At 74.9% G+C, this 111,466-nt stretch carries 100 protein-coding genes and 1 tRNA gene (2 of these 101 cut by a window edge); 53 read left to right on the top strand and 48 right to left on the bottom strand.

The features are described from left to right. Window positions 1-51: the 3' end of an ammonium transporter gene (locus tag EDC57_RS10070; protein WP_123401716.1), read on the top strand. The gene continues 1,248 nt to the left of window position 1, outside the view; only the last 51 of its 1,299 coding nucleotides appear in the window; the start codon falls outside the window, past its left edge; it ends in the stop codon at window positions 49-51. 20 nt (window positions 52-71) lie between these two features. Here EDC57_RS10070 and glgB read toward each other — a convergent pair whose 3' ends face one another. Further along, window positions 72-2,249, bottom strand: coding sequence for a 1,4-alpha-glucan branching protein GlgB (gene glgB / locus EDC57_RS10065; protein WP_123401715.1), 2,178 nt, complete (start codon window positions 2,247-2,249; stop codon window positions 72-74). A gap of 101 nt (window positions 2,250-2,350) precedes the next feature. Here glgB and glgC point away from each other — a divergent pair, with 101 nt between their 5' ends. The 4 genes from glgC (at window position 2,351) to EDC57_RS10045 (ending at window position 7,795) form a co-directional block, all read left to right on the top strand. After that, entirely contained in the window at window positions 2,351-3,619 is a 1,269-nt protein-coding gene (gene glgC / locus EDC57_RS10060) for a glucose-1-phosphate adenylyltransferase (RefSeq protein WP_123401714.1), read from the top strand. Next, window positions 3,606-5,291: a glycoside hydrolase family 57 protein gene (locus EDC57_RS10055; protein ID WP_281272256.1), complete on the top strand. Its 1,686-nt coding sequence runs from the start codon at window positions 3,606-3,608 to the stop codon at window positions 5,289-5,291. The genes glgC and EDC57_RS10055 overlap by 14 nt, the downstream gene beginning before the upstream one ends. Next, the gene (gene malQ, locus EDC57_RS10050) at window positions 5,288-6,733 is read left to right on the top strand and encodes a 4-alpha-glucanotransferase (protein ID WP_123401713.1); all 1,446 of its coding nucleotides are present in this window, start codon (window positions 5,288-5,290) and stop codon (window positions 6,731-6,733) included. The genes EDC57_RS10055 and malQ overlap by 4 nt, the downstream gene beginning before the upstream one ends. Before the next feature lie 144 nt (window positions 6,734-6,877). Next, on the top strand, window positions 6,878-7,795 hold the full coding sequence (locus EDC57_RS10045; RefSeq protein ID WP_123401712.1) for a PEP-CTERM sorting domain-containing protein: 918 nt from the start codon (window positions 6,878-6,880) through the stop codon (window positions 7,793-7,795). Window positions 7,796-7,862: 67 nt separating this feature from the next. Here EDC57_RS10045 and glgP read toward each other — a convergent pair whose 3' ends face one another. Beyond that, window positions 7,863-10,424 carry an alpha-glucan family phosphorylase gene (gene glgP, locus EDC57_RS10040; RefSeq protein WP_123401711.1) on the bottom strand — a complete coding sequence of 854 codons (2,562 nt, stop codon included), beginning with the start codon at window positions 10,422-10,424 and terminating at the stop codon, window positions 7,863-7,865. A gap of 38 nt (window positions 10,425-10,462) precedes the next feature. Beyond that, a tRNA-Leu gene (locus EDC57_RS10035) sits at window positions 10,463-10,549 on the bottom strand. Between the two features lie 87 nt (window positions 10,550-10,636). Here EDC57_RS10035 and queA point away from each other — a divergent pair. The 5 genes from queA (at window position 10,637) to secF (ending at window position 16,009) form a co-directional block, all read left to right on the top strand. Then, window positions 10,637-11,665, top strand: coding sequence for a tRNA preQ1(34) S-adenosylmethionine ribosyltransferase-isomerase QueA (queA, locus tag EDC57_RS10030; protein WP_123401710.1), 1,029 nt, complete (start codon window positions 10,637-10,639; stop codon window positions 11,663-11,665). Further along, window positions 11,655-12,764 (top strand): tRNA guanosine(34) transglycosylase Tgt, encoded by a 1,110-nt coding sequence (tgt, locus tag EDC57_RS10025; RefSeq protein WP_123401709.1) that lies wholly within the window; start codon window positions 11,655-11,657, stop codon window positions 12,762-12,764. The genes queA and tgt overlap by 11 nt, the downstream gene beginning before the upstream one ends. Before the next feature lie 70 nt (window positions 12,765-12,834). Continuing rightward, window positions 12,835-13,203, top strand: a complete 369-nt coding sequence (gene yajC / locus EDC57_RS10020) for a preprotein translocase subunit YajC (protein ID WP_123401708.1) — start codon at window positions 12,835-12,837, stop codon at window positions 13,201-13,203. Between the two features lie 9 nt (window positions 13,204-13,212). Next, entirely contained in the window at window positions 13,213-15,060 is a 1,848-nt protein-coding gene (secD, locus tag EDC57_RS10015; RefSeq protein WP_123401707.1) for a protein translocase subunit SecD, read from the top strand. A 16-nt stretch (window positions 15,061-15,076) separates the two neighbouring features. Beyond that, the gene (gene secF / locus EDC57_RS10010) at window positions 15,077-16,009 is read left to right on the top strand and encodes a protein translocase subunit SecF (protein WP_123401886.1); all 933 of its coding nucleotides are present in this window, start codon (window positions 15,077-15,079) and stop codon (window positions 16,007-16,009) included. 9 nt (window positions 16,010-16,018) lie between these two features. Here the strand turns inward: secF and EDC57_RS10005 are convergent, their stop codons facing one another. Beyond that, complete coding sequence (locus EDC57_RS10005; protein ID WP_245995224.1) at window positions 16,019-16,747, bottom strand: RNA methyltransferase; 729 nt, start codon at window positions 16,745-16,747, stop codon at window positions 16,019-16,021. A 123-nt stretch (window positions 16,748-16,870) separates the two neighbouring features. Between EDC57_RS10005 and suhB the strand changes: the two genes are divergently transcribed. From suhB to EDC57_RS09970, 7 genes are all read left to right on the top strand, one after another. Further along, entirely contained in the window at window positions 16,871-17,671 is an 801-nt protein-coding gene (gene suhB / locus EDC57_RS10000; RefSeq protein ID WP_123401705.1) for an inositol-1-monophosphatase, read from the top strand. Window positions 17,672-17,711: 40 nt separating this feature from the next. Further along, the gene (locus EDC57_RS09995) at window positions 17,712-17,921 is read left to right on the top strand and encodes a hypothetical protein (RefSeq protein WP_123401704.1); all 210 of its coding nucleotides are present in this window, start codon (window positions 17,712-17,714) and stop codon (window positions 17,919-17,921) included. Window positions 17,922-17,985: 64 nt separating this feature from the next. Further along, entirely contained in the window at window positions 17,986-21,882 is a 3,897-nt protein-coding gene (gene purL / locus EDC57_RS09990; protein WP_123401703.1) for a phosphoribosylformylglycinamidine synthase, read from the top strand. Between the two features lie 138 nt (window positions 21,883-22,020). Continuing rightward, the gene (locus EDC57_RS09985; protein ID WP_211331954.1) at window positions 22,021-23,118 is read left to right on the top strand and encodes a hypothetical protein; all 1,098 of its coding nucleotides are present in this window, start codon (window positions 22,021-22,023) and stop codon (window positions 23,116-23,118) included. After that, window positions 23,115-24,767, top strand: coding sequence for an ATP-binding cassette domain-containing protein (locus tag EDC57_RS09980; RefSeq protein ID WP_148051453.1), 1,653 nt, complete (start codon window positions 23,115-23,117; stop codon window positions 24,765-24,767). Before EDC57_RS09985 ends, EDC57_RS09980 begins: the two co-directional genes overlap by 4 nt. An 11-nt stretch (window positions 24,768-24,778) precedes the next feature. After that, window positions 24,779-25,609 carry an alpha/beta fold hydrolase gene (locus tag EDC57_RS09975; RefSeq protein WP_123401701.1) on the top strand — a complete coding sequence of 277 codons (831 nt, stop codon included), beginning with the start codon at window positions 24,779-24,781 and terminating at the stop codon, window positions 25,607-25,609. Between the two features lie 157 nt (window positions 25,610-25,766). Continuing rightward, on the top strand, window positions 25,767-26,579 hold the full coding sequence (locus EDC57_RS09970) for a fumarylacetoacetate hydrolase family protein (protein ID WP_123401700.1): 813 nt from the start codon (window positions 25,767-25,769) through the stop codon (window positions 26,577-26,579). Between the two features lie 21 nt (window positions 26,580-26,600). Here EDC57_RS09970 and EDC57_RS09965 read toward each other — a convergent pair whose 3' ends face one another. Both EDC57_RS09965 and EDC57_RS09960 read right to left on the bottom strand, forming a co-directional pair. Beyond that, window positions 26,601-28,769: an amylo-alpha-1,6-glucosidase gene (locus EDC57_RS09965; protein WP_123401699.1), complete on the bottom strand. Its 2,169-nt coding sequence runs from the start codon at window positions 28,767-28,769 to the stop codon at window positions 26,601-26,603. Window positions 28,770-28,847: 78 nt separating this feature from the next. Then, the gene (locus tag EDC57_RS09960) at window positions 28,848-29,897 is read right to left on the bottom strand and encodes a glycosyltransferase family 4 protein (protein WP_123401698.1); all 1,050 of its coding nucleotides are present in this window, start codon (window positions 29,895-29,897) and stop codon (window positions 28,848-28,850) included. Window positions 29,898-30,146: 249 nt separating this feature from the next. Here EDC57_RS09960 and msrP point away from each other — a divergent pair, with 249 nt between their 5' ends. Next, window positions 30,147-31,094: a protein-methionine-sulfoxide reductase catalytic subunit MsrP gene (msrP, locus tag EDC57_RS09955; RefSeq protein ID WP_123401697.1), complete on the top strand. Its 948-nt coding sequence runs from the start codon at window positions 30,147-30,149 to the stop codon at window positions 31,092-31,094. Further along, on the top strand, window positions 31,094-31,705 hold the full coding sequence (locus tag EDC57_RS09950; RefSeq protein ID WP_123401696.1) for a protein-methionine-sulfoxide reductase heme-binding subunit MsrQ: 612 nt from the start codon (window positions 31,094-31,096) through the stop codon (window positions 31,703-31,705). The genes msrP and EDC57_RS09950 overlap by 1 nt, the downstream gene beginning before the upstream one ends. An 8-nt stretch (window positions 31,706-31,713) precedes the next feature. On the opposite strand, the gene EDC57_RS09945 is transcribed toward EDC57_RS09950, so the two are convergent. Then, on the bottom strand, window positions 31,714-32,586 hold the full coding sequence (locus EDC57_RS09945; protein WP_123401695.1) for an ATP-binding protein: 873 nt from the start codon (window positions 32,584-32,586) through the stop codon (window positions 31,714-31,716). A gap of 105 nt (window positions 32,587-32,691) precedes the next feature. On the opposite strand from EDC57_RS09945, the gene EDC57_RS09940 reads away from it, so the two are divergent. From EDC57_RS09940 to EDC57_RS09925, 4 genes are all read left to right on the top strand, one after another. Next, complete coding sequence (locus EDC57_RS09940; protein WP_123401694.1) at window positions 32,692-36,900, top strand: EAL domain-containing protein; 4,209 nt, start codon at window positions 32,692-32,694, stop codon at window positions 36,898-36,900. A gap of 64 nt (window positions 36,901-36,964) precedes the next feature. Beyond that, the gene (gene galE / locus EDC57_RS09935) at window positions 36,965-37,942 is read left to right on the top strand and encodes a UDP-glucose 4-epimerase GalE (RefSeq protein WP_123401693.1); all 978 of its coding nucleotides are present in this window, start codon (window positions 36,965-36,967) and stop codon (window positions 37,940-37,942) included. Next, complete coding sequence (locus EDC57_RS09930; protein ID WP_123401692.1) at window positions 37,921-38,739, top strand: ComEC/Rec2 family competence protein; 819 nt, start codon at window positions 37,921-37,923, stop codon at window positions 38,737-38,739. Before galE ends, EDC57_RS09930 begins: the two co-directional genes overlap by 22 nt. Then, entirely contained in the window at window positions 38,714-39,259 is a 546-nt protein-coding gene (locus tag EDC57_RS09925) for a VanZ family protein (RefSeq protein WP_123401691.1), read from the top strand. The genes EDC57_RS09930 and EDC57_RS09925 overlap by 26 nt, the downstream gene beginning before the upstream one ends. Here EDC57_RS09925 and EDC57_RS09920 read toward each other — a convergent pair. From EDC57_RS09920 to EDC57_RS09910, 3 genes are all read right to left on the bottom strand, one after another. After that, window positions 39,180-40,130, bottom strand: a complete 951-nt coding sequence (locus EDC57_RS09920; protein WP_123401690.1) for a DMT family transporter — start codon at window positions 40,128-40,130, stop codon at window positions 39,180-39,182. The genes EDC57_RS09925 and EDC57_RS09920 overlap by 80 nt on opposite strands. A gap of 73 nt (window positions 40,131-40,203) precedes the next feature. After that, entirely contained in the window at window positions 40,204-40,689 is a 486-nt protein-coding gene (locus tag EDC57_RS09915) for a hypothetical protein (protein WP_123401689.1), read from the bottom strand. Next, window positions 40,686-41,762, bottom strand: a complete 1,077-nt coding sequence (locus EDC57_RS09910; RefSeq protein WP_170165105.1) for a Glu/Leu/Phe/Val dehydrogenase dimerization domain-containing protein — start codon at window positions 41,760-41,762, stop codon at window positions 40,686-40,688. Before EDC57_RS09910 ends, EDC57_RS09915 begins: the two co-directional genes overlap by 4 nt. Before the next feature lie 114 nt (window positions 41,763-41,876). On the opposite strand from EDC57_RS09910, the gene EDC57_RS09905 reads away from it, so the two are divergent. Next, complete coding sequence (locus EDC57_RS09905) at window positions 41,877-42,830, top strand: glutathione S-transferase family protein (RefSeq protein WP_123401687.1); 954 nt, start codon at window positions 41,877-41,879, stop codon at window positions 42,828-42,830. Here the strand turns inward: EDC57_RS09905 and EDC57_RS12840 are convergent. Together EDC57_RS12840 and EDC57_RS12835 are read right to left on the bottom strand one after the other, a co-directional pair. Then, on the bottom strand, window positions 42,827-43,423 hold the full coding sequence (locus EDC57_RS12840) for a DUF2189 domain-containing protein (RefSeq protein ID WP_170165104.1): 597 nt from the start codon (window positions 43,421-43,423) through the stop codon (window positions 42,827-42,829). The genes EDC57_RS09905 and EDC57_RS12840 overlap by 4 nt on opposite strands. 38 nt (window positions 43,424-43,461) lie before the next feature. Continuing rightward, entirely contained in the window at window positions 43,462-43,881 is a 420-nt protein-coding gene (locus tag EDC57_RS12835) for an SURF1 family cytochrome oxidase biogenesis protein (RefSeq protein ID WP_170165103.1), read from the bottom strand. Window positions 43,882-43,913: 32 nt separating this feature from the next. Here EDC57_RS12835 and EDC57_RS09895 point away from each other — a divergent pair, with 32 nt between their 5' ends. Next, window positions 43,914-44,129: a DUF2909 family protein gene (locus EDC57_RS09895; RefSeq protein ID WP_123401685.1), complete on the top strand. Its 216-nt coding sequence runs from the start codon at window positions 43,914-43,916 to the stop codon at window positions 44,127-44,129. 13 nt (window positions 44,130-44,142) lie between these two features. Here the strand turns inward: EDC57_RS09895 and EDC57_RS09890 are convergent, their stop codons facing one another. The 6 genes from EDC57_RS09890 to EDC57_RS09870 form a co-directional block, all read right to left on the bottom strand. After that, complete coding sequence (locus EDC57_RS09890) at window positions 44,143-45,012, bottom strand: cytochrome c oxidase subunit 3 (RefSeq protein WP_123401684.1); 870 nt, start codon at window positions 45,010-45,012, stop codon at window positions 44,143-44,145. 329 nt (window positions 45,013-45,341) lie between these two features. Beyond that, entirely contained in the window at window positions 45,342-46,937 is a 1,596-nt protein-coding gene (locus EDC57_RS09885; RefSeq protein ID WP_123401683.1) for a cytochrome c oxidase subunit I, read from the bottom strand. Further along, window positions 46,934-47,584 (bottom strand): cytochrome c oxidase subunit II, encoded by a 651-nt coding sequence (locus EDC57_RS13180; RefSeq protein ID WP_281272260.1) that lies wholly within the window; start codon window positions 47,582-47,584, stop codon window positions 46,934-46,936. Before EDC57_RS13180 ends, EDC57_RS09885 begins: the two co-directional genes overlap by 4 nt. Further along, window positions 47,585-48,067: a cytochrome c oxidase subunit II transmembrane domain-containing protein gene (locus EDC57_RS13175; RefSeq protein WP_245995219.1), complete on the bottom strand. Its 483-nt coding sequence runs from the start codon at window positions 48,065-48,067 to the stop codon at window positions 47,585-47,587. Beyond that, a complete protein-coding gene (locus tag EDC57_RS09875; protein WP_123401682.1) occupies window positions 48,060-48,536 on the bottom strand; it encodes a DUF2244 domain-containing protein in 477 nt (158 codons plus the stop codon). The genes EDC57_RS13175 and EDC57_RS09875 overlap by 8 nt, the downstream gene beginning before the upstream one ends. A 75-nt stretch (window positions 48,537-48,611) precedes the next feature. Next, complete coding sequence (locus tag EDC57_RS09870; protein ID WP_148051452.1) at window positions 48,612-49,796, bottom strand: alkaline phosphatase family protein; 1,185 nt, start codon at window positions 49,794-49,796, stop codon at window positions 48,612-48,614. A gap of 82 nt (window positions 49,797-49,878) precedes the next feature. Between EDC57_RS09870 and EDC57_RS09865 the strand changes: the two genes are divergently transcribed. Then, window positions 49,879-51,168 (top strand): MFS transporter, encoded by a 1,290-nt coding sequence (locus EDC57_RS09865; protein ID WP_123401680.1) that lies wholly within the window; start codon window positions 49,879-49,881, stop codon window positions 51,166-51,168. After that, entirely contained in the window at window positions 51,165-51,476 is a 312-nt protein-coding gene (locus EDC57_RS09860) for a c-type cytochrome (protein WP_123401679.1), read from the top strand. Before EDC57_RS09865 ends, EDC57_RS09860 begins: the two co-directional genes overlap by 4 nt. Window positions 51,477-51,508: 32 nt before the next feature. Here EDC57_RS09860 and EDC57_RS09855 read toward each other — a convergent pair whose 3' ends face one another. Genes EDC57_RS09855 through EDC57_RS09840 form a run of 4 tightly spaced genes read right to left on the bottom strand, consistent with a single transcriptional unit; the run spans window position 51,509 to window position 54,400 of the window. Next, entirely contained in the window at window positions 51,509-52,840 is a 1,332-nt protein-coding gene (locus EDC57_RS09855) for an ATP-binding protein (protein ID WP_123401678.1), read from the bottom strand. Further along, a complete protein-coding gene (locus EDC57_RS09850) occupies window positions 52,837-53,520 on the bottom strand; it encodes a response regulator transcription factor (protein ID WP_123401677.1) in 684 nt (227 codons plus the stop codon). Before EDC57_RS09850 ends, EDC57_RS09855 begins: the two co-directional genes overlap by 4 nt. 3 nt (window positions 53,521-53,523) lie before the next feature. Continuing rightward, window positions 53,524-53,802, bottom strand: coding sequence for a PepSY domain-containing protein (locus EDC57_RS09845; RefSeq protein WP_123401676.1), 279 nt, complete (start codon window positions 53,800-53,802; stop codon window positions 53,524-53,526). A gap of 49 nt (window positions 53,803-53,851) precedes the next feature. Further along, window positions 53,852-54,400 (bottom strand): glycine zipper 2TM domain-containing protein, encoded by a 549-nt coding sequence (locus EDC57_RS09840; protein ID WP_123401675.1) that lies wholly within the window; start codon window positions 54,398-54,400, stop codon window positions 53,852-53,854. A gap of 266 nt (window positions 54,401-54,666) precedes the next feature. On the opposite strand from EDC57_RS09840, the gene EDC57_RS09835 reads away from it, so the two are divergent. Next, on the top strand, window positions 54,667-55,233 hold the full coding sequence (locus tag EDC57_RS09835; RefSeq protein ID WP_123401674.1) for an NUDIX hydrolase: 567 nt from the start codon (window positions 54,667-54,669) through the stop codon (window positions 55,231-55,233). Here EDC57_RS09835 and EDC57_RS09830 read toward each other — a convergent pair whose 3' ends face one another. Beyond that, window positions 55,234-55,986, bottom strand: a complete 753-nt coding sequence (locus tag EDC57_RS09830; protein ID WP_170165102.1) for a helical backbone metal receptor — start codon at window positions 55,984-55,986, stop codon at window positions 55,234-55,236. Between the two features lie 9 nt (window positions 55,987-55,995). Continuing rightward, the gene (locus EDC57_RS09825; RefSeq protein ID WP_123401672.1) at window positions 55,996-56,988 is read right to left on the bottom strand and encodes an HpcH/HpaI aldolase/citrate lyase family protein; all 993 of its coding nucleotides are present in this window, start codon (window positions 56,986-56,988) and stop codon (window positions 55,996-55,998) included. 85 nt (window positions 56,989-57,073) lie between these two features. Between EDC57_RS09825 and EDC57_RS09820 the strand changes: the two genes are divergently transcribed. The 5 genes from EDC57_RS09820 to EDC57_RS09800 all read left to right on the top strand — a co-directional run bounded on the left by EDC57_RS09820 (window position 57,074) and on the right by EDC57_RS09800 (window position 62,468). Further along, window positions 57,074-58,195, top strand: a complete 1,122-nt coding sequence (locus tag EDC57_RS09820) for an HpcH/HpaI aldolase/citrate lyase family protein (protein ID WP_123401671.1) — start codon at window positions 57,074-57,076, stop codon at window positions 58,193-58,195. 11 nt (window positions 58,196-58,206) lie between these two features. Further along, entirely contained in the window at window positions 58,207-59,817 is a 1,611-nt protein-coding gene (locus EDC57_RS09815; protein ID WP_123401670.1) for an acetate--CoA ligase, read from the top strand. Window positions 59,818-59,829: 12 nt separating this feature from the next. Beyond that, window positions 59,830-60,696, top strand: a complete 867-nt coding sequence (locus EDC57_RS09810) for an HpcH/HpaI aldolase/citrate lyase family protein (protein WP_123401669.1) — start codon at window positions 59,830-59,832, stop codon at window positions 60,694-60,696. Between the two features lie 3 nt (window positions 60,697-60,699). Beyond that, a complete protein-coding gene (locus EDC57_RS09805) occupies window positions 60,700-61,764 on the top strand; it encodes a MaoC family dehydratase (protein WP_123401668.1) in 1,065 nt (354 codons plus the stop codon). Between the two features lie 80 nt (window positions 61,765-61,844). Continuing rightward, window positions 61,845-62,468 (top strand): MBL fold metallo-hydrolase, encoded by a 624-nt coding sequence (locus tag EDC57_RS09800; protein ID WP_123401667.1) that lies wholly within the window; start codon window positions 61,845-61,847, stop codon window positions 62,466-62,468. A gap of 9 nt (window positions 62,469-62,477) precedes the next feature. On the opposite strand, the gene EDC57_RS09795 is transcribed toward EDC57_RS09800, so the two are convergent. From EDC57_RS09795 to EDC57_RS09780, 4 genes are all read right to left on the bottom strand, one after another. Then, entirely contained in the window at window positions 62,478-63,695 is a 1,218-nt protein-coding gene (locus EDC57_RS09795) for an NAD(P)H-dependent flavin oxidoreductase (RefSeq protein WP_211331953.1), read from the bottom strand. 93 nt (window positions 63,696-63,788) lie between these two features. Next, window positions 63,789-64,646: an archaetidylserine decarboxylase gene (gene asd, locus EDC57_RS09790; RefSeq protein WP_123401665.1), complete on the bottom strand. Its 858-nt coding sequence runs from the start codon at window positions 64,644-64,646 to the stop codon at window positions 63,789-63,791. After that, the gene (locus EDC57_RS09785) at window positions 64,643-65,539 is read right to left on the bottom strand and encodes a DMT family transporter (protein WP_211331952.1); all 897 of its coding nucleotides are present in this window, start codon (window positions 65,537-65,539) and stop codon (window positions 64,643-64,645) included. Before EDC57_RS09785 ends, asd begins: the two co-directional genes overlap by 4 nt. A gap of 5 nt (window positions 65,540-65,544) precedes the next feature. After that, window positions 65,545-66,366 carry a sulfurtransferase gene (locus EDC57_RS09780; protein ID WP_123401663.1) on the bottom strand — a complete coding sequence of 274 codons (822 nt, stop codon included), beginning with the start codon at window positions 66,364-66,366 and terminating at the stop codon, window positions 65,545-65,547. A 145-nt stretch (window positions 66,367-66,511) separates the two neighbouring features. Between EDC57_RS09780 and EDC57_RS09775 the strand changes: the two genes are divergently transcribed. Genes EDC57_RS09775 through EDC57_RS09755 form a run of 5 tightly spaced genes read left to right on the top strand, consistent with a single transcriptional unit; the run spans window position 66,512 to window position 71,033 of the window. Continuing rightward, complete coding sequence (locus tag EDC57_RS09775) at window positions 66,512-67,609, top strand: 4Fe-4S dicluster domain-containing protein (RefSeq protein ID WP_123401662.1); 1,098 nt, start codon at window positions 66,512-66,514, stop codon at window positions 67,607-67,609. A gap of 2 nt (window positions 67,610-67,611) precedes the next feature. Next, window positions 67,612-68,463: an FAD/NAD(P)-binding protein gene (locus tag EDC57_RS09770; RefSeq protein WP_123401661.1), complete on the top strand. Its 852-nt coding sequence runs from the start codon at window positions 67,612-67,614 to the stop codon at window positions 68,461-68,463. Between the two features lies 1 nt (window position 68,464). Next, window positions 68,465-69,304 (top strand): NADH-quinone oxidoreductase subunit B family protein, encoded by an 840-nt coding sequence (locus EDC57_RS09765; RefSeq protein WP_123401660.1) that lies wholly within the window; start codon window positions 68,465-68,467, stop codon window positions 69,302-69,304. Beyond that, window positions 69,301-70,596: a Ni/Fe hydrogenase subunit alpha gene (locus EDC57_RS09760; RefSeq protein ID WP_123401659.1), complete on the top strand. Its 1,296-nt coding sequence runs from the start codon at window positions 69,301-69,303 to the stop codon at window positions 70,594-70,596. Before EDC57_RS09765 ends, EDC57_RS09760 begins: the two co-directional genes overlap by 4 nt. Beyond that, complete coding sequence (locus tag EDC57_RS09755; RefSeq protein WP_123401658.1) at window positions 70,593-71,033, top strand: hydrogenase maturation protease; 441 nt, start codon at window positions 70,593-70,595, stop codon at window positions 71,031-71,033. The genes EDC57_RS09760 and EDC57_RS09755 overlap by 4 nt, the downstream gene beginning before the upstream one ends. Before the next feature lie 10 nt (window positions 71,034-71,043). Here the strand turns inward: EDC57_RS09755 and gpmI are convergent, their stop codons facing one another. The 3 genes from gpmI to EDC57_RS09740 are packed head-to-tail and all read right to left on the bottom strand — an operon-like array spanning window position 71,044 to window position 76,678. Then, window positions 71,044-72,591, bottom strand: coding sequence for a 2,3-bisphosphoglycerate-independent phosphoglycerate mutase (gpmI, locus tag EDC57_RS09750; RefSeq protein ID WP_123401657.1), 1,548 nt, complete (start codon window positions 72,589-72,591; stop codon window positions 71,044-71,046). A gap of 4 nt (window positions 72,592-72,595) precedes the next feature. Then, the gene (gene ppsA / locus EDC57_RS09745; protein WP_123401656.1) at window positions 72,596-74,992 is read right to left on the bottom strand and encodes a phosphoenolpyruvate synthase; all 2,397 of its coding nucleotides are present in this window, start codon (window positions 74,990-74,992) and stop codon (window positions 72,596-72,598) included. Between the two features lie 54 nt (window positions 74,993-75,046). Continuing rightward, window positions 75,047-76,678: an alpha-D-glucose phosphate-specific phosphoglucomutase gene (locus EDC57_RS09740; protein ID WP_123401655.1), complete on the bottom strand. Its 1,632-nt coding sequence runs from the start codon at window positions 76,676-76,678 to the stop codon at window positions 75,047-75,049. Between the two features lie 190 nt (window positions 76,679-76,868). Between EDC57_RS09740 and htpG the strand changes: the two genes are divergently transcribed. Beyond that, window positions 76,869-78,743, top strand: coding sequence for a molecular chaperone HtpG (gene htpG, locus EDC57_RS09735; RefSeq protein ID WP_123401654.1), 1,875 nt, complete (start codon window positions 76,869-76,871; stop codon window positions 78,741-78,743). Between the two features lie 27 nt (window positions 78,744-78,770). On the opposite strand, the gene EDC57_RS09730 is transcribed toward htpG, so the two are convergent. The 7 genes from EDC57_RS09730 to EDC57_RS09700 form a co-directional block, all read right to left on the bottom strand. Further along, window positions 78,771-79,880 carry an alkene reductase gene (locus EDC57_RS09730; RefSeq protein WP_123401653.1) on the bottom strand — a complete coding sequence of 370 codons (1,110 nt, stop codon included), beginning with the start codon at window positions 79,878-79,880 and terminating at the stop codon, window positions 78,771-78,773. A 383-nt stretch (window positions 79,881-80,263) separates the two neighbouring features. Further along, complete coding sequence (locus tag EDC57_RS09725; RefSeq protein WP_123401652.1) at window positions 80,264-80,659, bottom strand: TraR/DksA family transcriptional regulator; 396 nt, start codon at window positions 80,657-80,659, stop codon at window positions 80,264-80,266. Between the two features lie 131 nt (window positions 80,660-80,790). After that, the gene (locus EDC57_RS09720) at window positions 80,791-81,387 is read right to left on the bottom strand and encodes a peroxiredoxin (protein ID WP_123401651.1); all 597 of its coding nucleotides are present in this window, start codon (window positions 81,385-81,387) and stop codon (window positions 80,791-80,793) included. A 146-nt stretch (window positions 81,388-81,533) separates the two neighbouring features. Next, a complete protein-coding gene (locus EDC57_RS09715; RefSeq protein WP_123401650.1) occupies window positions 81,534-82,475 on the bottom strand; it encodes a 2-dehydropantoate 2-reductase in 942 nt (313 codons plus the stop codon). A 50-nt stretch (window positions 82,476-82,525) separates the two neighbouring features. After that, window positions 82,526-83,260: an amino acid ABC transporter ATP-binding protein gene (locus EDC57_RS09710; protein WP_123401649.1), complete on the bottom strand. Its 735-nt coding sequence runs from the start codon at window positions 83,258-83,260 to the stop codon at window positions 82,526-82,528. Further along, window positions 83,253-84,212 (bottom strand): amino acid ABC transporter permease, encoded by a 960-nt coding sequence (locus EDC57_RS09705; protein WP_123401648.1) that lies wholly within the window; start codon window positions 84,210-84,212, stop codon window positions 83,253-83,255. The genes EDC57_RS09710 and EDC57_RS09705 overlap by 8 nt, the downstream gene beginning before the upstream one ends. A 76-nt stretch (window positions 84,213-84,288) precedes the next feature. Beyond that, window positions 84,289-84,810, bottom strand: a complete 522-nt coding sequence (locus tag EDC57_RS09700) for a transporter substrate-binding domain-containing protein (RefSeq protein ID WP_123401647.1) — start codon at window positions 84,808-84,810, stop codon at window positions 84,289-84,291. A gap of 63 nt (window positions 84,811-84,873) precedes the next feature. Between EDC57_RS09700 and EDC57_RS09695 the strand changes: the two genes are divergently transcribed. Next, window positions 84,874-85,425, top strand: a complete 552-nt coding sequence (locus tag EDC57_RS09695; RefSeq protein WP_211331951.1) for a GNAT family N-acetyltransferase — start codon at window positions 84,874-84,876, stop codon at window positions 85,423-85,425. Here EDC57_RS09695 and EDC57_RS09690 read toward each other — a convergent pair. From EDC57_RS09690 to aroF, 3 genes are read right to left on the bottom strand one after another with little or no spacing between them, the layout of a single operon-like run. Then, window positions 85,385-85,828, bottom strand: a complete 444-nt coding sequence (locus EDC57_RS09690; RefSeq protein ID WP_123401645.1) for a hypothetical protein — start codon at window positions 85,826-85,828, stop codon at window positions 85,385-85,387. The genes EDC57_RS09695 and EDC57_RS09690 overlap by 41 nt on opposite strands. 23 nt (window positions 85,829-85,851) lie before the next feature. Beyond that, on the bottom strand, window positions 85,852-86,850 hold the full coding sequence (locus EDC57_RS09685; RefSeq protein ID WP_123401644.1) for a potassium channel family protein: 999 nt from the start codon (window positions 86,848-86,850) through the stop codon (window positions 85,852-85,854). Beyond that, a complete protein-coding gene (aroF, locus tag EDC57_RS09680; RefSeq protein WP_123401643.1) occupies window positions 86,847-87,866 on the bottom strand; it encodes a 3-deoxy-7-phosphoheptulonate synthase in 1,020 nt (339 codons plus the stop codon). Before aroF ends, EDC57_RS09685 begins: the two co-directional genes overlap by 4 nt. A gap of 84 nt (window positions 87,867-87,950) precedes the next feature. Between aroF and EDC57_RS09675 the strand changes: the two genes are divergently transcribed. Both EDC57_RS09675 and EDC57_RS09670 read left to right on the top strand, forming a co-directional pair. Then, a complete protein-coding gene (locus EDC57_RS09675; protein WP_123401642.1) occupies window positions 87,951-88,382 on the top strand; it encodes an NUDIX domain-containing protein in 432 nt (143 codons plus the stop codon). Further along, on the top strand, window positions 88,379-88,717 hold the full coding sequence (locus EDC57_RS09670; protein WP_123401641.1) for a DUF1820 family protein: 339 nt from the start codon (window positions 88,379-88,381) through the stop codon (window positions 88,715-88,717). Before EDC57_RS09675 ends, EDC57_RS09670 begins: the two co-directional genes overlap by 4 nt. A 15-nt stretch (window positions 88,718-88,732) precedes the next feature. On the opposite strand, the gene EDC57_RS09665 is transcribed toward EDC57_RS09670, so the two are convergent. Genes EDC57_RS09665 through EDC57_RS09655 form a run of 3 tightly spaced genes read right to left on the bottom strand, consistent with a single transcriptional unit; the run spans window position 88,733 to window position 91,367 of the window. Beyond that, window positions 88,733-89,179, bottom strand: coding sequence for a CBS domain-containing protein (locus EDC57_RS09665; protein WP_123401640.1), 447 nt, complete (start codon window positions 89,177-89,179; stop codon window positions 88,733-88,735). Further along, window positions 89,176-89,958, bottom strand: a complete 783-nt coding sequence (locus EDC57_RS09660; protein WP_123401639.1) for a slipin family protein — start codon at window positions 89,956-89,958, stop codon at window positions 89,176-89,178. Before EDC57_RS09660 ends, EDC57_RS09665 begins: the two co-directional genes overlap by 4 nt. Further along, on the bottom strand, window positions 89,955-91,367 hold the full coding sequence (locus EDC57_RS09655) for an NfeD family protein (protein ID WP_123401638.1): 1,413 nt from the start codon (window positions 91,365-91,367) through the stop codon (window positions 89,955-89,957). Before EDC57_RS09655 ends, EDC57_RS09660 begins: the two co-directional genes overlap by 4 nt. 115 nt (window positions 91,368-91,482) lie before the next feature. Here EDC57_RS09655 and EDC57_RS12660 point away from each other — a divergent pair, with 115 nt between their 5' ends. Then, window positions 91,483-92,487, top strand: coding sequence for an Lcl domain-containing protein (locus EDC57_RS12660; protein WP_170165101.1), 1,005 nt, complete (start codon window positions 91,483-91,485; stop codon window positions 92,485-92,487). Window position 92,488: 1 nt separating this feature from the next. Continuing rightward, complete coding sequence (locus EDC57_RS09640; RefSeq protein WP_123401637.1) at window positions 92,489-93,070, top strand: YqgE/AlgH family protein; 582 nt, start codon at window positions 92,489-92,491, stop codon at window positions 93,068-93,070. 7 nt (window positions 93,071-93,077) lie between these two features. Here EDC57_RS09640 and EDC57_RS09635 read toward each other — a convergent pair whose 3' ends face one another. From EDC57_RS09635 to EDC57_RS09620, 4 genes are all read right to left on the bottom strand, one after another. Beyond that, window positions 93,078-93,527: a hypothetical protein gene (locus EDC57_RS09635; RefSeq protein WP_123401636.1), complete on the bottom strand. Its 450-nt coding sequence runs from the start codon at window positions 93,525-93,527 to the stop codon at window positions 93,078-93,080. A gap of 24 nt (window positions 93,528-93,551) precedes the next feature. Then, on the bottom strand, window positions 93,552-93,782 hold the full coding sequence (locus EDC57_RS09630) for a hypothetical protein (protein ID WP_123401635.1): 231 nt from the start codon (window positions 93,780-93,782) through the stop codon (window positions 93,552-93,554). A 68-nt stretch (window positions 93,783-93,850) separates the two neighbouring features. Continuing rightward, window positions 93,851-96,973, bottom strand: a complete 3,123-nt coding sequence (locus EDC57_RS09625) for an efflux RND transporter permease subunit (RefSeq protein WP_123401634.1) — start codon at window positions 96,971-96,973, stop codon at window positions 93,851-93,853. 4 nt (window positions 96,974-96,977) lie between these two features. Beyond that, a complete protein-coding gene (locus EDC57_RS09620) occupies window positions 96,978-98,216 on the bottom strand; it encodes an efflux RND transporter periplasmic adaptor subunit (RefSeq protein WP_123401633.1) in 1,239 nt (412 codons plus the stop codon). 176 nt (window positions 98,217-98,392) lie between these two features. Between EDC57_RS09620 and EDC57_RS09615 the strand changes: the two genes are divergently transcribed. From EDC57_RS09615 to EDC57_RS09575, 9 genes are all read left to right on the top strand, one after another. Then, window positions 98,393-98,872, top strand: coding sequence for a sulfurtransferase TusA family protein (locus EDC57_RS09615; protein WP_170165100.1), 480 nt, complete (start codon window positions 98,393-98,395; stop codon window positions 98,870-98,872). 50 nt (window positions 98,873-98,922) lie between these two features. Next, window positions 98,923-102,948 (top strand): ATP-dependent RNA helicase HrpA, encoded by a 4,026-nt coding sequence (hrpA, locus tag EDC57_RS09610; protein WP_123401631.1) that lies wholly within the window; start codon window positions 98,923-98,925, stop codon window positions 102,946-102,948. A gap of 104 nt (window positions 102,949-103,052) precedes the next feature. Continuing rightward, window positions 103,053-105,392, top strand: a complete 2,340-nt coding sequence (locus tag EDC57_RS09605) for a mechanosensitive ion channel domain-containing protein (protein ID WP_123401630.1) — start codon at window positions 103,053-103,055, stop codon at window positions 105,390-105,392. A 75-nt stretch (window positions 105,393-105,467) separates the two neighbouring features. Further along, the gene (locus EDC57_RS13330; protein WP_123401629.1) at window positions 105,468-106,349 is read left to right on the top strand and encodes a B12-binding domain-containing radical SAM protein; all 882 of its coding nucleotides are present in this window, start codon (window positions 105,468-105,470) and stop codon (window positions 106,347-106,349) included. Beyond that, window positions 106,331-107,458: a hypothetical protein gene (locus EDC57_RS09595; RefSeq protein WP_148051450.1), complete on the top strand. Its 1,128-nt coding sequence runs from the start codon at window positions 106,331-106,333 to the stop codon at window positions 107,456-107,458. Before EDC57_RS13330 ends, EDC57_RS09595 begins: the two co-directional genes overlap by 19 nt. An 80-nt stretch (window positions 107,459-107,538) precedes the next feature. Further along, window positions 107,539-108,165: a Rieske 2Fe-2S domain-containing protein gene (locus tag EDC57_RS09590; RefSeq protein ID WP_123401627.1), complete on the top strand. Its 627-nt coding sequence runs from the start codon at window positions 107,539-107,541 to the stop codon at window positions 108,163-108,165. A gap of 66 nt (window positions 108,166-108,231) precedes the next feature. After that, complete coding sequence (locus EDC57_RS09585; protein ID WP_123401626.1) at window positions 108,232-108,723, top strand: CvpA family protein; 492 nt, start codon at window positions 108,232-108,234, stop codon at window positions 108,721-108,723. A gap of 52 nt (window positions 108,724-108,775) precedes the next feature. Further along, on the top strand, window positions 108,776-110,302 hold the full coding sequence (purF, locus tag EDC57_RS09580; RefSeq protein ID WP_123401625.1) for an amidophosphoribosyltransferase: 1,527 nt from the start codon (window positions 108,776-108,778) through the stop codon (window positions 110,300-110,302). A gap of 51 nt (window positions 110,303-110,353) precedes the next feature. After that, window positions 110,354-111,466 carry the beginning of a diguanylate cyclase domain-containing protein gene (locus EDC57_RS09575; protein ID WP_123401624.1) on the top strand. Its footprint extends 1,521 nt past the window's final position, so only the first 1,113 of its 2,634 coding nucleotides appear in the window; its start codon is at window positions 110,354-110,356; its stop codon lies beyond the right edge, outside the window.

Raw genomic sequence — 111,466 nt, 5'->3', positions numbered from 1 at the left:
CTCGAGGGGCTCGACCTCGCCCTCCACGACGAGCGCGGCTACATCCTGTGAGGCCGGGGGCGGGCGCCGTGTCAGGCGTCCGCCTCCGGCTCCAGGACGAGGCCCGCGAGCGGGGGCAGCGTCAGCACCAGCGAGGCCGGCCGGCCCATCCAGGGCACCGGCTCGGCCTCCACGGCGCCGGCGTTGCCGAGGTTGCTGCCGCCGTAGAGGGCGGAGTCGGAGTTGAGGATCTCGCGGTAGCGGCCGGCGTGGGGGACGCCGAGGCGGTAGCCGTGGCGCGGCACCGGCGTGAAGTTGAGCACCACCACCACGAAGCGCTCGCCGTCGCGCCGCAGGAAGCTCAGCACCGACTGGTCGGCGTCATGGCAGTCGATCCACTCGAAGCCCTGGGCCTCGAAGTCGTAGCGGTGCAGGGGCGTGCGGCTGCGGTGCAGGGCGTTGAGGTCGGCGACGAGGCGCATGACCCCCTGCCGCGCGGGGTCGTCGCAGAGGGGCCAGTCCAGCTCGGCGTCGTGGTTCCACTCCCGCTCCTGGGCGAACTCCCCCCCCATGAAGAGGAGCTTCTTGCCCGGGTGGGTCCACATCCAGGTGTAGAGCAGGCGCAGGTTGGCCATGCGCTGCCAGGCGTCGCCCGGCATGCGCGCGATCAGCGAGCCCTTGCCGTGGACCACCTCGTCGTGGGAGAGGGGCAGCACGAAGTTCTCGCTGAAGGCGTAGAGCAGGCCGAAGGTGAGGCGGTCGTGGTGGTACTTGCGGTGGATCGGGTCGTGGCCGAAGTAGTCCAGGGTGTCGTGCATCCAGCCCAGGTTCCACTTCATGGAGAAGCCCAGCCCCCCGAGCCAGGTGGGGCGCGAGACCATGGGCCAGGCGGTGGATTCCTCGGCGATCACCACCGCCCCCGGGCAGCGCTCGTGGACGACGCGGTTGAGCTCGCGCAGGAACGCGATGGCCTCGAGGTTCTCCCGCCCGCCGTAGACGTTGGGCAGCCACTCGCCGTCGCGGCGCGAGTAGTCGAGATAGAGCATGGAGGCGACGGCGTCGACGCGCAGCCCGTCGAGGTGGAACTCCTCGAGCCAGTACAGCGCGCTGGCGAGGAGGAAGTTGCGCACCTCGTTGCGGCCGTAGTCGAAGACCAGGGTGCCCCAGTCCGGGTGCTCGCCGCGGCGCGGGTCCGGGTGCTCGTAGAGGGGCGTGCCGTCGAAGCGGGCGAGGCTGTCCTCGTTGCGCGGGAAGTGCCCGGGCACCCAGTCCAGGAGGACGCCGATGCCGCGCCGGTGGAGGTGGTCGACGAAGGCGCGGAAGTCGTCGGGCGTGCCGAAGCGGGAGGTGGGGGCGAAGAAGCCGGTGGTCTGGTAGCCCCAGGAGGCGTCCAGCGGGTGCTCGGTGACGGGCAGCAGCTCCACGTGGGTGAAGCCCAGGGTCTCGACGTGGTCGGCCAGCCGTTCCGCGAGCTCGCGGTAGCCGAGGAAGCCGCCGTCGGGGGCGCGCCGCCACGAGCCCAGATGCACCTCGTAGATGCTCATGGGGCGGTGCAGCCAGGGCGCGCGGGCGCGCTGCGCCATCCACTCGGCATCGCCCCAGGCATGGGCGGGCGCGGCGGGGACGCGGGCCGCCGTGCCCGGCCTCGGCTCGAACCAGCGCCCGTAGGGGTCGGACTTGAGGAGGATGTGGCCTGCGCGGGTGCGGAGCTCGAACTTGTAGTGGCTGCCGGCCGGGATCCCGGGCAGGAACAGCTCCCACACCCCGGAGCCGCCGCGCGAGCGCATGGGGTGGCGCCGCCCGTCCCAGCCGTTGAAGTCGCCCACCACGCTCACGCGCTCGGCGTTGGGGGCCCAGACGCCGAAGAGGACGCCGGGGACGCCGTCGGCCTCCCAGGGGTTGGCGCCGAGGAAGCGCCAGGCGTGCCAGTGGCGGCCCTCGCCGAAGAGGTGGAGGTCGAAGTCCGGGATCTGGGGCGGGAAGCAGTACGGGTCCCAGGCCTCGTGCCAGCGCCCGCCCGCACGCCAGCGCAGGCGGTAGCGGGGCGGCACCGCCCGCGCCGGGCCCTGCCAGGCGAACAGCGCCGTCCCCGCCACCCGGCCGAGGGTCGGCCCGTCCACCACCGCCACCTCCTCGGCGTCCGGGATCAGCGCGCGTACCGCCACCTCGCCGGTGCCCGCGTAGTGGCGGCCGAGGATGCGGAAGGGGTCGTGATGGCGGAAGCCGAGCAGCCGCGCGATCTCCGGGTCCGAAGGGTCCAGTGCGTCCATGTCCGGTGCTTTCCGCTCCCCGTGATGCGGGCTACAGTAGGTGCGTCGGCGGGGTCCGCCGAGGCGGGTAGGGTAACCGCCCGCGCGCGTGGGAGGGAACCATGGCATTCCGCTACAGCGCACGCTTCGTCAGCCGCCTGACCCGCGACACCCTCGCCCTGGTGCTCGCGGGCGGCCGCGGCACCCGCCTGCGGGACCTCACCAACTGGCGGGTCAAGCCGGCGGTCCCCTTCGGCGGCAAGTTCCGCATCATCGACTTTCCGCTCTCCAACTGCCTCAACTCGGGGATCCGCCGCATCAGCGTCCTCACCCAGTACAAGGCCCATTCGCTGACCCGCCACATCCAGCAGGGATGGAACTTCCTGCGCGCCGAGCTCGGCGAGTTCATCGAGCTGCTGCCGGCGCAGCAGCGCACCGGCGAGGGCTGGTACGCGGGCACCGCCGACGCCGTGTTCCAGAACCTGGACATCATCCACGCCCACCGCCCCGAGTACGTGCTGATCCTCGCCGGCGACCACATCTACAAGATGGACTACGGCGCGCTGGTGGCGGCCCACGTGGCCAACGACGCCGACGTCACCGTGGCCGCCATCGAGGTGCCGCGGGCCGAGGCCCGCGCCTTCGGCGTGATGGCGGTGGACGAGCACGGCCGCGTCACCGCCTTCGCCGAGAAGCCGGCCGATCCCGCGCCGGTGCCGGGGCGTCCCGACGTCGCCCTGGCCTCCATGGGGATCTACGTCTTCCGCCGCGCCTTCCTCTACGACATCCTCTTCGCCGACCACGAGGATCCGGCCTCGAGCCACGACTTCGGCCACGACGTCATCCCCCGCGCCATCGCCACCGCCCGGGTCTATGCCTACCCCTTCCGCGATCCCGCCACCGGGCGGCCCTACTACTGGCGTGACGTGGGCACCGTGGACGCCTTCTGGCGCGCCAACCTGGAGCTGCTGGACGTCACCCCGGAGCTCAACCTCTACGACGCCGAGTGGCCCATCTGGACCTACCAGGAGCAGCTGCCGCCGGCCAAGTTCGTCTTCGACGACGACTGGCGCCGCGGCATGGCGGTCGACAGCATGGTCTCGGGAGGCTGCGTGATCTCGGGCGCGTTCCTGCGCCGCTCGCTCCTCTTCTCCAACGTGCGCGTGGAGGAGGGCAGCGTCCTCGAGGAGTGCGTGGTCCTGCCCGACGTGGTGATCGGCCGCGGCTGCCGCATCCGCCGCGCGGTCATCGACAAGGGCACGCGCATCCCGGACGGGACGGTGATCGGCGAGGACGAGGCCGACGCCGCGCGCTTCCACGTCACCGAGCAGGGCGTGCGCCTGGTGGTGCCGGAGATGCTGGGCCAGGAGATCCACCGTGTCCCGCGCTGACCGCCTGCCGGTGGTCTTCCTCTGGCACATGCACCAGCCTTGCTACCGCGACCCCGAGGACGGCCGCTATCACCAGCCCTGGACCTATCTCCACGGCATCAAGGACTACACCGACATGGCGGCCCACCTGGAGGCCCACGAAGGGATGCGGGCGGTGGTCAACTTCGCCCCTGTGCTGCTCGATCAGCTCGCCGAGTACGCCGAGGCCGTCGCCGCCCACCTGCACGAGGGGGCGCCCCTGCCCGACCCGCTGCTCGCGGCCCTCGCCGAAGGCGCGCCGCCGGCGGGCGAGGCGCGCGAGGCGGTGGTGCGCGCCTGCCTGCGCGCCAACGAACACCGCATGATCGCGCGCTTCCCCGCCTACGCCCGGATGGTGCGCATCGCCCGCGAGGCCCTCGCGGCGCGGGCCGGGGTGGCGTGGCTCGGGGACGCCTTCGTCGAGGACCTCGTCGTTTGGTACCACCTGGCGTGGATGGGCGAGGCGGTGCGCCGCGCGGACCCGCGCCTGCGCGACCTCATGGCCCGCGAGGGCGGCTTCGGCGCCGCCGAGCGGCGCCTCCTCCTGGAGCGGGTGGGGGAGCAGCTTGCGGGCATCCCCGGCCGCTACCGTCGCCTGTGGGAGGCGGGGCGGGTGGAGCTTGCGGCGAGCCCCTGGGGGCACCCCATGCTGCCGCTGCTGCTCGACTTCGCGGCCGCCCGCGAGGCCTGGCCGGAGGCGGCGCTGCCGGCGAGCAAGGGCTACCCCGGCGGCGAGGCGCGGGTGCGCTGGCACCTGGCCGAGGCCCGCCGCGCCTTCGCCCGCCACTTCGGCCGCGAGCCGGCGGGCTGCTGGCCGTCGGAGGGCGGGGTGAGCGAGGCCGCGCTGCGCCTCGTCGGCGAGGCGGGGTTCCGCTGGGCGGCGAGCGGCGAGGGGGTGCTGCGCAACAGCCTCGGCGGGGCCCCCGAGGGGCGGGACTGGGTCCACCGCGGCTACCGCCACGGCACGGGCCCGGCCCTCTTCTTCCGCGACGACGGCCTCTCCGACCTCATCGGCTTCCAGTACGCCGCGCGCGAGCCCGCCGAGGCGGTGGCCGACCTCGTGGGGCATCTGGAGAACATCGACGCCGCCACCGCCGGCCGTCCGGGGCGCGTGGTGGCCGTGATCCTCGACGGCGAGAACGCCTGGGAGCACTACGCCGAGAACGGCTTCCCCTTCCTCGACCGCCTCTACGGCGCCCTCGAGGACCACCCGCGCCTGCGCCCGGCCACCTTCGAGGGGCTGCTCGAGGAGGGGCTGCCGCTGGCGCCGCTCGGGCGCGTCGTGGCCGGGAGCTGGGTCTACGGCACCTTCTCCACCTGGATGGGCGATCCCGACAAGAACCGGGCGTGGGACGCGCTGGTGGCGGCGAAGCAGGCCTTCGACGAGGCCGCCCCGGCCCTCGGCGGGGCCGCGCGCGAGGACGCGGTGCGCCGGCTCGCGGTCTGCGAGGGCTCGGACTGGTTCTGGTGGTACGGCGACTACAACCCGCCGGAGGCGGTGCGCGACTTCGACGCCCTCTACCGCCATCACCTCGCGGCCCTCTACCGCGCCCTCGGGCGCGAGGTCCCGCAGGGCCTCGCGGCGCCCCTCGGCGAGGGCCACGGCGCCCCGGCGGGCGGCGGCACCATGCGCCCGGGGCGGGAGGGGGCGTGAGTCCGATCCCCGGCGGCCGCGCCGCCGGCGTCCTCTGCCACGTCACCTCGCTCCCGGGGCCCGACCCGGACGGCGGCACCCTCGGCGCCGAGGCGCACCGCTTCGCGCGCTGGCTGGGGGAGGCGGGGCTGCGCTGGTGGCAGGTCCTGCCCCTGGGGCCGACCCACGAGGACCGCTCCCCGTATCAGCCGCTCTCGGCCTTCGCCGGGGATGCGCGCCTGATCGACCTCGAGGCCCTCGCCGCCGAGGGCTGGCTCGACGACCCGCACCGCCCGCGCGCCGAGGCCCTGGCCGCGGCGCGGCAGCGCCTCGAGGCGGGCGCGGACGAGGCGGCGCGGGCCGACTACGCGCGCTTTTGCGCCGAGGCCGCGGCGTGGCTCGAGGACTACGCCCTCTTCGCCGCCCTGCGCGCGGCCCACGGCGGCGCGCCCTGGTGGCGCTGGCCCGCGCCCCTGCGCGACCGCGACGCGGCGGCCCTCGCCGAGGCGGCCCGGGGGCTCGCCGACGCGGTGGCGCAGGTGCGCTTCGAGCAGTTCGTCTTCTGGCGCCAGTGGCGGCGGCTGCGGGAGGCGGCGGCGGGGGCCGGCGTGCGCCTCATGGGGGACCTGCCCATCTTCGTCGCCCTCGACAGCGCCGAGGTCTGGGCCGCGCGGGGGCTGTTCGACCTCGACGCCGAGGGCCGCCCGCGCACGGTGGCCGGGGTGCCGCCGGACTACTTCAGCGCCGACGGCCAGCGCTGGGGCAACCCCCTCTACCGCTGGGAGGTCCACGCCGCCGACGGCTACCGCTGGTGGGTCCGGCGCGTGGGCTGGCTGCTGCGCCACTTCGACCTCGTGCGCATCGACCACTTCCGCGGCTTCGCCGCCTGCTGGGCGATCCCCGCCGGCGAGCCCACGGCGCGCAACGGGCGCTGGGTGCCGGGGCCGGGGCGGGCCCTCTTCGACGCCCTGCGCAAGGCCCTCGGGCCGCTGCCGCTGGTGGCCGAGGACCTGGGCTACATCACCGACGACGTGGTCGCGCTGCGCGAGGGGCTGGGGCTGCCGGGGATGCGGGTGCTGCAGTTCGCCTTCGACGGCGGCGCCGACAACCCCCACCTGCCCCACAACCACGCCCGCGACCTCGTGGTCTACACCGGCACCCACGACAACGACACCACCCTGGGCTGGTTCGAGGGCCTGGACGGCGCGGTGCGCGGGCGCGTGCTGGACTATCTCGGGCGGCCGGGCGAGCCCATGCCGTGGCCGCTGGTGCGCGCGGCGCTGGCCTCGGTGGCGGTGCTCGCGATGGTGCCCATGCAGGATCTGCTGGGGCTCGGCGCCGGCCACCGCATGAACCGCCCCGGCACCACCGAGGGCAACTGGCGCTGGCGCTTCGGCTGGGCGCAGGTGCCCCCGGACCTGGCCGCGCAGGTCGCGGCCCTCGCCGCGCTCTACGGCCGCTGAGCCGCGCGGCGGGTGTCGAAAAATCTGACAGCCAGGCCGCGGCGGCGTCCGCCGGGGGCACGCAAGATCTTGATCGGAAAGATCGCGCGAGCAGGTGGCACGGAAAGTGCTAGGGTTGCTGCGGGTCACGCAGGGAGACGGCTCATGGTCCGGAAAACGCATCTCCTCACGGCGGTGCTTGCGGCCCTGGCCCTGCCGGCGCATGCGGTGGTGATCACCAACGGTGTGGCGGGGGACGGTGCCTGGAGCGTGGACGTTCAGGACGGCGGCAGCGCCTCCGACGGGATCCTCGACCCGGTCGGCTCGCAGGGGCCCACGGACGTCATCTTCCAATACGAGCACTACGTGGACGTGGGCGCCGACGGCGGCGCGGTGGCCCTCTCGGCGACCACCGTCACCAGCCCGGCCGCCCTCAGCGGCGGTGCCGTGCTCTCCGAGGGCAGCTTCGCCGGGACCCACGACGCGATCCGCTGGCGGGCGCGCAGCACCATCGCCGCGGGCAGCACCAACTACCTCACCGAGCTCGTCTTCGAGTCCGACCAGCCCTTCGGCCCGGTGCGCCTGATCCAGTACCTGGACGAGGACGTCTTGGATTCCAGCGACGACGTCCTGGTGGTGCTGGGCACGCCGGGGGCGGCGGACTTCCAGCTCCTCACCGTCGACAGGACGGCGAACGTCGGCGTCGCCCACGCCGCCACCTATCTCAGCGCCGTGGGCATGAGCTACATCGGCTGGGCGGCGGACGAGTTCGCGGACCTTCTGTCCGCCATCATATCGTCCGGCGGGGCGAGCTACAGCATCGCCGGCGTCGTGGACACGGCGGATCTGCCCCCCATGGCGGATCCCCGCTTCCCCGGCAGCCCGGCCTTCGGTCCCCGGGACATCACCTCGGCCATCGCCTTCGACCTCGACCCCGACGCCACCTTCGCCTCGGTGATCTTCTCCCTCGGGGGCTCGCCGGCAGGGGAGCCGCCGGAGCCGCCCACCACGGTGCCGGAGCCGGGCACGCTGGTGCTGCTCGGCGCGGGGCTTGCGGCCCTGGTGCGCCGCGGGCGACGCTGAGGCCGCAGCGCCGGCGTCACGACGAGGGGGGCCGCGCCGCCGCGCGGCCCCTTTTCTGCCCCGGCCCCTAGAGCCAGAGCATGCAGCCCAGCTCCAGGGGGTGGCTCATGAGCCGGTGGTAGGGGTGGAGGCGCAGGCGGTAGACCTGCAGCCCCGGCAGCGTGGGGGTGAGATCCAGGGCGTAGACCGCCTCGCCCTCCTCGGTGCGCTCCTCGAGGGGGCGGAAGGGGAAGCGCTGGCGGGTCTCCACCGTGCCGTCCGCGCGCTCGGTGCCGATCAGGCACTCCACCACCACGTCCTCGGGCGCGAGCCCGGCGAGGTCCACCGCCACCCGGATGGGCAGGACCTCGCCGTTGTAGAGCCGCGCCGGGGGCGGATCGAGCCGGCGCGCGCGCACCTTCGGCCAGGCCGCGATCACCCGTGCCTTCCATGCCGCCAGCTCCCGCGCCGGGGCGGCGCCGTCCTCGGCGAGGGTGCGCGCCTGCAGGTTGGCCGGGCCGTAGTGCTGGAGCACGTAGTCCATCACCATGCGCTGGGCGTTGAAGCGCGGGATCAGGGTGCGCATGGAGGCCTTGGCCATGCGCACCCAGCCCGGCGAGTAGCCGTGGCCGTCGCGGTGGTAGTAGAGCGGCACCACCTCCTCCTCCAGCAGGTCCAGCAGCTCCTGTCCCTCCTCGCGGTTGCGGTGCGCGAGGTCGTAGTGCGGCGCGTGGGGGGTGATGCCCCAGCCGTTGGTGCCGTCGAAGCCCTCGGCCCACCAGCCGTCGAGGACGCTGAGGTTGAGCACGCCGTTGACCCCGGCCTTCATGCCGGAGGTGCCGCTGGCCTCGAGGGGGTGCTCGGGGGTGTTGACCCAGACGTCGACGCCGGTGACCAGGGCGCGGGCGAGGGCGAGGTCGTAGTTCTCCACGAGCACGATGTGGCCCTCGAACTCGGGCCGCATGGCGTACTCGTGGATGGTGCGGATGAGCTCCTGCCCGGGGAGATCGCGGGGGTGGGCCTTGCCGGCGAAGACGATCACCGCCGGGCGCTCCGGGTCCTTGAGGATGCGCGCCAGCCGCGCCGGGTCCTGGAACAGCAGCGTCGCCCGCTTGTAGGTGGCGAAGCGGCGGGCGAAGCCCAGCAGGAGGATGTCGGTGCGGTCGGGGTTGAGGTGGCGGGTCAGGCGCCGGATGTGGGCCTCGGACAGGCCGTTGCGCCGGTGCTGGGCCCGCACCCGCTCGCCGAGCTCCGCCAGCAGCTCGGCCTTGAGGAGCTGGTGGGTGGACCAGAAGGTGTAGTCCGGGATGGAGTCGATGCGCTGCCAGTAGGCCTCGTCGAGGAGCTCGCTGCGCCACTCGGCGCCGAAGTGCATGTCGAACAGGCCCGCCCACTGCCGGGCGAGGAAGGTGGGCAGGTGGATGCCGTTGGTGACGTGCCCGATGGGGTTCTCCTCGTGGGGGATCTGGGGCCAGACGTAGCCCTCCATGCTGGAGGCGACGCGGCCGTGGATGCGGCTGACGCCGTTGTGGAAGCGCGAGCCGCGCAGCGCCAGCGCGGTCATGTTGAAGCCGCCCTGGTTGGCGGGGCTGGCGCCGAGGGCGAGCAGCCGGTCCATGGGGATGCCGAGGCGGGCGGCGAAGTCCTCGAAGTAGCCGCGGAAGAGGCCGTGGTCGAAGACGTCGTGCCCCGCCGGCACCGGGGTGTGGGTGGTGAAGACGGTGCCCGCGGCCACGAGCTCCAGGGCGGCGTCGAAGTCGAGGCCGGCCTCCACCTGCTCGCGGCAGCGCTCGAGCACGGCGAAGGCGGCGTGGCCCTCGTTGAGGTGCCAGACGGTGGGTGTGAGCCCCAGCGCCCGCAGCGCCCGCACGCCGCCGATGCCGAGGACGATCTCCTGCTGGATGCGGGTGTTCTCGTCGCCGCCGTAGAGCTGGTAGGTGATGCGGCGGTCGGCCTCGCTGTTCTGGGGCAGGTCGGTGTCGAGGAAGACCACGCGGATGCGCCCGGCGCGGCCGGTCCAGACCCGCACGCAGACGGTGCGGCCCGGCAGCTCCACGCGGATGCACAGCTCGCGCCCCTCGGCGTCGGTGGCCGGGTGCAGGGGCAGGTCGCCGAAGTCGGTGGGGTGGTAGTGGGCGACCTGGTTGCCATGGGCGTCGATGGTCTGGGTGAAGTAGCCCTGGCGGTAGAGCAGGCCCACGGCGACGAAGGGCAGGCCGAGGTCGCTCGCGGCCTTGCAGTGGTCGCCGGCGAGGATGCCGAGGCCGCCGGAGTAGACGGGCAGGCTCTCGTGGAAGCCGAACTCGGCGCAGAAGTAGGCGACGAGGTCGCGCTGCGGGTCGAAGAGCAGGCCGACGTCGGACTGGACCTGCTCCTGCAGGTAGGTCTCGTAGGCGGACAGGACCCGGCGGTAGTCCTCCAGGAAGACCCGGTCCTGGGCCGCCTCCTCGAGCCGCTTCTGCGCCACCCGGCGCAGGAAGACCTTGGGGTTGTGGTTGCAGGCGTCCCAGAGGGCGCTGTCGAGGCGGCGGAAGAGGCCGCGCACGCCGCGGTCCCAGCTGTAGAAGAGGTCGTCGGCCAGCTCCGCGAGGCGCTCGATGCGCTCGGGGATGCGGGGCTGGACCTCGAGGACGTAGCGGGTTCCCTGCATGGTGTCGCCTTCCGTCTGGGATCGGGTGGGTGGGCCTGTGGTGCCGGGAGAGAGACTCGAACTCTCACGGTGTCGCCACCAGCGGATTTTGAGTCCGCCGCGTCTACCGGTTCCGCCATCCCGGCGCGGTTGGGCAATGGTAGGGGCCGGCGCGGCACGGCGGCAAGGGCGGCGCTTGCCCTCGCCGCCGCCCGCGCCTACCATCCGCGCCGGTGCGCGTCGCCGACTTCGACTACGAGCTTCCCGAGGCGCTGATCGCCCAGCATCCGCTCCCCGAGCGGAGCGCGGCGCGGCTGCTGCACGTCTCGGCCGCGGGCCTTGCCGACCGCCGCGTGGCCGACCTGCCGGCGCTGCTGCGCCCGGGGGATCTGCTCGTCCTCAACGACACGCGGGTCCTCAAGGCGCGGCTGCTCGGGCGCAAGGAGAGCGGGGGGCGGGTCGAGGTGCTGGTGGAGCGCATCGAGGCGCCGCGGCGGGCCCTCGCCCACGTGCGCGCAAGCCGCGCCCCGCGGCCCGGGACCGGCATCGAGGTCGAGGGCGGCGGGCGGCTGACGGTGCGCGGCCGCGCCGGCGGGCTGTTCGAGGTGGAGAGCGACGAGCCCCTGGAGGCCCTGCTCGAGCGCTGCGGCCGGGTGCCGCTTCCCCCCTACATCCGCCGCGCCGCCGAGGCCGAGGACCTCGCGCGCTACCAGACCGTGTGGGCGCGCCGCCCGGGCGCGGTGGCGGCCCCCACCGCGGGGCTGCACTTCGACGAGGCGCTGCTCGCCGCGGTGCGCGCGCGCGGCGTGGAGACCGCGCAGGTGACCCTGCACGTGGGCGCCGGCACCTTCCAGCCGGTGCGCGTCGAGGAGGTGGAGCGGCACGCCATGCACGCCGAGCGGGTGGTGGTGGACGAGGCCGCGGTGGCGGCCGTGGCGCGCACGCGCGCGCGCGGCGGGCGCGTGGTGGCGGTGGGCACCACGGTGGTGCGGGCGCTGGAGAGCGCGGCCGCGGCGGGGGCGCTGCGCCCCCTGCGCGGCGAGACGCGGCTCTTCATCTACCCCGGCCACCGCTTCCGGGTGGTGGACGCGCTGCTGACCAACTTCCACCTGCCGCGCTCCACCCTGCTCATGCTGGTGTGCGCCTTCGCCGGGCGCGAGCGCGTGCTCGCCGCCTACCGCCACGCGGTGGCGCAGCGTTACCGCTTCTTCAGCTACGGCGACGCCATGTTCCTGGACGAGACCGCACGCCATGCGCTTTGAACTGCTCGCCACCGACGGCATGGCCCGGCGGGGGCGCATCCACCTGCCCCGCGGCACCGTCGAGACCCCGGCCTTCATGCCCGTGGGCACCTACGGTACGGTCAAGGCCATGACCCCGGAGGAGCTGCGCGCGGTGGGCGCCGAGATCATCCTCGGCAACACCTTCCACCTCATGCTGCGCCCCGGCACCGAGGTCATCCGCCGCCACGGCACGCTGCACGACTTCATGCACTGGGACGGGCCGATCCTGACCGACTCGGGCGGCTTCCAGGTCTGGAGCCTGGGCAGGCTGCGCCGCATCCGCGAGGCGGGGGTGACCTTCCGCTCGCCGGTGGACGGGGCGGAGGTCTTCCTGGGGCCGGAGGAATCCGTGGCGGTGCAGCGGGCGCTGGGGTCCGACATCGTCATGGTCTTCGACGAGTGCACGCCCTACCCGGCCACCGAGCCCGAGGCGCGGGCCTCCATGGCGCTGTCCCTGCGCTGGGCGCGGCGCTCGCGCGAGGCCCACGGCGACAACCCGGCGGCGCTCTTCGGCATCGTCCAGGGCGGGGTCTATCCGCACCTCCGGGCGGAGTCGCTGGCGGGGCTGATGGAGATCGGCTTCGACGGCTACGCCATCGGCGGCCTCTCGGTGGGGGAGCCCCCGCAGGCGCGCTGGGAGGTGGTGGCGTCGCTGACGCCGCAGATGCCCGCCGGCGCCCCCCGCTACCTCATGGGGGTGGGCACGCCCGAGGACATCGTGGAGGCGGTGCTGCGGGGGGTGGATCTGTTCGACTGCGTGCTGCCGACGCGCAACGCCCGCAACGGCCACCTCTTCACCCGCCTGGGCGATCTGCGCATCCGCAACGCCCGCTACCGCGACGACACCCGCCCCCCGGACCCCGAGTGCGGCTGCTACACCTGCCGCCACTACAGCCGCGCCTATCTGCGCCACCTCGACCGCTGCAACGAGATCCTCGGCGCGCGCCTCAACACCATCCACAACCTCCACTACTACCAGACCTTGATGCGGGGGTTGCGGGAGGCCATCGAGGCCGGCCGGCTCGCGGCCTTCGTCGCCGAGTTCCGCGCGCTGCGGGCCCGCGGCCCGGACGGCTGATGTGCCATAATACGCGCGCCGCGGACGCGGCCCGGACACCCAACGCCACAACCAGAAAGGACGGTCTCCGATGAACTTCCTCATCTCCGATGCCCTCGCCCAGGAGGGCGCGGCGCCGAAGGCTGATCCCCTCCTGGGGATGCTCCCGCTGGTGATCCTGTTCGTGGTCTTCTACTTCCTCCTCATCCGTCCCCAGTCCAAGCGGGCCAAGGAGCACCGCAAGATGATCGAGGCCCTGGCCAAGGGCGACGAGGTGGTGACCAACGGCGGGCTCGCCGGCCGCATCACGGCGCTGGACGACCAGTTCGTCACCCTGCAGGTGGCCGACGGGGTCGAGGTCCAGGTGCAGCGGCCGATGATCGCGGCGCTGCTCCCCAAGGGGACGCTGCGGCAGGGGCGCGGCAAGGGCGAGAAGAAGGGCGCCAAGACCGAGAGCTGACGCCCGCCCATGAACCGCTATCCCCTCTGGAAGTACGCCCTCATCGTCGTGGTCCTCCTCGTGGGCGTGGTCTACGCCCTGCCCAACCTCTACGGCGAGGACCCCGCGGTGCAGGTCTCCTCGAGCCGGCAGCCGGTGGACGCGGCGCTGCGCGAGCGGGTCCTCGGGACCCTGCGCGCCCAGGGCGTCCCCTTCCGCTCCGCCGAGCTCGCCGACGGGCGGCTGCTGGTGCGCATGGCCGACACCGAGGCCCAGCTCAAGGCGGTGGACGTGCTGCGCGAGGCCCTCGGCCCGGACTACACGGTGGCGCTCAATCTCGCGCCGGCCACACCGGCCTGGCTGCGCGCCATCAACGCGCGTCCGATGTACCTGGGCCTCGACCTGCGCGGCGGCGTCCACTTCCTCATGGAGGTGGACCTCGAGGCCGCCCTCGCCCAGGCCGAGGAGCGCTACGTGGATGACATCCGCGGGCTGCTGCGCGAGGCCAAGATCCGCTACCTCGGGATCCGCCGGGGCGCCGACGGCATCGAGATCGCCTTCCGCGACGCCGCCGAGCGGGCGCATGCCGCCGAGCGGATCCGCGGTACGCTCCAGGGGCTCGAGCTTGCCGAGCGCGACGCCGGCGGGGTCTTCCTCGTGGCGCGGCTGAGCGAGCGGGAGCGGCGCGAGGTGATGCGCCTTGCCGTGCAGCAGAACATCACCACCCTGCGCAACCGCGTCAACGAGCTGGGGGTCGCCGAGCCCGTGATCCAGCAGCAGGGCGAGGGGCGCATCGTGGTGGAGCTGCCTGGGGTGCAGGACACGGCGCGGGCCAAGGAGATCATCGGCGCCACCGCGACCCTCGAGTACCGCCTCGTGGACACTGAGCACAGCGTCGAGGAGGCCCTCGCCGGCAAGGTGCCGCCGGGCTCGCGCCTCTACCGCACCCGCGACGGCCGGCCGATCCTGCTCAAGCGCCGGGTCATCGTCACCGGCGACCAGATCATCAACGCCGCCTCCGGCTTCGACCAGCAGACCGGCAGCCCCGCGGTCTTCGTCACCCTGGACGGGGCGGGGGCGCGGCGCATGCTGGCGGTGACGCGGGAGAACGTGGGCAAGCCCATGGCCGTGGTCTTCATCGAGAACAAGGTGGAGACCCGCGTCGTCGACGGCAGGAAGGTGCGCACCACGCGGCGGGTGGAGGAGGTGATCAACGTCGCCACCATCCGCGAGCCCTTCGGCAAGCGCTTCCAGACCACCGGCCTCGACAGCCCCGAGGAGGCGCGCAACCTGGCGCTGCTGCTGCGCGCCGGGGCCCTCGCCGCCCCCGTGCAGATCGTCGAGGAGCGCACCGTCGGCCCCAGTCTCGGCGCCGACAACATCGAGCAGGGCTTCCGTGCGGTGGTCATCGGCTTCGTCCTCGTGCTCGCCTTCATGGCGGTCTACTACAAGGTCTTCGGCCTCGTCGCGGACCTCGCGCTGTTCGTCAACCTGGTGATGGTGGTGGCGCTGCTCTCCATGCTGCAGGCCACCCTGACCATGCCCGGCATCGCCGGCATCGTCCTCACCGTGGGCATGGCGGTGGACGCCAACGTGCTCATCTTCGAGCGCATCCGCGAGGAGCTGCGCAACGGCAACACGCCGCAGGCGAGCATCCACGCCGGCTACGAGAAGGCCTTCTCCACCATCGCCGACGCCAACATCACCACCCTCATCGCCGCCGCCGTGCTCTTCACCTTCGGCACCGGACCCATCAAGGGCTTCGCGGTGACGCTCTCGCTGGGCATCGTCACCTCCATGTTCACGGCCATCATGGGCACGCGGGCGGTGATCAACCTGGTCTACGGCGGCCGCCGCCTCAAGGCGCTGCCCATCTGAGCGGGGACGGACCATGCTGCAGATCCTCGGCCGCACCACCCGCATCGACTTCCTCGGCAGGCGGCGCATCGCCGCGGTGGTCTCCGGGCTGCTGATGCTGGTCTCGCTGGTCTCGCTGCTCGCGCAGGGGCTGGTGCTCGGGCTCGACTTCACCGGGGGGACGCTCATCGAGGTGGCCTATCCGCGGCCGGTGGAGCTTTCCGAGGTGCGGCAGCGCCTCGCCGGCGGCGGCCTCGGCGACGTCGTCGTGCAGCACTTCGGCACCGCCCGCGACGTCCTCATCCGCGTCGCCCCGCGCGAGGGGCTCGCGAGCGCCGACGTCAGCACCCGGGTGCTGGAGCTGCTGCAGGAGGAGGGCGGCGGGCCGGCCATGCGGCGGGTGGAGTTCGTGGGCCCGCAGGTGGGGGAGGAGCTCGCCGAGAAGGGGGGGCTCGCCATGCTCTACGCCCTCATCGGCATCCTCCTCTACGTCGCCTTCCGCTTCGAGTACCGCTTCGCCCTCGGGGCGGTGGCCGCGCTGGTGCACGACGTCCTCATCACCCTGGGCTTCTTCTCGGTGTTCCGGATCGAGGTGGACCTGACGGTGCTCGCCGCGGTGCTCGCGGTGATCGGCTACTCCCTCAACGACACCATCGTGGTCTTCGACCGCATCCGCGAGAACTTCCGCAAGATGCGCCGCGGCAGCGCCCTCGAGGTCATGAACGCCTCCATCAACCAGACCATCTCGCGCACCCTCATGACCTCCCTCACCACCCTGCTGGTGCTGGTGGCGCTGTTCGCCTTCGGCGGCGAGATCATCCACGGCTTCGCCCTCGCCCTCATCGTCGGCATCGTCGTCGGCACCTACTCCTCGATCTTCATCGCGAGCCCCGCGGCGCTGGCCCTCGGCGTCAGCCGCAGCGATCTCGTGGCGCCGAAGCGGGAGGAGGCGGCGGACGACCGCCCCTGAGGGGGCGCGCTAGGGCTCGCGCCGCGGCGCGAGGCGCTCGGCGGCGGTGAGGATGCCCCGCAGCAGGCTCACCTCGTCGTGCTCCAGGCGCACGCGCAGGAAGAGCCGGCGCAGCCGGCGCATGAGCTGCTTGGGGGCGGCCGGGTTGAGGTAGCCGATGGCCACCAGGGCGCGCTCCAGGTGGGCGAAGAAGGCCTCCACCTCCGCCGCCGTGGCCGCCTCCGGCAGCGCCTCGGCCGGCGGCGTCCCTTGCGCCGCCATGCGCAGCTCGTAGGCGGTCACCTGCACCGCCTGGGCGAGGTTCAGGGACGGATAGGCGGGGTTCGCCGGGATGTGCAGAAGGGCGTTGCAGCGCTCCAGCTCGCGGTTGGTCAGCCCCGAGCGCTCGCGGCCGAAGACCACCGCCACGGGCCCGCGGGCGGCCTCGGCGAGCAGGCGCGGCGCGGCCTCGCGCGGCGTCCACACCGGCCAGGGGATGCTGCGAAGCCGCGCGCTGGCGCCCACCACCAGGCGGCAGTCGGCGACCGCCTCGTCGAGGCTCGCGCACACCCGCGCCCGCGCCAGCACGTCGTCGGCGCCCGAGGCCCGCGCGGCGGCCTCCTCGCTGGGGAAGACCCCGGCCTTGGGGGCGACCAGGACGAGGTCGGCGAGCCCCATGTTCTTCATGGCGCGGGCGGCGGCGCCCACGTTGCCGGGGTGGGTGGTGCCGACGAGGACGATGCGGACCTGCTCGAGCACGGGCGCCCCTCCATCGGGAAGGCGGCAAGATAGCGGCGGCGGCCGGCGGCGGCAAGGCGCGCGCGGGGCGATTCTGCTATCCTTCGCGCCCCCGCGACGGGCAGCGACGGGAAGGGAGCGGCCATGCATCCGGTGGTGAACATCGCGGTCCGCGCCGCACGGGCGGCGGGCAACCTGATCCTGCGCTATGTCGACCGCGTCGACACCCTGGAGGTGACGCGCAAGGATCGCAACGACTTCGTCACCGAGGTGGACCGTCGGGCCGAGGCCGAGATCGTGCGCATCCTGCGCCGCACCTACCCCGATCACGCCATCCTCGCCGAAGAGAGCGGCGCCGACGGGCGCGACGATGCCCCGCAGTGGATCATCGACCCCCTCGACGGCACCACCAACTTCGTCCACGGCTTCCCCCACTTCGCCGTCTCCCTCGCCCTGCGCCACCGCGGCCGCATCGAGCACGCGGTGGTCTACGATCCGCTGCGCAACGAGCTCTTCACCGCGAGCCGCGGCGAGGGGGCGCTGCTCAACGAGCGGCGCATCCGCGTCAGCGGCATCACCCGCCTCGCCGACGCGCTTCTGGGCACGGGCTTCCCGTTCCGCGCCCACCGGCACCTGGACGCCTATCTCGCCACCTTCCGCGCCCTCTTCCCCGAAAGCTCCGGCGTGCGCCGCGCGGGCAGCGCCGCCCTCGATCTCGCCTATGTCGCCGCCGGGCGGCTGGACGGCTTCTGGGAGGTGGGGCTGTCGCCCTGGGACGTGGCCGCCGGCGCCCTGCTGGTGCAGGAGGCGGGGGGGATCGTGAGCGACTTCGCCGGCGGCGACCGCTATCTTCGCAGCGGCAACGTGGTCGCCGGCACGCCGAAGATCCACGCCGAGATGCTGCGCAGGATGCGGCCGCATCTGACCGAGGCCCTGCGCGGCTGAGCCCCTCAAGGCCGCCGGGGGGGCGGCCGATGCAGGGGGCATGGACGCCCCGGCCGACAGCTACGAGGCCATCCGGCGGCGGCCCCCGGTGCCGGGGCCGCGCGACGCCGCCCTGGCCTGGGTCATGCGCGACGCCCTCGAGGGGGTGCGGGAGCTGGCCCTGGCCGCCGCCTGCCCGCCTCCCGCGCCGAGAGCGCGCCCGCGGCCGATCGCGGGCGGCGCCGGCGGGGCCGCCCGCATCGGGCCCTGAGGGCCGCGCCGCAGACGGCTTTCCGGTATCATTCGCGCCTCCCCACGCCATCGGGTGAGCGAGGATGCTGGAGCTCAGAGGGCCGGTCGCCCTTTCCCCCTTCCGCAGAGACCGCCTGCTCGAGCGGCTGCGCGCCCGGGTGCCGCGCATCCGGGCGCTGGCCGCCGAGTACCGCCACTTCGTGCGCACGGCGAGGCGGCTGGATGGCGCGGAGCAGGCGCGCCTTGCGCGCCTGCTCGACTACGGGGAGCCGCCCCCGGCGGTGCGGCCCGAGGGGGAGCGGCTGCTCGCGCTGCCGCGCATCGGCACCATCTCCCCCTGGTCCACCAAGGCCACCGAGATCGCGCGCAACTGCGGCCTCGACGCCGTCCTTCGGATCGAGCGCGGCACGGCCTACTTCCTCGTCACCGCGGACGGCGCTCCGCTTGCCGAGGGGGAGGTGGCGGCGCTCGCGCCGCTTCTGCACGACCGCATGACCGAGAGCCTGCTCGGCGCCGACGAGGACGTCGAGGCGCTGCTCTTCGCCGAGGCCGAGCCGGGACCGCTGGCCCGCGTCGACGTCCTCGGCCGCGGCCGCGCCGCCCTCGAGGAGGCCGACCGCGCCCTGGGGCTTGCCCTCTCCGACGACGAGATCGACTACCTCGTGGAGGGCTTCCAGGCCCTCGGGCGCAACCCCACCGACGCCGAGCTCATGATGTTCGCGCAGGCGAACTCCGAGCACTGCCGCCACAAGATCTTCAACGCGCGCTGGATCCTCGACGGTCGGCCCCAGCCCCACAGCCTCTTCGAGATGATCCGCAACACCCACCGGGCGAGCCCGGAGGGGGTGCTCTCGGCCTACCGGGACAACGCCGCCGTCCTCGAGGGCTGGACCGCGCGGCGCTTCTTCCCCGACGCCGACGGCGTCTGGCGCGAGCACGAGGAGCCCGTGCACATCGTCGCCAAGGTGGAGACCCACAACCACCCCACCGCCATCTCGCCCTTCCCCGGGGCGGCCACCGGGGCCGGCGGCGAGATCCGCGACGAGGCCGCCACCGGGCGCGGGGCCCGTTCCAAGGCGGGGCTGGTGGGCTTCGCCGTCTCCAACCTGCGCATCCCGGGCTTCGAGCAGCCGTGGGAGGAGGACTTCGGCCGTCCCGGACGGATCGCCTCGGCGCTGGAGATCATGCTCGAGGGCCCCATCGGCGCCGCCGCCTTCGGCAACGAGTTCGGGCGTCCCGCCCTCACCGGCTTCTTCCGCACCTACGAGGCCCGCGTGCCGGGACCGCGGGGGCCGGAGCTTCGCGGCTACCACAAGCCCATCATGATCGCCGGCGGCCTCGGCAACATCCGCGCGCCCCACGTGGAGAAGCGCCCGCTGCCGGTGGACGCGGCCATCGTGGTGCTGGGGGGGCCGGCGATGCTGATCGGCCTCGGCGGCGGCGCCGCCTCGTCGGTGGCCAGCGGCGAGAGCGACGAGGTGCTGGACTACGCCTCGGTCCAGCGCGGCAACCCCGAGATGCAGCGCCGCGCCCAGGAGGTCATCGACCGCTGCTGGGCCATGGGCGAGGCCAACCCCATCCTCGCCATCCACGACGTCGGCGCCGGCGGCCTCTCCAACGCGGTCCCGGAGCTGCTGCACGGGGGCGGGCGAGGCGGGCGCATCGACCTCGCCGCGGTGCCCAGCGACGATCCCGGCATGTCGCCGCGGGAGATCTGGTGCAACGAGGCCCAGGAACGCTTCGTCCTCGCCGTGCCCGCCGACCGCGTGGAGGCGCTGGCCGCCCTCTGCGTGCGCGAGCGCTGCCCCTTCGCCGTCATCGGCCGCGCCACCGCCGACGAGCGCCTGGTGGTGGAGGACAGCCGCAGCGGCGAGGTGGTGGTGGACATGCCGCTGGAGATGCTGCTGGGCAAGCCGCCGCGCATGACCCGCGACGTGCGCCGCCTGAGCAGGCCCAAGCCCGCCTTCGACACCGCCGGCATCGACCTGCGCGAGGCCGCCGAGCGCGTCCTGCGCCTGCCCGCGGTGGCCTGCAAGTCCTTCCTCGTCACCATCGGCGACCGCAGCGTCGGCGGGCTGGTGGCGCGCGACCAGATGGTGGGGCCGTGGCAGGTGCCGGTGGCCGACGTCGCGGTCACCCTGTCGGACTTCCACGGCCATGCCGGCGAGGCCATGGCCTTGGGCGAGCGCCCGCCCGTGGCCCTGCTCGATGCCGCGGCCTCGGTGCGCATGGCGGTGGGCGAGGCCCTGACCAACATCGCCGCCGCCGACGTCGGCGACCTCGGCCGCGTGCGGCTGTCGGCCAACTGGATGGCGGCGGCCGGCCACGAGGGCGAGGACGCGGCCCTCTACGAGGCGGTGCGCACGGTGGGGATGGAGCTCTGCCCGCGCCTCGGCGTGGCGATCCCGGTGGGCAAGGACTCCCTCTCCATGAAGACGGTGTGGGAGGCGGGGGGCGAGCGGCGCGAGATGACCGCGCCGCTGTCGCTGGTGGTGACGGCGTTTGCGCCGGTTCGGGACGTGCGGCGCACGCTCACGCCGCAGCTTCGCACCGATTGCGGCGACACCGACCTCGTCCTCGTGGACCTCGGCCGGGGGCGCAACCGCCTGGGCGGTTCGGCGCTGGCGCAGGTCTACCGGCAGCTCGGGCGCCGGGCGCCGGACCTCGAGGACCCCGAGGGGCTGCGCGCCTTCTTCCGCGCGGTGCAGGAGCTCAACGCCGAGGGGCTGCTCCTCGCCTACCACGACCGCAGCGACGGCGGCCTCTTCGCCACCGTGTGCGAGATGGCCTTCGCCGGCCGCGCCGGGGTCGAGGTGGCCCTCGACGATCTCGGCGACGACCCCGTGGCGGCGCTCTTCGCCGAGGAGCTGGGGGCGGTGCTGCAGGTGCGCCACTGCGACACCGACACCGTGCTCAAGTGGTTCGCCGACGCCGGCCTCGGCCGCTGCACCCACGTGGTCGGCCGGGTCGTGGACGAGCCCGTGATCCGCTTCCGCCGCGGCCGGCGGGAGCTCCTGGCGGGCGAGCTCGGCGCGTGGCTCCGGGCGTGGTGGGACACGAGCCACCGCATGGCGCGGCTCCGCGACGACCCGGCCTGCGCCGACGAGGAGTACGCCGCCGCCACCGACCCCCAGGCGCCGGGCCTTCGTCCCCGGCTCACCTTCGATCCCGCCGAGGACGTCGCCGCGCCCTTCGTCGCCACGGGGGCGCGGCCGCGGGTGGCGATCCTGCGCGAGCAGGGGGTCAACGGGCAGGTGGAGATGGCGGCCGCCTTCCACGCCGCGGGCTTCGAGGCCGTGGACGTGCACATGAGCGACATCCTCGCCGGGCGGGAGGACCTCGCGGGGTTCCACGGGCTGGCCGCCTGCGGCGGCTTCTCCTTCGGCGACGTCCTCGGCGCCGGCCAGGGCTGGGCCAAGTCCATCCTCTTCCACCCGCGGGCGCGGGAGGCCTTCGCCGCCTTCTTCGCCCGCGACGACACCTTCACCCTCGGGGTCTGCAACGGCTGCCAGATGCTCGCCGCCCTCAAGGAGCTCATCCCCGGCGCGGCGCCCTGGCCGCGCTTCGTGCGCAACCGCTCCGAGCAGTTCGAGGCGAGGCTGTCGCTGGTGGAGGTCACCGACTCGCCCTCCATCCTCCTCGCCGGCATGGCGGGGTCGCGCCTGCCCGTGGCGGTGGCCCACGGCGAGGGCCGCGCCGACTTCGGCGCCGAGGGGCCTGCGCCCGCCGAGCGGGCAGGGATGGTCGCCCTGCGCTACGTGGACGGCCACGGCCGCATCGCCGAGCGCTACCCCGACAACCCCAACGGCTCGCCCGGGGGCATCACCGGCCTGACCACGCCCGACGGGCGGGTCACCATCATGATGCCGCATCCGGAGCGCGTCTTCCGCACCGTGCAGCACGCCTGGCACCCGCCCGAGTGGGGCGACGAGGGGCCGTGGCTGCGGCTCTTCCGCAACGCCCGCGCCTGGCTCGGCTGAGCGGCCGCCGCCCGTGACGACGCCGCCCCTGCGGGGGCGGCGTCTTTTTTCCTGACCGCCCTTGACGGACTTCCCCGGGGGGTCTAGGCTCGATCCCAAGAAGTGGGAAATTTATCCCACATACGCGGAGGACCGGACATGAACGGCATCGAGCGGATCGGCGGGACGCGGCTGCGGCGGGCGAAGAAGGCGTACACCACGCGGCGGGTGGACTGGAGCGGGGTGTGCGGCCTCGTCCACGGGCGGCGGCCGCAGGCCGGGGACCTGGTCCTGGCGCGGGTGGCGGCCATCGGCCAGCACAAGCGCATCGAGCTGGCGGACGGGCGGCGCGCGCGTCTCTTCCGGGGGGACGAGGTGGTGGTGGCCTACGGCAACCGCTACGCCCCCGATCAGTTCGAGGCCGTGGTGCCGGCGGACCTGGGGCCGTGCGACCTCGTCGCGGCGGGCGGGGTCGCGGCGCGCGCCCGCTCGGCCCACGATCGCATGCAGGAGCCGACGCGGCTGGAGCCGGTGGGGCTGCTCGCCGGCGCCGACGGGGCAGTGCTGAACCTGCGGCGCTACCGGCTGGCGCGGCGGGTGGCGCCCCGGGTGCCCACCATCGCGGTGGTGGGGACCTCCATGAACGCGGGCAAGACCACCACCGCGGCCGGGATCGTGCACGGGATGCGGGCGTGCGGCCTGCGGGTGGGCGCGGCCAAGATCACGGGCACGGGGGCGGGCGGCGACGTCTGGCACCTGACGGACGCCGGCGCGGAGCACGTGCTGGACTTCGTGGACGCGGGCCACGCCTCCACCTACCTGCTGGAGCCGGCGGCGGTGGAGGAGGTGCTGCGGCTGCTGACGGCGGAGCTCGCGGCGCGGGGTGTCGAGGCCGTCGTCCTCGAGGTGGCCGACGGCCTCTACCAGCGGGAGACGGAGGCGCTGCTGACGGGGACGGCCTTCGCGGAGTGTGTGGACGCGGTCTTCTTCGCCGCCGGCGACGCCATGGGGGCGGTCGCGGGGGCGCAGTGGCTCGCCGCTCGCGGGCGGCGGGTGCTCGGGATCTCCGGGGCGCTGACGCGCTCGCCCCTCGCGGTGCGCGAGGCGCAGGCGGCGTGCGCGGCGCCGGTGCTGGACCTCGAGGGGCTGTGGAGTCTCGACTGGCGGCGGGCGGCGCCCGGGCGGGCGGGGCCGGCGTCCGGGGGCGGGCTGCCCGGTGCGGCGGGCCGTGCGGCGGCGGCCGGGGCGCACCCGTGAGCCTGCCCGCCCTTCTCGGCGGGGGCCGCTGGCGGCTGCTCGCCGGCCTCGCCGTCAGCGGCGCGGCGCAGGCCGCGGCCTCGCTGGCGATGGCGCTGGCCGTGCGCGAGGCGTTCGCCGGTCCCGGCTGGAGGGCGGCCGGCGCCGTCGCCGCGGCCGCCCTCGGGCTGGGCCTGATGCGCGCGTGGGAGCGCGTGGGCGCCGAGCGCCTCGGCCAGGCCTACGTGGTCGCGGCCCGCGAGGGGCTCTTCCGCCACCTCGTCCACCTAGCCCCGGCGGCGCGGGCGCGGCCGAGCCGCGGCGGCGTGGTGCTGCGCCTGGTGCACGACCTGGGCGCCGTCCGCCTGTGGCTGACGCAGGGGCTCGCGCGGCTGGTGGTGGCGGGGATGGTGGTCGCCGGGGCGCTGGCGGCGATGGGCCTGCACAGCCCCCGCCTGGCCCTGGCGGTGGGCGCGGTGCTGGTTGCGGGGGGCGCCCTGCAGTGGCGGTTGGGTCCGGGGCTTCGGCGCGCGACCCGCGCGGCGAGGCGGGCGCGGGCGCGGCTTGCCACCGAGGTGGGGGAGCGGGCGGCGGCGCTCGCGGTGATCCAGGCCTTCGGCCAGTGGCGGCGCGAGCGGGCGCGGGTGCGCCGGCGCAGCCGCGATCTCGCTGCGGCGATGGTGAGGCGGGCGCGACACGCGGGGGCGCTGCGCGGGACGGCGGAGGTGACCGCGGGCCTCGCCTGGGCGGCGCTGGTGCTGGTGGGCGGGGCCGAGATGGCGGCGGGACGGCTCGCGGCAGGGGACCTGGTGGCCGGGCTCACGCTGGCGGCGCTGCTTGCGCCCCGGGTGCGCGAGCTCGGGCGCGTGCACGAGTACTGGCAGGGCGCGCGGGTGGCGCGGGAGCGCCTGGAGGCCTTTCTCGCCCTGCCGGCGCGGGCGCCCGGCCGCGGGCGCGCGCTGCCCGCGGGGGGGGGCCGCGTCCGCTTCGAGGGGGTGCGGGTGGGCACCGCCCTCGCTCCGCTGGAGGCCGACGTGGCGCCGGGGCGCGTGGTGGCGCTGGTCGGGCCCAACGGCGCCGGCAAGAGCACGCTGATCGGCCTGGTGAACGGGATGGCGGCGCCGGATGCGGGGCGGGTCCTGCTGGACGGGGTGGACGTCGCCGAGGTGGCGCCGCGCGCCCTGCGCGCGGCGGTGTCGGTGCTGGCGCCGGATCTGCCGCTGCTGCGGGGGACGGTGCGGCGCAACGTGCTCTACCGCGCGCCGGCGGTTGGGGAAGGGGCCTACCGCCGGCTGGCGGCGCGGGTGGGCCTCGCCGCCGCGGGCCGCGACGGGGCGCGTCGGGTCGGCGAAGGCGGCCGGGGGCTCTCGGCCGGCGAACGCCAGCGCGCGGCGCTGGCGCGCGCGCTCGCCGGAGGCTGCCGCGTGCTGCTCCTGGACGAGCCCGAGGGCGGGCTCGACGCGGAGGGCATCGAGGCGGTGGCGGCGCTCCTGCGCGAGCGCCCGTGCACCGTGCTCCTGGCCACCCACCGGCGCGAGCTCGCGGCGCTCGCCGACGAGGTCTGGCTGCTGGAGGCCGGGCGGGTGGTCGCCCGTGGCCGGCCGGCGGAGGTGCTGGCGGCGGCGGGGCGGTGGACGCCGCGGCCGGTGGTGGCGGGGGCGCAGGGGTGAGGAGGGGGACGATGACGGCAGCGGTGCTCGTGATGGTGGCCGGTCTTGCCCAGGGCGCGGGGGTGCAGCGGCTGCGCACCCCGGAGGGCGTGCGCTATCACGCCTGGTTCCCGGAGGAGCGGCCGGCGGGGCTGGTGGTTTCGGTGCACGGGATCTCGCGCAACGCCGCCGAGCACGTGCGGCGGCTGGCGCCCGCGGCGGCCGCGGCCGGCTACGCCGTGGTGGCGCCGCTGCTGCCGCCGGGGCGGTTCCGGGGCTTCCAGCGGCTGCGCGCCGGGGCCGCCGAGGCGGTGGAGGACGTGGTGGCCGACGCCGCGGCGCGCGCCGGGCGGCCCTTCCCCCGTTTCGTCCTCGTCGGGTTCTCGGGCGGGGCGCAGTTCGCGCACCGCTACGCCATGCTCCGGCCGGGGCGCATCGAGTCCCTGCTCCTGGGCGCCGCCGGCTGGTACACGCTGCCGGATCCGGCCCTGCCCTGGCCGCTGGGGGTCGCGCCGGGGACCGCGCCCGCCGCAGTGGATCTCGCCGGCTTCCTGCGGTTGCCCGTCACCGTGGTGGTGGGGGCGGACGACACCCGTCGCGACGTCAGCCTCAACGCCGACCCCGCCGTCGACCGCCTCCTCGGCCGCAACCGGCTCGAGCGGGCCCGGCGCTGGGTGGCGGCGCTGAGGGCCCGGCGGCGGGCCGGCGGCGCCCCGGTGCGTCTGCGGGTGCTTCCGGGGGTCGGGCACGACTTCGCCGAGGCCGCCCGCGCCGGACTCGTGGACGCCCTCGCCGAGGCCCTCGGGGTGGCTCCGCGCCGCCATGTGACGCGGATCACGGCGGCGGCGTCGGGCGGCGGGTAGAAAAAGGCTCCAGGACGGCGGCAGGGCGCCGCCGACGATGCGTCTCCTCCTGGCCCTGGGCGCCCTCGCGGGCGCCTTTTTTTGTCCTGCGCAACTCGCCCCGCCATGCGGGACGGTGCACAATGGGCCTCCGACGTGAATCGTGGAGGCACCGCTTATGAGGATCATCCGTTTCCGCGACCCTCAGGGGCGGATCCGTTACGGCGAGCCGGCGGGCGAGGGCCGGGCCCGGGTGCTCGCCGGCGAGGCGCCCTGGGCGCTCGAGCCCACCGGCGAGGAGGCGGAGGTGGCGCGGGTCCTGGCGCCCCTCGCCCCCGTCAACATCTTTGGCATCGGCCTCAACTATCGCGACCATGCCGCCGAGACCGGGATGCCGGCGCCGGAGAACCCCGTCCTCTTCATGAAGCCCACCACCACCGTGATCGGTCCGGGCGATGCCATCCTCCTCCCGGCCGCCTGCGAGCACGGCCCCGAGGTGGACTACGAGGTGGAGCTTGCGGTGGTGATCGGGCGCGCGGCGCGCGACGTCCCCGCCGAGCGCGCGCTCGAGCACGTCCTCGGCTACACCGTGGCCAACGACGTCTCGGCGCGGCGCTGGCAGAAGCACGGCGGAGCCGGCCAGTGGGTGCGGGGCAAGAGCTTCGACACCTTCTGCCCGCTGGGCCCGGTGCTGGTGACGGCGGACGAGCTCGGCGACCCGCAGCGGCTGCGCCTGCGCACGGTGCGAAACGGCGAGACGCTCCAGGACGGCAGCACCGCGGACATGATCTTCGGTGTGCGCGAGCTCGTCGCCTTCCTCAGCCGCGACACCACGCTGCTGCCCGGCACCGTGATCCTCACCGGCACCCCGGCCGGGGTCGGCTTCACCCGCACGCCTCCCATCTTCCTCGCCCCCGGCGACGAGATCACGGTGGAGGTGGAGGGGATCGGGGCGCTGAGCAACCCGGTGGTCGCCGCGGGCGGCGGCTGAGGCCCGCGCCCCGAGACGGAGTCAGCCCACGATCACCGCCACCTCGGCGTCGCCCTCCTTGCCGATGACCTCGGCGGTGACGTTGTCGCCGTGGCGGCGCAGCAGCAGGTCCACGTGGCCCTCGCCCAGGCGCAGGTTGCGGATCTCGAGCCACTCCAGGTAGTCGGGCAGCGCCGGGCGCACCAGGCACAGGCGCGGCCGCTCGGGCTCGAAGCGCAGCCCGAGGCAGGCGCCGAGGAGGCCGAAGACGGAGGCCGCGGCCCAGGCCTGCGGCGAGCAGGCCACCGGGTACTGGGTCGGCCCCTGCCCGGGGCGGCGGGCGAAGCCGCAGAAGAGCTCGGGCAGCCGGTGGAGGTCGGCGTAGAGGCTCGCCTCGAACAGCCCCCGCAGGATCGCCAGCGTCCCGCCGCGGTGCCCGTAGCGGGCCATGCCGATGCCGATGAGGGCGTTGTCGTGCGGCCAGATGGAGCCGTTGTGGTAGGACATGGGGTTGTAGCGGGCCTCGCGGCGTCCCACCGTGCGCACGCCCCAGCCCGAGAAGAGGTCGTCGCCGAGCAGGGTCTCCACGGTGCGGGCGGCGGCGCGGGTGTCGGCGATGCCGGTGAAGAGGACCTGGCCGGCGTTGGAGGTGCGCACGCGGCAGCGGCGCTTGTCGCCGTCGAGGGCGAGGGCGTAGCAGCCGAGGGCCTCGTCCCAGAAGGCGTCGTGGAAGCGGCGGGCGAGCGCGTCGGCGAGCTGCTCCTGCCGCGTCGCCCAGGCGCTGCGCCCGAGCAGGCGGGCGAGCCGCGCCGCCTCCCGGCGCGCGGCGTAGACGTAGCCCTGGACCTCGCAGAGGGCGATGGGGGCGGGGGCGTCGCGGCCGTCGGCGTGGAAGACGGCGTCGTTGGAGTCCTTCCAGCCCTGGTGGAGCAGCCCCGAGGGGTTGTGGCGGGCGTACTCCACGAAGCCGTCGCCGTCGCGGTCGCCGTAGCGGTCGATCCAGGCCACCGCGGCCTCGACGTGGGGCCAGAGTTCGCGCACCAGGCCGAGGTCGCCGGTGCGGCGGTGATAGGCCCCGGCCAGGACCACGAACAGGGGTGTGGCGTCGATGGTGCCGTAGTAGCGGGCGAAGGGGACCTCGCCGAGGCGCGCCATCTCGCCGTGGCGCACCTCGTGCAGGATCTTGCCGGGCTCGGCCTCGCAGGCCGGGTCCTCGCGCTGCGCCTGGTGGTGGGCGAGGTAGCGCAGGACGCCGCGCGCCAGCTCCGGGTTGGCCCACAGGGTCAGCAACGCGGTGACGAGCCCGTCGCGGCCGAAGACGGTGGCGAACCAGGGCACGCCGGCGTCGGGGTAGGGCCCGTGCGGGGTCTCGGTCACGAGCATGCGCAGGTCGGCGGCCGAGCGGTGCAGCCAGGCGTTGAACTGCTCGTTGCTGGTGAAGACCGCCACCTCACGCCGGCGCAGGGCCTCGCGGGCCTTGGCCGCGGCCGCCGCCGCCCAGGCGAAGTCCGGCGCCGGCCGCTCCTCGGGCTGGTCGAACCCCACCGCGAGCTCGATCTCGCGCACCGTCCCCGGCGCGAGCGCCAGCTCGAAGACCAGGCGGTCGTCCTCGACGCGGGTCGGCGCCGGGTGGGCGCGGATGCGGGTGCGGCGCTCGACGCCGTCGAGGCCGCGGTAGGCGAGCAGCAACCCGTCGGCGAGGCGCTGCGGCGGGCGCTGCTCGCCCCGGCGCGGACGGTCGCGGCCGCGGACCTCGAAGATGTCGGCGAAGTCGGCCTCCACGAGCACGGTCAGGCGCAGCCGCACGGGGTGGGGGGCGTAGCTTCGCAGCCGCATCAGCTCGTGGCAGCTCCCCTCCCACAGGAGCTTGCTGCGGAAGATGTGGACCGAGCCCTTGTGCAGGACGAGCCGCCCGTCCTCGACCAGATCGGGGTTGGCGAGGTCCACCACCAGGCGCTCGTTGTCCTCGGTCACCGTGGAGTTGAGCAGGAAGGGGCGGACGCCGTCGCCGATGAGCAGCTCCAGGCGCGAGAGGTGGCGCGTGTCGCGGTGGTAGAGCCCCTGCTCGCCGGTGCCCACGGGCTGGATGTCGCCGTAGCGGTCGAAGACGCCGAAGCTCGGGCCGTGCTTGAGCGTGCGCGTGCGATCGTCCACCCGCGAGGAGGTGGCGCGCACGTAGACGTCGTTGTCGAGCCAGACCAGATCGTCCACCCTGGATCTCCTGGGGGGCGCACCCGTTATTGTGCGCGGCGGGGACGGACGCGGCGAGGGGGGCGGTGCCCCCCTCTCTCACACGGCGAGCCGCCCGGCGGTGTCGAGGCCGGCCAGGCGCCGGTAGAGGCGCTCGTAGTCGTCGGCCATGCGCTCCACCGAGAAGCGCCGCTCGAACACCCTGCGGCAGGCGACGCGGTCGATCTCGTCGAGGCGGGCGCAGGCGGCGGTGGCCTCTTCCAGCGAGTCCACCACGAAGCCGGTGACGCCGTCCTCCATCACCTCCGGGACCGAGCCGCGGCGCAGGGCGATCACGGGGGTGCCGCAGGCCATGGCCTCGATCATCACCAGGCCGAAGGGCTCCGGCCAGTCGATGGGGAAGAGCAGCGCGGCGGCGCCGCCGAGGAGTTCGGCCTTGCCGCGCTCGTCCACCTCGCCCACGTACTCCACCCCCGGCAGGCGCAGCAGCGGCCGGATACGCTCGTCGAAGTAGGCCTGGTGCAGGGGGTCGATCTTGGCCGCGAGGCGGATCTCCATCCCCGCCCGGCGGGCGATCTCGATCGCCCACTCGGCGCGCTTCTCGGGGGTGAAGCGGCCGAGGAAGGCGAGATAGCCCTCCGGATGCGGCCGGAAGGGCAGGAGGCTGCGCGGCAGGCCGTGGTGGACGGTGGCGAGCCAGTTGGCGCGCCGGACCGGGTGGCGCTGGCTGTCGGAGATGGAGACCACGGGGATGTCGGTGAACTCCGCGAACACCGCCGCCACCTCCGGCAGATCCAGCCGTCCGTGGAGGGTGGTCAGGTGCGGCCTGCCCAGCAGGCGCGCCAGCGGGAAGTGCAGGAAGTCGGTATGGAAGTGGATGACGTCGAACTCGCCCGCCTCGCGCACCACCCGTCCCAGCATCGCCGTGTGCGCGGCGAGGGGATCGATGGCGCGGGGATCGAGGCGCAGGGCCCGCTCGCCGGCGGGGCGCAGCTCGGCGCCGGTTTCGGAGTCGCCGCTGGCGTAGAGGACCACCTCGTGGCCGCGGCGGACCAGCTCCTCGGTGAGCCAGGAAACGACGCGCTCGGTGCCGCCGTAGAGCTTGGGCGGCACGCTCTCGTGCAGGGGCGCAACCTGTGCGATCCGCATGTCCGCCAACCTCCTCGCTCGTCACCAGGGGCCGTCGCGGCGCGCCGGAAGGCGCCGCGACGGCGGGATCCGGAAGCCTTGCCCGGGCACCGGGCGCCTGGATGATGGGGACGCCGCGGCGCGGTTCAAGGGCGGGCAGGAACCCTGCCGCGGGGGCGGCGTCTATCCTTTGACATTGACCGATGTCATGAACGTACCGGGCGGCCGTCCTCCCGCGGGGGGGCGGTGCCCGCGCCGGGAGGACCCGCGATGCTCATCCGCCGCCCCGATCCCATTCCGGCCTCGGAGATCACGGACCCGGCCCTCTTCCGCCGCCGGCGCGCGTTCCTGCGCTATGCGGCCGGGGTGCTGGGGGCCGCGGCGGTGCCGGCGGCCTTCGCCGTCCCCGGCCCGCACGGGCGGGAGCGGCTGGAGGTGGCGGTGCGCGGGCGCTTCTCCACCGACGAGGCCCCCACCTCCTACGCCTCGGTCACCGGCTACAACAACTTCTACGAGTTCGGCGTCAACAAGCGCGATCCCGCTCGTCTCGCCGGCAGCCTGCGTACCCGCCCCTGGACCGTGGTGGTGGAGGGGGCGTGCGAGCGGCCGCGCACCTTCGACATCGACGAGCTCCTGCGCCGCTTCCCGCTGGAGGAGCGGGTCTACCGCCTGCGCTGCGTCGAGGCCTGGTCGATGGTGATCCCGTGGGTGGGCTTCCCGCTGGCGGCGCTGCTCAAGGCGGTGCAGCCCACCTCGGAGGCGCGCTACGTGGCCTTCGAGACCCTCCACGACCCGGAGCAGATGCCGGGACAGCGCCGGCGCATCCTCGACTGGCCCTACCGCGAGGGGCTGCGCATCGACGAGGCGGTCCACCCCCTCGCCCTGATCGCGGTGGGGCTCTACGGCGAGGTGCTGCCGAACCAGAACGGGGCCCCGCTGCGCCTGGTGGTGCCCTGGAAGTACGGCTTCAAGAGCATCAAGTCCATCGTCCGCATCCGGCTCGTTCCCGAGCAGCCGCCGACCACGTGGCACATGGCGGCCCCGGACGAGTACGGCTTCTACGCCAACGTCAACCCGGACGTGCCGCATCCGCGCTGGAGCCAGCGGCGCGAGCGGCGCATCGGCGAGCTGCGCAAGCGCCCGACGCTGCCCTTCAACGGCTATGCCGAGGAGGTGGCGCACCTCTACGCCGGCATGGACCTGAGGCGCTTCTACTGATGCGCTCGCCGGATCCGGGCAAGGCGGCGCTCTTCCTCCTCTGCCTGCTGCCCCTCGGCGGCCTCCTCTGGGACGCCGCCAGCGGCGGCCTCGGCGCCAATCCCGTCGAGGCGCTCAGCCGCCGTACCGGCGACTGGACCCTGCGCCTGCTCCTCGCCACGCTCGCGGTCACGCCCCTGCGCCGCCTCGCGGGCTGGCGCTGGATCGCGCGCCAGCGCCGCATGCTGGGGCTCTTCGCCTTCTTCTACGCCTGCCTGCACGTGGCCAACTACCTGGTCCTGGACCAGTGGCTCGAGTGGGCGGAGATCGTCGCCGACGTCCTGGAGCGCCCGTGGGTGACGGTGGGGGCGGTGGGCTTCCTGCTCCTGGTGCCGCTGGCCGCCACCTCCACCGACGCCGCGCTGCGCCGCCTCGGGGGGCGGCGCTGGAAGCGCCTGCACCGCGCCGTCTATCTCGCCGCCGGCCTCGGGGTGCTGCACTACCTGTGGCTGGTGAAGGCGGACCTGACCCCGCCGCTTGCCTACGGCGCGGTGCTGGCGGTGCTGCTCCTTGCGCGGCTGCCGCTCGCGGCGGCGCTGCGCCCGGCCTTGGGCGCCCCGTCCGGGCGCTGACGCCGCGGTCAGGGGGAGGCGGCGGCGAGGCCCGTCCGCCCCGCCCAGTCGCGGGCGAACTGCCAGGCCGTGCGGCCGCTGCGGCTGCCGCGCGTCTGCGCCCAGCGCAGCGCCTCGCGCTCGGTGGCCTCGTCCCACGCCTCGACCCCGAGCCGGCGCAGCCAGTGGCGCACCACCGCCAGGTACTGGGCCTGGTCGAAGGGGTGGAAGGAGAGCCAGAGGCCGAAGCGGTCGGAAAGCGAGAGCTTCTCCTCCACCGCCTCGCCCGGGTGGAGCTCCCCGCCCACCATGCGCGCCTCGAGATTCTCGGCCTGGTACTCGGGCATGAGGTGGCGGCGGTTGGAGGTGGCGTAGACCAGGAGGCCTTCCGCCGGGGCCGCGAGCGAGCCCTCCAGCATGGCCTTGAGGTGCTTGTAGCTGGGGTCGTCGGCGCCGAAGGAGAGGTCGTCGACGAAGAGGATGTGGCGGCCGGGGCGGCCGGCGAGCCGCTCCACCACCTCCGGCAGGTCCTCGAGGTCCTGCGCATCCAGCTCCACGAGCCGCAGCCCCTCTCCCGCGAAGGCGGGCAGCAGCGCCTTGACCAGCGAGCTCTTGCCCGTGCCGCGGGCCCCGGTGAGGAGCACGTTGTTGGCGGGCAGGCCGGCGACGAACTGCGCCGTGTTGCGCACCACCTCGGCCTTCTGGCGGTCGATGCCGAGGAGGTCCTCGAGCCGGGTCAGGCGCGGATGGGGGACGGGCTCGAGCCAGGCGGCGGGCCCCCTGCGCCGCCAGCGCAGCGCGACCGCCTCCTCCGGGGGCGGCGCCGGCGGGGGCGGGATCCAGGGCTCGAGCCGCTCAAGGAGGCGCTCGATGCGGCCGACAAGGTCCTCGATGGGTGTCACCGACCCGCGCTCCCTCGACGTGCGCTGCCCCGGGGGATCCTATGCTAACCTCGCTCCCGGGCGCCAGGGCGGCGGTCTCGGGTGCCGGCAGGCGATGGAGAAGACGTGGATCTCCGAGCGGACCATCTGGCGAGGCTGACCGCCGCCGACGCCCTGGAGCCGGTGCCCCCGGACATGTCGTCGGCGGTGCCGCTCGGGGCGGTGCCGGCGCGGATGCCGCTGGGCGAGGCCCTGCTGCGGCTCGAGCGGGCGCACGCCGAGGCGCTGCCGGTGGTGGACGAGTCCGGGGCGCTCGTCGGCGCGGTCAGCCGCGCAGGGATCCGCCGCGCCCTCGTGGAGGCGGAGCACGCGGGGGTGTGGGAGGCGCTGGCCTCGGTGGCCGAGGCGGTGCCGGGCGCGCACCCGCGGGAGTTCTTCGTGAACCTGGCGCGCCAGCTCGCCGCCGTGCTCGGGGTGCGGTGGGCCTTCGTCGGCCGCCTCGTCGACCCGTCCAGTGTGACCACGCTGGCGGTGGTGGACGGCGGCCGGCCTGTCGAGGACTTCACCTACCTGCTCGCCGGTACGCCCTGCGAGGAGGTGGTCAACCAGGGGCCCTGCTGCTATCCGGAGGCGGTCCAGGCCCGGTTCCCGCAGGATCGGCTCCTCGCCGAGATGGGGGTCGAGAGCTACGTGGGGATCCCCCTCGCGGACTCCACGGGCCGCCCCCTGGGGATCCTGGTGGGGCTGCACGATGCGCCGATGCCGCCCTCGCGGGAGCGCGAGCCGCTGCTTCGCATCTTCGCCGCCCGCGCCGCGGCGGAGCTGGAGCGGCTCGAGCGCGAGCGCATGCTGGGCCTTCATCTCGACTTCCAGCGCGTCCTCGGCCTCGTGCTCGAGCGGGCCCAGGATCCGGGGCCGCTGGAGGGCTTCCTGGCCTACGCCCTCGAGCGGTTGCTGGCCCTCTCCTGGATGGGTGCGGGCGCGGGAGGGGCGGTGCTGCTGCGCGAGGGCGACCACCTGGTGCGGGTGGCCGCCCGCGGCCTGCCGGAGCCGGCGGCGTCGCAGTGTGCGCGGGTGCCGGTGAGCGCGCCCCTGTGCGGGCGCGTGGTGCGGGAGCGCCGTGTCGTCCGCTGGCCGGCGGGCGCAGCCGAGTGTCCTCTCCTGGACGCCGCCGACCGGGGCGGCTGGGCCGTGCCGCTGCGCCACGGGGAGGACGTCCTCGGGGTGCTCCTGCTCGTCGGCGGTGAGGGGGGCGGCGAGGACGCCATCGGCGAGGCCTTCGTGCGCGCCCTCGGGGACGTGCTCGGCGGCACCATCGCGCGGCGGCGCGACCTCGAGGTCATGCGCCGGCTCTCGGTGGCGGTGGAGCAGAGCCCGGCCTCGGTGCTGATCCTCGATCCCGAGGGGCGCATCGAGTACGCCAACGCCGAGTTCGAGGCCCAGACCGGCTACGCGCGCGAGGAGGTCCTGGGGCGCCGGCCGCAGGACTTCCTGGGCTCGGAGGGGACCCCGCCGGAGGACCGCGAGGCGCTGCTGGAGGCGATGCGGGCGGGGCGGGAGTGGCACGGCGTCGTCTGCGACCGTCATCGCGACGGCCGCGACGTCTGGGTCGAGCTGCACGTGGCCCCGGTGCGCGACGCCGAGGGGCGGATCCGCCACTACGTCTCCATGGCCACCGACGTCACCGCCCAGCGCGAGGCCGAGGCGCGGGCGGAGCGGCGCCGGGCGCTGCTGGAGGCGGTCACGGACAACATCGACGAGGGGATCCTGGTCCTCGACGCCGACACCCGGGTGGTCTGGTACAACCGCCGCTACGTCGAGCAGTGGGGGCTCGAGCCGGCCTTCCTCGACCGCCGCCCGAGCCTCGAGGAGGTCGCCCGCGAGCTCTGCCGCCGCGGCGTCTATCCGCCGGAGGCGGAGGAGGCGGTGGTGGCGGACCGGCGCGAGCGCTTCGCCCGGGGCGAGGCCTCGTGGATCGAGGCCCCGCGCTGCGACGGGCGCCACACCGACATCTACATCCATCCCCTGCCGGACGGCGGCTATCTGCTCGCAAGCCACGACGTCACCGCCCGCGTCCAGGCCGCCGAGGCCCTGCGCCGCCGTCTCGGCATCGAGGAGACCCTCGCCGAGGTGGCGCAGGTGCTGCTCGCCGGCGGCGAGGGCGGGCTCGATGAGGCGGTGGGACGGCTCGCGCGGGCGGCCCATGTCGATCACGCCTTCCTCTACATCGCCGAGCGCGGCGGCGACGGGCGCATCACCCAACGCCTGCGCGCGGCCTGGGACGCCCCCGGGCGGCCGGCGCTCAGGGAGCGGCTGCCCGAGGTGCCGCCGGCGGACTACCCCTGGTCGCGGGCGCGGCTGGCGGCGGGCGAGGCGGTGATCGTCCGCGCCGGCGCGCTCCCCAAGGGTGCGGAGGCCGAGGGGCGCTTTCTCGAGGCGGCGGGCATGGGCACGGTGGCGGCGCTGCCGGTGCCGCGGGCTGCGGGCGGCATCCAGGGCTTCCTCGGCTTCGGCGACGACGACCCGCAGCGGCGCTGGGACGCCGACGACCTGCGCGCCCTGCGTGCCGCCTGCGCCATGATCGGCGCGCACCTTGCGCGGCTGCGCTCGGAGGCGCGGCTGCGCGCCAGCGAGGAGCGCTACGCGCTCGCCGCCCGCGGCGCCAACGACGGGCTCTGGGACTGGGACATCCTGGCGGAGCGGGTCTACTACTCGCCGCGCTGGTGCGAGATGCTGGGCTATGCCGAGGGCGAGCTGGCGCCCGAGCGGGAGACCTGGTGCGGGCGCATCCACGAGGAGGACCGCGCGGCCTTCGAGCGCGCCCTCGAGCGGCACCTGGCGGGGGAGACGCCGCAGTTCGTGTGCGAGTTCCGCATGCGCCACCGCGACGGCGGCTACCGCTGGATGCTGGCGCGGGGGCTTGCGGTGCGCGACGAGGCGGGGCGGGCGGTGCGCATGGCGGGCTCCATGACCGACGTCACCGAGCGGCGCGAGGCCCAGGAGCAGCTCCTGCGCGAGGCCTTCTACGACGGGCTCACGGGGCTGCCCAACCGGGCCCTGTTCGAGGACCGGGTGAGCGCCGCCATCGCCCGCGCCCGGCGCGACCCGGCCCGCCGCTTCGCCGTGCTCATGCTGGACCTCGACCGCTTCCAGGTGGTCAACGACAGCCTCGGCCACCGGATGGGGGATCTGCTCATCAAGGCCGTGGCCTCGCGCCTCGAGGCCCTGATGCGGCCCGGCGACACCGTGGCCCGCCTCGGCGGGGACGAGTTCGCGGTCCTGCTCGAGGAGGTGCGCGACGCCACCGCGCCGGTGGCGGTCGCCGAGCGGCTCATGGAGGAGCTCGCCGTGCCCTTCGAGCTGCAGGGGCAGCAGGTCTACACCGGCGCCAGCGTCGGCATCGTCGCCGACGGCAGCGGCTACCGCGAGCCCGAGGAGCTGCTGCGTGACGCCGACACCGCGCTGCACCGGGCCAAGCGTGCCGGGCGCGGGCGCCACGAGCTCTTCGACACCGCCATGTACGAGCGCGCCCGCTTCCTCATGGGCCTCGAGCGCGACCTGCGCCGGGCCATCGAGGAGGGGGGGCTGTCGGCGGCCTACCAGCCCATCGTCGATCTCGAGCAGGGCCGCCGCCTGGTCGGCTTCGAGGCCCTGGCGCGCTGGACCCATCCGGGGCGCGGGCCGGTCTCGCCCGGCGAGTTCATCCCGGTGGCGGAGGAGGCCGGGCTCATCGTCTCCCTGGGCTGGTGGATGCTGCGCGAGGCCTGCCGCCAGGTGAGGGCGTGGCGGGAGCAGGGCGTGGGCGGCGACGTCCACGTCAGCGTCAACGTCTCGGCGCGGCAGTTCGCGCTGCCGGACTTCACCCGGCGGGTGGAGGCGATCCTCGCCGAGGAGGGGGCCGAGCCCGCGTGGCTGCGGCTCGAGATCACCGAGAGCGTCCTCATGGCCGGCGGCGAGGTGGTGGAGGCCAATCTCCGCGCCCTGCGCGGGATGGGCTTTCGCATCTACCTCGACGACTTCGGCACCGGCTTCTCCTCGCTCTCCTACCTCCACCGCTTCCCGGTGGACGTGATCAAGATCGACCGCTCCTTCGTCGCGCCGCTGGCCGAGCCGGGCGGGGAGAGCGGGCTGGTGCGCAGCATCATCGCGCTGGCCCGCGACCTCGGCAAGGACGTGGTGGCCGAGGGGGTGGAGGCGCTGACCCAGGAGACGCTGCTGCGCGTGCTGCGCTGCCGCTACGCCCAGGGCTATCTCTACGCCGCTCCGCTGCCCGCCGAGGAGGCCGCCGCCCTCCTTGCGGCCGGCGCGCGCCTGGCGCCGCGGGAGGCCGGCTGACGGGGCTGCCGCGGCGGCGCCGTCCTCGGGTACCATGCCGCCTTTGCGCAGGGATGGGCAGGGCATGGCCAGACACGTCCTCGTCGTCGGCGGCGCCGGCTACATCGGCTCGCACATGGTGGCGCTGCTCGCCGAGCGCGGCCACGCGGTGACGGTGCTCGACGATCTGTCCAGCGGCCATCGCGACGCCGTCCTCGCGGGCGAGCTGGTGGTGGGGGACCTGGGCGATCGGGCGCTGCTCGATGCGCTTCTCGGCGGGCGGCGCTTCGATGCCGTGATGCACTTCGCGGCGCGGATCCAGGTCGCCGAGTCGGTGGCGCAGCCGGCGCGCTACTACCGCAACAACGTCGCCGCCACCCTGACCCTGCTCGAGGCCATGCTCGCCCACGGCGTCGGCGCCTTCGTCTTCTCCTCCACCGCGGCGGTCTACGGCGAGCCGCAGCGCGTGCCCATCGACGAGGACCACCCCAAGGCGCCGGTCAACCCCTACGGCCGCAGCAAGTGGATGGTGGAGCAGATGCTGGCCGACCTCGAGGCCGCGCACGGGCTGCGCTCGGTGTCGCTGCGCTACTTCAACGCCGCAGGCGCCGATCCCGCCGGGCGCCTCGGCGAGCGCCACGATCCCGAGACCCACCTGATCCCGCTGGTGCTGCAGGCGGCGGCGGGGCGGCGCGAGGCCGTCACCGTCTTCGGCACCGACTACGACACTCACGACGGCACCTGCATCCGCGACTACGTCCACGTCGCCGACCTCTGCGAGGCCCACCTGCTCGCCCTGGAGCGGCTGTGGGCGGGGGCCCCGGGGGGCGCCTTCAACCTCGGCAACGGCAACGGCTTCTCGGTGCGCGAGGTGATCGAGACCGCGCGCCGCGTCACCGGGCGCGCGATCCGGGTGCGGGAGGGGCCGCGGCGGGCGGGGGACCCGGCGCGGCTGGTGGCCGACAGCCGCCGCGCGCGCGAGGTCCTCGGCTGGCGGCCGCGCCACGACGCCCTCGAGACCATCGTCGCCCACGCCTGGGCATGGGAGTCGGCGCGCGCCTGACCGCCCTCGTGCTCCTCGCCGCCGTCCTCCCGGGGGCGGGGCGGGCGGTGGTGGAGCTCGCCTTCCTCGACGTCGGCCAGGGCGACGCCCTGCTGGTGCACGAGCGCGGCCGCTGCGCCATGCTGGTGGATGCGGGGCGGCTCGCCGGCGGGCCGCGGATCGCCCGCGCCCTGGCCGAGCGCGGCATCGCCCGCCTCCACCGGGTGGTGATCACCCACCCGCACCTGGACCACGCGGGCGGCCTCTTCCACCTGTGGGGCCGCATCGGCATCGGCGGGCTCCTCGACAACGGGGGCGCCAACGCGGCGGAGTGGGTCTGGTTCGACGATTACCGGGCGCTGCGGGCGCGGCTGCCGTACCGCGCGCTGGCGGCGGGCGACGGGCTCGCCTGCGGCGGCGTGCGCGTGCAGGTCCTGTGGCCGCCACGGGGCTTTGCCGGCGGCGTCAACGAGGCCTCGCTGGTGCTGCGCCTGCAGGCCGAGGGGGTGGCGGCGCTCCTTGCCGGCGATGCGCCGGCGTCCGTGGAGGCGCGGCTGCTGGGCGCAGGGGCGGCGCTGCGGGCCGAGGTGCTCAAGGTGGCGCACCACGGCGCCGGCGACGCCACCACGGAGGCCTTCCTCGCCGCGGTGCGCCCGCGCATCGCGCTCCTCGGCGTGGGCGCCGGCAACCGCTTCGGGGCGCCGTCGCCGGCGGTGCTGGCGCGGCTGCGGACGGTCGGCGCCCGCATCCTGCGCACCGACCGCGACGGCACCATCCGCCTGGAGCTCGCCCATGGGCAGGTGCGCCGCCTCCCGTGAGCGCCTCGCCGCGGCTGCGGCGTGCCTCTACCTCGCCGCCCTCTATCTCGGCACCGGTTGGCTGCGCACGGTGCAGACGGGGCTGCGCGACCTCCTCGGCGCCGCCTACGGGCCCGCACTCACGGGGCTGGTGGCGGCCGCCCTCGGCGCCGGTCTGTGGGCCGCGCGAGGCCGGCTCGCAGCCCTCGGGGCGCGGCGCGCGCCGCTCCTTGCCGCCGTCGGCGCAGGCTACGCCGCGGCGCTCGCGCTGCTCGCGATCCCCGAGGAGCGCATCCACCTGCTCCAGTTCGGCCTCCTCGCCCTGCTCCTCACCGCTGCCCTGCGCCGCCGTCCCCGCCGCCACCTCGAGGCCCTGATCCTTGGGCTGGCCGCCGGGGCGGGGGACGAGGTGGCGCAGTGGCTGCACCCGGCCCGGGTGGGCGACCTCGGCGACGTCGCCCTCAACTTCCTGGGCAGCGTCCTGGCGCAGGCGGCGCTCTGGACGCTGGACCGTCCGCCCCGTCCGGCGCCCCCGCCCTGACGCTGCGGCCGCGGCGCAGGACGAGAAGGTTGCCGGCGAGGACGAGGGCGACCCCGGCCGCGGCCTGGGGCGTCCAGCGATAGCCCTCGAACGCGGTGGACAGCGCCAGCGCCACCACCGGGAAGGCCACCATGACGTAGCCGACCCGCTGCGGGCCGATGCGTGCGAGCAGCGTGAGGTAGCTCCAGAAGGCGATCACCGTGCCGGGCAGCGCGAGGTAGAGCAGGCTCAGGACGTAGGCCGGGGCGGGGTCGAAGACCGGCCGGTGGCCGGCGGCGAGGGCGGCGGCGAAGGCGAGGGCGGCGCCGTAGGCCATGCCGTAGCCGTTGAGCACCGGCAGCGGGATGCCGGCGCGCTGGTTGCGGGCGGAGACGATGGTGCCGAGGGAGGCGGCGTAGGTGCCGGCGAGGCTGAGGGCGAGCCCCTGCGCCGCCTCGGCGCCGAGGTGCGCGAGCTCCGGCGCGAAGACCGCGCCGATCCCGGCAAGGCCCAGGGCGGCGGCGGCCAGGGCCTGCCGCTCCAAGGGCTGGCGCAGCAGCACGGCGGCGTTGACCAGGTTCATCACCATCATGGAGGAGAAGACGAGGGCGATGACGCCGCTCGGCAGGCGGGCGGTGGCCCAGTAGATCAGCAGGTAGTTGAGCCCGAAGAGGAGGACCGCCTGGAGCGCGATCCAGGCGTGCTCGCGGGGCGGGCGGCGAAGCGGCAGGCCGCGCACGGCGCACCAGCCGAGCATCGCCGCCGCGGCGAGCAGGAAGCGGTAGGCGATGGAGAGCTCGGCCGGGACCGTGAGCTGCTGGGCGATGGCGATCCAGGTGGAGCCCCAGATGAGCACGGTGAGGAGATAGAGACCGAGATCGGTCGTGGCCATGGATCCGCCCTGCCGGAAAGGGCGCCCATCCTAGCCCGAAACGGGGGCCGGGCAAACGGCGGCCCCCGCCGCCTCAGGGGGCCTGCGGCGGCAGGAGGCGGAGATGGCCGCCGAGGGCCCCGCGCAGGTCGGCGACGGAGAGGGGGCGGGCCTCCATGAGGCTGCCGCTCCAGGCGCGGCAGTGCAGGCTGTAGCGCCCGCCGCGCTCGTCGGCGAGGGCGAGCACCGCGTGCACCGGCACCGTGCCTGGGCCGGCGAAGGCCTCGACCCAGGCGCGCGTGCCCTCGACCCGGAGCCGCTCGCCGGGCCGCAGGCGCACGGGGGCGGGCGCCCGTGCGCGGGGCGCCAGGGTGCAGAAGGGAAGCCAGACCGTGCGGTCGAACCAAGCCCCGCGGAGGCGGCCCTGCTGCAGGCGCAGCGGCCGGTCCGGGGCGAGCTCGAGGGGGCGTAGGACCTCGAGGCGGCTCCCCGCCGGCAGCCGCGTCAGCGGCGTCGGCGCCTGCGGGGCGGCGGCGCAGGCCGCAAGGAGAAGGGCGAGGGCCGGCGCGGCCGCCCTCATGCCGCCACCGGGGGCCGCCGGGGGGCGATGCGGGCGATGGCCTCGAGGCGCGCCGCGGCGAGGCGGTGGGCGGCGGCGAGGGGCGTGATCCCCTCGCGGGCGGCGAGGCGGAAGATGCGGTCGAGGGTGTCGCCGATGGCCGCGGCGCGGGCGCGGGCATGCTCGGGCCGGCCCCCGGCGAGGGCCACGGCGACGTGGATCAGGCCGCCGGCGTTGATGGCGTAGTCGGGGGCGTAGAGGATGCCGCGGCGGGCGAGGAGCTCGGCGACGGCGTCGTCGGCGAGGGGGTTGTTGGCGGAGCCTGCGACGATCACCGCGCGCAGCCGCCCCGCCGCGGCCTCGTCGAGCACGCCGCCGAGGGCGCAGGGGACGAAGACCTCGGCGTCGGTGTCGAGGATCTCGTCGGGCTCGGCGGGGATGACGCCGAGCTCGGCCGTCGCCCGCTCCAGCCGCGCCCGGTCGAGGTCGGTGGCGACGACGGTGGCGCCCTCGGCGCGCAGCAGGTGCGCGAGCGCCCAGCCCACGTGGCCCAGCCCCTGCAGGGCGTAGCGCACGAGCCCGACGCGCTCGTGGCCGAGGCGGTGCCGCAGGCAGGCGCGGATGCCGTGGAGCACGCCCAGCGCGGTCACCGGGGAGGGGTCGCCGCTGCCGCCGCGCTCCGGCGGCAGCCCCGTCACGTGGCGCGTCTCGGCCGCGATCCAGGCCATGTCCTCGGGTCCGGTGCCGACGTCCTCGGCGGCGATGTAGCGGCCGCCGAGGCTCTCGACGCAGCGGCCGAAGGCCCGCATCAGCGCCTCCGAGCGGTCGCGGTGCGGCTCGCCCAGGATCACCGCCTTGCCGCCGCCGAAGTCGAGCCCCGCCAGCGCCGCCTTGAAGGTCATGGCGCGGGCGAGGCGCAGGGCGTCCTCGACGGCGGCGGACTCGTCGGGGTAGGGCCACATGCGGACGCCGCCGAGGGCGGGTCCGAGCAAAGTGCTGTGGATGGCGATGACGGCACGCAGGCCGCAGCCGCCGTCGCGGAAGAGGTGGAGCGCCTCGTGGCCCCCCTCTTCCATGCTCTGGAACGGTCTCATGGCGGCGTGCTCCGCAGGGTGCCTGTCCATTGAGACCGGGCCGGGGCGGGCGCGGTTTCACCCCGCGCCCGGCTGCTAGGCTTGAGGGAGGTGCGGGGCCGGAGGAGGCGGGGCATGGCGATGCTGGTGGAGGGGCGCTGGGTGCGGCGCGACGATCCGACCGACGAGACCACGGGGGCCTTCCTGCGCCCCGAGAGCCGCTTCCGCGACTGGGTGAGCGCCGACGGCGGCAGCGGCTACCGCGCCGAGCCCGGGCGCTACCACCTCTACGTCTCCCTCGCCTGTCCCTGGGCCCACCGCACGCTCATCTTCCGCCGCCTCAAGGGGCTCGAGGCGGTGATCTCGCTGTCGGTGGTGGAGCCCGAGTTCGACGACGGCGACTGGCGCTTCGGCGACGGCCCCGGCTGCATCCCCGACACCGTCAACGGCTGCACCCACGTGCGCGAGCTCTACCTGCGCACCGATCCCCGCTACACCGGGCTCGCCACGGTGCCCATCCTGTGGGACAAGCGCAGCGGGCGGATCGTCAACAACGAGTCGGCCGACATCATCCGCATGCTCAACCGCGCCTTCGACGCCTGGGGCGACCCTTCGGTGGACTTCTATCCCGAGCCGCTGCGCCCGGAGATCGACCGCATCAACGCCGAGGTCTACGAGCACGTCAACAACGGCGTCTACCGCGCCGGCTTCGCCCGCACCCAGGCCGCCCACGAGGAGGCGGTGCGCGCGCTGTTCGCGACCCTCGACCGCCTCGAGGCGCTGCTGTCGCGGCGCCGCTATCTCGCCGGGGACCGCATCACGGAGGCGGACTGGCGGCTGTTCACGACCCTCGTGCGCTTCGACGCCGTCTACTACCTGCACTTCAAGTGCAACCTGCGACGGCTCGTGGATCATCCCAACCTCTGGGCCTACACCCGCGAGCTCTACCAGGTGCCGGGGGTGGCGGAGACCGTGGACATGGACCACATCAAGCGCCACTACTACCGCAGCCACCCCGAGCTCAACCCGCGGCGCATCGTGCCGGTGGGGCCCGAGCTGGACTTCACCGCCCCCCACGGCCGGGGCTAGCCGTCGCCGGCGGAGACGAGGTCGCGGCAGGCGTGCCAGGTGGCGCAGCCGGCCCAGGGGAAGGCGACGGCGAGGCCGAAGAAGAAGGTCAGGAGACCGAAGCCGGTCAGCGCCACCAGCAGCGCCGCCCACAGCAGCATCGGCCCCGGGTTGGTGCGCACCGCCTCGACGCTGGCGAGCACGGCGGCGGCGAAGTCCGTCTCCGGGCGGTCCACCAGGAGCGGTGCCGAGACCGCGGCGAGGGCGTAGACGACGAGGGCGATGACGGCGCCGGTGGCGGTGCCGGCGAGCAGGAAGGCGGGGCTGCGGGCGGCGAGGAAGAGCTCGGCGAGGAAGCGCTCGCCCTCGGGCACCGGGGCGCCGTAGAGGGCGGCGAACTCGGCCGCGGCGACGATCACCCAGCCGAAGAAGGCGGTGGCGAGGACCAGGCCGAGGGCGGCGAGATGGACCGGGTTGCGACGCCAGGCGCCGGCGAGCGCCGCCAGGTGCACCGGCTCGCCGGCGGCGAGGCGGCGGCTGAGCTCGTACAGCCCTACCGCCACCAGCGGCCCGACGAAGAAGAAGCCCGCCGCCAGCACCGGCAGCAGCGGCACGAGGCCGAGCCGGTCGGTGGCGAGGACGACGGCCCAGCTCAGCCCCGTGAGCCCGAGGCCGTAGGCGAAGGCGGGGCCGGGGGCGTCGGCCGCGCCTGCCAGCCGCGGGCCACCACCACCGCCTCGTTCCCCGCGGTGCGCAGCGGGGTGTAGACGAGGTAGCCGAGGCGGCCGTCGCGGCCCTGCGGACCGACGAGGACCTGGGCCTGCGCCTCGTAGCGGCCGCGCAGGCGGACGGCGCGGAAGCGCGCGTCGGGACCCGGCAGCGCGGCGAGCGGCGCGGGGGCGGCCGCCCAGCGTGCCGCGGCCTCGGCGAGCAGGGCCTGCTTCTCCCCGGCACGGCGCAGCTGCCACAGCCCGAGCCCGGTGAAGAGGGCGGCGGCGAGGAGCAGCAGCGGCGCCGCCCCGCGCCGGCGCGCCGCGGCGCTGCTATACCTTGGCGGAGGGGCCGGTCCCATGGGCGGCGGCCGCGCCGGGGAGGGCACGCAAGATGGCGCTCTGGTTCAAGATCCCCCTGCTCATCCTTCTCGGGCTGATCCTCCTCTCGCTGGTGGAGGCGATGATCTTCCTCAGCCGCGACGACGGCCGGCGCGACCGTACCCGCATGGTGCGGGCGCTCACCGTCCGCATCGCCCTCTCGCTGGTCCTCTTCGCCATCCTCATGGGCGGTTACTTCCTCGGCGTCGTCGGCCCCCACGGGCGCTGAGGGCGGGCCGCGGTCACAGCCAGTAGACGAAGATGAACAGGGCCAGCCATACCACGTCCACGAAATGCCAGTACCAGGCCACGGCCTCGAAGGCGAAGTGGTTCTGGGGCGTGAAGTGCCCGCGCAGGGCGCGCCCGAGGATGGCCATGAGCATCACCGCGCCGACGGTGACGTGCATGCCGTGGAAGCCGGTGAGCAGGTAGAAGGTGGAGCCGTAGATCCCCGAGCGCAGGGTGACGTTCATCTCCCGCCAGGCCTCGTGATATTCCCAGGCCTGCAGGGCCACGAAGAGCAGCCCGAGGGCGATGGTGGCGGCGAGGCCCCAGACCAGCTGGCCGCGCCGCTCGGCCTTCAGGCCCCAGTGCGCCCAGGTGATGGTGGCGCCGCTGCTGAGCAGGACCAGGGTATTGAAGGCGGGGACGCCGACGGCGCCCACCGGCTCGAAGGGGCCGCCGAGCTCGCCGGGGCCCGAGGTGGGCCACTGGGCCTGGAACTGGTTGTAGAGGATCTCGTGGGTGATCCCGAGGTAGCCGGCGCCGCCGAGCCAGGCCACGGCGATGTTGCGCACGTAGTAGAGGGCGCCGAAGAAGGTCAGGAAGAAGAAGACCTCGGAGGCGATGAACCAGTACATGCCGAGGCGGAAGGAGCGGTCGACGCGGGGGCTGTGGCGGCCGGCGAGGTTCTCGCGGACGACGTCGCCGAACCAGCCGTAGAACATCCAGGCGAGCACCAGGAGGCCGGCGGCGAGGACGGCCCAGCCGGGGTCGACGTCGTTGAGGACGAGCGCGAGCCCCAGGACCAGGAGCAGCACCGCCAGCGAGGCCGCAAGCGGCCACGGGCTCGGCTCGGGGATGTAGTACTCGTCCGGGGTGGGATGGCTCATGGGCGGCAGGCTCCGGGCGAGGCAGGGCCCCGCGGGGATCGGCGTCCGGGACGGTCAGGGATCGGGCGGGCCCGCGGCGGCCCGCCGGCGGCTCCGCCCCGGCGCCGGGGCGGAGGTGCGGGCGCGCGGTGCTGCGCCGGTGGGCTGCGGCCCGGCACGGCGCGGCCGGCCCGGTCCGGCGCCGTGAGCGGGCACGGCGCGCTCACGGCGCGCCTCCCGCGCGCGAGAGCACCTGCTCCCACACCGGCATCGAGCTCAGGAAGACGAGCAGGGCGAGGGCGCCGAGGGCCCAGGCGAGGAGGAGGTTGCGGCGCCGGCGCATGACGTCCTCAGCCCCGCAGCCGCGGGGCGGTCTCCCAGGAGTGGAAGGGCGGCGACGAGGGCAGCTCCCACTCCAGGCCGCGGGCGCCGTCCCAGACGCGCGCCTCGGCCGACCGGCCGCCGCGCACCGCCTTGACCACGATGTAGAGGAACAGCAGGTGGCTGAGGCCGAAGACGAAGGCGCCGATGCTGGAGAGGAAGTTGAAGTCGGCGAAGGCGACGTTGTAGTCGGCGATCCGCCGCGGCATCCCGGCAAGGCCCAGGAAGTGCTGCGGGAAGAAGGTGACGTTGAAGCTCACCACGTTGATCCAGAAGAAGATCTTCGCCAGGCGCTCGTCGTACATGTGCCCGGTCCACTTGGGCAGCCAGTAGAAGACGGCGGCCAGCAGCCCGTAGATGGCGCCCGGGATCAGCACGTAGTGGAAGTGGGCGACCACGAACATGGAGTCGTGGTACTGCACGTCCGCGGGCACCACCGCGAGCATCACCCCGGTCAGCCCCCCGAAGCTGAACAGCATCACCATGGCGATGGCGAACAGCATGGGCGTCTCGAAGGTCAGGGCGCCGCGCCACATGGTGGCGATGAAGTTGAAGATGATGAGGCCGACCGGGATCGAGATCAGGATCGTCCCGATCATGAACCACTGCACCGCCCCCAGCGCCATGCCCACGGTGTACTGGTGGTGGGCCCAGACCACGAGGCCGAGGGTGGCGATGACGATCATCGCGCCCACCATCGAGTGGTAGCCGAACAGCGGCTTGCGGGCGAAGGTGGGGATGACCTCGGCCAGCGCCCCGATCGCGGGCAGGATCAGGACGTAGACCTCCGGATGGCCGAAGAACCAGAACAGGTGCTGGAACAGCACCGGGTCGCCCCCGCCGGCGGCGTTGAAGAAGCTGGTGCCGAAGTGGCGGTCGAAGAGGAGCATGGTGACGCCGCCCGCGAGCACCGGGACGACCAGGATCAGCAGGAAGGCGGTGACCAGCCACGCCCAGCAGAACATGGGCATGCGCATCAGGGTCATCCCCGGGGCGCGCATGTTGAGGATGGTGACGATGATGTTGATGGAGGCGAGCACCGAGGAGATGCCGAGGAGATGGATGGCGAAGATGAGGAAGTCCATGGACATGCCCACCTGAACCGAGAGCGGCGGGTAGAGGGTCCAGCCGGTGTTGATCTGGGTGCCGCCGCCCGGGAGGAGGGGTACGACGAAGGACAGCACCAGCATCAGCGCCGCCGCCGGCAGGAGCCAGAAGCTGAGGTTGTTGATCCGCGGCAGCGCGATGTCCGGGGCGCCGATCATGAGCGGGATCATCCAGTTGGCGATGCCCGCCCCGGCCGGCATCACGGCGCCGAAGATCATGATCAGGGCGTGGTTGGTGAGGATGTTATTGTAGAGGTCGGGCTCGAGCAGCTGCAGCCCCGGCAGCATGAGCTCGGCGCGGATGGCCATGGCGCTCGCCCCGCCGAGGAAGAGCATGGTGAGGGCGAACACCAGGTACATGGTGCCGATGTCCTTGTGGTTGGTGCTGTAGAGCCAGCGGCGGATGCCCCGCGGCGGCCCCTCGTGCTCGTGCACCACGGTGTGGCTGGCGACGCTCATGATCCCGACCTTCCCGCGCGGGCGGCGCGCACCTGGCGCGGCTGCACCGCCGCGCCGGCGTCGTTGCCCCAGGCGTTGCGCTCGTAGGTGACGATGGCGGCGATCTCCAGGTCGTTGAGCTGATCCCGCCAGGCGGGCATGGCGGTGCCGGGGCGGCCGTCGAGGACCACCGCCAGGTGTCCGGCGACCGGCCCGCGCACCACCGCGCTGCCCTTGAGGGGCGGGAAGGCCGGCGGCAGCCCCTGGCCGTTGATCTGGTGGCAGGCGGCGCACTTGGTGTTGTAGAGGCCCCGCCCCTTCTCCATCAGCTCCGCGAGCGGCCACGTCCGATCGCTCGCCGCCTCCGCGGCGGCGCGGGCCATGGCCGCGCGCTGCTCGGCCACCCACGCCTCGAAGCGCTCCGGCGGCACCGCCTCCACCACCACCGGCATGCGCGAGTGCCAGGTGCCGCAGAGCTCCGCGCACTGGCCGCGGTAGGTCCCGGCCCGCTCGATCAGGGCCCAGGTCTCGGTGACGTAGCCGGGGATGGCGTCCTTCTTGAACCCGAGGGCCGGCACCCACATGGCGTGGATCACGTCCGCCGAGGTGTGCAGGAAGCGCACCCGCCGCCCCACCGGCAGCACCAGCGGCTGATCGACGGCGCGCAGCTAGTGCGCGCCCGCCTGCTCCTGCGGCAGCGCGCGGCTCTCGATGCGGATGCCGAGGTCCGGGTACTCGTACTCCCACCACCACTGGTGGCCGGTGACCCGGACCACCAGCAGGTCGTCGCCGCGCGGCACGACCCAGAGCTTCTTCAGCGTCTCCCGGGCCGAGCCGGCGATGGTGAGGTCGATGCCCAGCACCAGCACCGGCACCACCAGCCACGACCAGGCGCCGAAGCGGCCGCGGTGGAACGCGAGGTCGGGCTGGTGGCCGCGGCTGCGGCGGAAGCGCCAGGCGGCGAAGAGGACGACGGCGAAGACCAGGACGGTGAGCACGGCGACGATGGTGCCGGTGAGGGTGTGGATGGCGAAGATCTCGCGCGCCACCGGGGTCGCGGGCTGCGGCAGGTTCCAGGCCGGGGCCGCCGCCGTCGGCGCGGCGGGCAGGGCGAGGGCGGCGGCGAGGAGGGGGCGTGCGCGCTCAGCCATGGCTCCACCCCGCGCCGACGTTGCCGGCGAGGGTCCCGGCGAGGCGGGCGCGCTCGGCCTGCGGCAGGGCGCGCCCGAGCTCCACCTCCCGCCCGTGGGCGCGCAGGAAGAGGCGGCTCGGGTAGCGCCCGGCGGGGTCGCGGCGCAGCACCACGCGCGCCCATGCCCGCGGCAGGCGCCGCGCCGCCCCGCGCCCGTCGCGGACCACCACCTCGCGCGCCGTGACCTCCACCACTTCCCGGGCCGCCGCGGCGCGGGCGCAGCTCGCCATCGCCCACGCGAGCAGGGCGAGCTCGAGCCCGGCGAAGGGGAGTACCGCCCAGGCGCCGCGGGCGGCGAACCAGGCGCCGATGCCGGCGAGGGCCGCCCCCGGCAGGGCCAGCCCCAGCAGCCAGGCCCCGGGCCCCGGGGCAGGCCGCGGGGCGAGCACGAGGCGCAGGCCGTCGGGGCCGCGGGTGGTCTCCACCATGGCGCAACCTTCCGGTGGACTACTGAGAAAGGTAGTCAGGTATAGGCGGAACGCAACGTGGGACCGCAGCGCCCGTCAGAGATCGCCCAGCAGGTAGAGGGGGATCTCCATCTCCTCGGGGCTCATGCCGCCGTGGTTGCCCGCGGGGAAGTCGCGGCCCTCGCCGGCGGCGGGGGCGAAGAGGGCGTGGCCGCCGCGGGCGACGAGGAGGTAGTCGCCGAGCCTCGCCCCAAGCTCCGGGTGCGGCGCGCCGGGACCCAGCGCCCCCGCCGCAAGCAGCGCCTCGCCCGGGATGCAGTGGCAGGCCGGCGCGAGGTGCTCCCGGACGATGGCGAGGAAGGCGGCCTCGCGGCGGGGGCGGACGAAGCAGGCCACGGCGCGGGGGTCGCCGGCGGGCAGGGTGGCAAGGCAGCCGTAGAGGCCGGGGACCGCGGAGAGGTCGATCCGCGCCTGCGGCGGGGTGTCGATCATGCCGTGGTCGGCGCTCACCACGAGCCCCACGCCGCGGCCGCGCAGGCGCGCCGCGAGCCGTTCCACCGCGGCCTCGATCTCGCGCAGGTGGGCGAGCGCCGGCTCGGCGAAGGGCCCGTGGGTGTGGCAGAGGCTGTCGTAGCCCGGCCAGTAGGCGTAGCAGTAGCCGGGGCCGGGCCCCCGGCAGGCGGCGTCCACCGCCTCCACCAGCTCGTCCAGGGAGGCGGCGGCGAGGCGCCGGTGCCAGCGGCCCACCGCGCGGCTGAAGGCGCTGTCCGGGATCGGGGGCGGGGCGACGAGGGTGCGCTCGGCGGCCATGCGGTCGAGGTGGGACGGCACGCGCAGGATCTGGCCGAGGGTGCGCTCCGGGGGGAGCGCCGGCGTCCCGGTGCGGGTCAGCCCGAGGAGGACGGTGGCGACGAGGCCGAGCCGGGGCAGGTTCAGGTGCCAGCCGAGGACGGCGTGCTCGGCCGGGCTCGCCGCGCTCATCACGGTGGCGACGGCGGTGGCGGTGGTGGCGGGGAAGACCGTGGCGAGCACCGCGTCGGGCCGGCTCAGGCGGTCGCGCAGCGCCCCGGCGGCGGCGAGCGCGGGGATCTGACGGGCGCCGAGGCCGTCGACGAGGAGCAGCACCAGGTGGCGCAGCGGGCGGAGCCGCGCCGGGTCGAGGGCGGACAGGGGCGGATGCGGTGCGGCGCCGCCGCGGCCGCGCACCAGGCTCGCCATGAGGTTGAGCAGCGTGGTGCCCTCGGCGTAGGGGGGCGGGGCGAGGTCCGGTGGCAGCGCCATGGCGGCCAAGGTAGTGCCGGGGCGGCGGCGGGCGCAAGGGCTTCGTTGAACGGCCGTTCAGGAACGGCTTAAATGCACGCCCATGGACGCCACCGCGCTGCGCACGGTGATGGTGCGGGTCTTCCCGCCCTTCGCCTTCGGCTACTTCCTCTCCTACCTCTACCGGGTGGTCAACTCCGTGATCGCCCCGGATCTGGTGCGCGAGCTCGGCCTCGACGCCGCCGATCTCGGGCTGCTCACGAGCACCTACTTCCTCACCTTCGCCGCCTTCCAGCTCCCCCTGGGGATGCTGCTGGACCGCTTCGGGCCGCGGCGCACCGAGGCGGTGCTGCTGCTCTTCGCGGCCGCGGGGGCGCTGCTGTTCGCCCTCGCCGGGGGGCTCGGCGGCCTCGTCCTCGGCCGCGCCCTCGTCGGCTTCGGGGTCTCGGCCTGCCTGATGGCGGCGTTCAAGGCCTACGTGGTGTGGGTGCCGCCGGCGCGGCTGCCCCTCGTCAACGGCTTCCAGATGGCGGCGGGGGGGCTGGGGGCGCTGTCGGCGACGGCCCCGGTGCAGGCGGCGCTCGCGGTCACCGACTGGCGCGGCGTCTTCCTGGGGCTCGCGGCGCTGACCCTGCTCTGCGCCCTGCTCATCTTCCTGGTGGTGCCGGAGCGGCGCGACGCGCACCACGCCGAGCCGCTGCGGGCGCAGCTCGCCGGGGTGGCCGAGGTCTTCACCTCGGCGACGTTCTGGCGCATCGCCCCGGTGACGGTGCTCTCGCAGGCCACCTTCCTCGCCATCCAGAGCCTGTGGCTCGGGCCGTGGCTCGCCGACGTGGCGGGGCTCGGCCGCGACGCCGCGGCGGCACGGCTGGCGCTGGTGGCGGCGGCCATGGTGGCGGGCTTCATCGTCATCGGCGGGCTCGCCGAGCGGCTGGCGCGGTGCGGCGTGTCCACGGCGGCGGTGGCAGTGGCCGGGATGGGCGCCTTCATGGCGGTGCAGCTCGCCCTCGTCGCCCCCGGGACCCCGCCCCTGACGCTGCTGCTCGTCCTGTTCGGGCTGCTCGGCACCAGCGGCATCGTCAGCTACGCGGCCCTCTCGCAGGCCTTCCCGCGGCATCTCGCGGGGCGTGCCAACACCGCCCTCAACCTCCTCGTCTTCGTCGCCGCCTTCGCCGCCCAGTGGGGCATGGGCGGGATCATCAACCGCTGGCCCGCCGCCGGCGGCGGCTACGAGGCGGCGGGCTACCGGGCCGCCTTCGGCACGATGCTGGTGCTGCAGCTCGCGGCGCTGGCGTGGTATGCGGCGGCGCCGCGCGGCGTTCAGGCGCGGTTCATCGGCGGCGGCCGATCATCGTCCCCGGATCCCGTGAACGACCGGAGGACAGGACCATGAAGACCATCTCGCGCACCCTCGGCATCGCCCTCGGCCTTGCGCTGGCCGCGGGCGCGGCGAACGCGGCCGGCGACGGCAAGGCGCTCTACGACCGGGTCTGCTTCGCCTGCCATGCCACCGGCGCCGCCGGCGCCCCCAAGGTGGGGGACAAGGCCGCGTGGGCGCCGCGCATCGCCCAGGGCGTCGACACCCTGGTGGCGCATGCGGTGAACGGCTACAACGCCATGCCCCCCAAGGGCGGCTGCGGCGACTGCGACGAGGCGCAGATCCGCGCCGCCATCGAGTACATGATCGGCCAGTCGCAGTAGCGTCCGACCCCCCCGGGCCCCGCCCGGGGGCCTCAGGGCAGGCGCACGTCGATGCGGGCGCCGCCGAGCTCGGCCGAGGCGCCGATCTCAACCGCCCCCCCGTAGGCGGCCACGATGTCGGCGACCATGGCGAGCCCGATGCCGTGGCCCGGGGCGCGGCGGTCGGCGCGCACGCCGCGGCCCAGGACCTCGCCGCGCTTCGCCGCGGGGATGCCCGGGCCGTCGTCCTCCACCACGAGGAGGAGCGCGCCGTCGCCTCGCGCTGTGACCCGAACCCGCCCTCGGGACCACTTGTAGGCGTTGTCGAGGAGGTTGCCGAGGATCTCCAGCAGGTCCCCCTCCTCGCCGCGGAAGCGGGGCTCGCCCTCGCAGCGCACCTCGCAGCGCACGCCCCGCTCGCGGTGGACCTTGTCCAGGGTCGCCACCAGCCGCCCGATGGCGCCCGCCACCGGGATCGGGGCGGCGAGGGGGGCGCGCCCGGCGGTGGCGGCGCGGCGCAGCTGGTGCTCGACGATGGCGTTGACGCGGTCCACGGCGGCGGCCACCTGGTGCGGCAGGTCCGGCTCGCCCGCCTCGGCGGCGCCGCGCAGGAGCGCGAGCGGCGTCTTGAGGCTGTGGGCGAGGTCGCCCAGGGCGTTGCGGTGGCGCTCGAGCTGGCGCCGCTGGTGGGCGAGCAGGGCGTTGACCGCCTCGGTGAGGGGGCGGAGCTCGCCCGGGGCCTCGCCGGAGAGGGCGGCGGCGCGTCCGGCCTCGATGGCGCGGATCTCCTCCGCCACCCGTGCCAGCGGCCGCAGCCCCCAGTGCAGGATCAGCCCCTGGGCGAGGAGGAGGGCGAGGCCGACGCCGGTGAGCCAGCCCCAGAGGGTGCGGCGGAAGGCCCCCACCTCGGCATGCAAGGCGGCAAGGTCCGCCGCCGCGGCGAAGGTGTAGGGGACGAGGCGGCCGTCCGGATGCTCCCAGAGGATGCCCAGCGCCGCCACCAGCAGGGTGCGGCCGTCCTCGGCGCGCACGCGCCCGAGCCGCCACGCCCCCGAGGCGAGACCGCGCGGGTAGGGGACGGCGAGGCCGAGCTGCGAGGGCGAGCGCCAGATCGGCCCGTCCGGGCCCTCCACCGCGCCGTAGAGGCCCGAGGCGGGGTTGGACAGGCGCGGATCCGGCGGCGTCTCGGGCATCCGCAGCCGCCCCGCGGGGTCGAGGTCGGCGGCGGCGATGAGCCCGTAGACCTCGCCCCGCAGCCGCTCCTGCAGGGCGGTCTCGGCGCTGTGCCGGAAGGCGCGCTCGAGGGCGACGGCGGTGAGGGTGAAGAAGGCGGCGAGCACCACCGAGGCCGCCGTCAGCAGCCGGGCGCGCAGCGACCCCCTCACGCCGGCTCGCGCCTCCACGCCAGGCGGTAGCCCTGGCCGCGCAGGGTCTCGATGGGCCGCAGCCTGCCCTCGGGGTCGAGCTTGCGCCGCAGGCGGGCGACGAAGACCTCGATGGTGTTGCTGTCGCGGTCGAAGTCCTGGGCGTAGAGGTGCTCGGTGAGCTCGCTCTTGGACAGGACCTCGCCGGCGCGCAGCACGAGCTGCTCCAGGAGCCGGTACTCGAAGGCGGTGAGCTCCACCTCCCGCCCCTCCACGCGCACCCGCTGGGCGCGGGTGTCCACCTCCAGCGGGCCGACGCGCAGCACCGGGTCGGACCAGCCGGCGGCCCGGCGCACGAGGGCGTTGAGGCGGGCCACCAGCTCCTCCATGTGGAAGGGCTTGACCAGGTAGTCGTCGGCGCCCGCCTCGAGGCCGGCCACCTTCTCGTCCCAGCGCCCGCGCGCGGTGAGGATCAGCACCGGCAGCGGCCGGTCCTCGGCGCGCAGGGTGCGGATGAGCTCGAGGCCGTCGAGGTCGGGCAGGCCGAGGTCGACGACGGCGACGTCATAGGGGATCTCGCGCGCGAGGAAGAGTCCCTCGCGCCCCTCGCCGGTGGCGTCCACGGCGAGCCCGCGCCGCCCCAGCGCCTCGACGAGCCGGGCGCGCAGTTCGGGCTCGTCCTCCACCACCAGCACGCGCACCCTTCAGCGCCTCCCCGTGCGGGCGGGGCGGATGCGTCCGCTTTCGGGGTCCACCTCCAGGTGGCGCACCCGCCCCTCGGGGGTGAGGACCCGGATGCGGTAGACGGCGTGGCCGTCGCGGCGCACCGTCTCGGCGGCGAGGACCCGCCCGCCGCTCGCCCGCGCCGCCGCCCGCGCCGCCTCCTCGAGGGTCAGCGGCGCGGCCTGGGCCGCGGCCGCGACGAGGACGAGCGCCGCGAGCCGGCGGCGCAGCGGGGACGGCTTGTGGCGCGGGCGGGTCATGGCCGGCGACCATGATAGCAGGGCCGCCGGCCCGGGCCCCGGGCCGCGCTCACTCCACCGGCTGCACGCTCACCCGCACCCGCAGCCGGTCGCCGGGATCGTGGTCCATGCGGGTCTCGTAGCGCTGGCCCCGGTAGCGGTAGACCACCCGGTAGCCGAGGGTCTGCTCCTCCTCGTGGCGCTCGGCCACCACCTCGCAGCGCTGCTCCGTGGTGGTGTGGGTGCGCCCCTTGGCCCCGGAGCGGGCGATGTCGTGCCCCACCGAGGCGCCGAGGGCGATGCCGGCCACGGTCATCGCGTCCTTGCCCCGGCCGCGGCCGAACTGGTTGCCGATGGCGCCGCCAATGATGCCGCCGAGGATCGCCGAGCTCGGCGAGACCCGCGCCGGCTCCTCGCGCGTCACCACCACCTCGCGGCAGACCCGCCGCGGCGTCGAGACCTCCACCACGCGCACGATCGGGACCACGCGCTCCACCTGCGCCCAATCCAGATAGCCGCCGTCGTCCACGGGACGGGGGCGCGCCAGCGCCGCGGGAGCGGCGAGCGCGGCCGCGACGGCGAGGGCGAGGGTACGGCTGGCGATGCGGTGCTTGTTCATGGCCTGTCCTCCTCTGCGGATCCGGCTTTCATCCGACGCTGGATGCAAGCCTGCCCCGATGCCGCTGAACCGATGCTGAACCCGGGGTGGGGGCGGGCCCCGGGGTCCGAAGGCGGTGAGAGAAGGGCCGGCGGCCCCGTCCGGAGGGGCATGGGCGGGGCCGTGCTGCCGGCCCTCCCTCTCGTACGAGGGACCGGTTCCGGGCGGGTGCGCTTACCGGTGGGCGGATGCGCGCCGGGGGGCTACCATGGCGGGGGAGGTGGACGATGGGCCTCGAGACCCAGGGGGGAACGCGCTTCTGCGGCCGCTGCGGGGCGCCGCTCGCGCTCAGGGTGCCGGCGGGCGACGATCGCGAACGGCACGTGTGCACCGCCTGCGGCGCGGTCCACTACCGCAACCCCAAGATCGTCGTCGGCTGCATCGCCCACTGGCGCGGGCGCGTGCTCCTGTGCCGGCGCGCCATCGAGCCGCGGCGCGGCCTGTGGACGGTGCCGGCCGGGTTTCTCGAGCACGGCGAGTCGGCCGAGGCCGGCGCCGCGCGGGAGACCCTCGAGGAGGCGGGGGCGCGGGTCGGCATCGACGCCCTCCACGGCATCTGGAGCCTGCCCGCCATCGGCCAGGTCTATCTCCTCTTCCGCGGCCGCATGCGGGATGCGCGGGTGGCCGCGGGGGCGGAGAGCCTGGAGGCGGGGCTGTTCGCCGAGGAGGCGGTGCCCTGGCAGGCGATGGCCTTCCCCGTGGTGACGCAGGCGCTGCGGGCCTGGTTCGAGGACCGCCGCCGCGGCCGCTACCGGCTCCACCGCGGCCTCGTGGAGGCGACGCGCTGGTCCTGATCAGGCCGCGGTCGCCGCCTCCAGGAAGCGCAGCGCCCGCACCCCGTACCAGCACCAGGCCTCCCCGTCCACCAGCGCGCAGGGGAAGGGCAGGGCCTGCATCTCGGCGCGGCGGCGGGCGAAGGGGTAGGGCTCGGTGGCGGCGAGGAGCAGCGTGGCGGCCGGGTCGAGGGTGGCGAGGTCGATCTCGGGGTAGCGCCCGGCGGCGGGCCAGAGGCGGTCGCCGAGGCCGGCGATGCGCAGCGCGTCGGCGATGAAGGTCTCGCCCCCCGCCGCCATCCACGGCCGGCGCCAGACGAGGTAGACGATGTGCGCGGGCTCGCGCCGCGGCCGCCGCCACCAGGCGACGACGCCCGGCAGCCGCGCCGCCGGGCGCCGTCGCCGCGGGCGGGCGGCGAGCCGGCGCCAGCGCGCCGCCAGCGCCGCCAGGGGACGGGCGCCCGTGGCCTGGGCGAGCGCGCTGCAGGCGGCGGCGGCATCCGCCGCCGACCGCACCCGCGTCACCACCCGGGGATAGGGGCAGGCCGCGGCCATCTCCGCCGTGTTCTCCTCCTCGTCCATGACCACGAGATCGGGGTCGAGGGCGGCCACCGCCTCCCAGCGCACCTGCTTGGTCCCGCCCACCGCGGGGATGGCCTCCACCCGCTCCCGCGGGTGGACGCAGTAGCGGGTGCGCCCCACCACCGCGACCCCGGCCTCGATGAGGGTCTCGGTCCAGGAGGGGACGAGGCTGACGACGCGGGGGCCGCCCACCGGCACCGTTCAGGCGAAGAAGGCGGCCTCGGCCTCGGCCGGGATCGGCACCCCCGTCACCCGCGCCTTCTTCAGGACCTCCCAGTAGTAGCGGTAGGTGGCGCGGTCGTGGAGCTCGCCGGCGTGCTGGATCGGGCCCCAGTGGGCCTCGCGCGCGGCGAGCAGGATCGCCGCCGCCTCCTGCACCTCGGCGTGGTCCGGCTTCATGGCGTCCACGATGGGGCGGATCTGGGCGGGGTAGATGCTCCACATGCGCAGGAAGCCGAACTCGTGCCGCGCCCGCCAGGCGTCCTGGTAGGTCTGGTAGGGGTTGCGCAGGTCCAGGGTGACGTTGTGGGCGGGGACGCGCCCGTGGGCGAGCGCCGCCGCCACCACCTCCGCCTTGGCCCGCACCAGCAGGCGGTGCTCGAACTGGCCGGGGCTGCGCATGGCGGCGGCGGGGATCGCCCCGTGGTGGCCGGAGACGAAGTCCATGAGGCCGAAGTCGATGACCTGGACCCACGCCTCGGCGGCGATGGCCGAGACGTCGCGCAGCGCGCCGTGGGTCTCCACCAGGACGTGGATCGGGATCTCGCGCTCGATCCCGGCGCGGCGGGCGACCTCGCGGATGTGGCCGATCTGCTCGCGCACCTGCTCGACGCGGGTGGCCTTGGGCAGGGTGATGTAGGCGAGCTCGCTCCCGGCGGCGCCGACCACGATCTCCACGTCCTGCCGCCAGGCCGGGTGGGTGGCGTCGTGGATGCGCACCCCCGCCATGCGGTGGCGGTTCTCCGCCGAGCGCACCAGCTCCGCCACCATCTCGGCGTGCTCGCGCTCGCGGCCGGCCGGCGCCCCGTCCTCGCAGTCGCAGGTGACGTCGAAGACGGGGCCGATCTCCTCCTGGAGGGCGAAGGCCTTGCGGATCAGCTTCTCGCTGCCGGCGAAGTGCTCGCAGACCGGGATGACGGGGAAGGGGCGCTCGCCGGGAAAGAGGGCCTGGTCGGGGTGGAGGGGCTCGCTCATGGCCGGGATCCTTCTCTGTTGCGTTGCAGCATAAACTCTACTAGGCTCCTCGGGAAAAGCCAACGACGGAGGACGAGGGAGCGCCATGAACGACGCCTACGCCTACGCCACCGGCCTCGACGACCACGAGCTGCTCGGCGACTACTGGCCGGGCATCCAGCTCTACTACCCGCCGGTGAAGTACCTCCCCGCCGAGGGTCGCTACGAGACCATGGAGGAGGCCGCGGCGCGCCTTCGTCGCCACGCCTTCGCCACGCCCGCCCACACCATTCTGTTCGATCTCGAGGACGGCTGCCGCATGAAGGCCGCAAGCCGCGAGCTGCTGCGCCGGGAGCTGCCGGCCCTCGAGCGCGAGGACCTGCAGGTGGCGGTGCGCATCAACCCCTTCCGCACCGAGGAGTACGAGCGCGACCTGGAGATGGTGCGGGATCTCGCCGGCTGCATCCACGTCATCGTGCTCGCCAAGGCGGGCGAGCTCTACGGCGCGGCCGAGATCCGCGACCTCTCCGCCTGGCTGGTGGGCGTCGACGAATCCGTCACCATCCAACCCATCATCGAGCATCCGCGCTCGCTCAAGCTCGCCGACGAGCTCATGGCCTTCCCCACCGTGCGCCACGTGGTCTTCGGCATCCACGACTTCTCCAAGGCCATGGCCATCCACATCACCCCCGAGCGCTGGACCGAGGAGCTCAAGACCTTCCAGGAGCTGCTGCTGTTCGAGGCGCGCATCGCGGGCAAGGGGGTGATCGGCGGGGTGGAGGTGCTCATCAACCGCGAGCCCATGCCCGAGGACTACGTCGAGGACGCCGACGTGCGCCGCTGGCTCGACCTGCACGGCGAGGAGGAGGCCAAGATCGTCTACCGCCACGCCTGCGAGGAGGCGGCGCGGGGGCTGACCGGCAAGCAGGTCATCCACCCCAACCACATCCACCTCTGCAAGGTCGCCTTCACGCCCTCGCCCAACGAGATCCGCCGCCACGTCGCCATCCTCCAGGCCGCGATCGAGGCCGACGCCCTGCTCGGCGGCGCCATCCGCTTCGAGGGCGAGATGCTCGACCCTCCGATGTTCGGCAAGTCGCTCCAGGCGCTGCTGCGCGCCAACGCCCTGCGCGCCCTGGGCGAGGAGGACCGGCGCTTCGCCATGCAGGTGCTGCGGCGGCTGCCGGTGCCGGTGATCCGCGAGAACTGGCCCTACGGCATGGCATGAGGACGAGGACCATGGCGACCAACTGGCAATGGGCGGTGCCGGCGCGGCTCAACATCGGCGCCGCCTGCACCGACGCGCAGGTGGAGGCGGGTCGCGGCGGCGAGACCGCGATGGTGGTGGAGGACGCGGTGCGCGGCACCGCGGAGGCGACCTACGAGGCGCTCTCGCTCGCCACCAGCCGCTTCGCGCAGCTCCTGGAGGCCCTCGGCGTCGGGCGCGGCGAGCGGGTGCTGGTGCGCCTGCCCAACAGCCTCGCCTACCCCACCGCCTTCCTCGGCGCCATCCGCCACGGCGCCATCGCGGTGCCCACCTCGACGCTGCTGGTGGGGCCGGAGGTGCGCTACCTCGCCGAGGACTCGGGGGCGGCGGTGCTGGTGACGGACAAGGCGATGTGGCCGGAGCTTGCGCCCCACCTCGGCGGGCTGCCGGCGCTGCGCCACGTCCTCCTCGCCGGCGCCGGGCCGCTGCCCGAGGCCCCGCCCGGGCTCGCCGTGCACGACCTGGAGGAGGGGCTGGCGGCGCAGGGCGGCTGGCACCCCGCCGCCGACACCGCCGCCGACGACCCCGCCTACCTGGTCTACACCTCCGGGACCACGGGCTATCCCAAGGGCGTGCTGCACGCCCACCGCGCCCTCGTCGGGCGGCTGCCGGCGGCGACCCACTGGTTCGACTTCCGCGAGGGCGAGCCCGAGCGCATCCTGCACACGGGCAAGTTCAACTGGACCTACGTCCTCGGTTCGGCCCTCATGGACCCCCTCTATCACGGCAAGACCGTGATCGTGCACGAGGGCCCCAACGATCCCGCGCGCTGGATCGAGCTCATCGCCCGCCACCGCTGCACCGTCTTCATCGGGGTGCCCACCATCTACCGCCAGATCCTGCAGCGCACCGGGGCCTCGCGCGCCGACGTGCCCACGCTGCGCCACTGCATGTGCGCCGGCGAGCATCTCTCCGACGAGGTCTTCGCCGCCTGGCGCGCGCGCTTCGGCCTCGACATCTACGAGGCCATCGGCATGTCCGAGATCAGCTACTACATCTCCCACAGCCGCCACCGGCCGATCCGCCCCGGCTCGGCCGGCTTCCCCCAGCCCGGGCACGAGGTGCGGCTGCTGGATGCGTCGCTGCGCGAGGTGGGGGTCGACGAGGAGGGCATGATCTGCATCCGCGACGACGACCCGGGGCTGTTCCTGCGCTACTGGAACCTGCCGGAGGAGACGGCGCGGTCGCGCCGCGGCGGCTGGTTCCTCACCGGCGACTACGCCCGCCGCGACGCCGACGGCTACATCTGGTTCCTGGGCCGGCGCGACGACCTCATCAACAGCTTCGGCTACCGCATCTCGCCCCACGAGGTGGAGCGCGTCATGAAGGCCCATCCCGAGGTCGCCGACTGCGCCGTCATCGGCCAGGCGGTGGACGCGCACAAGACCCTGGTGGCCGCCTGCGTGGTGCCGGTCCCGGGGGCGCGCCCGGACCCCGAGGCGCTGCTCGCGTGGGCGCGCGAGCGGCTCGCCGGCTACAAGCAGCCCAAGATCGTCCACATCCTCGAGGAGCTGCCGCGCACGCGCAACGGCAAGGTCCTGCGCAGCGAGCTGCGCCGCCTCCTCGAGACCCGCCGGACCTGAGAGGAGGAGACCATGGCCGAGCCGCTGCGTCCGCGACGCTCCATGCTCTACGTCCCGGGGCACAATCCGCGCTTCCTCGCCAAGGCGCGGGAGGTGCCCGCCGACGCCGTCATCCTCGACCTGCACCGCTCGGTGCCGCCGGCCCTCAAGGCCGAGGCTCGCGCCCGCGTGGCTGCGGCGCTGGCCGAGGGCGGCTTCGGCCACCGCGAGCGGGTGGTGGGGGTCAACGACCTGGACGGTCCCTGGGGGCGGGACGATCTCGAGGCACTGGCGGGGCTCGCCTTGGATGCGGTGCTGCTGCCGCGCGTGGAGTCGGCCGAGGATGTGATGCGCGGGCTCGAGGCGATGGAGGCGGCCGGCGTCGCCGCCGCGGTCATGGCCACCATCGAGACCCCGCTCGGGGTCCTGCGCGCGGCCGAGATCGCCGCCGCCTCGGCGCGGCTGACCTGCCTCGTCATGAACACCACCGACCTCGGCGCGGCCCTGCACGTGCCCGCCACCGCCGACCGCCTCGGGGTGCTGGCGAGCCTCGCCCAGGTGGTCCTCGCCGCGCGCGCCCACGGCAAGGCGGTGGTGGACGGCGCCCACCTGGAGCTGGACAACCCCGTCACCTGCGAGCTCTCCTGCCGCCAGGGCCGCGATCTCGGCTTCGACGGCAAGAGCGTGATCCACCCGGCGCAGCTGCCCTACACCAACGACGCCTTCACCCCGCGCCCGAAGGACGTGGAGGAGGCCCGTGCGGTGCTCGCGGCGTGGGAGCAGGCGGGCGGGCCGACCTTGCACCGGGGACGGCTCATCGAGCCGGCCCACGTCGAGGTGGCGCGGCGCACCCTGGCCCTGGCCGAGGCCTGCGCCGCGCGCGCCGCCGCGGGGGGCTGAGCCGTGGCCGCCGACAAGGCCGTGCGCGGGCGCTTCTTCGAGGACTTCCGGCTCGGCGAGCGTATCGTCCACCCCACGCCGCGCACCGTCGGCGAGGGCGAGGCGGCCCTCTACCTGGGCCTGACCGGGAGCCGCTTCCCGCTCGCCAGCGCCGACACCGCCGCCCGCGCCCTGGGGCTTGCGCGCCGGCCCCTGGACGAGCTCCTCGCCTTCCACGTCGCCTTCGGCAAGACCGTCCCCGACGTCTCCCTCAACGCGGTGGCCAACCTGGGCTACGCCGAGGTGCGCTTCCTCGGGCCGGTGTGGCCGGGCGAGACGCTGCGCGCCGAGTCCGAGGTCATCGGCCTCAGGCCCAACCGCGACGGCCGCGCCGGCATCGTCTGGGTGCGCTCGCGCGCCTTCGCCCAGGACGGCCGCGAGGTCCTCGCCTGGGTGCGCTGGGTGATGGTGCGCCGGCGCAAGCCCGGGGGCGGGGGGCCGGAGGCGGTGGTGCCGGAGACGGCCGACCACGTCCCGCCGCAGGCGCTCCCGGTGCCCGAGGGGCTCCACGGCCGCGGCTACGACACCGCGCTCACCGGCTCGCCGTGGCTGTGGGAGGACTACGAGCCGGGCGAGCGCATCGTCCACCCCGCGGGCATGACCATCGACGAGACCGACCACACGCTCGCCACCCGGCTCTACCAGAACAACGCCCGCGTCCACTTCGACGCCCACGCCATGGCCTCGTCGCGCTTCGGCCGGCGGCTGGTCTACGGCGGCCACGTCATCTCCGTGTGCCGGGCGCTGAGCTTCGAGGGGCTGGCCAACGCGGTGTGGATCGCGGCCATCAACGGCGGCACCCACGCCAACCCGGTCTTCGCCGGCGACACCCTCTACTGCCGCAGCGAGGTGCTGGCGCGCTGGGCCCTGCCCGGGCGCGACGACCTCGGCGCGCTGCGCGTCCGCACCCTCGGGCTCAAGGACTGCGACCCGGCGACGGTGGACGAGCCCCGCGACGGCGAGGGCCGCTACCGGCCGGAGGTGGTGCTGGACCTCGACTACACGGTGCTGATGCCGCGCCGCCGCTGAGGGATGCGGGGCGGTGGTGCCGGCCACCGCCGAGGCGCTATGATCGGTGCCGGCAAGGCCAGTGCACGCAGGGGGGGAACGTGAGGCTGCACATCGAGCGCTTCGTCACCGGACCGATGGAGACCAACACCTGGGTCCTGCACGCGGTGCCCGGGGCGTGCATCGTCATCGACCCCTCCGAGGGCTGCGGGGCGCTGCTGCGCCACCTCGCCGCCGAGGGCCTGGAGCCGGTGGCGGTGGTCCTCACCCACGGCCACTTCGATCACTGCCTGGGGCTGCCCGAGGTGATCGGGGCCCATCCGGACGCCCGCGTGCTGATCCACCCCGAGGACCGGCACTATCTCACCGACGTCAACTACAACGGCTCGCCCATGATCGGGCGCGAGTTCGTCTGGGAGGGCGAGGTGGAGCCGCTGGAGGCGGGGCGGGTGAGCCTCGCCGGGATGGAGCTGGAGGTCATGCACCTGCCGGGCCACACGCCGGGCGGGATCGGCCTGCGCATCGACGGCCATCTCTTCAGCGGCGACGTCCTCTTCGCCGGCTCGGTGGGGCGCACGGACTTCCTCGGCGGCAGCACCGAGGCGCTGCTTTCGAGCATCCACGAGCGGCTGCTCACCCTGCCCGACAGCACCCGCGTGCACCCGGGTCACGGCCCCGACACCACCATCGGCGACGAGCGCCGCTTCAACCCGTTCCTGCGCTGAGGGGCGGGCTCAGGCGGGGGTGGGCTCGGCCCCCGCCTGTTCCGCTTTCGCCCGGCGCGGGTCGACCCCGGTGAGGAGGTACTGGAGGAGCTCGCGCACGGGCCGGATCTCGCGCCCGAAGGGCAGCGGCTCGGAGCCGCGGAAGAAGAGCCCGCGCTCGACGTCGCCGTGGACGGCGGCGGCGAGCTGGTTGTCGATGCAGAACTGGCCCGCCTGCGGATTGCCGTCCTTGAGCCCGCAGTGGGTCAGGCACTCGATGCGCACGGCGCAGGTGCCGCGCTCGGGCGAGGCCTTGGCACGCAGCCGCGCCTCGCGCTCGAGGTAGCGCCGCAGCCACGGCGTGAGCACCGCCCGCGCCGGCAGCCCGGCGGTGCTGAGGAAGGTGACGATGTCCTCGGGGCGGGCCTCGGCGAGCACGCGCTTGAAGTTGGGATGGGCGTCGCCCTCCTCGGTGACCGCGAAGGGGGTGCCGATCTGCGCCCCCGCCCAGCCCGCGGCGATGAGGGCGCGCAGCTTCTCGAAGGAGTTGATGCCGCCGGCGGCGATGAGGGGGATGCGCTCGAAGGCGATGCCGAGCTGCTCGAGGACCTTGCGGATCTCGCCGATGACGCGGGAGAAGTCGAAGCGCGGGTGGTCCACCTCCTCCACCCGCGGGCTGCCCAGGTGCCCGCCGGCGTAGCGCGGGCTCTCGATGACGATGGCGTCGGGCAGCCGCCCCCGCCGCAGCCAGCGCTTGAGCACCGCGCGCACGCCGCGCTCCTCGGACAGGATCGGGATCAGGGCGACCTCGTCGTGCCCGCCCACGAGGTCCGGCAGGTCGAAGGGCAGCCCGGCGCCCATGATGATGGCGTCGGCGCCGCTCTCGCAGGCCTGGCGGACCAGGTCCGGATGCTGGTCCACCGCCTTCATGACGTTGACCGCGAGGAAGCCCTCCGGGCCGCAGATCTCGCGGGCGGCGCGGATCTCGCGGTCGAGGGCCTCGAGGTTGGCCTCCTCCATGGCGCGGCGGTCGCGGCTGCGCCGCGTCCGCTCCATGAGGTCGGGGTGCAGGCGGCGCAGGTCGACGCTGGCGATGGTCCCCACCGCCCCCTCCTTGGCCACGGTGCCGGCGAGCCGGTGGGCCGAGACCCCCACGCCCATGCCGCCCTGGATGATGGGCAGCAGCTTTCGTCCACGGATCTCCATCGGCGGCAGCGGGGTCTCGATCATGGCACCGCGGGCCCGCACGGGAACGGGCGTCTCAGGCCGGCAGGGTGCGCGGGCATTATCCCTTCACCGGGGTCGGGCATGGATCGTAGCAGAGGGGGCGGCCGGGCACAATCAGACCCGCGCGGTGGCGATGCGCCGCCCGACGCGCACCGGGCTGCCCGGCGCGAGATCGAGCGCCGGCACCACCGCGCCCCGCGGGAAGAGCAGGATCACGGTGGAGCCCACGTGGAAGCAGCCGGCCTCGTCGCCGCGGGCAAGGCGCGGCCGCGGCTGCGGCTGCCACAGCCGCAGCCCGCCCCCGTGCGGGGGCGTGGCGGGGCCGGTCCACGGCGTCTCCATGCCGCCGACGACCATCGCCCCCACCATGACCAGCGCCACCGGTCCCAGCGCGGTCTCGAGCATCGTCACCAGCCGCTCGTTGCGGGCGAACAGCCGCGGCACGGCGGCGGCGGTGCCGTCGCCCACCGAGAAGAGCCGCCCCGGCACGTAGACGCTCTCGCGCACCTCCGCATCCAGCGGCATGTGGATGCGGTGGTAGTCGCGCGGGGAGAGGTACAGGGTGAAGAAGGTCCCGTCGCGGAAGGGCAGGGCGCGGGCGGGGTCGGCGAGGAGCTCCGCCGCGGTGTACCAGCGGCCCTTGGCCTGCAGGATGCGCCCCGCCACCACCGGGCCGAGCTGGCTCACGGTGCCGTCCACGGGGGAGGTGACGGCGCGGGGGTCCGGGTCCTGCGGCCGCGCCCCCGCCCGCAGGCGGCGCGTGAAGAAGGCGTCGAAGGTGGCGTAGTCCTCGGCGCGCGTGCGCTCGGCCTCGGCGAGGTCGACGCCGTAGGCGCGCACGAAGGCCCGGATCGCGGCCGTGGTCAGCGGGCCCGCCTCGGCGCGGGCGAGGCGGCCGGCGATGCGCGTGAGCGCGTGCTGCGGCGCGAGATGCTGAAGGATCGCGCCCAGGCGGGCGGCGGGGGCCGTCATGTCGGCGTCGGTTCCTGGTGGGGCCGGCGGCGCATTATACCCGCGCCCCGGGTGGCGAGAACGCCGGCGGCCACCACCAGAGCCGCCCCGATCCAGGCCGTCGGGTGCGGCAGCTCCCCCCACAGCGCCCAGCCGAGGGCGGTGGCGAAGAGCACCGAGGTGTAGGAGAAGGGGCCGATGCGGGCGGCGGGGGCGAGGGCGTAGCCGCGCGTGAGCAGGAGCTGCCCGGTGCTCGCCAGCGCGCCGATGGCGATGAGCAGGAGCCAGGCGCCGGCGTCGGGTGCGCGCCAGGCGGCGAGCGCCGGCGGTGCCGAGGCCGCGGTGCAGAGGAGGCCGTACCAGGCGACGATGCGCAGCGGCGGCTCGGTGAAGCTCAGCCGTCGCACCGTGACCATGGCGAGGGCGGCGCTTGCGCCGGCGGCGAGCGCCGCGACCGCGGCCGGCTCGATGCCGCCGCTCGGGGCGAGCACCAGCCACACCCCGACGAAGCCGATCCCTGAGGCGGCGAGGACCGCCGGCGGCAGCGGCTCGCCGAGCCAGGCCCGCGCGATGAAGGGGATGAAGAGCGGGGCGGTGAAGCTGAGCAGCACCGCGGTGGCGAGGGGCAGGCGCGCCAGCGCGTGGAAGAAGCCGTACATGGCGGCGAGCCCAGCGGCGGCGCGCAGCAGGTGCAGCCCCGGCCGCGCGGTGGCAAGCCCCGCGCGGCGCGCCCGCACGATCCAGGGCAGCAGGACGGCGAGCCCCAGGAGGTTGCGGAAGAAGACCACCATGGGATTGGGCAGCTCCGCCGAGACGGTGCGGATCGCCGCCCCCATGAGGGCGAAGGTGAGCGCCGAACCGGTTACGAGGAGGCCGCCGGCGAGCGCGCGGCGGCCCGCGTCGGCGGGCGGCACGGGGCTCAGCGCTCCACCGGCAGCTCGGGCCGGTTGCCCCATTCCGACCAGGATCCGGGATAGCCGCGCACCCGCTCGTGGCCGAGCAGCCGCAGCACGAACCACGTGTGGGAGGAGCGGTGGTGGGTGTGGCAGTAGGTCACCACCTCCCGCGCCCCGGGGTCGAGGCCGGCGGCGGTGTAGAGGGCGCGCAGCGCCTCCGGCGGGCGCAGGCGGAGGTTGCGGCCGCGGTCCAGGGTCTCGACCCAGTTGACGTGGACCGCGCCCGGGATGTGGCCGCCGCGGGCGGCGCGGGCCTTGGCCCCGGTGTATTCCTCGGGCGTGCGCGCATCCACGACCGCGAGACCCGGCTCGCCGAGGCGGCGGGCGAGCTCGTCGGCCTCGATGGTGACCCCGGGGTCGAACCCCTCCACGGGATAGTCGGGGGCCGGCGGCGGCGGCGGGCCGTTCTCCAGCGGGCGGCCCTCGCCGCCCCAGGCGTGGATGCCGCCGTCGAGCAGGGAGGCGCCGCCGGGGTGGCGCACCAGGGCCAGGGTCCAGAGCAGGCGGCACGCCGCCGCGCCCCCCTCCTCGTCGTAGGCCACCACGTGGTCCTCGGGCCGGATCCCGGCCCAGGCCAGGGCCTGGGCGAGCTTCTCCGGCGGCGGCACGAGGCCGGGGACGGTCTTGCCGCCCCGCACCAGCATGGCGTAGGGCAGGTAGGTCGCCCCCGGCACGTGGTACTTGCCGTAGGTCTCGGCGCTGCCCACGAAGACCACGCGCAGGCCGGGCGCGCCGAGCCGCTCGAGCAGCAGGTCCGGGTCCACGAGGGCGGGCAGGTCGGCCATGGTCGCCTCCCGGGTTGGGATGGGCCGGGCAATATAGCGCGGCGGGGGCGGCGGCGGAAGGCCGGCCCGCCCGGGGCGGCACGCTTGCCGGGCGCGCGCCTTCCTCGTAGAGTTCCGCACGTTCCGACAAGGGGAGGGAACCCGCATGCGCGACACCCTGCACCACCTGTCGCGCGAGGGGCTCGCCGCGCTCTTCGCCCGCCTGCGCGAGGCGGGCTACGCGGTCCACGGCCCCCGCGTGGAGCAGGGGGCCGTCGTGCTCGGCCCGCTGGCCTCGGTGGAGGACCTGCCGCGGGGCGTGGTGGACCATCAGGAGCCGGGGCGCTACCGCCTCGAGCGGACCGGATCCGCCCGCCTCTTCGACCACGCCGCCCCGGCCCAGGGGCTGCGCCGCTACACCTTCGCCCCGCGCGAGGTGCTCTGGCGCAGCCGTCCGGAGGGGGCGGGCTGGCGCTTCGAGCCGGCGCCGCCGGAGGCGGAGCCGGTGGCGGTGCTGGGGGTGCGGGCCTGCGATCTGGCGGCGCTGGCGCTGCAGGACAGGCACTTCCTCGGCGGGCCGCGGCCCGATCCCCACTACCGCGCCCGGCGCGAGGCCCTGTTCCTCGTCGGCGTCGACTGCGCGCGTCCTGCCGAGACCTGCTTCTGCGCCGCCACCGGCGACGGGCCGGCGGTGGAGGCCGGGGCGGACCTGCGCCTGACCGAGCTGGAGTCGGGATTCCTGGTGGCGGCGGGCTCGGCCCGCGGCGAGGCGCTGCTGGCGCGGCTGCCGGTGCGGCCGGCCACCCCCGCCGAGGAGGCGGAGCGGCGGCGCCAGATCGAGGCGGCGCGGCGCGCGCAGCGGCGGGGCCTGCCGGAGGGGGTGGCGGCGCTGCTCACCGAGCGGCTCGAGCACTCGCGCTACGAGTTCACGGGGCTGCGGTGCCTCGCCTGCGGCAACTGCACCCTGGTCTGCCCCACCTGCTTCTGCCACGGCGAGCGGGAGGAGCCGCAGCTCGACGGCACCAGCCTGCGCGTGCGGGAGTGGGACGGCTGCTTCGCCGAGGGGCACGGCTACATCGCCGGCTGCCAGCTCCGGCCGCGCCCCCGCGAGCGCTACCGGCAGTGGATCGTGCACAAGCTGGGCAACTGGCAGCTGCAGTACGGGCGCTCGGGCTGCGTCGGCTGCGGGCGCTGCATCACCTGGTGCCCGGCGGGGATCGACCTCACCCGCGAGGCCGCGGCCATCGCCGAGGGGGAGTTCTGAGCATGGCGGAGACCTTCGCCGAGGGTCTCGACCTGCCGCGGCCGGTGCGCATCGTCGCCCGGCGCAGGGAGAGCGAGGACGTCTTCAGCATCGTCCTCGAGCCGGAGGGGCCGTTCCGCTACGTCCCGGGCCAGTTCAACATGCTGGCGCTGCCGGGGGTGGGCGAGGTGGCCATCTCCATCGCCCCGGCCCCGGGCGACGACGGCACCGGGGCCTGCGGGCGCATCCAGCACACCATCCGCATCGTCGGCCGCGTCACGCGGGCGCTCGCGGCGCTTCCGGCGGGCGCCGTCATCGGCCTGCGCGGCCCCTTCGGGCGGGGCTGGCCGGTGGCGGAGGCGCGCGGCCGGGACCTCGTGCTGGTGAGCGGCGGCCTGGGGCTTGCGCCCCTCAGCCCCGTCATGGAGTACGTGCTCGCCCGCCGCGGCGACTACGGGCGGGTGACCCTGCTCCACGGCATCCGCCGTCCGGGCGAGCTCTTCTTCCGGGACCGCATCGACCGCTGGCGCGCGGCGCCGGGGACCGAGGTCCTGCTCGCCACCGACCACGCCGACGCCCACTGGCAGGAGCACGTGGGCGTGGTGACGACGCTGTTCGACGTGGTCGAGCTCGACCCGCAGCGCACCGTGGCCATGACCTGCGGCCCGGAGCCGATGATGCGCTTCACCGCCATCCATCTCCTGCACAAGCGGGGGATGGCGCCGGAGCGCATCTTCCTGTCCGAGGAGCGCAACATGCAGTGCGGCGTCGGCCGCTGCGGGCACTGCCAGATCGGCCCGCGCTTCGTCTGCACCGACGGGCCGGTGTTCGCCCTCCCGGAGCTCGGCCGCTACCTCAAGGTGGAGGGGTTCTGAGATGGCCGCACCGCGCATCGCCGTGCACAAGCTCGCCTCCTGCGACGGCTGCCAGCTGGCGCTGCTCAACCTGGGCGAGGACCTGCTCGCGCTCGCCGAGGCGGTGGAGATCCGCCACTTCGTGGAGGCGGGGTGGGTGGACGAGGAGGCGGAGGTGGACATCGCCCTCGTCGAGGGCGCGGTGAGCACCCCCCACGACGCCGAGCGCATCCGCGCCGTGCGTGCGCGCAGCCGGCTGCTGGTGGCCGTCGGCGCCTGCGCCACCGCCGGCGGCGTGCAGGCGCTGCGCAACGAGGGCGACCTCGACGCCTGGCTCGGGCGCGTCTACCCGCACCCGGAGTGGGTCGAGGCCGCGCCGCGCTGCGAGCCGCTCTCGGCGCACGTGCCGGTGGACCTGGAGCTTCCGGGCTGTCCGGTGAGCGGGGCGCAGGTGGTGGCGGCGCTGGCCTCGCTGCTTCGCGGCGCCGCCCCTGCGCCGGCGCGCGACGCCGTCTGCATGGCCTGCAAGCGCGCCGGCCACGTCTGCACCCTCGTCGCCGGCGGCGCCCCCTGCATGGGGCCGGTGACGGTGACCGGCTGCGGCGCCGTCTGCCCCGGGCAGGGACGCGACTGCTACGGCTGCTACGGGCCCGCGGCCCAGGCCAACACGCCGGCGCTGATGCGGCGCTTCCGTGCGCTGGGGCTCGACGCCGAGGCGGTGGCGCGGCGCTTCGCGGGGATCCAGGCTGGGGCCGAGGTCTTCGCCAAGGCCCGCTACCAGGCCCTGCACGACGCCACCCTCAACCGCGAGCGGCTGGAGCGGCGCGCCACGGCGCGCGAGGAACGGGAGGGACAGGGATGAGCCGTCGCATCGAGATCCGCGTGCCGGCCCTCGCCCGCGTCGAGGGGGAGGGGGCGCTGGAGCTCGCCGTCGCCGACGGGCGCATCGAGCAGCTGCGGCTTCGCATCTACGAGCCGCCGCGGCTGTTCGAGCGCTTCCTCGAGGGGCGCGACCCCCACGAGGTGCCGGACCTGGTGGCGCGCATCTGCGGGATCTGCCCCGTCGCCTACCAGATGACCGCGGTCCACGCCTTCGAGGACCTCGCCGGGGTCGATCCGGGGGCGTGGGTCGCCGCCATGCGGCGGGTGGTCTACTGCGGCGAGTGGATCGAGAGCCACGCCCTGCACATCCACCTGCTGGCGCTGCCCGACTTCCTCGGCTACGACAACGCGGTGGACATGGCGCGCGCGCACCGCGAGGTGGTCTCCCGCGGCCTGCGGTTGCAGGCGCTCGGCAACGAGATCATCCGCCTCTTCGGCGGGCGCAGCGTCCACCCGGTGGGGCTGCGCGTGGGCGGCCTGCATCGGGCGCCGCGGGCGGCGGAGGTGGCGGCCCTGCGCGGCCGGCTCGAGGACGCGGTGGTGCAGGCCGAGGCCCTGGTGCGCTGGTGCGCCGGGCTGGAGCTGCCGGAGGATGCGCAGGAGTTCACCTGTGTCGCCCTGCGCCACGCGCGCGACTACGCCATCGAGCGCGGGCGCATCGTCTCCAGCCGCGGCCACGACCTCGCGCCCGCCGAGTGGGAGCGCCACTTCGCCGAGCACCAGGTGCCGCACTCCACCGCCCTGCACGCCCATCTCGACGGCGCGCCCTATCTGGTGGGGCCGCTGGCCCGGCTCAATCTCAACCACGACCGCCTGCCGGAGGCGACGCGGGACCTCGTGCGCGCGGCGGGCCTTGCGCTGCCCTCGCGCAACATGTTCCACAGCATGCTGGCGCGCGCCCTCGAGATCCACTTCGCCCTCGTGGAGGCGGTGCGGCTGCTGGCCGGCTATGGCGAGCCGGAGGCGGCGGCGGTGCCGGTGGCGGTCCCGGCGGGGGTGGCCTTCGCCGCCACCGAGGCCCCGCGCGGCCTCCTCTGGCACCGCTACGAGGTGGGCGCCGACGGGCTCGTGCGCCGCGCCCGCATCGTCCCGCCCACGAGCCAGAACCAGGCCCGCATCGAGGCCGATCTCGCCGCCCACCTGGAGGCCTTCGGCCTCCACCGCGACGACGAGGCCCTGCGCCGGCGCGCCGAGACCGTGGTCCGCAACTACGATCCCTGCATCTCCTGCTCCACCCACTTCCTGCGCACGGTGGAGATCCGCCGCCGGTGAGCGGCTGGCGCGTCCTCGCCGTGGGCTCGCCCTTCGGCGCCGACGCGGTGGGGCTGGAGGCCGGGCGGCTGCTCGCGGCGGGGCCGCTGCCCGCGGGGGTCGAGGTGCGCTGCCTCGACCGGCCCGGCGCCGCCCTGGTGGCCCATCTCGAGGGGGCCGAGGCGGTGCTGGTCCTCGACGCCGTGGCCGGGCGGCCGCCGGGCGCCGTGGTCCGCCTCGGCCGCGGCGAGCTGCTGCGGCGCTCGCGCCCCGCGAGCACCCACGCCCTGGGGGTGGCCGAGGCCCTCGCCCTCGCCGAGGCCCTCGGCCTGCTGCCGCCGCGGCTGTGGCTGCTGGGGATGGGGATCGGCGACGGCGGCGCGGCGCTGCCGGAGGCGGCCGCACGGCGCCTCGCCGAGGCCGCGCGGGTGCTGCTCGGCGCCGCGCCGCCGCCGTGAGCCGCCGCGCTCAGGCCTCGGGCGCGGCGGGGCCGAGCAGCAGCGAGCGGCCCTTCATGGCCTCCGGCTGGCGCAGGCCCATGAGCTGGAGCACGGTGGGGGCGACCGCGGAGAGGCCGGCGCCGGTGGTGAGCCGCCAGGGCCGCTCGTCCACCACCAGGCAGGGCACCGGATAGACCGTGTGCTGGGTCTGGGCGGTGCCGGTGACCGGGTCCACCATCTCCTCGCAGTTGCCGTGGTCGGCGGTGAGCACGGCGGCGTAGCCCGCCTCGCGGGCGGCGTCCAGGACCCGCCCCACCTCGCGGTCGAGGGTCTCCACCGCCTTGATGATGGCCTCGCGCACCGCGGTGTGGCCCACCATGTCGCCGTTGGCGAAGTTGACGAGGATGAAGGCGTAGTCGCCGCTGCGCAGGGCCTTGACCACCTCGTCGGCGACCTCCGGCGCGCTCATCTCGGGCTTGAGGTCGTAGGTGGCCACCTTGGGCGAGGGGACCATGACGCGGTCCTCGCCGGGGTAGGGCTCCTCGCGCCCGCCGTTGAAGAAGAAGGTGACGTGGGCGTACTTCTCGGTCTCGGCGCAGCGGAACTGGCGCAGCCCGGCGTTGCTGATGACCTCGCCGAGGGTCGTCTGCGGCTTCTCGGGCTCGAACGCCACCGGCAGGTGGAAGGCCGGGTCGTAGACCGTCATGCAGGTGACGGTGACGGGCTCGAAGCCGCCGCGGTCGAAGGCATCGAAGTCCTCGCGCGCAAGGGCCGCGGTGAGCTGGCGGGTGCGGTCGTTGCGGAAGTTGAAGAAGATCACCGCGTCGTCGGCCTCGATCCGCGGCGTGCCCTCGATCACGGTGGGGGCGATGAACTCGTCGCCCTCGTCGGCGGCGTAGGCCTGCTCGATGGCGGTGCGCGCATCGGGCGCGCGCCGTCCCTCGCCGTGGACGAGGGCGTCGAAGGCGCGGCGGGTGCGCTCCCAGCGCCGGTCGCGGTCCATGGCGTAGTAGCGTCCGCTGACCGTGGCGATGACGCCGCCGGCATGGGCGAGCGCCGCCTCCAGCGCGGGCAGGTAGCCCGCCGCCGAGCGCGGCGGGGTGTCCCGCCCGTCCGTGATCATGTGCACCACGGGGGCGACGCGGTGGCGGTGGGCGAGCTCGATCAGCGCCAGCAGGTGGCGGATGTGGCTGTGCACGCCGCCGTCGGAGACCATCCCCAGCAGGTGGACGCGGCCGCGGGCGCGGCCCGCCTCCATGGCGGCGGCGAGGACGGGGTTGGCGAAGAAGCTGCCGTCGTCGATGGCGTCGTCGATGCGCACGAGGTACTGGCGCACGACGGTGCCGCAGCCGAGGGTCAGGTGTCCCACCTCGGAGTTGCCCATCTGCCCGTCCGGCAGCCCCACCGCCCGCCCGGAGGCCTCCAGCAGCGTGTGCGGGTTGCGCGCGAAGTAGGCGTCGAGGCGCGGGGTGCGCGCCTCGGCGATGCCGTTGTTGACGCGGGAGGGATTGACCCCGAAGCCGTCGAGGATGACGAGGATGGCCCTGCGATGCGGGATGCTCCTGCGCGCGGACATGGGGTCAGCTTCGCTCCTTCAGGCGGCGCTCCTCCTCCAGGACGACCCGGCTCATCTCCAGGACGCTGTCGGGGTTGAGGGAGAGCGATTGGATGCCGCGCTCCACCAGCCAGCGCGTGATCTCCGGAAAGTCCGACGGCGCCTGGCCGCAGATGCCGATGTACTTGCCGTGGCGGTTGCAGGCCTCGATGGCCATCTCCATCAGCTTGAGCACCGCCGGGTTGCGCTCGTCGTAGCCGGTGAGGATGCCGGAGTCGCGGTCGACGCCGAGGGTGAGCTGGGTGAGGTCGTTGGAGCCGATGGAGAAGCCGTCGAAGTGCTCGAGGAACTCGTCGGCGAGCAGGGCGTTGGCGGGCAGCTCGCACATGACGATGATCCTGAGGTCGTTGCGTCCGCGCTCGAGGCCGTTGGCGGCCATGAGCTCGAGCACCTTGACGCCCTCCTCCACCGTGCGCACGAACGGGAGCATGAGCCAGACGTTGGTGAGCCCCATCTCGTCGCGCACCAGCCGCATCGCCTCGCACTCCATGGCGAAGCACTCGGCGAACTGCGGCGAGTGGTAGCGCGAGGCGCCGCGGTAGCCGAGCATGGGGTTCTCCTCCTCGGGCTCGAACTGGCGCCCGCCGATCATGGCCGCGTACTCGTTGGACTTGAAGTCGCTCATGCGCACGATCACGGGCCGCGGGTAGAAGGCCGCGGCGATGGTGCCGACCCCCTCGGCCAGCCTGCGCACGAAGTAGTCGCGCCGGTCGGCATAGCCGCGCACGAGCCCGTCGATGACGGCGCGGGTCTCGGCGTCGACCCGCTCGTACTCGAGCAGCGCCCGCGGGTGGACCTTGATGGTGTTGTTGATGATGAACTCGAGGCGGGCGAGCCCCACGCCGTCCGCCGGCAGGCGGCTGACCTCGAAGGCCACCTCGGGGTTGCCGAGGTTGACGAGGACCTTGGTGCGCGGCCGCTCCATCTGCGACAGGTCCACGCGCTCCACCTCGAAGGGCAGGGCGCCGCGGTAGATGTAGCCGGTGTTGCCCTCGGCGCAGGAGACGGTGACCTCGGTGCCGCTCTCGAGGACCTCGGTGGCGTTGCCGGTCCCCACCACCGCGGGGATGCCCAGCTCGCGCGCGATGATGGCGGCGTGGCAGGTGCGCCCGCCGCGGTTGGTGACGATCGCCGCCGCCACCTTCATCACCGGCTCCCAGTCGGGGTCGGTGATGTCGGTGACGAGGATCTCGCCCGGCTCGAGCTCGTGCATGCGCGAGGCATCCGGGATCACGCGCACGCGCCCGACCGCGATCTTCTGCCCGACGCTCTTGCCGGTGGCGAGCACCTCGCCGCGCGCCTTCAGCTTGTAGGTCTCCTGGAAGGTGCCGTCGTCGCGCGAGCGCACCGTCTCGGGGCGCGCCTGCACGATGAAGAGCTCGCCGCTCACCCCGTCCTTGGCCCACTCGATGTCCATGGGCATGGGGCGGCCGGCCTGCTCGCTGTAGTGCGCCTCGATGGCGACGGCGTAGCGCGCGAGCTGCAGCACCTCCTCGTCGCTGATGCAGAAGCGGTCGCGCTCCGCCTGCGGCACCGGCTCGTTGCGCACCGGCTCCTCGCCGCCCTCGGCGTAGACCAGCCGCTGCGCCTTCTCGCCCAGGTGGCGGCGGATGATGGGGCGGTGCCCGCTCGCCAGCGTCGGCTTGAAGACGTAGAACTCGTCCGGGTTGACCTGGCCCTGGACCACGTTCTCGCCGAGGCCGTAGGCGGCGGTGATGAAGACCACGTCGCGGAAGCCGGTCTCGGTATCCAGCGTGAACATGACGCCGGAGGCGGCGAGATCCGAGCGCACCATCTTCTGCACGCCCACCGACAGCCCCACCTGCATGTGGTCGAAGCCCTGGTGGACGCGGTAGCTGATGGCGCGGTCGGTGAACAGCGAGGCGTAGACCCGCTGGCAGGTGGCGATCACCGCCTCGGCGCCGCGGATGTTGAGATAGGTGTCCTGCTGGCCGGCGAAGGAGGCGTTGGGCAGGTCCTCCGCGGTGGCGGAGCTGCGCACGGCGACGTCGGGATCGGGTCCGTACTCTACGGCCAGCTCGCCATAGGCGGCGGCGATCTCCTCGGCGAGGTCGGCCGGCATCTCGGCCTCGAGGATCCAGCCGCGGATGCGCGCGCCGGTCTCGGCCAGGGCCCGCACGTCCTCGACGTCCAGGGCGGCCAGCGCCTCGGTGATGCGGCGGCGCAGCCCGTTGTGGTCGAGGAAGTGGTGGTAGGCCTCGGTGGTGGTGGCGAATCCGTTCGGGACCTTCACGCCGCGGTGGGACAGCGCCCGGTACATCTCGCCCAGGGAGGCGTTCTTGCCGCCCACCAGGGGGACGTCCTGCATGCCCAGCTCCGCGAAGCGCCTGACGTAACGCATGGTGCCTAGCTCCCTGTGGTGCCTCTGCTGTGGTGTCGTGATGCCCTCGGGCATTCACGTGACGACGTCCGGCTTCTCGCGGCCGGTCCGTCGTGGGATCTCCGCCACCTCCCGCGCCAGCGCCGCCAGCGGCGCCAGCACCTCGCCGGGCTCGAGCCCGTGGCGGGCCGGGTCGGGCTCGAAGCGCTCCAGGTAGACCCGCAGGGTGGCCCCGGCGGTGCCGGTGCCGGAGAGGCGGAAGACCATGCGCGCGCCGTCGTCGAGGACGATGCGCACGCCCTGGCCCTCGGCGCGGCTGCCGTCCACCGGGTCGGTGTAGGCGAAGTCGTCGGCCAGCGTCACCGCGGCGCCGCCCAGGTGCCGCCCGGCCAGGGCCGGCAGGCGCGCGCGCAGGGCCGCCATCAGCTCCTCGGCGGCGGCCGCGTCGAGGCCCTCGTAGTCGTGGCGCTGGTAGTAGTGGCGGCCGAAGCGCGCCCAGTGGGCGCGCAGGATCGCGGGCAGCGGCTCGCGCCGCGCAGCGAGCAGGTCGAGCCAGAACAGCACCGCCCACAGCCCGTCCTTCTCCCGCACGTGGTCCGAGCCGGTGCCGAAGCTCTCCTCGCCGCAGAGGGTGATGCGGCCGGCGTCGAGCAGCGAGCCGAAGAACTTCCACCCCGTCGGCGTCTCGTAGCAGTCGATCCCCAGGGTCTCGGCGACGCGGTCGACGGCGCGGCTCGTGGGCATGGAGCGGGCGACGCCGGCGAGCCCGTCGCGGTAGCCGGGCACGAGGGTGGCGTTGGCGGCGAGCACGGCGAGGCTGTCGCTGGGCGTGACGAAGCAGCGCGGGCCGAGGATCATGTTGCGATCGCCGTCGCCGTCGGAGGCGGCGCCGAGGTCCGGCGCCTCCGCGCCCCACATGACCGCCACCAGCTCGCGGGCGTGGGTCAGGTTGGGGTCGGGGTGGAGGCCGCCGAAGTCGGGCAGGGGCTCGGCCCGGATCACGCTCCCGGGCGGCGCCCCCAGGAGGTCCACGAGGATGCGCCGGGCGTAGGGCCCGGTGACCGCATGCATGGCGTCGTAGCAGATGCGGAAGCCGCCGCGCAGCAGGTCGCGGATGCGGTCGAAGTCGAACAGCCGCTCCATGAGCGCGGCGTAGTCGGCCACCGGATCGACCACCTCCACGGTCGTCTCCCCGAGGCGGTGGACACCGTCGCGGTCGAGTGGCGGCAGCTCGGCCTCGGCGATGCGGTAGGCCGTGATCTCGCGGCTGCGGGCGTAGACCGCCTCGGTCACGGCGGGCGGCGCGGGGCCGCCGTTGGCGGGGTTGAACTTGATGCCGAAGTCGCCCTCGGGGCCGCCCGGGTTGTGGCTTGCGGAGAGGATGAATCCGCCCGCGGCGCCGCGGCCCCGGATGAGGCAGGAGGCGGCCGGGGTCGAGAGGATGCCGCCGCGCCCCACGATGACGCGGGCGACGCCGTTGGCCGCGGCCATGCGCAGGATGGTGGCGATCGCCTCGTCGTTGCCGTAGCGGCCGTCGCCGCCGAGGACCAGCGTGCCCCCTGCGAGCTCCGGCACCACGTCGAAGACGGACTGGACGAAGTTCTCCAGGTAGTGGGGCTGGCGGAAGACCGCGACCCGCTTGCGCAGCCCGGACGTTCCGGGCCGTTGGTCGGGAAACGGCCTGGTGGCGACGGTGTGGATGCGCATTGGGACCCCGGCCCCTTTGGGGGGCCGCATTGTATCGGCCGGGCGACGCGGCCATCAAGCCGCGTCTCGGCTCTGCACAGGGCCGCCGGCCGCCCTCTTGAAACCGCAGGGCCGGGTCCCTAATTCAAGCACGTTTCCAGTCCGCCGTCGTCGCGGCGGCCCAGCCCGAGACCTGCGAAGGAGGTGCCGCATGACCGTTGCCGCGCAGCGCCAGACCGTGGACTTCCAGGCCGAGGTGCGCCAGGTCCTCGACCTGGTGATCCACTCCCTCTACAGCAACAAGGAGATCTTCCTGCGCGAGCTCGTCTCCAACGCCTCGGACGCCTGCGACCGGCTGCGCTTCGAGGCGCTGGGCGACGAGGCCCTCTACGAGGGCGACACGGAGCTCGCCATCCGCATCGACGTCGACCGCAAGGCCCGGACCCTCACCGTCACCGACAACGGCATCGGCATGAGCCGCGAGGAGGTGCTGGAGAACCTGGGCACCATCGCCCGCTCCGGCACCCGCCGCTTCCTCGAGCGCCTGAGCGGCGACCAGGCCCGCGACGCCAGCCTCATCGGCCAGTTCGGGGTGGGCTTCTACTCGGCCTTCATCGTCGCGGACAAGGTCACGGTGCTGACCCGGCGCGCCGGCCTCGGCCCCGAGCACGGCGTGCGCTGGGAGTCGGACGGCGAGGGCAGCTTCACGGTGGAGAACATCGAGCGCCCCGAGCGGGGCACGCAGGTGATCCTCCACCTGCGCAAGGGGGAGGGCGAGTTCCTCGACCCCGAGCGGCTGCGCGCCATCGTGCGCAAGTACTCCGACCACATCGCCTTCCCCATCCGCATGCAGGCCGCGGGCGGCGACGGCTACGAGACCGTCAACCGCGCCTCGGCCCTGTGGCGCCGTCCGCGCAAGGAGATCTCCGAGGACGAGTACAAGGCCTTCTATCGCCACGTCGCCCACGACTTCGACGAGCCCCTGGCCTGGGTCCACAGCCGCGTCGAGGGGCGTCACCAGTACACCCTGCTGCTCTACGTCCCGCGGCGCGCCCCCTTCGATCTCTGGGACCGCCAGCAGCGCCGCGGGCTCAAGCTCTACGTGCGCCGCGTCTACATCACCGACGAGGCCGAGCGGCTCCTGCCGGCCTACCTGCGCTTCGTGCGCGGGGTGGTGGACAGCGACGACCTGCCGCTCAACGTCTCGCGCGAGATGCTGCAGGAGGACCGCCGCCTGGGGGTGATCCGCAACGCCGCGATCAAGCGCGTGCTCGACCTGCTCGAGCGGATGGCGGAGAAGGAGCCGGAGAAGTACGCGCAGTTCTGGCGGGAGTTCGGGGCGGTGCTCAAGGAGGGCGTGATCGAGGACGCGGCCAACCGCGAGCGCATCGCGGCGCTCGCCCGCTTCGCCTCCAGCGCCACCGAGGGGGAGGCGCAGACGGTGAGCCTCGACGCCTACATCGAGCGCATGCGTCCTGGCCAGGACGCCATCTACTACCTCACCGCGGAGAGCCTCGCCGCGGCGCGCAGCAGCCCGCATCTCGAGATCTTCCGCCGTCGCGGCGTCGAGGTGCTGCTGCTCGCCGACCGCGTCGACGAGTGGTTCGTCGCCCACCTGCCGGAGTACAAGGGCAAGCGGCTGCGCAACGTGGCCCAGGGCGAGATCGACCCCGCCGCCCTGGGCGGGGAGGAGGCGGCGAGGGAGGAGACGGCCTCGACCGGGGCGCTGGAGGAGGCGCTCGCGAAGCGGCTGCGCGAGGCGCTGGAGGGACGGGTGCGGGCGGTGCGCGCCAGCCGCCGCCTGGTGGAGTCGCCGGCCTGCCTGGTCACCGACGAGGGCGAGATCAGCGTCAGCTTCGGCCGCCTGCTCAAGCAGCTCGGCCGGCCGGCCCCCGAGCTTCGGCCCATCCTCGAGGTCAACGCCGCCCACCCGCTGGTGGAGCGGCTGCGGGAGGAGGAGGACGAGGGGCGCTTCCGCGAGCTGGCGCTGCTGCTCTACGAGCAGGCCTGGCTCGCCGAGGGCGGCCAGCTCGAGGACCCCGGCGCCTTCGTGCGCCGCCTCAACCGCCTGCTGCTGGAGCGCTGAGGGCCGGGGACCGCGGGGGCGGCGGCCTCACCCGGCCGGATCCGCGGGCGCCCCGCCGCCCGCGGCCTCGAGGGTCGGGTAGTCCGTGTAGCCGCGCTCGCCGCCGCCGTAGAAGGTGGCGGGGTCGGGCTCGTTGAGGGGCGCGCCGAGGCGCAGCCGGGTCACGAGGTCGGGGTTGGCGAGGAAGAGGCGGCCGAAGGCGACCGCGTCGGCGCGTCCCTCGCCCACGGCCTCCGCGGCGCGGGCCGGGTCGTAGCCTCCGTTGGCGACGTAGACCCCCCGCCAGGCGCGGCGCAGCACGGCGAGGTCGAAGGCCGGGCCCGCGGCGCCGGGCGTCTCCGCACCCGCCTCCGTGACGTGGAGGTAGGCGAGACCGAAGCGCTGCAGCGCCCGTACCGGGCAGAGGAAGGTCGCCTCGGGATTCGAGTCGCGCATGTCGTTGAAGGGGTTGAGCGGGGAGAGGCGCACCCCGACCCGGCCGCCGCCCCACACCTCCACCACCGCGGCGGTGACCTCCACCAGCAGGCGCGCGCGTCGCTCGGGCGGTCCGCCCCAGGCGTCGGTGCGCCGGTTGCTGCCGTCGCGCAGGAACTGGTCGATGAGGTAGCCGTTGGCGGCGTGGATCTCGACCCCGTCGAAGCCGGCGCGGCGGGCGTTTTCGGCGGCGCGGGCGAACTGCTCGATGACGCCCGGGATCTCGTCGGCCTCGAGCGCGCGGGGGGTGACGAAGGGCTTCGGACCCTGGGGGGTGAAGGCCTCGCCCTGCGGGCGCACCGCCGAGGGGGCCACCGGCAGCGCCCCGTCGGGCTGCAGGTCGGGGTGCGAGATGCGCCCCACGTGCCAGAGCTGGCAGAAGATGCGGCCGCCGGCGTCGTGGACCGCCTGCGTCACGCGGCGCCAGCCCGACACCTGCGCCTCGGTGTGGATGCCCGGGGTGGCCGGATAGCCCACCCCCTGGGGCGAGACCTGGGTGGCCTCGGTGATGATGAGCCCGGCCTCCGCCCGCTGCGCGTAGTAGACCGCCATGAGCGGCGTGGGCACGGTATCCGGCGCGCGGTTGCGCGTCATCGGCGCCATCAGCACGCGGTTGGGCAGCTCCAGGGCGCCCAGGTGCAGCGGATCGAAGAGCGTGGTCATGGCGCGGCGCCTCCGGGTCCTGGGGGGACCGCGGTATTGTAGCCGGCGGCCCGGGCGGGCGTGGCGAGACCTTTCGAACCGTCCGTTCGGATTCCCTGCAGGCCGCGTCGTGGGGCTGCCGGATCAGGCGGTGGGTTCGGGGTGGATGCCGCGCTCGTGCCGTTCCTGGCGGGGAGGCGGCGGGCCGGCCGGCGCGCGGGCGCGAAGCGCAGGTGCGGCGACGGGCGGCGGGCCGCGTCGTGGGGCTGCCGGATCAGGCGGTGGGTTCGGGGTGGATGCCGCGCTCGTGCCGTTCCTGGCGGGGAGGCGGCGGGCCGGCCGGCGCGCGGGCGCGAAGCGCAGGTGCGGCGACGGGCGGCGGGCCGCGTCGTGGGGCTGCCGGATCAGGCGGTGGGTTCGGGGTGGATGCCGCGCTCGTGCCGTTCCTGGCAGACGAGGCAGCGGCCCACCGCCGGATCGGCCTCGAGGCGGCCCCGGTCGATGGGCTCGCCGCAGTCGATGCAGAGGCCGTAGACGCCCTCGCGGATCCGGCGCAGGGCGGCCTCGACGCGGCGCAGCTCCTGCACGTCGCGGTCGATGGTGGCGAGCTGCACGTCCACCAGCAGGTCGGCCACCGCCGCCTCCTCCATGTCGTGCACCTGGCCCGCGAGGTCGATGTAGCGCGCGTTCTCGCTCGCCGCGAGCTCCTCGGCGATCCGCGCGCGCAGCGCCGCCTCGCGCTCGCGCAGGCGCTGTGCGAGCCGCCGCAGGTCCGCCTCCTTCAGGGTCTCCTCGCGCATCGCCCGCCTCCTCGCTGCGTTCCGGTGCCCCCGACATGGGGGCGGGCCGGCGCCGTTCAAGGGGATCCGCGGCGGCGGAAAAGGAAAGGGGCCGCGGATGCGGCCCCTTCCGGCCCGGCGCGCCGGGGCGCTCAGAGTTCGTTGGCGTGCTTGGCCAGGTACTCGGCCACGCCCTGCGGGTCGGCCTTCATGGCCTCGCTGCCCGGCTTCCAGTTGGCGGGGCAGACCTCGCCGTGCTCCTCGAAGAACTGCAGCGCGTCCACCATGCGCAGCATCTCGTCGATGTTGCGCCCGAGGCCCAGGTTGTTGACCACCTGGTGCTGGACGACGCCGGCGCGGTCGATGAGGAAGGAGGCGCGCAGGGCGACGCTGTCGTCGAAGAGGACGTCGTAGGCGCGCGCGATCTCCTTCTTGATGTCGGCGATGAGCGGGTAGCGGATGCGGCCGATGCCGCCCTTCTCCACCGGCGTCTCGCGCCAGGCGAAGTGGCTGTAGTGGGAGTCGACGGAGACGCCCAGGACCTGGACGTTGCGCTTCTCGAACTCCTCGAGCCGGTGGTCGAAGGCGATGATCTCGGTGGGGCAGACGAAGGTGAAGTCCAGCGGATAGAAGAACAGCACCACGTACTTGTCGCGGTACTGCGACAGGCTCACCTCCTGGAAGCTGCCGTCGCCCATCACCGCCTGGGCCTTGAAGTCCGGTGCCTGCTTTCCGACGAGTACGCTCATGGGTCTCCTCCCTGTCGTTGTCGAATCGGACGCAGGAGAGTCTAGCGGGGGCGGCGGCGCACGTCCCTGACGCCGGTCAAGCGGACGCCGCGGCCGCGGTGGCCGTGGGGTCCGCCGCCCGCGCCGGGCCGCCCATCCGGGCGGGCTCAGCCCGGAAAGGCGATCTCGCCGCGGGCCCTTCGTTCGGCGGGGAGGAGGGCGGTGTGGATGAAGCCGTGCACCGGGGTGGGGACCCCAACCTCGGCGCCGAGGCGCACCACCGCCCCGCTCCAGGCCTCCAGCTCCGAGGGGCGGCCCTCCGCGATGTCGCGCTGCAGCGAGGCGGTGCCCTCGGGGGGCAGGGTGTCGAGGGCGGCGAGGGTGCGGGGGGTGATGTCCTCGGGCAGGGCGATGCGGCGGGCGCGCGCCACGGCCTCGATCTCGGCCATGGCCTGCGCGAGGAGCGCGCGCGTCTCGGGCAGCGCCCGCAGCACGCCCACCGGCGCGCGCGTGACCGCCCCCACCGCGCCCCAGCCCACGACGAAGAGGAACTTGGCCCACAGCGCGGCGTGGATGTCGTCCGGGATCTCGGTGCGGATCCCAGCGCGCTCGAGCGCCGCGCGCAGCCGCTCCATGCGCTCGGTGCGGCGGTGGTCGAGCTCGCCGACGGCGCAGGCGGGCTCCATGCCCACGTGGCGGATGACCCCGGGGCCGGCGCGCAGGGCGATGACGCGGGCGAGTCCGCCGGCGACGCGCTCGCGCCCGAGCACCTCGGCGAGCTGGTCCGGGGCCTCGACCCCGTTCACCAGCGGCACCACCACGGTCCGGGGTCCGAGCATGGGGCCCATGGCGCGGGCCGCCTCCGGCACCTGCCAGGTCTTGGTGGTGACGAGGACCACGTCGCAGACGCCGGCCTCGGCCGGATCGTCGGTGGCCGCCACGGGACGGATCACGTGCTCGCCGCTTGCGCCTTCCAGGCGCAGCCCCTGCGCGCGCAGGGCGCGCAGATGCTCGCCGCGAGCGATGAAGACCACGTCCTCGCCGGCGAGGGCGAGGCGGGCGCCGATGAGGCCGCCGAGCCCGCCGGTGCCGTAGATGCCGATGCGCATCGCGGTCGTCTCCCCGGGGTTGTCCGCAGGGGAGTCTAGCAGCGGGCGGCTCAGAGGACCTGGCCGAGGAACGCCCGGGCGCGGGCATCCCGGGGCTCGGCGAAGAACTGCCGGGGCGGTGCGTCCTCGAGGATGCGGCCCTCGTCCATGAACAGGACGCGGTCGGCGACCTCGCGGGCGAAGCCCATCTCGTGGGTGACCACGACCATGGTCATGCCCTCGCGGGCGAGCTGCTTCATGACGTCGAGCACCTCGCCCACCATCTCCGGGTCGAGGGCGCTGGTGGGCTCGTCGAAGAGCATCACGCGCGGGTCCATGGCGAGGGCGCGGGCGATGGCGACCCGCTGCTGCTGCCCGCCGGACAGGCGCGAGGGATACTCGTGGGCCTTGATGGCGATGCCGACCTTCTCGAGCAGCGCCATGGCCTTGGCCTCGGCCTCCTCGCGGCTGCGCCGGCGCACCACGCGCTGGGCCAGGGTCACGTTCTCGAGCACGGTCTTGTGCGGGAAGAGGTTGAACTGCTGGAAGACCATGCCCACCTCACGGCGCACGCGGTTGATGTCGGTGCGCCGGTCGGCCAGATCCACGCCGTCGATGACCACGTGGCCCGAGTCGAAGGTCTCGAGCCCGTTGAGGCAGCGCAGGAAGGTGGACTTGCCCGAGCCCGAGGGGCCGATCACCACCACCACCTCGCCGCGCTCGACGCGGGTGGTGACGCCGTCGAGGGCCCGCACCACGTGCCCGCGGGCGTGGAAGACCTTGGTCAGGTCGCGGACCTCAATCACTCTGCGCGAGCCTCCGCTCCATCCACAGGATCGCCTGCGACAGCACCGAGGTGAGCACCAGGTAGAGGGCCGCCACGGTGAACCAGATCTCGAAGGTGGCGAAGGTGGAGGTGATGACCTCGCGCCCGCTCTTGGTGAGGTCGGTGATGGCGATCACCGACACCAGCGAGGAGTCCTTGATGAGGCTGATGAACTGCCCCGCAAGCGGCGGCAGGATGCGCTTGAAGGCCTGCGGCAGCACGATGTGGCGCATGGTCTGCCCGGCGGTCATGCCCAGCGAGCGCGCCGCCTCGGTCTGCCCGCGCGGCACCGACTGGATCCCGGCGCGCACGATCTCGGCGATGTAGGCGCCCGCGAACAGCGCCAGCGCCCCGACGCCCGCGACCACCCGGTCGAGGTGCAGCACCGTGCCGATGAAGAAGTAGAAGATGAAGATCTGCACCAGCAGCGGCGTGCCGCGGATGAGCTCGACGTAGAGGACGGAGAGCGAGCGCAGGGTGGGGTTGCGCGAGACGCGGGCGAGGCCCGCGGCGAGCCCCACCACGAGGCCGACGACGCCCGAGAGGAAGGAGATCCAGATCGTGGTCCACAGCCCCCAGGTGAGCGGCCCCAGGTGCCAGCCGCGACGGGTGCCGACGATGTCGCCCTCGAAGACCTCGTCGCCGGGCGAGACCGCGGCCAGGCCGCGTCCCACCACGACCTCGCGGGTCTCGCCGTCGGCCCCGTGGAGGACCACGACGTCGCCCTGTCCGCCCGGGCGCACCGCGGTCACCTCCCCGTCCACGGGGGCGCGCAGGTTCTCCTCCGCCTGGTAGAGGAAGTACTGCGGCACGCGGTGCCAGCGCCACTGGTAGTCGATGCGGGCGGTGGCGTACCAGAGGCCCGCCGCGAGCCCGATGAGGATCAGCGCGGTGAGCAGGTGCCAGCCGAGGCTGCGGGGTCTGGCCTTCACGGTGGGGGTCCTCGGCGGGGATCGCCTTCGTCCCGGGAGTCGGCGGCGCCCGCCGGGGGGCGCCGCCGCGCCCGGCTCAGCCCTGGATCTCCTTCAGCCAGCGGTCGTCCTTGAACCACTTGCGGTAGATCCGGTCGTAGGTGCCGTCGTGCTTGATCTGGTAGAGGAAGTTGTTGAGCCAGTTGAGGAAGTCCGGATCGCCGTCGGCGAGCTCCTTGCGGATGAGCAGGGTCTGGCCGACGATGATGTAGGGCTGGGCGAAGTTGATGCGCAGGTTGCGCTCCTGCGTCAGCGTCATCCCGCTCATGATGATGTCGAACTTCTTGGTCAGCAGCGCGGGGATGATCCCGTCCCAGGCGGTGCTGACGATCTCGAGCTCGACGCCCATGGCCTTGGCCATGCGCTTGGCGATGTCGACGTCGAAGCCGATGATCTCGCCCTTCTGGTTGGTGAGCTCGAAGGGCATGTAGGCCGGCTCCATGCCCACGCGCAGGGTGCCGCGCTCGAGGATCTCGTCGAGGGTGCCGGCGCGCGCCGCGCCGCTCCAGGCGAGGGTCGCCGCGAGCAGGGCCGCGGCGAGGGCTGCAAAGCGCTTCATGGGATGTGTCCGTTCGTTGCCTCGTGTCGGTGCGGCCCGGCCGCGCGCGGCGGGGGAGCCGGCTTGAAGGCGCGGCGCCGGGTCCGGATCACCTGGCTCGAGATGCGCGAGCCGGGCTGGCTGCGCCCGGCACGCGGGCGCGCACCGGCGGTGCGGCGGATGCGCGAGCCGGTGCCCGAGTTCGCCCGCTTCCTCTACGAGACCGTCGGCGGCCCCTGGCTGTGGTACGAGCGGCGGGGCTGGAGCGATGCGGCCTGGGCCGCGCGGCTGGCCGATCCCGGCGTCGAGCTCTGGGTCGCCTGCCGCGGCGGCAGCCCCGTGGGGTACTTCGAGCTGGAGCGGTGCGCGGGGGAGGTGCAGATGGTGCACTTCGGGCTGCTGCCGCGGTTCATCGGCCGCGGCTGGGGCGGGCCGCTGCTCGCGCGCGCGGTGCAGATCGCCTGGCGCGGGCAGGTGCGCCGGGTGTGGCTCCACACCTGCAGCCTCGACCACCCCGCGGCCCTCGCCAACTATCTCGCGCGCGGCTTCCGCATCGTGCGCGAGGAGAGCCGGACGGTGCTGCTGCCGCTGCCGGTCACTCCCGGACGATCAGCGGATAGTCCGGCGTCGGGTTGAGGGGGCAGGAGTAGAGGTACTCCCCGGGGCGCAGATCCACCTCGTAGTCGCGGCTCGTGCCCGGCGCGATGCCGCCGCCGGAGACGCTGGGCAGGGTGAGGCGGCCGATGCCCCTGCCGCGAAGCCAGAAGCCGAGCTCGTAGGGGACGTCGCGGTTGACGACGCGGAAGACGTAGCGCCCGGGCTTGAGCACCAGCGGCTTCGCCTTGGCCACCCGCTCGGCGCCGGTGCGGGCGTTGATGGCGCGGCAGTCGTCGGCGCTGCGGGTGACGAAGCCGTGGTCCGTGCCCTCCGGCTCCAGGAACTGGCAGCCGGTCTGGGTGAGCACGATCACCCGCGGCTCGGCCCCGGCGGGCAGGGCGAGGGCGAGGGCGGCGAGGGCCAGCAGGACGCGGATGGGCATGGGGTTCGCTCCGGTGGTCACGGTCACTGCATGGGACCGTCCGGGGGCGCGGATTCGTGCAGCGCGGCCCCGCAATGGGGGCAGCGCAGGGGGCGGGGCTCGGCGAGGCCCTCCAGCTTCGCCAGCGCCTCCAGATCCTCCGTCTCGGGCAGCTCCAGCTCGGCGCGGGCGGCCTCCAGGCGCCGGCGCTCCTCCTCGGTGATGACGCCGTCGGCCGCCGCCGCATCCACGAGGCTGCGGTAGCGGGCCCGTCGGCGGTGGAGGCTCTCGACGAAGCCGGAGGCGAGGATGGCCGAGGGCAGGGCGACGAGGGCGACCCCGATCGCGCCGACGACGGCGGCGAAGAACTTGCCTCCGGGCGTCACGGGGGTGACGTCGCCGTAGCCGACCGTGGTCAGGGTCACGATGGCCCAGTACATCGCCGCCGGGATGCTGCCGAAGGCCTCCGGCTGGGCCTCGCGCTCCAGGTAGTAGATGCCCCCGGAGGCGAGGATCAGGGCGGTGAAGAGGAGCGAGAAGGCGGCGAAGAAGACCCGCCGCTCCGCGTAGATCACGTCCAGGAGGACGCGGCCTGCGGCCGAGTAGCGCGTCAGCTTGAGCAGCCGCAGCAGCCGCACCACGCGCAGGAAGCGCAGGTCCAGCCCGAGCAGGTAGCCGAGGTAGAAGGGCAGGATGGCCACGAGGTCGATGAGGAGCAGCGGCGTGAGGGCGTGGCGCAGGCGCGCCCGCCAGGGCGGGCAGCCGGCGTGGCGCTCGAGCTCCGGCGCAGACCACAGCCGCAGGGCGTATTCGAGGGTGAAGATCGCCACCACCACGGCCTCGACGGCGACGAAGAGGTCCCAGTAGGCGCGCTCCAGGCGCGGGATGGACTCCAGGATCACGTCCACGACGCTGAAGAAGATCAGCGCCGCAAGGCCCAGGTCCACCATGCGCCCGAGGCGGTCGTCGGGGCGGCTGAGCTCGAGCACCTCGGCGGTGCGGCGCCGCAGCCGCGCCTGGGCCGCCGCACCGCGCCCGCTCACGGCGCCGCCGCATCCAGCAGCGCGCCGAGGCGGTCCAGCTCGGCGCAGAGGGCGGCGAAGCCCTCGGGGTCCATGGACTGCGGCCCGTCGGAGAGGGCGCGGGCGGGGTCGGGGTGGACCTCCACCATGATCCCGCAGGCGCCCACCGCCCAGGCCGCACGCGCCAGCGGCGGCACCAGGTCGCGCCGCCCGAGGGCGTGGCTGGGGTCCACGATCACCGGCAGGTGCGTCACCTGCCGCAGCCACGGCACCACCCCCAGGTCCAGCGTGTTGCGCAGGGCGCGCTCGAAGGTGCGGATGCCGCGCTCGCAGAGGATCACCTGGTCGTTGCCGGAGGCGACGATGTACTCCGCCGCGGCGAGCCACTCCTCGAGGGTCGCCGACAGCCCCCGTTTGAGCAGCACCGGCCGGCCCGCCTCGCCGAGGGCGCGCAGGAGGTCGAAGTTCTGCATGTTGCGCGCGCCCACCTGGAGGCAGTCGGCGACCTCGGCCACGCGCTCGATCTGGTCGATGCGCATCACCTCCGTGACCACCGCAAGCCCGGTCTCGGCGCGCGCCTCGGCGAGGATCTCCAGGCCCTCCTCGCCGAGCCCCTGGAAGCTGTGAGGGCTGGTGCGGGGCTTGAAGGCGCCGCCGCGCAGCACCCGGCCGCCGGCGGCCTTCACCGCACGCGCGGCGGCCAGCGTCTGCTCGCGGCTCTCCACCGCGCAGGGGCCGGCGATGATCACCGGCGGCCGGTGCCAGGCCACCTCGACGGTGCCGATGCGCACCACCGTGTCCTCGGGGTGGAAGTCGCGGCTCGCGAGCTTGTAGGGCTTGGTGACGTGGATGAGCTCCTGGATGCCCGCAAGATCGCGGAAGGGCTCCTCGTCCACGTAGCCGCGGTTGCCGAGCACGCCGATGGCGACCCGGTTGGCGCCGGGGATGGGGAGCGGCTCGTAGCCGAGCTCGCGGATGCGCGCCGCCACGGCGTCGATCTGCGCCTGGGTGGCGTGGTGTTCCATGACGATGAGCATGCTAGTCTCTCGGGGTTTCGGGGGCCGGTGGCCGGAAGGCGCCATCGGTCGAGAGGCTGCGTATCATAGCGGGGCCGGGAAGGCATGGCACGACCGCGCACGCCAGCGCTCACCGTCGATGTGGTGATCGAGCTCGCCGACCGTCCGGGGCGGCCGGTGGTGCTGGTACGCCGCGCGCACCCGCCGCCGGGATGGGCCCTGCCGGGCGGATTCGTGGAGATCGGTGAGACGGTGGAGGCGGCGGCGGTGCGCGAGGCCGCCGAGGAGACGGGGCTTGCGGTGACGCTGCGGGCGCTGCTCGGGGTCTACTCGGACCCCGCCCGCGATCCCCGCGGCCACACCGTGAGCGTGGTCTACGTGGGCGAGGCCGCGGGCGAGCCGCGCGCCGGCGACGACGCCGGCGGCGTCGGGGTGTTCCCGCCCGATGCCCTGCCTGCGCCGCTCGCCTTCGACCACGGGCGGATCCTCGCCGACTACCGGCGCTGGCGCGAGGCGCGCGCGGAGGAGACCCCATGAGCCGCAGGAAACGGATCTACCGCATCCAGTTCGTCAACCAGGGCAAGGTCTACGAGATCTATGCGCGCGGGGTCGGCCAGCCCGACCTCTACGGCTTCGTGCAGATCGAGGGGCTGATCTTCGGCGAGCGCAGCTCGGTGGTGGTGGACCCCGCCGAGGAGCGGCTCAAGGCCGAGTTCGCCGGGGTCGCCCGCACCTACGTGCCCCTGCACGCCGTCATCCGCATCGACGAGGTGGAGAAGGAGGGGGTGGCCAAGATCACCCCGCTCGCCGAGGGCGCGGCCAAGGTGACCCCCTTCCCGATGCCGGCGCCGCGCCCGCCGGGCGGCGAGTGAGGGCGGCGCCGGCGCTCAGACCTCCTCGCCCAGCGCCTCCGCCTCCTCGAGCTCCAGCAGGTGGATGACGAAGCGCAGGAAGTCGGTCTCGGTGATGATGCCCACGACGCGGTCGCCCCGCAGCACCGGCAGGCAGCCGTACTTGTGCTCGAGCAGGTAGCGGGCGGCGTCGAGCAGCGGCGTGTCCTCGTCCACCGCCGCCACCGACGTGGTCATGACCTCGGAGACGGGGATCGCGGACTCGATGGCGTCGCGCTCCTCGGGCGCGATGTCGGCCAGGCGCGAGACCGAGGCGGCGAGGACGTCGCGCTGGCTCACCAGGCCCACGAAGCAGTTGCGCTCGTCCACCACGGGGACGTGGCGGATGCGCCGCTCGGTCATGGCCATGCGCGCCGTGCGCAGCGAGTCGGTGGTGCGCAGGGTGTAGAGATCGGTGGTCATCAGGTCCGCGACCCGGATCATGGCTTCTCCTCTCCTCCGCCGCCTGCAGGCGGCCGCTTCTCCCAGGCCGCCATGATGGGCTTGAGCACCTCCACGGGCAAGGGGAAGACGATGGTGGAGCTCTTCTCGCCCGCGATGTCGATGAGCGTCTGCAGGTAGCGCAGGACCATGGCCTCGGGGCGGCCGCCCAGGATCTGCGCCGCCTCGAGCAGCTTCTGCGCCGCCTGCTGCTCGCCCTCGGCGTTGATGATCTTGGCCCGCCGCATGCGCTCGGCCTCGGCCTGCTTGGCGATGGCGCGGATCATGCTTTCGTCGAGGTCCACGTGCTTGATCTCGACGTTGGAGACCTTGATCCCCCAGGCGTCGGTCTGGGCGTCGAGGATCGCCTGGATGTCGTGGTTGAGGCGGTCGCGGGCGGCCAGCATCTCGTCCAGCTCGTGCTGGCCGAGGACCGAGCGCAGGGTGGTCTGGGCGAGCTGGCTCGTGGCGACGTGGAAGTTCTCCACCTGGATGATGGCCTTCTGCGGGTCGATGACGCGGTAGTAGATGACGGCGTTGACCTTGACCGAGACGTTGTCGCGCGAGATCACGTCCTGGGTCGGCACGTCGAGGGCGACGATGCGCAGGTCCACGCGCACCATCTGCTGGATCCCCGGGATGATGATGATCATCCCCGGCCCCTTGACCTTGTAGAAGCGTCCGAGCAGGAAGACCACCCCGCGCTCGTACTCGCGCAGGATCTTCATGGAGGAGGCCAGCAGCAGGAGCAGCAGCGCCAGGATGCCGAAGCTGAAGGTCATGTCGCTTCCTCCGCGGTTTCGTCCCCTTCCCCGAGGGGTGCGACGCGCACCCTGAGGCCCTCGACGGCGGTGACGCGAAGGCGCTGGCCGCGGCGCACCGGCACCGGGCTCTCGGCCTGCCAAAGCTCGCCGTGCAGGCGCACCCGGCCCGTGCCCTCGAAGTCCTCCACCGCCTCGGCGGTGGCGCCGAGCAGCTCCTCGGCGCCGCTCACCACCGGGCGGCGCCGGGCGCGCACCGCCATGCCCACGACGACCATGAACAGCACCGCGGTGGTGGCGCCGACGCCGGCGATGAGCTGCCAGGCGATGCCGAAGCCCTCGACGTCGCGGTCCATGAGCAGCACGGAGCCGGCGACGAAGGCGATCACGCCGCCGATGCCGAGGGCGCCGAAGCTGGGCATGAAGGCCTCGGCGACCATGAAGGCGATCCCGAGCAGGACGAGGGCGAGGCCGGCGTAGTTGACGGGCAGCACCTGGAAGGCGAAGAGGGCGAGCAGCAGCGAGATCGCCCCCACCACCCCCGGGACCACGAAGCCGGGGTTGGCGAGCTCGAAGAAGAGGCCGTAGATCCCCAGCAGCATCAGGATGTAGGCGACGTTGGGGTCGGTGATCACGGCAAGCAGGCGGGCCCGCCAGTCCGGCTCCACCTCCACCACGGCGAGGCCGCGGGTGGCGAGCCTGCGCTCGCCCGCCGCCGTGCGCACCGTGCGCCCGTCGATGGCCTCCAGCAGCGCCGGGAGAACCCCCGCCATGAGGTCGATCACCCCGGCCTCGAGGGCGGCCTGCGCCGAGAGGCTCGCCGCCTCGCGCACCGCCTTCTCCGCCCACTCGGCGTTGCGCCCGCGCAGCTCGGCGAGGGCGCGGATGTAGGCCACGGCGTCGTTGACGATCTTGTGCTTCATGGGGTCGGCCGGCGCCTCGCCGCCTGTCTCCCCGGACGGTGTGCCCTCCGGCGCCGGGCCCGGCCGCTCCGGGCCGCGCTCCGGCCCGGTGGGCGCCGGCAGTCCCCCGATCTGCACCGGCGTGGCCGCGCCGAGGTTGGTGGCGGGGGCCATGGCGGCGACGTGGCTGGCGTAGAGGATGTAGGTGCCGGCGCTCGCCGCGCGCGCCCCGGAGGGCGCGACCCACGTCACCACGGGCACGGGCGAGGCGAGGATGGCCCGGATGATGTCGCGCATGGCGCCGTCGAGCCCGCCCGGGGTGTCCATGCGCAGGATCACCACCTCGGCGCCGGCGGCGGCCGCCCCCTCGATGCCGCGCACCACGTAGTCGGCGGTGGCCGGCCCGATGGCGCCCGCGATGGTGAGCAGGTGCGCGGCCCCCCGCGGCGCCGCTCCGGCACAGCTCAGCAGCAGGAGGAGCGTGGGGAGGAGCACCCCCGCCCGGTGGATGGATCGGTGCGCGCCCATGGACGTGCCGGCGGCTCCCGACGGACCTGTCATGCAGTGTAGCGCGCGGGTGCGCCGCCGAGGTTGTAGAATCGCCGCGGTCGGGATGGTACACGGGACCGGGATGCGCGGCGGGGTGCGGACATGGCTGGCGGCGACGGTGCTGCTGCTCGGCGCGGCGGCGGCGCCCGCCGTGCAGCGCTGCGACCCCGGGGCGCGGCGCACCTCGCCCGCCGAGCGCTTCATCGTCAACGAGGACGGCACCGTCACCGACCGCGTCACCCGCCTGACCTGGGCGCGCTGCCCCGTGGGCCAGCCCTGGGACGGGCGCACCTGTCAGCCGGGCAAGCCCTACGCGGTCTGGTTCTCGTGGCGGGAGGCGCAGGAGGCGGCGGCCGAGGCGCGTCTCGCGGGTCACGCGGACTGGCGCCTGCCCAACATCCAGGAGCTCGAGTCCATCGTGGAGCGGGCCTGCGTGGAGCCGGCGGTCAACACCGAGGTCTTCCCGGGCACGCTGCCCAACGCGATCTTCTGGTCGGCCGGCGAGGACCCCGAGAACGACGGCTACGCCTGGGCGGTGGACATGGCCGACGGCGCGACCAAGAGCGTGCTCAAGGACAGCGTGACCTTCCAGGTGCGGCTGGTGCGAGGCCGGCCCCTGGTCTTTCACCGCAGCGAAGCCGGCGGGGACGAGGCCCCGGCGGACGACGGCATCCACGATCCGACCAACCCCGATCTCGGTCTGCTGCAGCGGCCGGAGGAGGCCTTCGCACCCCTGCCCAAGGACCGCACCGGCGCGCCCGACTGGGCGGCGGCGCTGCGGCAGGGCGTGATCCGGCCGCGGGCGGCGCTCACGGACGGGGAGGCCGTGGAGGTCCGCGACGACGTGATCCTCATGAAGGACACGCGGCAGATGCCGTGGGTGGCCTTCCCCCACGACATCCACAGCCGCTGGCTCGCCTGCGCCAACTGCCACGACGCCATCTTCGTCGCCCGCAAGGGGGCCAACGACCTGCGCATGGACGAGATCCTGCGCGGCGAGCAGTGCGGGCGCTGCCACGGCAAGGTGGCCTTCAGCCCCTTCGTCTGCGAGCGCTGCCACAGCGTGCCCCACGAGGGCTCGCCGCGGCCGTGGTGGTGAGATGGGCAGGCTCCTCGCCCTCGTCGCGCTGCTCATCGCCGGCCTCGCCCGCGCCGCCGAGCCGGGCCCCGGCAACCTGCTCGTGGCCGCGCCGCACCTGCGCGATCCCAACTTCGTCCACACCGTGGTGCTGCTGGTCTCCCACGGCGGCGGCACCATGGGGCTGGTGCTCAACCGCCCGAGCCGCGTCTCCGTGGCCGAGGCCCTGCCCGACATCGCGGCGCTGGCCGGACGCGAGGATCCCCTCTACATCGGCGGGCCGGTGGCGCGCGGGGTCGTCTCCGTGCTGGCCCGCAGCGCCGAGGCGCTGCCGAAGGCCCGCGAGGTGATTCCCGGGGTGTGGATGAGCCTCAGCCGCGAGGCCCTGGGCGCGGCCCTGGCGCGGCCGGAGACGCCGTGGCGGGCCTACGCCGGCTATGCCGGCTGGGCCCCGGGGCAGCTCGAGGCCGAGATCGCCCGCGGCGACTGGCGGGTGGTGCCGGCGCGGGCGGAGGACGTCTTCGCCGCCGACCCCGAGGGGCTCTGGCGGCGCCTCGCCTACGGGCAGTGGGCGCTGGCGCCGGCGGGTGCGGTGCGCGACTGAGCCGGGCTCAGTCGAGGACGGCGACGAGCCGCGGGGCCGGAGGCTCGGCGGCCTCGGGCCCGAGGCCGCGAAGCTCCCGCCGCAGCGAGGCGGCATCGGCCGGGGCCCGCCGTGCCGGCGCCCGGGTCGGCCCCGCGACGGGCTCGAAGGCCCGCCGCGCGAGCACCGCGGCGGTGCTCTCCGGGCGGGTGAGGGCGAGGGCGGGTGTGGCCCACGCCGCCGCCGCGGCCCGCTGCGCGGGGGCGGCCGCGGGGGGCGGCGGGGTGCGGGGCACGCCGCGGGCGAGGGCCGCGTGCTGCTCGGGGGTCTGGCCGCCGAGGCCGCCGCCGAAGGGCCCCTCGTGGACGGGCCGCACCGCCTCCAGGGGGGCGAGCGCGGCCGCCGCCGGCTCCGGGTGCAGCCCGGGCGCCGGTCCCAGGTAGGCGTTGAGGGCGTTGGTGTCGGCCACCACGACCATGGGCGGCTCCCGGGCCTCGGCGGATCAGCGGCCTGCGGGCGCGAGCAGGGTCGCCAGCGCCTCGTCCACCCGCCGCAGGGCCGCCACCGAGGCCTCCACCAGGGTGCGCTGGCGGGCGAGATCCACCAGCGCCTCCAAGCGGTCGCGGGCGAGCGGCGCCGCCTGTGGCGCGCGGGCGAGCGCCGCCGCGTCCCGGCGCAGCCCCTCGAGGCCGCGCCGGATGCCGATCCCGGCCTCGGTGATCGGCGTGCTCATGCCGCCTGCCTCCCACGCTCCCGAGGGCAGTATAGCCCCTGCCGGCGCCCCTTCCGCCGTGACCGCGGTCACGTCCCGGACGGTGCCGGCCGCGGTGCGGGCCGCAGCCTCGCCGCGAGCTCCTCGGTCCAGGAGAGCAGCGCCGGGATCACCACCAGCACCAGCACGGTGGTGAAGGCGAGGCCCGAGCTGATGGCGAGCGCCATGGGGATCAGGAACTGGGCCTGGACCGAGGTCTCGAAGAGCAGCGGCGTCAGGCCCGCGATGGTGGTGAGCGAGGTGAGCAGCACCGCCCGCAGGCGCTGGCAGGCCGCCTCCACCACCGCCTCGCGGATCCTCATCCCCTCGGCCCGCAGGCGGCGGTAGAAGGAGACGAGGATGATGGCGTCGTTCACGACGATGCCGGAGAGGCCGAAGATGCCGAACAGCGACAGGATCGTGAGGTCGCGCCCGGCGAGCCAGTGGCCGGCGACGGCCCCCACGAGGCCGAACGGGATGATGGCCATCACCACCAGCGGGCGCAGGTAGGAGGCGAAGACCCAGGCCAGCACGAGATAGATCATGGCGAGGGCGAAGACCAGCCCGCGGCGCATGTCGCCGAGGGTCTCGGCCTGCTCCTGGGCGCGGCCCTCGAAGTTCCAGCGCACGCCGTGGCGGCGCGCGATCTCGGGCAGGACCTCGCGCGCGAGGGCCGCGCGCAGGCGCCCGGGGTTGGCCGTCGCGGCGTCCACCTCGGCGGTGACGTGCACCGCGAGGTCGCCGCCGTCGTGGCGCAGGACGTCGAAGCCGCGCCGCGCCTCGAGCCGCGCCACCGCCTCCAGGGGCACGAACCCGCCCGCCGGGGTGCGGATGCCGAGCCGCGCGAGGCTCGCCAGGCGGTGGCGCTCCGCGTCCGGCAGAATCACCCGCACCTCCACCTCGTCGCCGGCGTCCTGGAAGACCTGCACCTCCACCCCCTCGTAGGCGGCGCGCAGCTGCCGGCCCAGCTCCTCCACGGTGAGGCCGAGGGCGCGGCCCTCGGGGGTGAGCCGGTAGACGAGCTGCTGCATGCCCCAGGGCATGTCGTCCTCCACCGCGCCCACCCCGGGAAGGGCGCGCAGCCGCTCGGCCAGCGCCAGCGCCGCCGCCTTCAGGCGCACCGGATCGGCGCCCACGAGGCGGACGTCGATGTCGCGGCCGGGCGGGCCCACGAGGCGCTCGGTGATGTTGAAGGTCTCGAGGCCCGGCGGCCGGCGCACCCGCTCGCGCCAGGCGCGGACGAGGTCGCGGTTGCGCACGCGGCGCCGGTCGGGCTCGGTCAGCTCCACCAGGAGCGAGCCCTGGTGCTCGCCCTCGCTGGTGACGGCGCCGCCGGCGAAGACGCCGAGGCCCTCGCGGCGCACCACGTGCTCCACGAGCCCGCCGCCGAGGGCGGCCTCGGCCTCGCGCAGGGCGCGCTCCAGCTCGGCGAGGAAGGCCGCGACCCGCTCGCGCGGGGTGCCCGGGACGAAGCCGACGTTGGCGTAGACCACGGTGCCCTCGATCTGCGGGAAGAAGGTGAAGCCGATGCGGCCGCCGGCCACGAGGCCGAGGGCGAGGAGCAGCGAGGCGACCGCCGCCGCCAGGGTGGTCGCGCGGTGGCGCACGGCGGCGCGCACGAGGGGGCGGAAGAGGCGCTCGCGCACCGCCGTAAAGGCGGCGTCGAAGGTCGTCCTCAGCCGCCCCGGGGGCGCGTGGTGCATGCGCGCGAAGCTGTGGCGCAGGTGTCCGGGCAGGACGAGGAAGCTCTCCAGGAGCGAGGCCGCGAGGGCGCATACCACCACCAGCGGGATCGCCGAGAGGATCTTGCCGATGACGCCGCCCACCAGCATCAGGGGCAGGAAGGCGGCCATCGTGGTCAGCGAGGCGGAGAGGACCGGGGCGAGCATGCGCCGGGCGCCGCCCTCCGCCGCCTCCAGCGGGTCCTCGCCCGCCTGGTAGTGGGCCATGGCGTCCTCGCCGACGACGATGGCGTCGTCGACGATGATGCCCAGCGTCATGATGAGCCCGAACAGGCTCACCATGTTGATGGACCCGCCGGCGAGGTGGAGCACCGCCAGGGTCGCCATGAACGCCACCGGGACCCCCACCGCGACCCAGAACGCCACCCGCCCGTTGAGGAAGAGGTAGAGCACCACCAGCACCAGCAGGAAGCCGCCGGCGCCGTTCTTGACCAGGAGCATGATGCGGTCGCGGACGAGGCGCCAGGTCTCGTCGTAGACCGAGAGCCGGATCCCCTGCGGGGGCCGCGCCGCGGCGAGCCACTCGCGCAGGATACGGGCCGAGGTCAGGGTGTTGGCCGACTGCGCCCGCTCCAGCTCCAGCTCCACCGCGGGCTCGCCGCCCCGGCGCAGCAGCACCTCGCCGTCCTGCGGCCGGCGCTCGATGGTGGCGATGTCGCCGAGGCGCAGGAGCCGCCCGCGGGCATCGGCGAGCACCGGCAGATCGGCGAAGGCGGCGGGGCTGCGGCGCTGGTCGAGGCTGCGCAGCAGCCGCGCCACGTCCTCGCGCCCGGCGATGCCGGCGGGCAGATCGCTGGAGAGGGCGCGGATGCGGGCGGCGAGCTCGCCCAGGCCGAGCCCGAGCTCCTGGAGGCGGGCGGCGGGCACCTGGATCGCGATCTCCTCGTCGGGCAGTCCGTGGAGGGTGACCCGGGAGACGCCCCGGTCGAGCAGCTCCCGCTCGTAGCGGTGGACCAGGCGGCGAAGCTCGGCGGGGGCGAGCGGCCCCGAGACCAGCAGCCGGGCGATGCGGTCGTAGCGCGCGATGCGGATCACCTCCGGGGTCTCGGCGCTCTCCGGCAGGGTGTCGACGCGGGCCACCCGCTCCTTCACCCGCTCGGTGGCCTCGGCCATGTCCGTGCCTTCCTCGAACTCGAGGGTGATCGCCGCCACCCCGGTGGCCGAGGTGGAGGTGATCTCCTTGAGCCCGTCCACGGACTTGAGCTCGCGCTCGAGCGGTGTGGTCACCGCCTCCTCCACGTCCTCGGCGCCCGCGCCCGGCCAGGTCACCCGCACCAGGACCAGGTCGAGCTCGAAGGTGGGGAAGAACTGCACGTTGAGGCGGGTCAGCGCCCAGGCCCCGGCGAGGATCATCATCAGCATCAGCAGGTTGGCCGCCACCGGGTGGCGGGCGAAGACGCCGACGAGGTCCTCGCGGTGGCGGAAGGACACGGCCTCAGCCTTCCACCGCCTCGACCGCGAGCCCCGTCACCGCCTCCGGCAGCTGGGTGACGAGGACGCGGTCGCCGTCGGCAAGCTCCGGGCTGCGCACCAGCACGCGCCCCTCGGCGTCGGTGCCGAGCCGCTCCACCCGCACCGCGCGCAGGCGCCCGTCCACCACCTCGTAGACGCGGTCGTCGCCGTAGAGCGCCTCGGCCGGCAGGGCCACCGCCGCGGGCTGGGGGGGCAGCGCGAGGCGCACCGCGACGAAGCGGCCGAGGGCCGGCGGCTCCTGGGCGTCGAGAATGCGGAAGAGGCCGTCGAGCCCGCCCGCGGTGGCCTCGGCCCGCCCGGCGAGGCGCTCGAGGCGCAGGCGAAGCGGCGCCCCGTCGACGCGTCCGTCGGCCTCGAGGGGGCCTTGGGCGAGGGCGGCGCGGACGAGCGCCAGCCGCGGTCCCGGGATCTGCGCCCGCACCTCCAGCGCCGCGAGGTCGTAGATCTCGGCGAGGGCGTCGCCCGCGCGGACGCGGTCGCCGGGGGCCACCGCGACCGCCGCGATCCGCCCGGCGAAGGGCGCCGTGATGCGGGTGCGGGCCCGATCCAGCTCCGCGCGGCGCAGGCGGGCCCGGGCCTGGGCCAGGCGCGCGCGGAGCTGGGCGAGCCGGTTGCCGTGGTCGCGCAGCGCCGCCTCGCGCTGGTCCACCGCCAGGCGCTGGCGCAGCAGCTCGCGGCGGGCGCGGTCGAGCTCGGCGTCGGAGGCGAGGCCACGCGCCATCATCCCGCGCACCCGCTCCACTTCCGCCTCCGCCAGCCGCAGCAGCTCCCGCTCCCGCGCGAGCGCCGTGCGGTCCGCCTCGTCGCGCAGGGCCTCGCTGGCGAGGGCGGCCTCGATCTCCGCCACCTCGCCGCGGCGCTGGGCGAGTTCGGCGGTGATCTCGGCCCCGTCCAGGCGGACGAGGAGGGCGCCTGCGGCCACCGCCTCGCCCTCGCGCACCGCCACCTCCACCACCTCCGCCCCCACCGCCGCGCGCAGGCGCGCAAGCCGCGGCGCCTCCACCCGCCCGTACAGGGTCAGCACCGGCGCTTTGGGGCCCGGGTGCACGGTGCGCACCGCGACCCGCCAGGCCCGCGCCTCGGCCGGGGCCGCGGCAGGCTGGGGGCGGCTGCGGGCGAGCAGGACGAGACCGCCGGCGCCCGCGGCGAGGACCAGCAGCGGCAGCAGCACGGCGGCAAGGCGGCGAAGCGGGCGTCCCACGTCCTGTCGTCCCCCGGGCGGTGCGGCGCGCTATCGTAGCAGAGGCGGGGGCGCCTCCCCCTCCCCACGGCGGCGGGGTGGGCGCTCCCCCAGCGGGGGGATGGACCGGCACGCGGGGCCCCCATAGCATGGTCGGCAGGCGGTTCGGGACGCGCCCTGCGGGGCGGGAGGCGAGGATGGAGCGGCACGGGGAGCACAAGGCGGACGTCACCGTGGACCTCAGCGGCGTCGTGTGCCCGGGTCCGCTGCCTGCGGCCAAGCGCATCGCCGAAGAGCTCGAGCCCGGGCAGGTCATGCTGCTGGTCTCGGATTGCCCCGGCGTCGAGGACGACCTCAGGGCCTGGGCCCGCCACACCGGCAACCGGCTGCTGCACGTCGAGGGCCTGGCGGAGGGGCGGCGCGGCTACTACGTGCAGAAGGCCCGCCGCTGGCCGGTGGCGGTCCGCCTGGACATGCGCGGGGCCCGCTGCCCCGGCCCGGTGGTGGAGGCCCGGCGCGTCCTCGAGGGGATGGGCGAGGGCGAGATCATGGAGCTCGTCTCCACCTGCCCCGGCACGCCCGAGGACGTGCGCGCCTGGACCGCCAACACGGGCCATGAGCTCCTGGAGGCGGTGCGCGACGCCGAGGGGGCGCACCACTTCTTCATCCGCAAGTAGGGCAGCGGCTTCCCCGGGGGGGCGCGCGCTGGTAGGCTCGCGCCCCCGACATGGCCGCGCCGCGACCGCAACCCGACGATCCCCGCCGCCGCCTGCGCGAGCTGGCATCCCGGCTCGAGGGCTGCATGCTCGCCGACGCCCATCGTCTGCGGCGCAGGCTGCGCGGCCTTGCCCGCCGCCGCAGACCGCCCCCGCAGGGGGTGCTGGACGAGATCGAGGCCGCCATCGAGGCCTCGCGCGCCCGCCGCGAGGCCCGCGCCGCCGCCCTCCCGCGGCCGCGCTTCGACGACGGTCTCCCGGTCTGCGCCCATCGGGAGGCCATCGCCGCCGCCATCGCCGCCCACCCGGTGGTGGTGGTGTGCGGCGAGACCGGCTCCGGCAAGACCACGCAGCTGCCCAAGATCTGCCTCGAGCTCGGGCGCGGGGTGGCCGGCCTCATCGGCCACACCCAGCCGCGGCGCATCGCCGCCCGCTCGGTGGCGGCGCGCATCGCCGAGGAGCTCGGCAGCCCCCCGGGCCGGCTCGTCGGCCACAAGGTGCGCTTCGCCGACCACGTCGGGCGCGACGCCTACGTCAAGGTCATGACCGACGGCATCCTCCTCGCCGAGACCCAGGGCGACCCGTGGCTGCTCGCCTACGACACCCTCATCGTCGACGAGGCCCACGAGCGCAGCCTCAACATCGACTTCCTCCTCGGCTACCTGCGGCGGCTGCTGGAGCGGCGGCCCGAGCTCAAGGTCATCGTCACCTCCGCCACCATCGACCCCGAGCGCTTCGCCCGCCACTTCGGCGGCGCCCCCGTGGTGGAGGTCCCGGGCCGCAGCCACCCGGTGGAGGTCCGCTACCGGCCCCTGGTGAGCGAGGACCCGGACGAGGAGGACCGCACCCTGCTGGAGGGCATCCTCCACGCCGTGGACGAGGCCGCCGCCTGCGGTCCCGGCGATGTCCTGGTCTTCCTCCCGGGCGAGCGCGAGATCCGCGAGGCGGCCGAGGCCCTGCGCAAGCACCACCCGCCCGGGACCGAGATCCTGCCCCTCTATGCGCGCCTTTCGGCGGCGGAGCAGCAGCGCATCTTCCGGCCCCACGCCGGGCGGCGCATCGTGCTCGCCACCAACGTCGCCGAGACCTCGCTCACGGTGCCCGGGATCCGCTACGTGGTGGACACGGGGCTTGCCCGCATCAGCCGCTACAGCCCCCGCTCGCGCATCCAGCGCCTGCCCGTGGAGCCCATCTCGCGGGCCTCGGCGGACCAGCGCGCCGGGCGCTGCGGGCGCGTCGGGCCCGGCATCTGCTTCCGCCTCTACGCCGAGGAGGACTACCTCGCCCGCCCCCGCTTCACCGACCCCGAGATCCTGCGCACCAACCTCGCGGCGGTGATCCTGCGCATGAAGGCCCTGGGCCTCGGCGAGGTGGAGGACTTCCCCTTCCTCGACCCGCCCGACCCGCGCCAGGTCCGCGCGGGGCTGCGCGAGCTGGAGGAGCTCGGGGCCCTCGATCCCGAGGGGCGGCTCACGGAGATCGGGCGGCGGCTTGCGCGGCTGCCGGTGGACCCGCGGATCGGGCGCATGCTCCTCGCCGCGGCCGAGCATGGGGCCCTGGCCGAGATGGTGGTGCTGGCGGCCGCGCTCTCGGTGCAGGACCCCCGCGAGCGGCCCATGGAGGCGCAGGAGGCGGCCGACCGCGCCCACGCCGCCTTCCACGACGAGCGCTCGGACTTCGTCGCCCTGCTCAGGCTGTGGCGGGCCTGGCAGGAGGCGCGCCGCCACCTCTCCAACCGCAGGCAGCGGGCCTGGTGCCGCGAGCGCTACCTCGCCTACCTGCGCATGCGCGAGTGGCAGGACGTGGCGGGGCAGCTCACCGGCCTCGTCAAGGACATGGGCCTGCGCCTCAACACCGAGCCCGCCTCCTACGAGGCCGTCCACTGCGCGCTCCTCGCCGGCCTCCTCGGCCAGGTGGCGCAGCTCGGCGACATCGGCGCGGACACGGGGGTGCGCGGCGCCCAGTCGCGGGGAGCGCCGAATGCTGCCGTCTCGGAGCTGGGGGCGTGGGCGGCGGAAGAAGACGGTCGGGGGGCTGGCGGCGGGCGTTTGCGGGGCGGCGCAGGCAGCGGGGAGTACACCGGGGCGCGCGGGGCGAAGCTGCGCATCCACCCGGGCTCGGGGCTTGCGCGGCGCACGCCGCGCTGGATCGTGGCCGCCGAGATCGTCGAGACCACGCGCCTCTACGCCCGCACCGTGGCCGCGGTGGAGCCGGAGTGGATCGAGCAGGCCGCCGCCCACCTGGTCAAGCGGTCCTGGGCCGGGCCCCACTGGGAGCGGCGCGCCGGCCGCGTGATGGCCTACGAGCGCGTCAACCTCTGGGGCCTGACCCTGGTGGCGCGGCGCAAGGTGGACTACGGTCCCGTCGACCCCGCCGGGGCGCGCGAGATCTTCATCCGCGAGGCCCTGGTGGCGGGCGACTACGCAAGCCGCGCCCCCTTCTGGCGCCACAACCAGGCGCTCATCGCGCGCCTGCGCGAGGAGGAGGCGCGGCTGCGCCGGCGCGACGTGGTGGTGGACGAGGAGGCGCTCTACGCCTTCTACGACGCCCGCCTGCCCGCCGAGGTGCGCGACCATCCGACCCTGGAGCGCTGGCGCCGCGAGGCCGAGCGGGCCGACCCCGAGCGCCTCTTCCTGCGCGAGGAGGACCTCGTCCGCGACGCCGCGGGGGCTGCCTCGCGGGCCGAATTCCCGGACCACATCGAGGCCTGCGGCCTGCGCTTGGCGCTGGAGTACCGCTTCGAGCCCGGCCACGAGGCCGACGGCGTCACCGCGGTGGTGCCGCTGGCGGCGCTGCCCCAGCTCGACCCCGCCCCCTTCGACTGGCTGGTCCCGGGGCTGCTGCGCGACAAGGTGATCCACCTCATGCGCGGCCTGCCCAAGGCCACGCGCCGGGCCCTGGTGCCGGTGCCGGACTTCGCCGACGCGGCCCTCGCCGCCCTGACTCCCGGCGCGCGGCCGCTCACCGAGGCCCTCGCGGCCGAGCTCAAGCGCATGACCGGGGTCGAGATCGCGCCCGAGGCGTGGCCGGCGGATCTGCCCGCGCACCTGCGCATGCGCTTCCGGGTCGTCGACGAGGACGGGCGGACCCTCGCCGCGGGGCGCGATCTGGCCGCCCTCAAGGCCGGGCTCGCGCAGCAGGCGCGCGGCGTGCGCGCCGCCCTGGGCGCCGCGGAGGGCGAGCGCGAGGACCTGCGCCGCTGGGACGTGGGGACCCTGGCGCCGCGGCGGATCCGCCGCGGCGGCCTCGCCATCGAGGTCCACCCGACGCTGGTGGACGAGGGCGGGCGGGTGGCGCTGCGGCTCCTCGACGATGCCGCCGAGAGCGCGCGGCGCCATCCCGCGGGGGTGGCGCGCCTGGCGCTCCTCGAGCTCGGCGCGCTGGCGCAGGCGCTGCGCCGCCAGATCCCGGACCGCCAGCGCCTGTGCCTGCTCCACGCCGGGCTCGGCCCCTGCGAGGCGCTGGTGGACGATCTGCTGATGGGGGTGGCGCTCGCGCTCTTCGCCGCCGAGCCCGTGCCGCGGGACGAGGCCGCCTTCCGCGCGCGGCTGGAGGCGGGGCGGGGCCGGCTCGCCGCCGCGGTGGCCGAGCAGGCGGGCTGGCTGCTGCGCGCCCTGGAGACCGCGCGCGAGGTGCGCGGCCGCCTGCGCCGGGCGCCTCCCGCGTGGCGCACCGCGGTGGCCGACATCGAGGGCCAGCTCGACGCCCTGCTCTTTCCGGGCATGGCGCGCGTGCTGCCGCGCGAGCGGCTGCGCCACCTGCCCCGCTACCTCGAAGCGGTGCGCCGGCGGATCGAGCGCCTCGAGCAGGACCCGCGGCGCGACGCCGAGCGGCTCGCCCGCATCGCCCCCTTCGCCGAGCGGCTGCGGGCGCGGCGCGAAGCCCACGCCGCGCGCGGCCTCGCCGACCCCGAGCTCGAGCGCTTCCGCTGGATGCTGGAGGAGTTCCGGGTCTCGCTCTTCGCCCAGGAGCTCGGCACCGCGGCGAAGGTCTCGGAGGCGCGCCTGGAACGGCAGTGGGAGAAGGTGGCGCCCTGAGGCGCGCAAGGTCCGGGGGATGCCGCGGCCCGGCCCGCCGGAGCGCGCGCAGGCCTTCCGCGTGCTACGCTTTCCGCCCCGAGCCAAGACCCGTCCCGACGCCCATGTCCATCCGCCGCCTCGCCGCCCTGCTCCTCGCCCTTCTGCTGCCCGCGGCCCTGCCCGCGGCGCCGCCCAAGGTGGCCGCGCCGGAGGGCAAGCCGGCGGCCGCTGCGCCGGCCGCGGCGGAGACCCCGGAGGCCCTGCGCGACCGGCTGCGCGAGCGCCTGGCCGAGGCCCGGCGCGAGCTCGCCGCCCTCGAGGCGGCGGTCGCCGCGAAGACGCTGCCCGCGGGCATCGGCGAGGACGAACTCACCCGTCGCCGGGATCTTCTGCTGCGGCTCGCGGCGGCGCTGCAGCGCCGCCTCGACGCCCTCGCGCGGGCCGAGGCGCCGCAGCCGGAGGTGGCGGCGGAGCCGCTCAAGCTGCCTCTCGGCATCGATCAGCTCGAGGCGCTGTGGGCGCAGGTGCTGGCGCAGGAGGCGGCCAACCGGGCGCTGCGGGAGCGGCTGCGCCGGCTGGAGGCGGAGCAGGACGCCCTGCGCGCCGAGACCGACCGGGCCCGCAGCGCCCTGGGCGAGGCGCAGCAGGCGCTGGAGAAGGTGGCCGCGGGGGAGGAGGCGCAGCGCGAGGCGGCGCGCTGGCGGGTGCAGCTTGCGGCCCTGGCGGTGCAGGTGCTGGAGGCGGAGCTTGCCGCGGTGGCGGAGGAGCGGCGCGTCCTCGAGCGGGCCCTGGCCCGCGGCGGCGAGCGCCTGGCGGGCCTGCGGGCGCGGGCCGAGGAGGCGACGCGCGCCTCGCCCCTGACCGCCGCCGATCGCGACGCCAAGGTGGAGACGGCGACCGCACGCGCGGCCGCCCTGCGGCGGGAGGTGGCGCAGGCGGAGGCGGCGCTGCGGGCGGCGCAGGAAAAGCTGCGGGCGGCGCGCGAGGCCCTCGGGGCGCTGCGCGAGCGGTCGGCGGAGCAGGGCGCGCCGGAGCCGGCGGTGCTCGAGGCCATCGGGCGCGCCCAGTTCGTGGCCGAGGCCCGCCGCGTGATCGCGGAGACGGCGGCGGTGGAGCTCGCCCTGCGACGGCGCCTGGAGGAGAGCTACACGCGCGAGGCGCGCATCTGGCAGCAGCGCCACGAGGCGGCGCAGCGGCGCGACCCTGCGGCCATCGCCGAGGCGCGCGCCCGCGTCGAGGCGGAGCTGCAGTGGCTGCAGGGCTGGCGCGACGACCTCCTGGCGCAGCTCGACGCCGCGCTCAGCGAGGCCGAGGCCCGCCGCGGCGAGCTCGAGGCCATGGCGCGCGACGATCCCCGCCTCGCGCTCGCCCGCCAGACCGTGCGTTCCCTGGAGAGCCGCATCGGCTCCCTGCGCAAGGCCCTGGATCGGGTCAAGGAGCTCGAGGGTCTGCTCGCGCGCTGGCGCGCGGAGCTCGCCGTCTTCGGCGAGGGGGTCGGCGCCGAGGCGCGCCTGCGCGACGTCGCCGCGCGCACCCTCGAGGCCGCCCGCGCGGTGTGGAACTACGAGCTGCTCAGCATCGAGGACCGGATCACGGTCGACGGCGAGGTGGTGGTGGGGCGGCGCGGGATCACCGTCGGGCGGACCTTCTCCGTGCTCGCGGTGCTGCTGCTGGGGCTGTGGCTCGCCGGGCGCGTGGCCGGCCTCGTGCGCCGCCTCCTGGAGCGGCGGCTGCGCATGGAGCGGGGCCTGGCCACGCTGGTGCACCGGATCACGCACGTGCTGATCCTGGTGGTGCTGGCGCTGTTCGCGCTGGAGTCCTTCAACATCCCGCTGACGCTGTTCGCCTTCCTCGGCGGCGCCTTCGCCATCGGCGTCGGCTTCGGCGCCCAGAACCTCATCAACAACTTCATCAGCGGCCTCATCCTGCTGGTGGAGCGGCCGGTGCGCCACGGCGACGTGATCGAGGTGGACGGGCTGCGCGGACGGGTCACCCACATCGGCGCCCGCTATTCCCAGATCCGCCGCATCGACGGCGTCGACATCCTGGTGCCCAACAGCGTCCTGCTCGAGCGCAACGTCATCAACTGGACCCTGTCCGACGACCGCGTCCGCATCTCGGTCTCGGTGGGTGTCGCCTACGGCTCGCCGACCCGGGACGTGACGCGGCTCATGGACCGCATCCTCGCCGAGCACGGCGAGATCCTGGAGGACCCGCCGCCGCAGGTGCTGTTCGAGGACTTCGGCGACAGCGCCCTCGTCTTCACCGCCAACTTCTGGGTCCGCCAGCGGCCCGACCGCGACTACCGCGAGGTGGCGAGCGACGTGCGCCACCGCATCGACCGCCTCTTCCGCGAGGCCGGCATCGAGATCGCCTACCCGCAGCGCGATCTGCACCTGCGAAGCGCGGTGCCCCTGCGCGTGCACCTGGAGCCCCCCGACGGGGCCGGGGGACGGGCTTGAAAGCGGCGGCGGCGGCGCCAGAATGGGGGCCGTCGCCGGGGAGCGCCGGCGGGCGGAGGTGATCGCGCCGTGTGGATGCTGCCGCTGCGCTACGAGGAGCCGGTGTACCGGCCGCCCAGCGAGGCCGAGTCGCTGATCCTGCAGGTGACGCTGGGCTGCTCCTGGAACCGCTGCGCCTTCTGCGAGATGTACACGGGCAAGCGCTTCCGCCCGCGTCCCGAGGCGGAGGTGCTGGCGGAGATCCGCGCCGTGGGGGCGCGCCTCGGGCCCGTGCGCCGGGTCTTCCTCGCCGACGGCGACGCCTTCGTGCTCTCGACGCGCCGGCTGCTGGCGATCCTGGAGGCGATCCGCACCCACATCGGCGGCGTGCAGCGGGTCTCGGCCTACGCCATGCCGCGCCAGATCCTGCGCCGCCCGCGGGAGGAGCTGGCCGCCCTGCGCGAGGCCGGGCTGCGGCTCCTCTACGTCGGCGTCGAGTCCGGCGACGACGAGGTGCTGGCCCGCATCCGCAAGGGCGAGACCCGAGACAGCACCATCCAGGGGCTGCGCCGCGCGCGCGAGGCCGGCATCGCGGTCTCGGTGATGATCATCAACGGCCTCGCCGGGCGCGCCCTCTCGCAGCGGCACGCCGTGGCCTCGGCCGAGGTGCTCAACGCCGTGCAGCCCGAGTACGCGGCGGTGCTGACCCTCATGCACCCGCTGGGCGACGCCCGCTTCCGCGCCGCCTTCGGCCCCGGCTACGAGCCCCTCGACCTCATGGGGTCCCTGCGCGAGATGGAGACCCTCATCGCCCACACCGCCCTCGAGCGCACCATTTTCCGCAGCGACCACGCCTCCAACCGCCTGGTGCTGAAGGGCGTACTCGGGCGCGACCGCGAGCGGCTGCTGGCCGAGGTGCGCCTGGCCATGGCGCGGCCGCAGGCGCTGCTGCGCCCCGAGTGGACGCGGGCGCTGTGATCGGCCGCCCGCCGCCGGGGCTGCGGGCGGGGGAGTGGGCGCGTCTGGCCGCGCTGCTCGCCTGCCCCACCGCCCCCACCCGCGAGGAGGCGGTGGCGGCCTGGGCCGCGGGCTGGCTGGAGGCCGCGGGCGTCCCCTGGTGCCGCGACGCCGTCGGCAACCTCCTCGTGGGCGAGGCCTCGCCGGCGGCGTGGCGGGCGCGGGTGCGGGTCCACGGCGTCGTCGCCTGCGCCCACATGGACCACCCCGGGCTGGTGGGCCGGCGCTGGCGCCGCGACGGCACCCTCGAGGCGCGCTGGCTCGGCGGCGGGCCGCTGGGGCGGCTTGCCGGGGCGCGGGTGTGGCTCGCCGCCGGCGGGCGCATCCTCGCCCGCGGGGTGGTGCGCGAGGCCGGCCGCCCCGGCCGGGGCGGCACGCCCCTGCGCGTGGTCCCCGACGAGCCGCTGGAGCGGCCTGCGGCGGCCCTCTCCGGCGGGCTCGACTTCGAGCCGGCGGCGTGGCGGCGCGGCGCGCGCCTCTACGCGCGGGCCTTCGACGACCTCGCCGGCGTCTTCGCCGTCGTGTGCGCCGCGGTGCGGCGCCGCCGTGCCCCGCCCCCGGGGCTGCTGACGCGCGCCGAGGAGGTGGGCTTCGTGGGGCTGGTGGGGCACCTGGAGCGCCACGGCCCGCTGGAGGATGCGGTGCTGGTCAGCCTCGAGGCCTCGGCCGCGGGGCCCGGGGCGCGGCCGGGGGGCGGCCCGGTGGTGCGCCTCGGCGACCGCAGCATGGTCTTCGACCCGGGCGGGTGCGAGGCGCTGGCACGCCTCGCCCGCCGCGTCCTCGGCGCCGGCGGCTTCCAGCGCCGGCTGATGGACGGCGGCACCTGCGAGGCCACCGCGGCGCAGGCCTGGGGCGGGGCCGCGGCCGGTCTCGCCGTCCCCCTCGTGCGCTACCACAACCAGGGCGCGGACGGGGCGCCGGCGCCGGAGTCGGTGCACGTGGCCGACCTCGCCGGCCTGGTGCGGCTGGTGGCGGCGCTGGGGCGGGCGGGGCTGGACGTGGCGGGGGCGCGGGCGCGGCTGCGCCGGCGCATCGGGCGGCGGGCGGCGCCGCTGCTCGCCGCGCTCTGACCCCCCCGCCCGGGGAGGGGCGGTGCCGCGGCGGTGCGGGCTAGAATCGGCGGCTGTGGTGCCCGTGCGGAGGATCCGGCATGAGCGATGCCCTCGACTACTTCATCAAGGTCCGGCCCGATGCGGCCAGGCCCTACTTCCAGTTCCTCAAGGCCTCGGGCCGCCACCTCGACACCCGCACCCGCGACCTCATCTCGGTCATCACCAAGGTGGCGACCCAGAGCGAGCGGGGGCTGCGCCAGTACCTGCCGCGCGCGCTGCGCAACGGCGCCACCCCCCACGAGATCATCGACGCCCTGCTGATGGCCTTCCCGGTCCTGGGGCTGACCAAGATCCTGTGGGCCATCGACGTCATCCTCGACATGGACATCCCGGAGTTCCACCCGGAGCTCATCGACGCCGAGCCCGCCTGGCACGCGGTCGCCCCGGTGGCGGAGATCCCCGAGGGGGAGGCGGGCCGCTTCGACGTGGGGCCGCGCAGCGTCTTCGTCTACCGCGAGGGCGACCGCTTCCACGTCTACGACAGCCGCTGCCCGCACCAGGTCACCGACATCCCGCATCTCGCCCTCGACGGCGAGCGCCTGACCTGCCCCCGGCACGGCTGGGTCTTCGACATCACCACCGGGGCGTGCGTGGCCAAGGGCAGGCATCCGCTTCGCCGCTTCGAGACCAAGGTCGAGGCGGGGGTCCTGCACGCCCGCTGGTGAGGGGGCGCTCGCGCCCGGCGCCGCATCCGGTACAATGCGCGCTTTCCGGCGGGACGGGCTTCGTCCGTGATCTGGATCGACTACGTCATCGTCGCCGTGGTGGCGGTCTCGGCGCTGGTGAGCCTCTGGCGCGGTTTCGTCCGCGAGGTCCTCTCGCTCGCCGCCTGGGGGCTCGCGCTGTGGGTGGGGCTCGCCTTCTCCGACGAGGTGGCCGGGCTCCTCTCGGGCGTGGTGGCGCTGCCCTCGGCGCGGGCCGCGCTGGCCTTCCTCGGCCTCTTCCTCGCCACCCTGATCCTCGGGGGCTGGGTCAACTTCCTCATCGGCCGGCTCGTGGACCGAACGGGGCTGTCGGGCACTGACCGCCTCCTCGGCGCCCTCTTCGGGGCCGCCCGCGGGGTGGTGCTGGTGGCGGCGCTGGTGCTGCTCGCGGGCCTCACGCCCCTGCCGCAGGATCCCTGGTGGCGCGACTCGGCCCTCATCGGGCCGTTCCAGGACCTGGCGCTGTGGCTGCGGCAGTACCTGCCCCGCGACATCGCCGCCAACTTCCGCTTCCCGTGAGCCGCGGCCACCGGGCGGCGCCGCAGGCACGGCATCGGAGGGTCTGACGTCCATGTGCGGCATCGTCGGCATCGTCGGGCGCGGGCCGGTCAACCAGGACCTCTACGACGCCCTCACCGTGCTCCAGCACCGGGGGCAGGACGCCGCCGGCATCTGCACCTGCGAGGGCGCGCGGCTGTTTCTGCGCAAGGACAACGGGCTCGTGCGTGACGTCTTCCAGGCCCGCCACATGCTGCGCCTTCGCGGCAGCATGGGGATCGGCCACGTGCGCTATCCCACCGCGGGCTCGCCGTCCTCGGCCGAGGCCCAGCCCTTCTACGTCAACTCGCCCTACGGGATCACCCTCGCCCACAACGGCAACCTCATCAATGCCCGCGAGCTCAAGGAGGACCTCTTCCGCGACGACCTGCGCCACATCAACACCGACTCCGACTCGGAGATCCTCCTCAACGTGCTTGCCCACGAGCTGCAGCAGGGCGGGAAGCTGCGCGCCACCGAGGAGGATCTCTTCCGCGCCGTGCGCGCGGTGCACCGCCGCTGCCTCGGCGCCTACGCCGCGGTGGCCATGATCACCGGCTACGGGGTGCTGGGCTTCCGCGACCCCTGCGGGATCCGGCCCCTGGTCTTCGGCCGCCGCGAGACCCGCGACGGGCCCGAGTTCATGTTCGCCTCCGAGAGCGTCGCCCTCGACGCCCTCGGCTTCACCCTCGAGCGCGACGTCGCCCCCGGCGAGGCGGTCTTCATCGACAAGCGCGGGCGCGTCTACGTCCGCCAGTGCGCCGAGGACCCCGTGCTCTCGCCCTGCCTGTTCGAGTTCGTCTACCTCGCCCGCCCCGACTCCATCCTCGACGGCGTCTCCGTGCACAAGGCGCGCATGCGCATGGGCGAGGCCCTGGCCGAGAAGATCCTGCGCGTCTGGCCCGACCACGACATCGACGTCGTCATCCCCATCCCGGACACCAGCCGCACCGCCGGCCTGGAGCTCGCCCACCGCCTCGGCGTCAAGTACCGCGAGGGCTTCATCAAGAACCGCTACATCGGGCGCACCTTCATCATGCCGGGGCAGACCCAGCGCCGCCGCTCGGTGCGCCAGAAGCTCAACGCCATCGGCCTCGAGTTCCAGGGCAAGAACGTGCTGCTGGTGGACGACTCCATCGTCCGCGGCACTACCTCGGGCGAGATCATCCGCATGGCCCGCGAGGCCGGCGCGCGCAAGGTCTACTTCGCCTCCGCCGCGCCGCCGGTGCGCCACCCCAACGTCTACGGCATCGACATGCCCGCCGCCGACGAGCTCATCGCCCACGGCCGCAGCGAGGAGGAGGTGGGGCGCGCCATCGGCGCCGACCGGCTCATCTACCAGGACCTCGCGGACCTCGTCGACGCCGTGCGCCGGGGCAACCCGGCGATCCCGCGCTTCGACGCCTCGGTCTTCGACGGCGACTACGTCACCGGCGGCGTCACCGAGGCCTATCTGCGCCACTTGAAGGCCCTGCGCAGCGACGCCGCCAAGGAGCAGCAGCGCCGCGAGCTGGAGGCCGCGGCGGACCCGGCGCTGATCGACCTCTACAATGTGAGCTGAAGCCACCACCGCGGGGCGCTCCGGGCGCAGGGGCGCCCGCAGGAGGCAGGGATGCGGCCAGGGATCGGGAGGCCGGCGCCCGGGGCCGGGCGCTGGGCGGTGCTGGTGCTGCTGCTGGGGGCACTGGCCGCGGCGGCGGCGGCGTGGCAGGTGCAGCGCCTGACCGCGCTGCAGGCGCGGGCCTTCGCCCGTGCCGCGGCCGAGGAGCGGCTCGGCGCCTGGCGCGGGGCGCTGGAGGCGGCGCTGCGGCTCGCCGACGGGCTGCTGGCGCTGCCCGCCCGCATCCAGGAGAGCGGCCGCACGGTGGATCCGCCCCGGCTGCGCGCCCTCGCCGCCCTCGCCCGCGACCTCGGCGCCGGCATCGCCGGGATCGGCTGGGCGCCGCGCCGGGACGGCGGGTTTCCGGTGCGGCTCTACTTCTCCGACGGCACGGCCAGCGGTGTGCCCGGCGGCGACCTCGCCGCGGTGCCGCAGGCGGGTGCGGTCCTGGCGCGGGCGGGCGCGGCGGCGGGATCCGCGCTCCTGGTCCTGTCCGAGGGGGTCGTGCTGGGGGTGCGGCCGGCCTACGGTGCGGCCCTGGCGCGGCGCGAGCCGCTCCAGCGCGAGGCCGGTCTGATCGGGTTCTTCTTCGTCCGTCTCGACCTCGAGGCGCTGCTCGCCGACGTTGCCCGGGCGGCGGCCCGCCGCGGCGAGTGGGCGTGGCTGAGCGTCGCCGGGGGCGGGCCCGTGCGGGCCCCCGGGACGCCGGCGATGGCGCCGCCGGAGGGCGAGCGCATCCTCGTGGAGGCGTTCGGGGTGCCGTGGCGGCTGCAGGTGCGGCTGGGGCAGCCGCTGCCGTCGGTCTCGCCGCGGCCGGCGCTGGCGACGCTGGCGGCGGGGCTGGCCGCGGCGCTCGCGCTCGCGCTGGGGGTGCATGCGCGGCTCGCCCACGAGGCGCGCCTCGCGGCCCTGGTGCGCGTGCTGGGGCGGGCGCGGGCGCGGCTGCACCGCGAGGCGCAGCGGCGCGCCGAGGCCGAGGCGGTGGCCGGGCTCGGCCACTGGGAGTGGGATCCGGAGCGGCGGCGGCTGCGCCTGTCGCGGGGTGCGCGGGCGCTGCTCGGCCTCGAGGGGCGGGCGGTTTCCCGCGCCGCCCTGGTCGGGCGCGTCGCCGAGGGCGACCGCGCC

Source organism: Inmirania thermothiophila (assembly GCF_003751635.1).
In the GTDB taxonomy this organism is placed as follows: Bacteria; Pseudomonadota; Gammaproteobacteria; order DSM-100275; family DSM-100275; genus Inmirania; species Inmirania thermothiophila.
This window is presented reverse-complemented; position numbering and strand designations above follow the sequence as displayed.

Excerpts from the sequence above, each read along its gene's own strand:
- glgB (WP_123401715.1), bottom strand. The coding sequence starts at position 2,249 with ATGGACGCACTGGACCCTTCGGACCCGGAGATCGCGCGGCTGCTCGGC.
- glgC (WP_123401714.1), top strand. The coding sequence starts at position 2,351 with ATGGCATTCCGCTACAGCGCACGCTTCGTCAGCCGCCTGACCCGCGAC.
- EDC57_RS10045 (WP_123401712.1), top strand. The coding sequence starts at position 6,878 with ATGGTCCGGAAAACGCATCTCCTCACGGCGGTGCTTGCGGCCCTGGCC.
- glgP (WP_123401711.1), bottom strand. The coding sequence starts at position 10,424 with ATGCAGGGAACCCGCTACGTCCTCGAGGTCCAGCCCCGCATCCCCGAG.
- tgt (WP_123401709.1), top strand. The coding sequence starts at position 11,655 with ATGCGCTTTGAACTGCTCGCCACCGACGGCATGGCCCGGCGGGGGCGC.
- yajC (WP_123401708.1), top strand. The coding sequence starts at position 12,835 with ATGAACTTCCTCATCTCCGATGCCCTCGCCCAGGAGGGCGCGGCGCCG.
- secD (WP_123401707.1), top strand. The coding sequence starts at position 13,213 with ATGAACCGCTATCCCCTCTGGAAGTACGCCCTCATCGTCGTGGTCCTC.
- suhB (WP_123401705.1), top strand. The coding sequence starts at position 16,871 with ATGCATCCGGTGGTGAACATCGCGGTCCGCGCCGCACGGGCGGCGGGC.
- EDC57_RS09995 (WP_123401704.1), top strand. The coding sequence starts at position 17,712 with ATGGACGCCCCGGCCGACAGCTACGAGGCCATCCGGCGGCGGCCCCCG.
- purL (WP_123401703.1), top strand. The coding sequence starts at position 17,986 with ATGCTGGAGCTCAGAGGGCCGGTCGCCCTTTCCCCCTTCCGCAGAGAC.
- EDC57_RS09985 (WP_211331954.1), top strand. The coding sequence starts at position 22,021 with ATGAACGGCATCGAGCGGATCGGCGGGACGCGGCTGCGGCGGGCGAAG.
- EDC57_RS09975 (WP_123401701.1), top strand. The coding sequence starts at position 24,779 with ATGACGGCAGCGGTGCTCGTGATGGTGGCCGGTCTTGCCCAGGGCGCG.
- EDC57_RS09970 (WP_123401700.1), top strand. The coding sequence starts at position 25,767 with ATGAGGATCATCCGTTTCCGCGACCCTCAGGGGCGGATCCGTTACGGC.
- EDC57_RS09960 (WP_123401698.1), bottom strand. The coding sequence starts at position 29,897 with ATGCGGATCGCACAGGTTGCGCCCCTGCACGAGAGCGTGCCGCCCAAG.
- msrP (WP_123401697.1), top strand. The coding sequence starts at position 30,147 with ATGCTCATCCGCCGCCCCGATCCCATTCCGGCCTCGGAGATCACGGAC.
- EDC57_RS09950 (WP_123401696.1), top strand. The coding sequence starts at position 31,094 with ATGCGCTCGCCGGATCCGGGCAAGGCGGCGCTCTTCCTCCTCTGCCTG.
- galE (WP_123401693.1), top strand. The coding sequence starts at position 36,965 with ATGGCCAGACACGTCCTCGTCGTCGGCGGCGCCGGCTACATCGGCTCG.
- EDC57_RS09930 (WP_123401692.1), top strand. The coding sequence starts at position 37,921 with ATGGGAGTCGGCGCGCGCCTGACCGCCCTCGTGCTCCTCGCCGCCGTC.
- EDC57_RS09925 (WP_123401691.1), top strand. The coding sequence starts at position 38,714 with ATGGGCAGGTGCGCCGCCTCCCGTGAGCGCCTCGCCGCGGCTGCGGCG.
- EDC57_RS09920 (WP_123401690.1), bottom strand. The coding sequence starts at position 40,130 with ATGGCCACGACCGATCTCGGTCTCTATCTCCTCACCGTGCTCATCTGG.
- EDC57_RS09915 (WP_123401689.1), bottom strand. The coding sequence starts at position 40,689 with ATGAGGGCGGCCGCGCCGGCCCTCGCCCTTCTCCTTGCGGCCTGCGCC.
- EDC57_RS09910 (WP_170165105.1), bottom strand. The coding sequence starts at position 41,762 with ATGAGACCGTTCCAGAGCATGGAAGAGGGGGGCCACGAGGCGCTCCAC.
- EDC57_RS09905 (WP_123401687.1), top strand. The coding sequence starts at position 41,877 with ATGGCGATGCTGGTGGAGGGGCGCTGGGTGCGGCGCGACGATCCGACC.
- EDC57_RS12835 (WP_170165103.1), bottom strand. The coding sequence starts at position 43,881 with ATGGGACCGGCCCCTCCGCCAAGGTATAGCAGCGCCGCGGCGCGCCGG.
- EDC57_RS09895 (WP_123401685.1), top strand. The coding sequence starts at position 43,914 with ATGGCGCTCTGGTTCAAGATCCCCCTGCTCATCCTTCTCGGGCTGATC.
- EDC57_RS09890 (WP_123401684.1), bottom strand. The coding sequence starts at position 45,012 with ATGAGCCATCCCACCCCGGACGAGTACTACATCCCCGAGCCGAGCCCG.
- EDC57_RS09885 (WP_123401683.1), bottom strand. The coding sequence starts at position 46,937 with ATGAGCGTCGCCAGCCACACCGTGGTGCACGAGCACGAGGGGCCGCCG.
- EDC57_RS13175 (WP_245995219.1), bottom strand. The coding sequence starts at position 48,067 with ATGGCTGAGCGCGCACGCCCCCTCCTCGCCGCCGCCCTCGCCCTGCCC.
- EDC57_RS09875 (WP_123401682.1), bottom strand. The coding sequence starts at position 48,536 with ATGGTGGAGACCACCCGCGGCCCCGACGGCCTGCGCCTCGTGCTCGCC.
- EDC57_RS09870 (WP_148051452.1), bottom strand. The coding sequence starts at position 49,796 with ATGGCGCTGCCACCGGACCTCGCCCCGCCCCCCTACGCCGAGGGCACC.
- EDC57_RS09865 (WP_123401680.1), top strand. The coding sequence starts at position 49,879 with ATGGACGCCACCGCGCTGCGCACGGTGATGGTGCGGGTCTTCCCGCCC.
- EDC57_RS09860 (WP_123401679.1), top strand. The coding sequence starts at position 51,165 with ATGAAGACCATCTCGCGCACCCTCGGCATCGCCCTCGGCCTTGCGCTG.
- EDC57_RS09845 (WP_123401676.1), bottom strand. The coding sequence starts at position 53,802 with ATGACCCGCCCGCGCCACAAGCCGTCCCCGCTGCGCCGCCGGCTCGCG.
- EDC57_RS09840 (WP_123401675.1), bottom strand. The coding sequence starts at position 54,400 with ATGAACAAGCACCGCATCGCCAGCCGTACCCTCGCCCTCGCCGTCGCG.
- EDC57_RS09835 (WP_123401674.1), top strand. The coding sequence starts at position 54,667 with ATGGGCCTCGAGACCCAGGGGGGAACGCGCTTCTGCGGCCGCTGCGGG.
- EDC57_RS09825 (WP_123401672.1), bottom strand. The coding sequence starts at position 56,988 with ATGAGCGAGCCCCTCCACCCCGACCAGGCCCTCTTTCCCGGCGAGCGC.
- EDC57_RS09820 (WP_123401671.1), top strand. The coding sequence starts at position 57,074 with ATGAACGACGCCTACGCCTACGCCACCGGCCTCGACGACCACGAGCTG.
- EDC57_RS09815 (WP_123401670.1), top strand. The coding sequence starts at position 58,207 with ATGGCGACCAACTGGCAATGGGCGGTGCCGGCGCGGCTCAACATCGGC.
- EDC57_RS09810 (WP_123401669.1), top strand. The coding sequence starts at position 59,830 with ATGGCCGAGCCGCTGCGTCCGCGACGCTCCATGCTCTACGTCCCGGGG.
- asd (WP_123401665.1), bottom strand. The coding sequence starts at position 64,646 with ATGACGGCCCCCGCCGCCCGCCTGGGCGCGATCCTTCAGCATCTCGCG.
- EDC57_RS09780 (WP_123401663.1), bottom strand. The coding sequence starts at position 66,366 with ATGGCCGACCTGCCCGCCCTCGTGGACCCGGACCTGCTGCTCGAGCGG.
- EDC57_RS09775 (WP_123401662.1), top strand. The coding sequence starts at position 66,512 with ATGCGCGACACCCTGCACCACCTGTCGCGCGAGGGGCTCGCCGCGCTC.
- EDC57_RS09770 (WP_123401661.1), top strand. The coding sequence starts at position 67,612 with ATGGCGGAGACCTTCGCCGAGGGTCTCGACCTGCCGCGGCCGGTGCGC.
- EDC57_RS09765 (WP_123401660.1), top strand. The coding sequence starts at position 68,465 with ATGGCCGCACCGCGCATCGCCGTGCACAAGCTCGCCTCCTGCGACGGC.
- EDC57_RS09760 (WP_123401659.1), top strand. The coding sequence starts at position 69,301 with ATGAGCCGTCGCATCGAGATCCGCGTGCCGGCCCTCGCCCGCGTCGAG.
- gpmI (WP_123401657.1), bottom strand. The coding sequence starts at position 72,591 with ATGTCCGCGCGCAGGAGCATCCCGCATCGCAGGGCCATCCTCGTCATC.
- ppsA (WP_123401656.1), bottom strand. The coding sequence starts at position 74,992 with ATGCGTTACGTCAGGCGCTTCGCGGAGCTGGGCATGCAGGACGTCCCC.
- EDC57_RS09740 (WP_123401655.1), bottom strand. The coding sequence starts at position 76,678 with ATGCGCATCCACACCGTCGCCACCAGGCCGTTTCCCGACCAACGGCCC.
- htpG (WP_123401654.1), top strand. The coding sequence starts at position 76,869 with ATGACCGTTGCCGCGCAGCGCCAGACCGTGGACTTCCAGGCCGAGGTG.
- EDC57_RS09730 (WP_123401653.1), bottom strand. The coding sequence starts at position 79,880 with ATGACCACGCTCTTCGATCCGCTGCACCTGGGCGCCCTGGAGCTGCCC.
- EDC57_RS09725 (WP_123401652.1), bottom strand. The coding sequence starts at position 80,659 with ATGCGCGAGGAGACCCTGAAGGAGGCGGACCTGCGGCGGCTCGCACAG.
- EDC57_RS09720 (WP_123401651.1), bottom strand. The coding sequence starts at position 81,387 with ATGAGCGTACTCGTCGGAAAGCAGGCACCGGACTTCAAGGCCCAGGCG.
- EDC57_RS09715 (WP_123401650.1), bottom strand. The coding sequence starts at position 82,475 with ATGCGCATCGGCATCTACGGCACCGGCGGGCTCGGCGGCCTCATCGGC.
- EDC57_RS09700 (WP_123401647.1), bottom strand. The coding sequence starts at position 84,810 with ATGAAGCGCTTTGCAGCCCTCGCCGCGGCCCTGCTCGCGGCGACCCTC.
- EDC57_RS09690 (WP_123401645.1), bottom strand. The coding sequence starts at position 85,828 with ATGCCCATCCGCGTCCTGCTGGCCCTCGCCGCCCTCGCCCTCGCCCTG.
- aroF (WP_123401643.1), bottom strand. The coding sequence starts at position 87,866 with ATGCTCATCGTCATGGAACACCACGCCACCCAGGCGCAGATCGACGCC.
- EDC57_RS09675 (WP_123401642.1), top strand. The coding sequence starts at position 87,951 with ATGGCACGACCGCGCACGCCAGCGCTCACCGTCGATGTGGTGATCGAG.
- EDC57_RS09670 (WP_123401641.1), top strand. The coding sequence starts at position 88,379 with ATGAGCCGCAGGAAACGGATCTACCGCATCCAGTTCGTCAACCAGGGC.
- EDC57_RS09665 (WP_123401640.1), bottom strand. The coding sequence starts at position 89,179 with ATGATCCGGGTCGCGGACCTGATGACCACCGATCTCTACACCCTGCGC.
- EDC57_RS09660 (WP_123401639.1), bottom strand. The coding sequence starts at position 89,958 with ATGACCTTCAGCTTCGGCATCCTGGCGCTGCTGCTCCTGCTGCTGGCC.
- EDC57_RS09655 (WP_123401638.1), bottom strand. The coding sequence starts at position 91,367 with ATGGGCGCGCACCGATCCATCCACCGGGCGGGGGTGCTCCTCCCCACG.
- EDC57_RS09640 (WP_123401637.1), top strand. The coding sequence starts at position 92,489 with ATGGGCAGGCTCCTCGCCCTCGTCGCGCTGCTCATCGCCGGCCTCGCC.
- EDC57_RS09635 (WP_123401636.1), bottom strand. The coding sequence starts at position 93,527 with ATGGTCGTGGTGGCCGACACCAACGCCCTCAACGCCTACCTGGGACCG.
- EDC57_RS09630 (WP_123401635.1), bottom strand. The coding sequence starts at position 93,782 with ATGAGCACGCCGATCACCGAGGCCGGGATCGGCATCCGGCGCGGCCTC.
- EDC57_RS09615 (WP_170165100.1), top strand. The coding sequence starts at position 98,393 with ATGGAGCGGCACGGGGAGCACAAGGCGGACGTCACCGTGGACCTCAGC.
- hrpA (WP_123401631.1), top strand. The coding sequence starts at position 98,923 with ATGGCCGCGCCGCGACCGCAACCCGACGATCCCCGCCGCCGCCTGCGC.
- EDC57_RS09605 (WP_123401630.1), top strand. The coding sequence starts at position 103,053 with ATGTCCATCCGCCGCCTCGCCGCCCTGCTCCTCGCCCTTCTGCTGCCC.
- EDC57_RS13330 (WP_123401629.1), top strand. The coding sequence starts at position 105,468 with ATGCTGCCGCTGCGCTACGAGGAGCCGGTGTACCGGCCGCCCAGCGAG.
- EDC57_RS09590 (WP_123401627.1), top strand. The coding sequence starts at position 107,539 with ATGAGCGATGCCCTCGACTACTTCATCAAGGTCCGGCCCGATGCGGCC.
- purF (WP_123401625.1), top strand. The coding sequence starts at position 108,776 with ATGTGCGGCATCGTCGGCATCGTCGGGCGCGGGCCGGTCAACCAGGAC.